Origin of the sequence: Pseudomonas sp. NLJ1 (genome assembly GCF_049486705.1) — a bacterium.
Classification (GTDB): domain Bacteria; phylum Pseudomonadota; class Gammaproteobacteria; order Pseudomonadales; family Pseudomonadaceae; genus Aquipseudomonas; species Aquipseudomonas inefficax.
In genome coordinates, this window is the sequence record NZ_CP137735.1 from 4,334,077 (window position 1) to 4,449,419 (window position 115,343).

Consider the following 115,343-nt stretch of genomic DNA (forward strand, 5'->3'; position numbering starts at 1 on the left):
AGGTTTCCTTTGTGGACCTGGTGATTGAACCGTACATCGGGGGTGTCTGGGTTGGTCTCCCAGGTGGCGGTGAAGTCGTAAAGGTAACGTTCCTCGTCATTGACCTTGCTCAATGGGCGATAGGCACTGTGCAGGCAAGTCTTGTCAGGATATGTGGTCTTGGTCAGCTCGCCCCAGGGACCATAACTGAACAGGGTGGTCATGGACAATTGCTGGCCTTCAAACCCATCACCATGGTCGAAGGAGGTTTCCTCGACCAGTTGGCCCAGGCCGTTGTACCTGGCCAGGTAGGTTTGCATCTCGGGTAGGCGCAGGGTCGGGTCCTGCGGGTCGCTGATTTCGCGCCATTGTTCCACGACCTGGTTGGCGCCATTGAACACCGTGCGAATGACCACCCCCTTGGCATCCTCGGTGGTCTGAGTCAAACGTTCGCCGGCAGATCTTGCCAACTGGTAGCTAAAACTGCGCACTGCCTTGTTACCCGTAGGTGACACGATTGCCTGCGTCTGGCGGTTCAGGTCGTCATATTCATAGATTGTCTGTGTACCGTGCAGGTCTTCACTTGAAACGACAGCGCCGGACACAGCAGACAGGTAACGTGTAACTTTACGTTCGTTAAGCTCGAAACCTTTGATTGTCTCAGTGACGCCGTAATCGGCGTACGGCTTCCTTGCATCGCGTGGCAGGTAGGTCCAATCCGTGCGCGTGGTCATCTGCTTTAGCAGGTTGCGCAAGGTGCCCGCAGGTGCGTCGATTGGGTAAAACGTTTGTTCTTCGTAGGCCTGGCGACCATACAGGTAGGGCGAATTCTCGTCCTTGTAGATGTCCTTGTTGAGGGTGTACAGCAGGCGTTCACCCTCGCTGATCTGTTCATGCAACGTCTGTTGTGTCAGCACAAGCCATTGATCGGTAACGCCATGAGGGCGTGTCGCGTCGGGCAGCGCATTGTACAACGTATAGGTGTATCGCTCGATCAGTACCGGGGCAGTGCTTTCCAGTCCCGGCTTTTTGCTAGGCGTGGTGGTGGTCGACTTGAGGCTGCGCTGGAACCCTTGCGGGTCCCGTGGGCAACCGTCCTCACCGTCCTTGTCGTAGTAGGCGTAGGTGGTGACGATGCCGTTGGGCTGTTCTTCAAGGATCAGGTTGCCATGTTCGGGATCGTACTCGGTGGTGGTGACTTCTTCACGCAGGGCGGTGCTGTCGCTTTCCAGCCGCCAGCGCTGGGTCACGGTGTAGGGCTGCTGGAAGTTGTTCAGCTGATACTCGAAACCGACGTTCGGGATTTCGTGGTAAACCGTCTCGGTTTCCTGGATATGCCAGTCCTGCTTGCGCGCATCTTCCGTCACATCTTCGATGACATCGCCGTACTGCGCGGTGGTTTGCAGGGTCAGCAGGTGATGGCGGTTATAGCGGTAGCTGGCCTTGCGCAACTCTTTGCCTTCGCTGGCCTCGCTGACGTGGACTTCATAGAAGTAATCGCTGCTTGCCCGGTACAGGTTGTCCTTGTCCTTTTCCCAGTTCAGCCCGCTGCCAAAGCCCAGGAAGTTGCGGTCGTTGGGGTAGCTGTAGGTGGTAGTCAAGGCCGGCTGATTGGCAAGAGGATCGACCGTGTGGGTTTTGACCCGTGGGATGCGGGCCACTGGGGCGCCGGCGAGGAGCTGGTGACCGGCATCGTCGTAGGTGATCGTCTCGATGCTGCCCAGCGGCGTCTCGACCCGGGTCAGGCAGGTCATGTTCTGCGTCGTGGCGCTGTTCTCATATTTGAACCGCCAGCTACCACGATCATGGCTCGGCAGGGTCACGCGCTCTACCCGACGGTCCTTGAGCGCTACCTCGTAACGGGTTTCGCCGAAATCTGGGTGCAGATGGTAGGTGATCAGGTTGTTCTCATAGGTGACGGACAGCAGCTTCAGGCCGCTACGGTCGACGATGCTGGACAGGCAGCGATGTTCGCCGAACCGGCCTTCATGGCTCAGCTCGATCCAGCGGCCCGATGGCGCATAGACCCGATGAGGCACGGCAATATCGAGCCCGCCCGAGCGGATGACTTTCAGCTGTTCCACCATGCCCGTGCGGTGCACGATCCTGTACTCGCCGTTGCCATCGTCCAGGAAGCGGAAGCTCTTGAGCTTCTGCTCGCTGATTTTCGGTTCGGCGCCACCGCCATCGACATGGAATTGTTCGCCGGTGTGTACCTGCAGCGAGCTGGTGGTGGGGGTGTAGCGGCTGAGGTTGAGGGTCCAGCCCTTGCCAAAGCCGGTGTCTTCTGGCGTCAGGGCGTTGAAGGCCAGACGCAAGGGCAAGTTGGGGCCGATCAGGTAGTTGCCGACCACTGCCATCAGGTCAATGCCAAGAGTGTACTGGCCGGTGCGTGGGTCGACGCTGTGATTCACAAAACTGAGGTTGTTGTACGCGTTGGAGTGGGCCGCTGAAAGCGTCATGATAGGCTCCTGTGTATACCGATTGGCTTAATTGGCTTAATTGGCTTAATTGGCAGACTTAGGAGCTTTCAGGCTCGCGCATTGCCACTGGGTATAGCCATTTTCGTCTGACCGGTGAGCTCTACCAATCAGTACCTGGTTGTCAGGGCAGGTGTAATCGCTTTCGCTTTCCGCCACGGGGCCCTGCCATCTGGAGGGTATTACCTGTAACCGGTTTTCTGGTTTATTGCTGTCTTGGTAAAGTTTGCTGCATTGAATTTGCGATAATTGATTTTCATCGCCTTCATGGAAGCGCCCGACCATGACTTCATCTGGGTTGCAGGAGGCATAAATATATTCTTGTTTATTCTTGTCGTAATTCAAGGCGTCGGTGCAGGTTGTGAAATCGTCGTCGTCGTCCTCTTTTAGTCGGTAGCCACATTCCGGGAACTTGACGGTCCATGTGGATTTTTCTTGTACTATATCGCTGCCAAGTTTGGCGCACTTGTAATAAGTTTTTGCATTCTCATTACCCAGATGCTGGCGCCCCACCATTACGGTGCCTTCAGGGCAATCGAAGTCTTCGCTTTCGCTTTCTTTGCCGGCGTCGATCCAGTCTGAGGGTGTAGTAAATTTGACATCGACCGTTTCAGGGGTGCTAGGGCCTTCTGAAACGGTGACCTGCACGCAGGAAAGGTTGTAGCTGATTCGATCATTGGCCGTGGCGGAAGCGTTCTCGACTCTGAAACCCTTGCTGCGATTGTTCATGTTGTCCATGTTGGTGACGAACTTACCTTTATAGGCCATGAGTCCGCTGAGACTTTCCGAGACGAGCGTTGAACCAGCAAGCGTTGTTTTAAGTTCGATGGAGAAATTTTTATTGCTCTCCGGGTCGCGACGAGCATGATGTTCGCTGCCCAATTCGGTCGAGCAGTGATAATCATCGGTTAACAAGATGCTTACTGCAGAAGGCGCCTTCTCGATTTCTATTGTGTCAACTCGAAGCGTGTAGCAAGGGGAGGCGGGGCTATTGATCTGGTATCGGATCGTGCGCCCCGCGGCGACACTGGGAATAGAAAGTTGACACGAACCGCGGCTGTCATTTTCTGGGTCTAGCACATCACCTGTTTTACCTCTGAGCGTAATTGTTCCCTCCCCCGCAGCCAGGGCGGAGCTGGTATGGGTCAATATGCCCATTGAAACGATGAAGACGGAGGAAAATAACAGCCCGCAGCGCAGGTGCCGTGAGGGATTTTTTATTCCGAATGCCATGGGGTTGTGCTCCTTTGATAGATAAGCGCGTGCCCTAGGGGCCGCAGCATATAAATAACGTACTTGCAGGTGATAAGGGCGCCTGATGCAAGGTTAACGAATGTAGAGGGTGTGGGCACCTGACAGTTTTGCTAGGTGGCTGACCTAGCATTTCTGACAGTAGGCAAACCAGTGGAAGCCTTGAATAATCAGGCGAAATCACTATCGCTCAGGGCGTTGCAATGAAAACGACGAACAGTAGGCCTGTGAGAGCAGAACGGCTCCCAATGCCTAATATTCCCGGCTTGACGGCCGACCATGAAGTGGATGTCGTGGGGCTGGGGGGGGAGGATCTTGATACTTATATAAAGTATGACGGCATGAAGGATGGCGATGAAATCCACGTGAGATGGGTGGGGGCCAGCCCTGCGGGGGAACCATTTGACGATATTGAGCAGATCATACCGGTCAGAGATCCTGACCCGCAGGGGCAGTTAATCAAGATCAGCAATCGCATTCTGAGCGAGGCGCTGGGTGGGACGGCCTACTATTCTTATTACATTAATGACGCTGAGCAGAATGAGTCCTTCCGGGTTTTTTGCAACATTGGTTTGCTTCCATCCGTTGAGCAGGCGCTCTCAGTGCCACTCATTCTTGAATCGCATAATCGAGTTATTGCGGTAAGCGAACTGGATGGTAGTGGTGCCAATATCTGGGTCGCACCCTATCAGACCATGGGCGAGGGCGATACCGTAACGTTGTGTGCAGAAATCCGCGACGAAGACGATGATCTCATACCGCCAGTACCGACGAAATATACGTATGTCTTGGAAAAGGAAGATGTAGGAAAAGTTCTGCGTTTCAGGGTGCCGAAGAATAAGTTTCGCGTTGGCGGTCGTGCGCAATTTTACTACCTGCTGAAGCTGGAGGGGCAAGCCGTTGAATTGAGATCTTCGGCTCAAGATTTCGAGATACGTGATAACTACTCTGCCCGGAAGGACGATGAGGCACTACTTGACCCACCAACGATCGACAGATACGCCGGTGGCCCACTCGATCCTGGGCGTTTTCCACAAGGTCTGACCGTTCGCATTCGGCAAGCACCGGGTGTGAAGGCTGGAGATGTCGCGCTGTTGTACTGGTGGAGTGGCGAAGCCGATAGCACTCAGGTGCAGAGCATTCACTTGGATGCCAGCAGTGTTGAAGGCAGTGAGATGCAATTTGTGATACCGCCCGATTCGCTGCGTGCCAGTGTTGACCTTGAGGTAAACCTCTTTTATCAGATCGCCCGCAAAGGCCGCGGCGTGACATCCCAGCGACTGCAGTTGATGGTGGAAAAACCCCGTAAATGGGTACTTCCTAATGTGGTGGGTGCGGCAGCAGAAACTGACGGTGCTGTTATCCCAGCCGCTAACGTGACGCTCGGGATGTTTGTCGACGTGCCGGAAGAGTTTGAGTTGCGTCCAGGCGAGAAACTCAGTGTGAATGCTGACGGTGATCCGGTACGTGGAAAGTGCATTGTCCTTGAGCATGAACCTGACAAGCCTCGCCGATTTCGGGTACCACCAACTGCCTTGGGTGCCAACATGGGGCGCGACGCCGCTGACACGAGCAAGCGCTTCCCGGTGAGATATCGCGTTGACGGTACTTCGGACTCTCCAGCCTTGGAGTTGCGTATACAACCGTTGCCGCGAACAAGTTATCCGCTGATTAGATGTGAAGAAGTGAAGCCGGGGGGGCTTTCGATCAAGTCTCTGGGCGAGAAGGATGCCACGTTGGTGCTACGGCGATGGACGTTCATAGCCGAAGGGCAACCGCTGACTATTGCACTGGTAGGGGTTAAAGAAGATGGATCGGCTTATGCACTTGACCTGCGTGCGGGGCGACCGGTAAGCAGTGAAGAGATTGAGAACATAGAGTTTACCCTACCGCTGCCGCTGGTTGAATTGAAAAAGCTGAAGGTGGGTCAACTGTTATACGTAAATGTGAGCGTACGATTTGATGATGTATCCGAAACATTGTTCCCATCGCTGGATTTCCAGATTCTCGAATGAGTGGCGACCGCTCAGTGCCAGGAGGTACCATGAAAAAGCAAACTGTAGAAGAATTTATAACAAAAATGAAGGAAAAGCCTCAGACCTTTCGCTGGGATGCGGTGCTGGCGTTCGCCAGGGGTAAGACTAATCAGATAATGCAGCAAGACTATATCGATCGTTTTCACGCTAACGAGTCTTACCTGCCGTTAATCGACGATAAGGTCGAAACGGTTGCTGGCAGGGTTTATCACTATCTCGAGAGTCTGCAGGTCACTACGCCAGTGTTGTCATTCATCAATGCCTCGATTGACGATTCGATGGCGCGTTTGCAGTTGCGTAGTGTATCGGGGAAGATGATCGAGGCTGAACAGCCGCCAGGCACCACTCGGCGAGAAATCATGCGTGTCGCAATGGTTGATGGATTGGTTGGGCCGACGCTGCAGATGGATATTAAGCTCAAAGCGGTTACTGGTGGCGTGGGCAAGGCGGGTGAAGTCGTACTCGATATGAGTGCGAAAAACGTGCTTCAGAGCTATTTTAATGGTGTTGATAATGACATTCAGGCTGCGATTCTCGCGAAGCACTTGCAAAACTATATTGACGAAAATTTCAAAGAATCAGAAAAGGTCTACCCTCTGAGCCAGTTGAGGCTCAACGACGAGGATGCATTGCAGCCTGGGGTTTTCATCATCCGCACCCAGGCAGGTGACGAGGCAAATGTCTGGGGTAGCGACGGCTTTGAAGACGGGCTGGTCTTGATATTCGTCGCGCTGAAAGGGAACAAGGCGGGGGACGGTCCCAATAAAGACATGATGTACCTGTTGCCCAAGGGGGGGGAGTATACGAGCAACTTGGTACTTTCCAATGATCTGATTCTCAGGCAATTGTTTGTCCATGAGCTTGGCAAACGTGAACAGTTGAAAGGGGTAGAGTTCAAGCCGAGCACTAAACCGGGAGAGTTGGTGCGCGCCTACTATGCGACTAATGGAAGCATGCAGTACGCGTGGGAGTCAGATGGCTATGAAGAGTCAAATGTTTGGAGAGGGTTCAAGGTAGATAAGTTTGAATGTAAGTTTTCGAAATACGTAGCGGGGGACGATCAGCGTTTGCGTGCTGAAATTATTGGCGAAGATTTTGCCGTGAATTGGAGGGGTTCCACAGAGGAGTGTGAAGGGACCGGGCGTTACAGTCACCATCAAGGTACAGGATGGAGCAGTGTTTATTATGAAGGCTATTACATCTCGAGTTGGACGTTCAGTCAGCGTTTTCAGTGGTCATTGACATCCGTTGACGGGCGTAAACACATAGCGCTCAAGGCAGGGTCGGGTAATTACACCTTCGATACCGTACATCAGCGTGTTCGTGGAAGCGATAATGTAGTAGCCAGAGATGAATACAACAAGGGTCTGGTTAGCGTCAGGCAGGACATGCGTGAAAAGTTCGAATGGCTGCAGGAAGACCTCAGGGCCCTGGGTTTGGAGCTCGATGCCTTCCGGCTCAACGGGCTGCTATTCAGTGATGAAAGTGTTGTGGAGCCCGACGTCTTGCGGGTGCCCGGTGACATGTGTGTGTTGGGCAAACTGTCGGCTGCACGCACTGAATACACACTGACGCCCGCGATGCCCGTTGTCGCAGCGGGGGTGCCTTTCACATTCACAATTGAACCCGCCTCCAGCGGATTCCACTGGGATGTCGAAAATGTGCCTGGTGATACGGGAAATGCGGGAGAAATCGTAAATGGTGTGTATACACCACCGCCTGCCGAAAGTTTTGGGCACACGTTCAAGCGGGTGATTGTAACTGCCAGTAAAGGGGAGTGGACGGGCAAGGCTTTGGTCAACGTGGTAGCTACTCCGCTCTCGGTGTTCCCTTTGGTGGCGAGTGTTGCCACAGGAGCCGAGTTCACCCTATGGGCAGCATCAGTTGATGGAAAGGCATTGACGGCAACAGTCGAAGGTAATGCGGAAGGCGACGTGGTTACGGACGATGATCCTCTTGTACAACAGATCTGGAAGTATAAAGCGGAGATTAAGGTGCCTGAGGAAGGCTGGTCATCTCCTCTGGAGGACCTGCTGGATTACGTGTTGCGTGTGGACAAAGTGATGATCAAGAGTGCGTCCCACGGTGTTTCGAACGAAATAGCCATGATTGTTCCCTTGATGTCGGTAGGACAATACTTCGTCAAGGTCCAGGAGGCTAAGTCGAGAGGGGAAACGGCTGCATTGCAAATGGGACTTTGGACTAAGACATTCACCGGAGGTGAACGCCAGATACAACCTGAGGAAGTATGGTGGCGTTTGCTGGTGGGTAAAGGGACGCTTGACGAGAACACGGGAGTCTATACGCCGAAGGCAGGTGTACATGAGCATTATATCGCCGTTGCAGGGTTACATATTACGTTGGCCTACGATGAAGACGGCAAGGAGATAATTGACCTGCAGGCCTTCGGCTACAAGATCATTCCGGTGCCATTTGTTTCGCTGGAAAAATTGAACAGTATTCTCGGTGACGCAGCTCAGGAGGTGTCTCATGGCTAATGATATCGTGCAGGGTTCAAGCGCCAATATTGAAGTTGATTCAACGCTGGGCTGGGGTGCGATCTTTGGCGTGAGCAAAGCTGCCCTGGATCTGCAACTGCAAGAGCGGTTTCTTGAGCGCTATCGCCTGCAAAGCTTTTCACCTGCGTTCAATGATACCTTTGCCATCCATAATGGTGGCCGGCAATGGGCTGAGTTTTCCGGGCTGGTCATGGGGCCACCTGAGCTGGACTTCAGCAGAACAAACCAGCTGGACGACTGGGTCAATGCGCGCCTGGAGTTGATTACAGGCGACTTCACAGTGGTTACCAGGCTGCCCGGTCATCCGCCGTTGATCGAGTCCAGTTCAAACATCGTCAAGGGCATGGGGCTCTATCTACAAGCGCGGGTTCAGGTGAGCACTGCTGTCGATAGTGATAACGGCTACCTGACCGTGAACATTGACTGGTCCAGTGCCGAGCAATTCAGCTGCAACCTGGGGCGCACGGATTACGCCCAGCAAGTCATAGCGAATGCCTTGGGTAAGTGGCTCAAGACGATGCCGGTCAGCGAGTTGCTTAGCTGGGATCTTCGCGGTTACGGCGCTTTCGATCCTAATTATGTGAAGGTGCTGACACAACCCGCCCCCTGGACAGCGGAGCCTGATGCCGAGGGTGATGGCGCGGTGCTGTTGTTCATGCAATTGAACAGTGATGTCAAAGAGGGAACCCTGCCGTTGCCCAACGCTCCGTTACCCTATTGGTTGACGCGTGATGCGGGCCCGCAAGTGGCCATATTGGGCGCGGACTACATTGACAAGTGTGGCTACCCTGCCACTGTCGCGGCTCAAGCACTGAGCCTGCGAAACCAGCGGCAACTTACCTGGAAGATGAAAGGCAGAAATGGTGTAACGCTGGGTAGTCTGGAAGACACCCCGGAAACACGTCGAGTCGAGCCTGCCTTGGCAACGCTTGCCGCAGGCAATACTCAGGCCTTTGCCTTGAAGGGTGTCGCCAATGCGGACTGGAGCGCGACCAATACCTACCTTACCAGTGCCAGCGGCAGCATGACCCAGGAAGGGGTTTACACCAGCAAGGCGTCGACGGAGTTTGTCAAGCAAACGCAACTGGTCCTGGTGGACGGGCAGAAAACTGGAGAGGAATCATCCGGTACAGCCTTGGTGGTGGAGGCCCGTGAGGCGATTCAGATCTACCCGCGGCTTGCAGTCTGGGAGCTCGGTCAGCCGGCGATCGAGATGCGAGCATCAGGAGGGAATGGCAAAACCTTGAAGTGGAGAGTGGTGGGTGAGGTATGGGGCGAGTTCGGTGCCTCGGAAGGTGCAGAGAATAGCTTTACGCCGCATATATCAGACACTTTTCTACCATTGGTTCGGCTACAGCAGTTTGAGGTTACCGATGGTGAGGTGACGGGCAGCGCCTGCGTGGTCATGATTGTCTGGCCGGCGGCCCGGGTGGTAACCCCGCATTACGTGCGCAGGGAACACACCACCGGCCCAATGGACTTCAAAGTTAGCTGGGGAGCAAAACCAGGCGTCAACCTTGACGGCTATAGATGGGAGGTTTTCGGAGACGGTCATATCGATGAAAACAGTGGGCGCTATACACCACCCGCAGCTTCGACAAGGTCCTGCAGTGTAGTCATGGCAAGCCAGGACGATCAGTTTACCGGTTACGCAATTATCGAGCACGGTACACGCACGGCCAAATCCATACAGCCGACCAGTTGGGTGGATTTGGACAAGTTCTATGTGAAGGCAACAGGGGCGGGCCGAGGGTATGCCAATGGCCTGCAGCAGATCGAGGTATTGGTAACCATTCAAACGAAGGTAAATGAAGGGGAACCGGACGTTAAGGTCAGCCCGGAAGACCTCAGTACGCTCAGGTTCTACTCGAGGGGTGGCAGCGAACTGCCAATTATTGAAGGCGATGTGGGCTTTACACCCCCCGAGGATAGTTCTGACCCAGGTTCCTGGAAAGTCAATTTGCTTCATAACCCTCGCTATGCAATGTTGACTGGCTCTGGCGCGGTGTCAGCTGCCGAGCTCCATAATGAACAGGCTACGGTGTATAAACGATACTATCTGCAAACGACGAGCGTGCTGGCGCAGGAGTTCTATGCTGTTTTTACCCGAGCGGCTGATGATATGCCTTTTAATTCGCAAGTCGTATCCTCAGATAATGGGGTGGTCAAGCTCCAGGGGGTGGAGCGTCCGGCTTATTCAGTTGACGCTTACACTGTCGGGGTCACTCGTGTTGATCAGGACCCGAATGGTCAAATTTATGACGGTGATACGTTCAGTTACATGGAGTGGACGAAAGATAGCTACCGACTCAACCTGCAACGGCAAGGCGTGCGTATTCCATTTGTAAGTGTGGTGCTGGGCCCCGATGACAATAAATCCGCCGTACGCTGGGAGTCAGAGCAATTCTCTGAAGGAGGCGTAAGTTATACGTGCTTTGCCTTGGGAGGCAGTGAGTCAAATGAGAAGTTTACGTTGTCTGGGTGGTTGCAGCGGTTGAATGCACAGCGCCGTGTTCAGTTGAGAGATGATTTTGCAGACCATCAAGGGCCTGCACGGGGTGAGTTTATGGTGGGCCTGGTTCGGCTGTCGAATTTTTCGTACCGTCATCCGGAAGATAGTCCTGAACTCTATGAGATACCCGAGGGGTTGGATCGGCCATTCAAGTTCATGCTTGTAGATAATGAAGGTAATCGCCACTACCTTCAATTCAATTACGAAGTGGGTGCTCATCGGCGCAACAAACTGTTACTTGAATTGCAGTCGGGTGTGAACTAGCTAAGTTCGCCCCGCGCTTCCTACACGAGCAGAGTTTATTTGTATGAATAGCCAACCGATCGTCCATTCGAATGCGTTCAATTTTTTAAGTTTCCTGAATCACAGCGTCGACCCACGCACCGGCCAGTACACCCTCGGCATCGAACTGCTGTCACTGGTCGGTAACTACCTGATCGGCCCCAATCTCCCCTTGCGCCTGGCCTTCAATGCCCTGACGCCAGAAGACACTGGCTTTGGCAAGGGCTGGACCCTCAACCTCAGCCGCTACACCCCCACCACCAGCTCGCTGCAGGTACACACCGGCGAACAATTCCATGTCGATGGCGGTGGCGCCGAACCGAAAATCAGCGAGCAGAAGCTCAAGAGCTTCCGCTTCCTGGACGATGGCAACGGCGAGTACAGGATCGTGCACCGCACGGGCATGGTGGAACAGCTGAAAGTCATCCGCTCGGGCGGGCTCGATATTGCCGTGCCTCATCGGGTCTATGCGCCATCGGGCCGCTGGATCGAGCTGAGCCATGAAGGCCGGTTCGGCGAACATCGCTGCCTGTCCAGCATCGTCGACCGTAGCGGCCTGAAGCTGCTGTCCGTCACCTATGAGAACAACCTGATCACCTACCATCTGCACCCAGATTTCGGCGAAACCCGTTACGAGGTAGCGCTCAAGGACCGTCGGGTAGAGCGCGTGACCCTGCCGAGCCATGATCGTGGTAGCTGGCGGTTCAAATATGAGAACAGCGCCACGACGCAGAACATGACCTGCCTGACCCGGGTCGAGACGCCGCTGGGCAGCATCGAGACGATCACCTACGACGATGCCGGTCACCAGCTCCTCGCCGGCGCCCCAGTGGCCCGCATCCCACGGGTCAAAACCCACACGGTCGATCCTCTTGCCAATCAGCCGGCCTTGACTACCACCTACAGCTACCCCAACGACCGCAACTTCCTGGGCTTTGGCAGCGGGCTGAACTGGGAAAAGGACAAGGACAACCTGTACCGGGCAAGCAGCGATTACTTCTATGAAGTCCACGTCAGCGAGGCCAGCGAAGGCAAAGAGTTGCGCAAGGCCAGCTACCGCTATAACCGCCATCACCTGCTGACCCTGCAAACCACCGCGCAGTACGGCGATGTCATCGAAGATGTGACGGAAGATGCGCGCAAGCAGGACTGGCATATCCAGGAAACCGAGACGGTTTACCACGAAATCCCGAACGTCGGTTTCGAGTATCAGCTGAACAACTTCCAGCAGCCCTACACCGTGACCCAGCGCTGGCGGCTGGAAAGCGACAGCACCGCCCTGCGTGAAGAAGTCACCACCACCGAGTACGATCCCGAACATGGCAACCTGATCCTTGAAGAACAGCCCAACGGCATCGTCACCACCTACGCCTACTACGACAAGGACGGTGAGGACGGTTGCCCACCGGACCCGCAAGGGTTCCAGCGCAGTGTCAAGTCGACCACCACCACGCCTAGCAAAAAGCCGGGCTTGGAAGGGCAGGCCAGGGTGCTGCTCAAGCATTATCGTTATACGCCTATCGACTGTATCGTTTCCAAACTCGATCGGACGCTCCGACGCAAGCTGGGCGAGTACTGGCTGGAAGTGGAGCGCGAGAGCCTGTACGAGGGCAGCATGGAACCCGGTGGGCTGTTGAGTGAAACAAACTACGTGCATATCAGGTCGACATCGGACAGCTTGCGTCATGGCCGTATTGAATCCCAGACGGTTGTGCGAAATGAACAAGAGACACTGACCACGTATGGCTATGAGATTTTGACACCACAGTCACATCCGATACTTGAAGAAACTCAGACGGTTATCGGCTTTGATCATGACGAAGTGATGGAGGACGGGCAGCTACGTGATTCCAGCAAGGAGATAACGGTTCAGCATTCGGTATTGTTCGGTGAACCGATGCTGAGCCAGGATGATAACGATGTAAAAATTGCCTGTGAGTACGATTGGCTGCGCCGCGTCGTCAAGGAGACCGTGTCACCCGATGATCCCGACTATGAGGCCTCTCGCCGTTATCAATACTTCCTTACCTCCACCCTGGGCCAACAAGCCAGCCAGATTGAGTATAACGTCAGCGGCGTGGCCACCCAGACATACGTCAATGGAAACAACAAAGTCGTCAAAACCCAGCGGTATGACGCCGATGCGGCGCAAGCCTCGCGGCGGGATACGTTCCGGACGAACTATGAGGCTTACTTCGATCCGCTGGGCAATTTGATTGCCGAGGATGAGTATGACTGGTTGGGGGATAAAGACCTGGTGCTTTCCAGTACGATGCTGTTCGATTCCTGGGGCCAGCAATATTGTGAAATTGGCCCTGACCATATCTGGCGTTACGATGTGACGGACCCGATTGGCACAGTGGCATCGGGGGGAAGGCCAATCCAGACCAGCTGGACGCAGACAAAAGATGGCAAATTCAAGACTGGCAAAAGCATCACTTGGCTGAATGTGTTCGACAAGCCCGTGCAGGTTGAACGCGTGCGGCTGAATGGCGGTAGGGAAAGCCTGCATCGCTATTATTACGATGGCTTGGGGCGGACGGTGCGAGAGGTTGATGCGCGTCAAGCGATCACACGCTTTGAATACGATGCGTTTGATCGGCTTGTCAAGCACACCTTGGCAGACAACAGCGTGGTATTGCGCGACTATGCGCGTTATACCGATGAGGATAAACCGGTCAAGATATCGGTGAATGGAAAACTGTTGGGCGAGCAAGTATTCGATGGGCTCGGTCGCATGATCCGGTCTATCACCGGTGGCCGACCCAAGAACTATTTCTATAAAAAGGGCCAACTTAAGCCTAGCCAGGTGAAGACGCCCAAGGGGGGGCTGATCGACTACGATTATGTTCCGAAACTTTCCGAAAAGCCCATCTTGCGGCGTTCAGTAGGGGTGGATGACAGCTTTGTTTACGACCGGAAGAATGCACGACTGATGAAGTGCGTTGAAAACGGTGTGGTTATTGAGCGCGACTACTTCAGTACTGGCGAGCTTCGCTATGAAAGCCGCTCCGACGGAGGCAGCGAGCTATACGAAATGCATTATGAAAAAAGCCTTCGTGCGCGTGATCTGGGCTATACCGATGTCTTCGGTGCCAGGCAAAAATATGAATACGATGAGGCAGGTCGCCTGGAATCGACGTCGCTTGGCACCACCCATGCCGTGTTCACCTACGACGAGTTGGGACGTATGCGTAGTTTCAAAACCACTGATGGTGAGCAATGGCTAGAGACGATTTTGAGTTACGACGATTTTGATCGGGAGTGTGAGCGTATCTTCCGGATGCCGGGCGAAGTTCAGGTCCTGATGCAGCGTTATGATGGGTGTGACGCGCTGGTGGAGCGAAAACTGCTGGGTAACAAGGTCACCTTGCGTGAAGAACACTGTGGCTACGATCCTCGCGCTCGGCTGATCAGTTATACCTGTAGTGGGCCATTGTCGCCAGAGGACCCTTACGGCAAGATCATCAATAGCCAGGACTTTGAATTTGATGAAGTGGACAATATCACCTTTGTCACCACACGCTTCTTCGATGCGACAGGGACGGTCGAACTCAAGAATCTGGCGAGTTACAACTTTGAAAATGAGCTTGACCCTGCACAGCTTACATCCATGACCAATTCTCATGAGGATTATCCGTCATTCATTGAATTTACATATGATAAAGATGGTAATCTCACACGGGATGAGCAGCAGCGGGTTTTGGAATACGATGTGTTTGGGCGGTTGAGTCAGGTGTCACTCCCTGATGGCCGTATCGGCGATTATGGTTATGATGCGACAGATCGTTTGATCAGCCAGTCAGGCACTGATGCGGCCGTTTGAAATGCGCCCATCCTGACGCGGTGTGAAAGCGTAGTTAAAAAAGTTCTAAATATACCGCTATTTCGCGACTGCACGGTGTCATCGTTGGATGTATCGGCTGGCGTGAAGTAGCGGTTTTTTATGTGTGATCGTGCCTGACTCCGAAAATCCGGGTCTTTTGCTGTTGTCCGATTTTGTCAAGCTGATAAAACTGCTAGTTGTGGTGCGCCTGCAATGGGGTCAGAGTCGGTGGCACGTTTCTTCAACTCTCACCATCGGAGCAATACCATGAGTCGATTGGGTAGAATATACAGTGATGCGGAACTGAATCGCCGTGATTGTCGGAAGCAGAAGCGAGATGGAGTGCAGCGCAACGCCTGCACGCTGGCTGATCCGGCACCGCGAGTGGACCCGAGTGTATTAGCGGACGCGACTGATGGAACGGTCTGGGCAGAGATCTTGAAGGACCCCGCGAAAGATTTGGTCATCGAAATCGACAAGTGGAACCTGGCGCCGCCTCCAGGTGAGTTCGATACGTTGCATGTTTATCATCAAGTCGGCGCTTCGGGGCCAAAACAAGAAATTTTCAGTGGGCGATTTGAGGCAGCTGACGCGGGTAAATTCCCGCTTCCTGTCAAGTTGGAAAAGGAAGAACCAAGTTATGGGGGCGATGGCGATCATCTGTTTTTCTATGAAATCGAACTCTATAACGGCATTCCTCCGCAACCGTCGAATACCCTGACGCTACGTTTTGATCGCCTGGGCCCGAATAAAGGGCAGCCAGCTGAAGAAGTGCCGCCTCTCCCGGTCATCACTGACACCAACGTGGCTAACATTGAGCTGACGCTGCCAGAGTATTCCGATAGGGCAGTGGGTGATCATGTGTATTGGTGGGTCACCAAGGAAGTTCCGGTAGGCAAACCTATCTTGGTGCCGGAAGGCGATGCGTCAGTGATCCAGGCGGACCAAAAGCTCGCAATCCGTGAGGCTACCCTCGAGGCGCTCGGCGATGGACAGGCCTATGTGGTCTACCTGTTGAGGGACAAGGCGGGGAACGACACTCTTTCCCTGGTGAGAGACGTATCGATCACACTTGGTGCCTTGCCTACCGTCTTGCTGCCTCCGCAGGTGCCATTGGCCAACGATGGTCTGATCGACCGTGAAGATGCGATGCTAGGTATCATCATCGAGATTCCCGAAATCAAGAACTCCAAACCTACCGATGAGTTCAACCCTCGTTGGGGGAACAAAGACCTGGGGTGGAGGGCAATTGGTCTTGGAGGTTCATCGATACTCGTTTCGGTTGATAAAGCCGTTGTCCGCGATGAATACGGTAAGCCGGAAGAGGGCACAAAAACGATAAACGTCAGTTACCAGGTGCGTCGCGGTATCGAGATTCAAGGTAATGCCACAAACAGCGTGGATGTGAACTTTGAAATGATCGGGCCGGTTGATCCGGGGCCTGACCCGGATCCGGAATGGCCTGACCCTGTGAATCCGCATTTGCCATTACCCCATGTATATGGTGACGGCTCAACAACACCTGACGTCTTGGGGCCGGAGCACGATAGGTTAAACGCAGAGCTGCGCTTTGAGCTCTATGAAGGGCTTCTGAAAGATGATGTGGTGCAATTCTTCTGGGGGGGCGAGCATATTGTGGGCGTCGATTACAAGGTCCTCGATACAGACAAAGCCGGTGATGAAAAGAAAGTCGTGATTCTCTGGGAATATATAAATCGAACCGGTAATACTACTGTGCCGGTTCATTATGAGATCAGCCGCGCCTCAGTACCCAACAAAGGGATCTCAAAAAGTCAGGACGTTGTGGTCAATGCGGTTGTCATCCATCCCGATGCACCTGAATTCGTCGGCGTCAATGCAAGCGGATGGATGACCTGTAATGCCCTCGACATACCTACTGACCCTTCGATTCCGCCAGCTATCCTCGTCAGCGTGAAGAACCTCAGCCAGTATGGGTTGAAGCCCGGTAGTAAGGTGCACCTTTACTGGTGGGCATTGCACAGTACTTCGGGTGACGAGGAGGTTGTCGCCTGGGATGAGGAAATCACCTTGGGTACGGATCACCCTGTCACTGGTTTCGATTGGCGAATCCCCTACGAAGACTACGTCCTGCCAATCTACGACTTCGATAGCAATAACCATAGTGGGCGCGGCTTCGTGCGTTATGAATTCGAGTCAGTCTTGACCGCTTCGGGGAAGCGGGTGCCGGTCATTTCGGACGTGGGCATGGCGAAGTTTGCAATGCATGGCACCACTGATCCTTGCGACTTGCCCTAGGTACTTCTGCTTGGGAGTAGCTAGTCGCAATCAGACTATTCCTACATAAAACTCGGAAAATGAGGCGTAGTTTCGCGCACTTCATTCGCCATGAGCGGCCACGGCGACACGGTGGCCGCCAGATTGAGGTAATTGCCCATGCCCTTTTGCATCCTTGATATCACTGTCCGGCCCCAGCGTGCCATGGCCTGGGCTTTGCTGGCGCCGTTGACGCTGGCAATCGCTACCCATGCCCAGGCGCTTACCCAGGTGGAAGGGCAGCGCACCATTGGTTCGGGTACCCCGCCCGATGACTATGAACTGAAGCCCGGCGCCACCTTGAATGCCATTGGAGCGGACATGGGCTTTGTCCTCCTGCGCTCCGGTACCACCTTCAACATGAATGGCGGCACCGTGAACTCAGGCAGAGTGCGCAACGGGGTTGACCTGGCGGCCAGCAGCAGCGCCGCCATCAGTAACGGCGCCACCATCATCGCCGACTCCTACGGTGTTCGGCTCAACCACGATGGCAAAGGCAACGGTGCGAATGCAACCGTTGCTGATAGCCATGTACAGGGCAAACTTGGCGCCGCCTATATCAGCCAGGACTCTACGTTGAATGTCACCCGCAGCACGCTGGTCGCTACCGGCGAAAACCGCCCTGCGGTGGATATGTTCAAAGGCGGTACGCTCAATGCGCAGGACAGCACGATCACCGGTACCGGTGCAGGGCTGCGGGTGAATGGCTCGACGTCTACGGGCGCCGCCAGCATCAACCTGCAAGGTACGCGCGTCGAGGGCCAGCAAGGCCCGGCGATTCTTGTCGGTCGTGCAGAGCTGCCAGGTGCCTCGGCCGACATTGTCGTGGGACCTGGGTCCAGCTTGGTGGGAGGCAACGGTAACTTGCTGGAAGTGGTTGGCAGCTCACGGGCAGACATGCGCGTCGAGGGTAGCCACTTGCAAGGTGATGTGCGCGCCGAAGCAGGCTCTACCGCCAATCTGACTTTGGATAACCAGGCAAGCCTGACCGGTCGGCTGGAGAACGTTGCCGGGCTTACCCTCAACAACCAAGGGCGCTGGAACATGGTCGAAGACAGTCAGGTGGGCAGCCTGGCCATGAATGGCGGCTTGGTCAGCCTGGGCGAGCCGCGGCAGTTCCTGACCCTGGAACTGGGCACGCTGAGTGGCAATGGCACGTTCATCATGGATGCTGATTTTGCCACGGGAGAAACCGACTTCCTGAAGATCGGTACCGCCACCGGCAGTCACGGTTTGTTGGTAGGAAGTAGCGGTAACGAGCCGGCAAGTGAAAACTCGTTGCATATCGTGCATGCCGATGCGGGTGATGCGCAGTTTTCGCTGGTCAATGGCCCGGTTGACCTCGGTGCATTTTCCTACGAGCTGCAACAGCGCGGTAATGACTGGTACCTGGATGGGTCGCGCAAGATCATCAGCCCAAGCACCGGCGCTGCGCTGGCTCTGTTCGGCACCGCCCCGACCGTTTGGTACGGCGAGCTGAGTTCGCTGCGTAGCCGCATGGGCGAATTGCGGCTGGATGAGCGTAAGTCTGGCGCCTGGATGCGCAGCTACGGCAACAAATACAACGTATCCGAATCTTCGGGTGTGGCCTATACGCAAAACCAGCAGGGTGTTTCGCTGGGGGCGGATGCGCCCTTGCCGTGGGGGGATGGGCAGTGGTTGGCAGGGGCTTTGGCAGGCTATAGCACGTCGGACCTCAACGTTGCGAGGGGCGCCTCTGGCGAGGTGAAAAGCTACTACCTCGGCCTTTATGCGACCTGGTTGGATGCAGCTAGCGGTTATTACTTCGACGGTGTGGTGAAACTCAACCGTTTCGACAACGATGCCAAGGTCAATCTGAGTGATGGTACGCGGACCAAGGGCAGCTACGACAACGTGGGTGTAGGTGCTTCGTTGGAGTTCGGCCGTCACATTCCCCTGGAATCTGGTTATTTCGTCGAGCCTTTCACCCAATGGTCTGCGGTCAATATCCAGGGCGACAGTTATCGAATGAAGAACGGCCTGAAGGCCAGCAACGATGATACCCAATCCCTCTTGGGCAAGGCGGGTGCCACCGTGGGGCGCAATTTCGATCTGGGCGAGGGGCGTGTGGCCCAGCCCTATGTACGTATGGCGTATGTGCATGAGTTCGTCACCAACAACCAGGTCAAGGTCAACCAGCATCGTTTCGACAACGACCTTTCCGGCTCTCGTGGGGAGCTAGGTGTGGGGGTTGCCGTTTCGCTGATGGAGCGTTGGCAGGTGCATGCTGATTTCGATTACAGCAATGGCGACAAGCTCGAGCAGCCCTGGGGGGTTAACCTGGGCGTGCACTACAGCTGGTAAGTGCTCGCCTTGGCTACTGATCTACCGTTGGAGAAGGCGTCATGAAGAGTGTTCGTCGGTTTTGGGTCCGGTTCCAAGCGTGGGTAGATCGCCTCTTCGGGCGCCGTCTGGTTGAGCGGCGCAGTGAAGACCTTGCACCACCAATAGTGGAGGCGATGCTGGAAGACATTGCCGACGGGCAGCCTAACCTGCTTCCCGTTGACGCTCTGGTAGGTCCGTTACGTGTAGAGATACCCATGTGGCCAATTTCGCTTCCCAGTGAGGACGATCCTGAAACCCTCACCTTTTACTGGAATGGCGTTGTACACACAGCGAGAACCTTCACATCGAAAGTGTTGCCTGCGGATTTGATCATTGAAGTGGGAACCGAGTACTTGTTGCACGGCAGACCAACGCTTCATTACGAGGTTCAGATCTACAATGGGGAAACCGGCCGATCGAAGGTTTTACAGCTGACAATCGACCGCGAGCCGCCTGCACTCGGCGGGGATGAAGGCATGTTGGTGTTTCCGGACGAGGTCTTGAACAACGGCGTGACAGCCCAATACCTGGCACTCAACGGCGATAAGTTGGAGGCCCTGGTGCCTGATTACAAGGTACTTGCGGTGGGTGACACGATCACTTACTTCTGGAACCGTAAGCTGAACGATGAGGAGTACGCGGGCGAGCGCACCCTGAACCTGGCAGATATCGGCCAACCAGTGAAACTGGTGTTCGACGGCCAGATGATTCGTGACCGCGAGGATGGTGTGCGCTATGCGTATTACCGTATCAAGGACCGTGCGGGCAACCAGAGCCCCCGTGCGCGTATCGTCGATCTTGATGTCGCTGCAGAAATTGTTCCTCGGCAGTTACCGTGGCCGGAGCTACCGAAAGCAAGCGGCACGGGAGCTACGCTCACGCTTGATCTGAAAGCCTTGACTGGCGACCTGTTTGGAGTACTGCCTGAGGAGGCGGAGGTCTATCCGCAAGACACGCTGGTGCTGCAATGGGGCGAACCCGGTGAGTTGGGCTCGTTGACCCTGGAAGAGTCAGAGGTCAAGGGGCAGTTCCTGATCCCCCGGGACAAGCTCGCCATGCAATCTGGCAAAACGTTGCCCTTTTATTATCAGGTCACCACCTTCGATGGTCAGGTAGTTGAGTCGGTCACTCCGCATCGACAGGTGAGGGTGTTGGCCTTTGCTCCCTACTACCCGATTCCGCAGATCAACGAAGCGGAGGTGGGCTACTTGAAATTAAGCGATGTTATTACCGATGAGGCGCACCTTCGCATCGGTACATGGGCCTATGTAAGCACGGATCATGTGCTCAGGATTGACCTCAAAGGCATTGACCCAACCAAGCCGGTGACATTTGAGGTGGGACCCCACCAGGTGAATGAGAATGAAATCAGGGATCGACTGATTGGCGGTGATGATACGTTGGTCGTGCCCAAGAGCTGGCTGCAGACGCTCAAGCTGGGATCCAGGCTGCAGCTGTTTGCAACGGTCAGCTTCGATGGGGGCCACACGTGGCCCTCTGCACCGAACCTGGGCTCGCAAGATCTGGAAGTGTTGCCTTGATTTCATTCGTCGAGTTGTAGCACTGCAGTGGTGGCAGCGCTTGCGACACCATAATCGTTGATCGTGGAAAACGTGAGTTGCAACTTTGCTCGCAAGGCGGTGTTGCTCAGACGGTAGGTTTGCTCGCCGAATGGCACAGCCATGGCCATGCTGCGCACTTTCTCGGTCTGCTTGCCATCGCTCAACTCCAGGCGGCTGAAAGTGTAGTGGTAGGGGGAAGGATTGTTCACCACCAGGTGGCGCACGCCTTCAATCTTGCGTATCGACCACTGCAGGTGCTTGACATGGTCTTCAGGGCGCCCCTTTAGCTGGCTTGGGCGATGGAACACCTTGATGCGTGTGCGCATCGCGATGTTCAGCACGTTTTCGCTGCGGTCTTGTACTTGTGGAATCTCTTGCAGGTTGAAATAGAACAGGGATTCCCTGTCGGTTGGCAGGTCGTTCGGCAAGTTCTGAATCTGCACAAGTTGCTCCATACCAGGGTCCAGACGGAACAGGCTGGGGGTAGCAATCAGGGGGACGGCGGTGTCGGTATTGTCCTCGTGGGTATTGACCCAGGTCTGGGCGGCGAAAACCTTGGTGCTCGGGTTGGCGACCACGACCGAAGAACTGCGCGCGTCGCTGGCATGGACCACGCGTGTATTACTGATGGTCAGGGCTGCCTCGGCGGCAGGTAGGCAAACGGCCAGACAAAGGCCGAGCATGGCTTGTCGCAAGCCGAGGGAGGGTTGGATGGATTTCATGTGAAGGCCCATGTGTAGCGGGTGGATCCAGGCGCACATCGTGCGGCCTGGAACGGTGTTACTTGAGATCGAAGACGAAGCCGATGTCCGTGTTCGCGTCGCCTGCCGTGACAGGGATGCCGAAGGCGCGGTAGGCCGCGTAGAACAGCATGTCGGTCGGGGCGCTGTCGTCCAGGTCGTAGGCTTTGGACTCGCTACCATTGGCAATCAGGGTTCCGGTATTGTCCTTGATGGCCAGGCCCAGGTTGGTTGCCCCGCCAGCGACCAGTGCGTGCAGCTCGCCGGCAGCGCCTACAGCGCCGTATTTGTCTTTGAACGTTACATAGCCCTGGTTGGTGGTGGTATCACATCCAGTGCCGGGAGTGACACGCATGGCAAAAGGGTGAGAGTTGCCTTCGTCGCCAATTGTGTTGAAGCGTCCGCTGGCGACATTGCCCATTCGGACGTTATCCATTTTGCCCCCGGTTACCGGGTCGATGATTTCGATCGAGCAGGTGCCACTGGTGATCGCCCCTTTGAATTGAATGTTGCCCGTGTTGGCGAATGCCGTGCTGCTCAGGCCCAAGGCCAGGGCCGCGGTTACCAATAACTTTTGCATGACTGTTATCCCCGTTCTCTATAGGAAGGCCTGACATCAGACAGGCGTCAGGCCGGATCTGTCGATACCGGCTGGTCTTGTGAAACCAGCCGGGACGGGGAGCTTAGGAGGGCGGAGGCGGCGGGTATGTAAGTTAAATCAGCATGTGTGGTGGATCATTCGTTTGCCTGAGAGTCGCCACAGGTTTCAGTCATCGGTGGGCTGACCTGCCTGGCTGAGGAGTTGCTTTTGCTGGTGCCAGTCAAAGGGCTCACCGCGTTGCTCGGCTTCATGGCGACGCTCTTCCAGGCTCTGATAAAGCGCCAGCTCCTCGTCCGGCATGAAATGCAGGCAGTCGCCGCCGAAGAACCACAGCAGGTCACGGGGTACCAGATGGGCAATTTGTGGGTAGCGCTGAATGACCTGGCAGATCAGGTCCTGGCCAAGGTATTGGCTTTCCAGCGGGTCCTGAGGCAGCAAGGTGAGCAGTTCGTCGAAGCGTTCGAGGAACAGGGCGTGGCTTTCCTCTGGTACCTGGTCGGCTTCACCCAGCGCTACCAGAATGGTGCGCAGGTGCTGGAGGAGTTGCAGGTGATAGTCCAGGTTAGGGGTGGCCATGGTGAGGTCCTCGAAATGTTGAAACGGGCGCGAAGTATACGTGGCTTGTGGCCAGGTGAAAGCCTGGCAGGGCCGCTTGGCGGCCCTGTTTGAAACCTGGTCAGCGTACCTGGCCCGGTATGGGCTGCAAGTATTGCTTGTCGAAGGCATCCACTGCGATCACCGCCCGGCGCGCTTGCTCGGCGGCCTGCAGCTGCTGGCCTTCTTGCTGTTGAAGGACACCCGCTTGCACAGCGGCATCGATCGGGCACTGCCCCGGCGCTGGCTGCACCACGCCCTCCTTGAGCGCCTGGGCCAAACGTTTGTGCAAGGGGGCGGTGTCGTCCAGCGCATCGCATGCACGCTGCAACGCAGCCACCGCATCACCGTCGGCCTCGGGCCGGAAGCAGCCGGCCAACAGCTGCTCCAGGGCAGGGTCGCCCTTGCGGCGCCCCAGCAACTCGGCCACTTCGGCATCCAGTTCGTCGCTCGGCCCGGTGTGGCGGCGCCCAAACGGGAATACCAGCACGCGCAAGGCGCAGCCGACGAAGCGGTTGGGGAAGTTGTCGAGCAAACGGTCCAAGGCACTTTCCGCCTGGCCCAGGCTCTCCTCCAGCGCCCAGCGCAGCAACGGCTGCATGTACTCTGGCGAGCCCAGGTCGTGGTAGCGCTTGAGTGCAGCAGATGACAGGTAGAGGTAGCTCAATACGTCGCCCAAGCGGGCACTCAATCGCTCGCGGCGCTTCAACGCCCCGCCCAGCAACATCATCGACAGGTCGGCCAGCAGGGCGAAGGCGGCAGCCTGGCGATTCAGTGCGCGGAAGTAGCCTTGGCTCAACCTGTCGCCAGGGGCCTTTTCCAGCGCGCCCAGCCCCAGGCCAAGCACCAGTGTGCTGGCGGCATTGCCGACCGCGAACAGCATGTGCTTCAGCAACAGGTCATCGAATTCGCCGAGTGCCTGGTCGTGGTCCTCACGCCCGGCAAGCGCCATTTCCTGGAGTACGAACGGGTGGCAACGAATGGCGCCCTGGCCGAAGATCATCAAGTTGCGCGAGAGAATGTTGGCGCCCTCGACCGTGATGAAAATCGGCGCGCCCTGCCAGTTTCGCCCCAGGTAGTTGTTGGGCCCCATGATGATGCCCTTGCCACCATGCACGTCCATGGCGTGGCGGATGCATTCGCGGCCGCGTTCGGTGAGGTGGTACTTGAGGATGGCCGACAGCACCGAGGGTTTTTCACCCAGATCCACGGCTTTGGTTGTCAGCAAGCGTGCGCTGTCCATCAGCCAGGCGTTGCCGCCGATGCGCGCCAGGGACTCCTGGATGCCCTCGAACGCGGCCAGCGGTACGTTGAACTGTTCGCGGATGCGGGCATATTGCCCCGTCACCAGGCTGGTGTACTTGGCCGCGCCGGTGCCAACGGCCGGCAGCGAGATCGAACGGCCGACCGACAAGCAGTTCATCAGCATCATCCAGCCCTTGCCGAGCATGTCCTTGCCGCCGATGAGAAAGTCCAGCGGTACGAAGACATCCTTGCCGCTATTGGGGCCATTCATGAATGCGGCACCGAGGGGCAGGTGGCGTTTGCCGATTTCCACGCCCGGTGTATCGGTAGGGATCAATGCCAGGCTGATACCCAGCGCCACGCGGTCACCCAGCAGGTGGTCCGGGTCGTAGGCCTTGAATGCGAGCCCCAGCAGGGTGGCGACGGGCCCCAGGGTGATGTAGCGCTTCTCCCAGTTCAGGCGCAGGCCGATCACGGTTTCACCTTGCCACTGCCCTTGGCAGATTACGCCGGTATCTGGCATGGCGCCCGCGTCGGAACCGGCCATTGGGCCGGTGAGGGCAAAGCAGGGAATTTCTTCGCCCCGGGCCAAGCGCGGCAGATAGTGGTTTCGCTGTTCTTCGGTGCCGTAGTGCAGCAGCAGTTCGGCAGGCCCCAGGGAGTTGGGCACCATCACGGTAGAGGCCAGGTCGCCGCTACGGGTGGCGAGCTTCATCGCGACCTGGGAATGGGCATAGGCCGAGAAGCCTTTGCCGCCATATTCCTTGGGAATGATCAGGGCGAAGAAGCCTTGGGACTTGATATGGGCCCAAGCCGCGGGCGGCAGGTCCAGATCCTGGCCGATCTGCCAGTCGCTGACCATGGCGCAGAGCTGTTCGGTGGGGCCGTCGATGAACGCCTGCTCCTCTTCTGTCAGCGTGGGTGACGGGTAGTCGAGCAAGTTTTGCCAGTTGGGGCGGCCACTGAACAGTTCACCATCCCACCACACGGTTCCGGCGTCGATGGCCTCGCGTTCGGTCTGCGACATGGGCGGTAGCGTGCGCCGGAACCAGTTGAAAACAGGGCGTGTGAGCACCTGGCGGCGCCACTGCGGCAGCATGAGCAAAGCGGCTTTGAGTGCCAGCGCCAGCCACAATACCGCCAACAGCCAGCCGGGTGCATTGCCGAACAGGCCCATCAGCAGCACATAGATTGCCACCGCGCCGAGTATCTGCAAGGGCGGCAAGCGCCGGTGGGTGAGATAGGCTGCGCCTAGTACCATGACCGCCAACCACAACAGCAACATAGTCTTTTCTCCGTGACCGTGGGCTTCAAGCCGATGCAACAAGCGTAGACAGCCTGGCTGCAAAGGCCTGCTCAGAACAGTGACAGAGTATGGTTGGCGGAGTTCGTGTGCCGTGATGCTTGGGAGAGGCAGTTGCTAGTCGCTGAAAAGCTCGAGCATGGCGTCTACCTCGAGGAACGGGTGTGGAATGATGGTCATGGCCCAGTACCAGCTTTGATCCGCCTCGGTCTCGTCAACATCCACGGCCAATATCACCGTGCAGGGTGACGGCGCCTCGCTGTCAGGCGTGAATACCCCTTGGCTGTTGACCTTGCCGTTGCCTGCCAGAACATGCCAGGTGATGTTTTTTAATGGCACGGTCACTTCGTTGCCTGTCATCGAGGTGTAATACATCGACAGTTGCAGTTTGCCTAGTTGTTTCGCGGCCTTGAAATAGTGCGTTTGAGCGAAGTATTCCGATACCCAGGTGGCGTGGGCTTCACCGATACTGGCGGTTGCCTTGAGAATATCGGCCACCGCCGGCAGGAGTATTTGCCGCGTACTGCTTTTGAGCATGGCGGGGATGAGGGTCTTGCAATCGGGGTTGACAATGGCGTTAGGGCTGAGGGGCGCGGGGGGCTGATAGTGCTGAACGCCGTCAATGGTCTTGATCGATCCTGCGCCCGGTTGCTCGACGCTCCAATTAGGTTTGGCAGATTGCGGGGTGGCTATCAGCTTCTGTGGCCCTGCGGTCGAGGAGATGGTCGTGGCCAGCGGAACCGCTCGCAATGGCTCAGGCGTATCGCCAAGGTGGTTGTTGCTCATGTTGTTGGGGTCGATGTTGGAGAATGTTGCCACGAATACATCCGGATACATCAAGCCCCCCTCGGTATACAGCCAACCGAGGGGAGGCAAGATGATGCCGGGAAAAAAACCTATATCGCTCGGCGGGGTGCCGCCCGCAACGATGGGATAATATTTGGCAACAAGGGACATGATCAAGTTGACATTATCTATTTGTTGCTCAGGGAGCGCCAGGGGGGCAGGGGGCTCCTCATAGGGCAATGTGTAGGCCATCCACTGCACGGTATCCTTTATACTGAAATCAAGGTAAATCCAAAGATTCAGTTTGTGCACCAACAGTGGCAAGCGGGTCAAGAGGATTTTCTTCTGTTCTGCATAGTACCTTTCAAAGATCAACATGTCCTCGGGGGCGCCGCTCCAGCTCAGTTTTGGCGTCTTTTTCCAATGCCAGCTTACCGCAGAAACATCGTCATATTCGAGGGTCAGGTAGCTGCTGTCCAGGTCGATAACGAAGGTGAGTGTGCTTTCATCTCTGGGCCCGTAATCACTGAGCTCTCTGATGGTGCTTCCTCGCATCCCTTTGTCCCTGCTGGTCACGATGCGGGTATCTTTTGCTACTCGACGGCGGATAGTAGCGCTTCGAAAGTAGGTGTCGTATTCATGTATTGTCGGCCCGAGGTAAATTGAACTTCTCTCCCAACGTTCACCGGTAACCAGATCTCGTTTGGTAGTGATGATTTCATTGTTTAGCGTATTTGTTGATTGGGCTTGGTAAAAATTTTTCCAGTGCTGGTGGACTTTGTCAATCGGGCAAAACCCATAAAGTACCCATTCTGGGTTTAGTTCTTGAGAGGGTGTGCTCATTGGCTGGATCTCAGGAGGGAGTATTTTTTAGTGTTGGGCTGTAATTACTATATGTCTACTGGCATTTTTATCAGTTGAAAGTTTAAAACGCGTCATTTGAAGGCTGCGGTCAATCTCGATAACGGAGGACGATTGCAGTACACTGCTGGCCTCTGCACTCATGCATAAGGACGTTGTCATGCTGAAGATCTGGGGCCGCAAGAATTCGAGCAATGTGCGCAAGGCACTGTGGATCGCCCATGAACTGGGCCTGGACTTCGAGTCGATCGACGCCGGCGGCGCCTTCGGCGTGGTCAACGAGCCGCACTACCGCGCGCGCAACCCCAATGGCCTGGTGCCGATGCTGGAAGACGGCGACCTGACCCTGTGGGAATCCAACACCATCGTCCGCTACCTGTGCGCCGAGTACGGCGCGGAGCAGGGCTGGTACCTGAGCGACCCGCGTCAGCGCGCCGTGGCGGACAAGTGGATGGACTGGACCACCTCGTCCTTTGCCACGCCGTTCCGCCCACTGTTCTGGGGCCTGTTGCGCACCCCGGAGGACCAGCGCGACTGGGTGGCGATCAACGCCGCGCACAAGCAATGCGCCCAACTGCTGGCCATTGCCGACGAAGCCCTGGCCAAACAACCGTACCTTTCCGGTGACCAGATCGGCATGGGTGACATCCCACTGGGTAGTTTCATCTATGCCTGGTTCGAAATGCCCATCGAGCGCCCGGCCATGCGGCACCTGGAGGCCTGGTACGAGCGCCTCAAGGCCCGCCCTGCGTACCAGGCAGCGGTAATGACCGCGCTGACCTGATCGAACACCACGGCTACTTCGATAGTCATTATCAATACACATGACTGTACTTGTGCGGCCAGGCCAAGCACCATTGGCCGCACTCACTGCGCCAGTGCCTTTACCTGGCGTGTCCTGCACCTTTTTCTCGGTAAGTGACCCGCTATGAGTTCCGCCCTGTCCATCCGACAGCTGACCAAGACCTACGGCAACGGCTTCCAGGCCCTCAAGGGCATCGATCTGGATGTTGCCGAAGGCGACTTCTTCGCCTTGCTCGGCCCCAACGGCGCGGGCAAGTCCACCACCATCGGCATCCTCTCTACACTGGTGAACAAGACCAGCGGCACGGTCAACGTGTTCGGCCACGATCTGGATCGCGAGCCGTCGGCACTCAAGCGCTGTCTGGGCGTGGTACCGCAGGAGTTCAACTTCAACCAGTTCGAGAAAACCTTCGACATCGTCGTGACCCAGGCCGGTTATTACGGCATCCCGCCCAAGGTGGCCAAGGAGCGTGCCGAGCAGTACCTGACCCAGCTCGGCCTGTGGGACAAGCGTGACGTGCAGTCGCGCTCGCTGTCCGGCGGCATGAAGCGCCGCCTGATGATTGCCCGTGCTTTGATCCACGAGCCACGCCTGCTGATTCTCGACGAGCCAACCGCTGGCGTGGATATCGAGCTGCGCCGGTCGATGTGGAGCTTCCTTACCGAGCTGAACCAGAAGGGCATCACCATCATCCTCACCACCCACTACCTGGAAGAGGCCGAGCAGCTGTGCCGTAACATCGGCATCATCGACCACGGCACCATCGTCGAGAACACCAGCATGCGCCAGTTGCTGGGCAAGCTGCATGTCGAAACCTTCGTCCTCGACATCAGGCAGGACCTGACCACTGCACCGGTGCTGCAGGGCTACCCGTGCCGGCTGCTGACCCCGCACACCCTGGAAGTGCAGGTGGACAAGGACATTGGCATCACCGCGCTGTTCGGCCAGCTGGCGCTGCAGAACATCGAAGTGCAGAGCCTGCGCAACAAGACCAACCGACTCGAGGAGCTGTTCGTGTCCCTGGTGGAAAAAAACCTGTCGAAGGTGGCCGTATGAGTGTGGAAATGCGCACCAACTGGGTCGCCCTGAACACCATCGTCTACCGCGAAGTGCGGCGCTTTCTGCGTATCTGGCCGCAGACCCTGCTGCCGCCGGCGATTACCATGGTCCTGTATTTCGTCATCTTCGGTAACCTGATTGGCCGGCAGATCGGCGACATGGGTGGCTTCACCTACATGGAGTACATCGTGCCGGGGCTGATCATGATGTCGGTGATCACCAACTCCTACGGCAACGTGGTATCGAGCTTCTTCGGCAGCAAGTTCCAGCGCTCTATCGAGGAGCTGATGGTATCGCCGGTCTCACCGCACACGATTCTCGTCGGTTATGTGCTGGGCGGCGTGCTGCGCGGGCTGGCGGTGGGCGTGATCGTGACCTTCCTGTCGCTGTTCTTCACCCACCTGCAGGTGCACCACCTGGGCGTGACCGTGGTCGTGGTGCTGCTGACTGCCACCATCTTCTCGCTGCTGGGCTTCGTCAACGCGGTGTTCGCGCGCAACTTCGACGACATCTCGATCATCCCGACTTTCGTTCTGACGCCGCTGACCTACCTGGGCGGGGTGTTCTACTCGATCAACCTGCTGCCACCGTTCTGGCAGACCGTGTCGCTGGCCAACCCGGTGCTGCACATGGTCAACTCGTTCCGCTACGGCATCCTAGGGGTGTCGGATATCAGCATTGGCACGGCGATTACCTTCATGCTGGTCGCTACCGCAGTGCTCTACCTGGTGTGCGTGCGCCTGCTGGTCAGCGGCCGCGGCATGCGTGCCTGAAGCCTTGCACCGGCATTGGCGGCGACGCCACTGCCGGCCCACCCACCAGCGCCAGTAGAACATGGTGGTGAAGTAGCCAAGGATCCCCAGCACCACGCCGCACACCACCGAGCCGAGCAGGAAGGGTTGCCACAGCGTCGACAGCTGGTCGGTAATCCACTGGAAAGTCAGTTCGTCGGGCAGGGTACGCGGCGGTACCTGCATAAGCCAGGCGCCGGTCATGTAGGTGACGAAGAATACCGGTGGCATGGTCAGCGGGTTGGTCAGCCATACCAGGCTGACCGCGATCGGCAGGTTGCCGCGCAACGGAATGGCCAGCGCGGCGGCCAGCAGCATCTGCGCCGGCATCGGGATCAGCGCCGCGAACAGGCCAACGCCCATGGCCCGCGCCACCGAGTGGCGGTTCAGGTGCCAGAGGTTCGGGTCGTGCAGCAACTTGCCGAAAAAGCGTAAGGACTTGTGTTCCCGAATACTGGTCGGGTCCGGCATGTAGCGTTTGAAAAGTCGGCGCGGCATGTAGGCTCCCGGAGCGTTTATCCGGGCAGTATGCCCTGATTCCCGCTCAGCCTCGTTTAGAGTTTGTGACAATTGTTGAGCAAGCGCTGCCGGCAATTGGGCTATCCCTCAGAAGATGATTTTGCTTCTGGAGCTCTACTTCTATGCGCACAGGGATGCTTGCGCTCGCGCTCGGGCTGTTGTGCCTGGGCTTTCTCCCCGCATTGCCATCGGTCGGATGGCTGGTGCTGCTGGCAGTAGCCGGTGGCGCCGGCCTGTTCACCCGGCTGTGGCCGCTGGGCTGTTTTCTGTTAGGCCTGTGTTGGGCCTGCTGGTCCGCACAGCAGGCGCTGGATGACCGCCTGGCCGCCGGGCTGGACGGACGCACCCTGTGGCTTGAGGGCCAGGTGGTCGGCCTGCCGACCCGGACTGCGCAAGGTGTGCGCTTCGAGCTGGACGCGCCCCGTTCGCGGCGGGCAGAACTGCCACAGCGCCTGCAACTGAGCTGGTTCGATGGCCCGCCGCTGCGCACGGGCGAGCAGTGGCGGCTGGCGGTGACCTTGCAGCGCCCGGCCGGGTTGCTTAACCCGCATGGGCCGGATCGTGAGGCGCAACTGCTGGCGCGGCGGGTCGGTGCGACCGGTACCGTCAAGGCCGGGCAGTTGCTGGCGCCGGTTGCCGGCGGCTGGCGCGACACGCTGCGCCAGCACCTGTTGGCAGTCGAGGCCCATGGCCAGCAGGCAGCGTTGGTGGCGCTGGTACTTGGCGACGGGGCGGGCCTGGCCCGGGAGGACTGGCAAACGTTGCAGGCCACCGGCACGGTGCACCTGCTGGTGATCTCTGGCCAGCACATCGGCCTTGTTGCCGGTTTGCTGTATGGTCTGGTTGCCTGGCTGGCGCGTTGGGGGCTGTGGCCGGCACGGCTGCCATGGCTGCCTTGTGCCTGCGGTCTGGCCATGACCGCAGCGTTGGCGTACGGCTGGCTGGCCGGTGCAGGCGTGCCGGTACAACGGGCCTGCCTGATGCTGGCCGTGGTGTTGTTCTGGCGCCTGCGCTATCGCCATCTTGGCGCGACCTTGCCGTTGTTGCTGGCGCTAGACGCGGTGCTGCTGGTCGAGCCGTTGGCCGCGCTGTTGCCGGGGTTCTGGCTATCGTTCGCGGCCGTGGCCACGCTTGTCTATTGCTTCAGTGCCCGCCTGGGCGGCTGGCGCCCTTGGCAGGCCTGGACCCGGGCTCAATGGGTGATTGCCATCGGTTTGCTGCCGGTACTGTTGGCTACGGGTTTGCCAGTGAGCCTGAGTGCGCCGCTGGCCAACCTCGTTGCGGTGCCGTGGATCAGTCTGGTGGTACTGCCATTGGCGCTGCTGGGCACTTTGTTGCTGCCGTTGGGCGAGGTAGGGGAGGCATTGCTCTGGCTGGCGGGGGGGCTGCTCGATGTGCTGTTCCGGCTGCTGGCGCAGGCCGCGCAGCAGCAGTCGGCGTGGCTGCCACCAGCCCTGCCGTTGTGGGCCTGGTTGCTGGTGTGCCTGGGCGCTCTGCTGGTACTGCTGCCCCGTGGCGTGCCGCTGCGTGGTTTGGGCGGCATCATGCTGCTGGCCCTGTGGGTGCCCAAGGCGCCGGTGCCTTTCGGGCAAGTCGAGGTCTGGCAGATGGACGTCGGCCAGGGGCTGGCGGTGCTGTTGCGCACCCGCCATCACAACATGCTCTACGACGCCGGGCCGGCCAGGGGAGAGAGCGACCTGGGCGAGCGGGTGGTGTTGCCAACCTTGCGCAAGCTGGGGGTGGGCAGCCTGGACCTGATGCTCATCAGCCATGCCCATGCCGACCATGCTGGTGGTGCTGGGGCAATCCAGCGTGGCCTGCCGGTCAAACGGGTGATCGGCGGCGAAGTGCTGGATGACATGCAATTGCAACCTTGTGCCAGTGGCGAGCGATGGATGTGGGATGGCGTGCGCTTTTCGCTGTGGCGCTGGGCTGATGGGCGCAGCAGCAATGACCGTTCTTGTGTGTTGCTGGTGGAGGCGCAGGGTGAGCGGTTGTTGCTGGCGGGGGACATGGAAGCCGGTGCCGAGCGAGCCTGGCTGTCGGCCACCGAGGCGCCGCGTATCGACTGGTTGCAGGCGCCGCACCATGGCAGCCGCAGCTCGTCCAGCGAGGCCTTCATCCGCGCCACGGCGCCGCGCGGGGTACTGATCTCGCGCGGGCGCAACAATAGCTTCGGCCACCCGCATGCGCAGGTGGTCGAACGTTATCGGCGGCATGGGGTGGTGATGCATGACACGGCGGAGCAGGGGGCGTTGCGTTTGGTGTTGGGGAGGCTGGGGGAGGTCGAGAGTATGCGCCGACAGCGGCGCTTCTGGCGTGATGTTGGCGGTAGCTGAACTGGCCCTTTCGCGGGTTAACCCGCTCCCACAGGTACGGCGCAAGGCTTGAGAGCAGCGCAATACCTGTGGGAGCGGGTTCACCCGCGAAGAGGCGAGTTCAGACGCCCCAAAGCCCAAGGTGGAAACTGGCCCGGTCAATTCCCTGACCTCCGGCAGATGAGCCCCCGGCGCGCCTATGGTAGAGTGGCGGCCTTTTTCCAAAGGGGCGTTTACTGTGTGGGAATTGGTCAAGTCCGGTGGCTGGATGATGCTGCCGATCATTCTGAGCTCCATCGCAGCCATGGCTATCGTCGTCGAGCGCCTGTGGACCCTGCGCGCCAGTCGCGTGACCCCGCCGCACTTGCTGGGCCAGGTGTGGATGTGGATCAAGGACAAGCAACTGACCAGTGACAAGCTCAAGGCCCTGCGCGCCGATTCGCCACTAGGCGAAATCCTTGCCGCCGGCCTGGCCAATTCGCGCCATGGCCGCGAAATCATGAAGGAATGCATCGAGGAGGCCGCCTCGCGTGTCATCCACGAACTGGAGCGCTACATCAGCACCCTCGGCACCATCGCTGCCATGGCCCCGCTGCTGGGCCTGCTGGGCACCGTGCTGGGCATGATCGACATCTTCAGCGCTTTCATGGGCTCACAGATGACCGCCAACGCCGCAGTGCTGGCCGGTGGTATCTCCAAGGCCCTGGTCACCACAGCGGCCGGCCTGATGGTCGGTATCCCGGCGGTGTTCTTCCACCGCTTCCTGTTGCGCCGCATCGACGAGCTGGTGGTAGGCATGGAGCAGGAGGCGATCAAGCTGGTGGAAGTGATCCAGGGCGACCGTGAAGTGGAAGTGGCCGGAGGCAAGGCGTGAAGTTCCGGCGCAACCGCCAGCGGGAGAACGTCGACATCAACCTGGCGTCGCTGATCGATGTGGTGTTCGTCCTGCTGCTGTTCTTCGTGGTCACCACCACCTTCACCCGCGAGACCCAACTGCGCGTCGAACTGCCCGAAGCCGCCAGCGCCGAACAGGCGCCGCCCGACCAGGGCAAGCTGGTGGAAATCACCATCAGCGCCGAAGGCGTGTACTCGGTGAACAACCACCTGTTGCCCAAGAGCGACCTGGCCACCCTGAGCGAGGCGATCGAGCGTGAGTCGGGTGGCGACAACAAGCTGCCGCTGGCGATCAGCGCCGACGGCAAGACCCCGCACCAGGCTGTGGTCACCGCAATGGATGCTGCCGGCAAGCTCGGTTTCAGCCAGTTGCGCATGACCACCGTCGAGGCGGCCCAGGGCACGCCTTGATGGCCTTCGCCGATCGTCTGCTCGCCGCCTGGTACGCCGGGCACCCGGCCCTGGCGCTGCTGCGCCCGCTGGAGGCGCTGTATCGCCGCGTGGTCACGCGCAAGCGGGCGCGTTTTCTCAGTGGCGAAAGCGCCAGCTACCGGGCCCCGGTGCCGGTCATCGTGGTGGGTAACATTACCGTGGGTGGTACCGGCAAGACGCCGATGATCCTGTGGCTGATCGAGCACTGCCGGCAGCAGGGGCTGAAGGTGGGCGTGGTCAGCCGTGGCTATGGCGCCAAGCCGCCGCAGCTACCTTGGCGCGTGCAGGCCGACCAGGTAGCCGGGCAGGCCGGAGACGAGCCTCTGCTGATCGTGCAGCGTACCGGCGTGCCGCTGATGATCGACCCCGACCGCTCCCGCGCCGTGCAGGCCCTGCTGGCCAGCGAACCCCTCGACCTGATCCTGTGCGACGACGGCATGCAGCACTACCGCCTGGCGCGCGACCTGGAGCTGGTGCTGATCGATGCCGCCCGGGGCCTGGGCAATGGCCGCTGCCTGCCGGCGGGGCCGCTGCGTGAGCCGGCCGAGCGCCTGCACGAGGCTGACGCAGTGTTGTTCAATGGTGCCAGCGCAGACCGCGCCGATGGTTTCGGCTTCCGCCTGCAGCCGTCCACCCTGGTCAACCTGCGGACTGGTGAGCGCCGCGCGCTTGACCATTTCCCCGCAGGCCAACGCCTGCATGCGGTGGCCGGTATCGGCAACCCGCAACGTTTCTTCAATACCCTGCTGGGGCTAAACTGGCAGCCGGTGCCGCATGCCTTTGCCGACCATGCACAGTTCAGCGCACAGAGCCTGGCCTTCAGCCCGCCGCTGCCGCTGGTCATGACCGAAAAGGATGCGGTGAAATGCCGGGCCTTCGCTGCTGACGACTGGTGGTACCTGGCCGTCGAGGCGCAGCCCACCCCGGCCTTCAGCGCCTGGTTCGACAACCAGTTGCAACGCTTGCTGCGCAAGCCCTGAGCCCTTTTTCAATTCCCGGCCACCTGGCCTAAAGGAAGCCTCCAATGGACACCAAACTGCTCGATATCCTGGCCTGCCCGATCACCAAGGGCCCGCTCAAGCTCAGTGCCGACAAGACCGAGCTGATCAGCAAGGGCGCTGGCTTGGCCTACCCGATTCGCGACGGCATCCCGGTCATGCTGGAAAGCGAGGCACGCACCCTGACCGACGACGAGCGTCTGGACAAATGAGCCTGGACTTCACCGTGGTAATCCCCGCCCGGCTGCGCTCCACGCGTCTGCCGGGCAAGCCATTGCTGCCGATCGCCGGCAAGCCGATGGTGCAGCATGTATGGGAACAGGCCCGCAAGAGCGGCGCCAGCCGCGTGGTCATCGCCACCGACGACGCCAGCATCGTAGAGGCCTGCAAGGCCTTCGGCGCCGAAGTGCTGATGACTCGTGCCGACCATGAGTCGGGCACTGACCGCTTGGCCGAAGTGGCCGTGCACCTCGGCCTGCCGGCCGATGCCATCGTGGTCAACGTGCAGGGCGACGAACCGCTGATCCCACCGGTGATCATCGACCAGGTGGCAGCCAACCTGGCGGCACACCCGGAAGCCGGCATCGCCACCCTGGCCGAGCCGATCCATGAGCCGGAAACCGTGTTCAACCCCAACGCGGTCAAGGTAATCAGCGACAAGAACGGCCTGGCCCTGACCTTCAGCCGTGCACCGCTGCCCTGGGCCCGCGATGCGTTTGCCAAGGACCGCAACCTGTTGCCGGAAGGCGTGCCGTATCGCCGCCACATCGGCATGTACGCCTACCGCGTCGGTTTCCTGCAGGACTTCGTCAGTTGGGGCCCGTGCTGGCTCGAACAGACCGAAGCGCTGGAGCAGCTGCGTGCCCTGTGGCATGGCGTACGCATCCACGTCGAAGACGCCATCGAGGCGCCTGCCGTGGGCGTGGATACCCCTGAAGACCTGGAGCGCGTACGGCGCTTGCTGGAGGCCTGATGCGCGTCCTGTTTGTCTGCCTCGGCAATATCTGTCGCTCGCCCACCGCCGAAGGCGTGCTGCGCCATCAATTGCAGGCTGCCGGGCTTGCCGACCGGGTGCATGTGGCCTCGGCCGGCACCGGCGACTGGCACGTCGGCAAGGCGCCTGACAGCCGCACCTGCAAGGCAGCGCTGGCGCGTGGCTATGACCTGTCGCAGCAGCGCGCCCAGCAGGTCAAGGCGTCGCACTTTGCCGAATATGACCTGATCCTGGCGATGGACGAGAGCAACCTTGGTCACTTGCGTGCGATGCGCCCGCACACCGCAGTGGGGGAGCTCGACCTGTTCCTGCGGCGCTATGGCGCAGCACTGGATGAAGTGCCAGACCCGTACTACGGCGGTGCCGACGGCTTCGAGCAGGTGCTCGACCTGGTGGAAGCGGCGTGCCAGGCACTGGTCCTGGAAATCAAGGGGCGGCTATGACAGAGCAGTGGCAGGAGCAGGTATCGCTCAAGCCTTACAACACCTTTGGCATCGATGTGAAGGCGCGCTACTTCAGCCAGGCACATGATGACCAGGAGGTACGTCAGTCGCTGGCCCAGGCGCAGCAAGGCGGCGTGCCGGTGCTGGTTATTGGCGGTGGCAGCAACCTGCTGCTGACCCGTGATATCGATGCGCTGGTGCTGCATATGGCCAGCCGTGGCCGGCGCGTGCTCAGCGACGATGGCGAACGGATCGTGGTCGAGGCCGAGGCCGGTGAGCCATGGCACCCGTTCGTGCAGTGGACACTGGCGCAGGGGTATTGCGGGCTGGAGAACCTCAGCCTGATCCCTGGCACCGTGGGCGCCGCGCCGATGCAGAACGTGGGCGCCTATGGCGTGGAAATCAAGGACGTGTTCGCCGGCCTGACCGCCCTGGATCGCGAGACCGGCGAGTTGCGTGACTTCGGCTTGGTGGAGTGCGCTTTTGGCTACCGTGACAGCCTTTTCAAGCGCAACCCTGGCCGTTGGTTGATTCTGCGTGTGCGTTTTGCCTTGAATCGCACTTTGCAGGCGCACCTGGATTACGGCCCGGTGCGTCAGCGCCTGGCCGAGCAGGGCGTAACCGCGCCGACCGCGCAGGCGATCAGTGATGCAATCTGCAGTATTCGCCGCGAAAAGCTGCCAGACCCGGCAGAGCTGGGTAATGCCGGGAGTTTCTTCAAGAACCCGGTGGTCTCGGCGGAACTGGTCGAGCGTATCCGTGCGCAGTACCCGGGGGTGGTGGCTTATCCGCAGGCCGATGGCCAAGTGAAGCTGGCGGCAGGCTGGTTGATCGAGCAGGCAGGCTGGAAGGGCCATCGCGAGGGGGACGCCGGGGTGCATCGTTTGCAGTCGTTGGTGCTGGTCAACTACGGCCAGGCGAGCGGGGCGCAGATGCATGCACTGGCACGGCGGATCCAGGCCGATATCCTCGAGCGGTTCGGGGTGGAGTTGGAGATGGAGCCTAACCTCTACTGATTCATTGACTGGGCTGGCCCTTTCGCGGCTAAAGCCGCTCCCACAGGGACCTCACAGGGCTTGAGGGTGGTGGGGGCTGTGGGAGCGGGTTTACCCGCGAAGAGGCCGGTACAGGCAAAACGCCCAGCCAAGAAAAAGCCCCGCCAGTTCGCACTGGCGGGGCTTTTTCATTCAGCCTTGGCTATCAACCGTGATGAGGCTTTTGCTCATCGGTGGCTTCCAGGGCTGGCTCCTCGGCGGCTGCAGCAGCTTCCTGCGCGGCTTTGGCGGCAGCCTCGGCCTCACGCTTGCGGCGGCGTACTTCGCGCGGGTCGTTCGGCGCACGGCCGTTGGCCAGCATGACAGTGGCAGGTTCCACCGCCGCAGGGGCTTCGACCGGTGCAGGCTCGACGGCCACTGGAGCAGGCTCGGCCACCACTTCTGGCTGGGCTTCGACAATTGGAGCGGCTTGCTCGGCAACCGGAGCAGCTTCGACCACGGCCGGGGCCTGCTCGATTTCACCGGCCTCGACGGCAGGCGCTTCTACCGGTGCCTCGGCAACCACTACCGGTTCGGCAGCAGGTGCTTGCTCGACCACTGGCTGCGGAGCGACTTCGACCACGGGCTCGGCAGTTGCCTCGACCACGGCCACAGGCTCGCTGACCGGCTGCTCGACCACTGGGGCCACGGCCACTTCTTCAGCCTTGGCGGCAGCTTCGACCTGCTCGACCTTCTCAGCCTGCTCGACCGGCTGGGCGACTTCGCTGTCGTCGGTTTGCGCAACGGTGGCGACTTCGGCGGTGGCCAGCTCGGCCTGCTGGTTGGCCTGGGCTTCGGCGTCGGCACTGATGTTGCTGCTGGCGACAGCGGCGGTTACGGCCAGGCCGGCAGCCAGTTCGGCACCCAGCTCGGTGGCCTGGTGCGGTTGTGGCTGCTCTTCGCTGCCTTCTTCCTCGCTGCCATCGATCAGCTCGCCGTTGGCGTTGCGCTGACGCTCACGACGGTTGCTGCGGCGACGCTGGCCACGGGAACGGCGGCGCGGGCGCTCGCCATCGGTGCCTTCCTGTTCGTCCTGCAGCAGCTCTTCGTTCGGCAGTTGCTCTTCGGCCAGCTCGGCAGCCTGCTCAGCGGCTTCTTCGGCTACGCGTGGCTGACGCTCTTCACGTGGTGGGCGTGGGGCGCGTTCTTCGCGAGGAGCACGCTCTTCACGAGGTGCGCGCTCTTCACGCGGAGCTCGTTCTTCGCGAGGTGTGCGTTCTTCGCGAGGTGTGCGTTCTTCACGCGGTGCACGTTCTTCGCGTGGGGCGCGTTCCTCGCGAGGTGCGCGCTCTTCACGCGGGGCACGTTCTTCGCGGGCGACACGTTCCTCACGCGGCTGGCGTTCCTCGCGCTCGGCAGGGGTGGCGTCCAGTGGCTCACGCAGTTCGCGCACGCGCTCTTCGCCACGGTTGCCGCGGCGGTCTTCGCGTGGCTGGCGCGGTGCGCGCTCTTCACGCGGTGCACGTTCTTCGCGTGGGGCCCGTTCTTCACGTGGTGCACGCTCTTCGCGCGGTGCGCGTTCCTCTCGTGGAGCACGTTCCTCACGAGGTGCGCGCTCGGCACGCTCTTCACGCGGTTTGCGTTCTTCGTCGCGGCGGCCGTTGCGGTTGCGGCTCTGCTGGCGGCCGTTGCGGCGTTCTTCGTTGCGTGGGCTGCGCTCGGCGGCCGGTTTCTCGGCGGCAGCTACAACTGGCGCAGCGGCAGGCTCTTCCTTGCCGGCGAACAGGCTTACCAGCGACTTCACCAGGCCCTTGAACAGGCTTGGCTCCGGAGCGACCGGGGCAGGGGCGGCCGGTGCGGCAGGCTGCGGCTCTTCGACAGTGGCCGGTACCGGTGCGTTGGCGCGGGCCGGGGCAGTCTTGACCGCGGCCTCCTGGCGAACCAGGGTGCGGGTGGCGGTCGGCTGCGGCGCTTCTTCGGCTTCGGCGGCGGCGATCTCGTAGCTGGACTGGTTGTTCATCACTTCCGGGTTGTCGTCGCGCAGGCGCTGGACTTCGAAGTGTGGGGTTTCCAGGTGATCGTTCGGCAGGATGATGATGCGCGCACGGGTGCGCAGTTCGATCTTGGTGATCGAGTTGCGCTTCTCGTTGAGCAGGAAGGCTGCCACCGGGATCGGCACCTGTGCACGAACTTCGGCGGTGCGGTCCTTCAGGGCTTCTTCTTCGATCAGGCGCAGAATGGCCAGCGACAGCGATTCGACGTCACGGATGATGCCGGTGCCGGAGCAGCGAGGGCAGACGATGCCGCTGCTTTCGCCCAGCGACGGACGCAGGCGCTGACGGGACATTTCCAGCAGGCCGAAGCGCGAGATGCGACCGACCTGGACGCGAGCGCGGTCGGCCTCGAGGCATTCACGCACGCGCTCTTCGACCGCGCGCTGGTTTTTCGCCGGGGTCATGTCGATGAAGTCGATGACGATCAGGCCACCGATGTCACGCAGACGCAGCTGACGGGCGATTTCCTCGGCCGCTTCCAGGTTGGTCTGCAAGGCGGTTTCTTCGATGTCGCTGCCTTTGGTGGCGCGTGCCGAGTTGATGTCGATGGACACCAGGGCTTCGGTCGGGTCGATCACGATCGAACCGCCGGACGGCAGGTCGACCACGCGCTGGAAGGCGGTCTCGATCTGGCTTTCGATCTGGAAACGGTTGAACAGCGGCACGCTGTCTTCGTACAGCTTCACCTTGCTGGCGTACTGCGGCATTACCTGGCGGATGAAGGTCAGGGCTTCTTCCTGGGCGTCGATGCTGTCGATCAGCACTTCGCCGATGTCCTGGCGCAGGTAGTCGCGGATGGCGCGGATGATGACGTTGCTTTCCTGGTAGATCAGGAATGGCGCGGCGCGGTCCTGGGACGCTTCCTTGATGGCGGTCCACAGTTGCAGCAGGTAGTCGAGGTCCCACTGCATTTCTTCGCTGCTGCGGCCAAGGCCGGCAGTGCGCACGATCAGGCCCATGTCGCCCGGCACGGTCAGGCCGTTCAGGGCTTCACGCAGTTCGTTGCGCTCTTCGCCTTCGATGCGGCGGGAGATGCCACCGGCGCGCGGGTTGTTCGGCATCAGCACCAGGTAGCGGCCAGCCAGGCTGATGAAGGTGGTGAGGGCGGCGCCCTTGTTGCCACGCTCTTCCTTCTCGACCTGGACGATGACTTCCTGGCCTTCGCTCAGCACTTCCTTGATGTTGACCCGCCCTTCGGGGGCCTTCTTGAAGTATTCGCGGGAGATTTCTTTCAGCGGCAGGAAGCCGTGACGTTCGGAGCCGAAGTCGACGAAGGCGGCTTCGAGGCTGGGTTCGATGCGGGTGATCTTGCCTTTGTAGATGTTGGCCTTTTTCTGCTCGCGCGCGCCGGACTCGATGTCCAGGTCGTAGAGACGTTGGCCGTCCACCAGGGCTACACGCAACTCTTCGGGTTGAGTCGCGTTAATCAGCATTCTTTTCATGTTGTACCGTCGGTTTCCGGGCTGCCGGAAACGGCGTTCGGCACACACGACGTCTCATGGTCGGTGCCAAGGTGCGCAAAGGGTGGTCGGGCCACCCCCGTGTCGAGCGACGTTCGGCACCAGCCGGTTGCCCAGCCTGCCGTTGTCGCGACGACGCGTCCTGTTTGCTGCGGTGCCAACAAGGCCCCGGTGGCTTCGAATTGGAATCCGAATCAACCAAGCGGGCCTTGTGCACTCAGTCAGGAGGAGGAATCAACCGTCAGCCGTGGACGCCCGGGGGCATCTGTTCAGGACCTTATCCGCTCGCCAGCCGTCAGTGGACTGGTGGGCCGGACGCGGTGCTACACGGTCCGAGGGCTGTGCATCTCCACCCTGCACGTATCCCTGATAATTCGGGTGCTGCCGCGCGCTGAATCCGCAACGGGTTGCATTTTTCGCCAACGCAGGTTCTGCGCTGGCGCCATTCATGTCCAAGGCAGGTATTTCCGAAGCATTCGCCGGGCGTTGCGTGGAAGCGACGGGCGGGCAGAGGTGCAGCGAAAAGAATCGGGTAAGCAGGTGAAACACCGCACTTGTCGTTTTTTTTCGGTCTTCTCTACACAGCGCTGGTGGCGATTCCAGGCAATTCGGTAAACTGGCGAACACCCCGTAGGACGGCCTCGCGTCCTGGAGAATTGCGTTGGTCAGGGACCGGCAACGAGCCTGGTGCCACTGGCCTGCCGCTTTTGGCGGCGTTCGCGACTATAGCAGCAATGATTAAGTGCTTCAATTCCATAAAAAATTGTTATGATCCCGCAATGACGACCAATACCCCTCCGACTTCCGGCGTTCAGCTGATCGAAGTCGCGCCGGAGCTTGCCGGCCAACGCATCGACAATTTCCTCATCACGGCCCTCAAGGGCGTGCCCAAGACTTTGGTGTACCGCATCCTGCGCAAGGGTGAGGTGCGGGTCAACAAGGGGCGCGTCAAGCCGGAATACAAGATCCAGGCGGGCGACATCGTGCGGGTACCGCCCGTCCGCCTGCCGGAACGTGACGAGCCGGCGCCGGTAGCGCAGGGCTTGTTGCAGCGCCTGGAAGCGGCCATCGTCTACGAAGACAAGGCGCTGATCGTGATGAACAAGCCGGCCGGCATCGCCGTGCATGGCGGCAGCGGCCTGAGCTTCGGCGTGATCGAGGCGCTGCGCCAGTTGCGCCCGGACGCCAAGGAACTGGAGTTGGTGCACCGCCTGGACCGCGATACCTCCGGCCTGCTGATGATTGCCAAGAAGCGCAGCATGCTGCGCCATCTGCATGCCGCGCTACGCGGCGACGGTGTCGACAAGCGCTACATGGCGCTGGTGCGCGGCCACTGGCCGACCTCGAAGAAGCAGGTCAACGCGCCGTTGCTCAAGAGCAACCTGCGCTCCGGTGAGCGTATGGTCGAAGTCAACGACGAGGGCAAGGAGGCGCTGACCCTGTTCCGTGTGCTGCGTCGCTTCGGCGAGTTCGCCACCATTGTCGAGGCGCGCCCGATCACTGGCCGTACCCACCAGATCCGCGTGCATACCCTGCATGCCGGGCACATGATCGCCGGTGACAGCAAGTACGGCGACGAAGACTTCAGCCGCGAAATCCGCGAGCTGGGCGGCAAGCGCCTGTTCCTGCATGCCTACGCACTGACCGTACCGCTGCCGGATGGTGGCGAGCTGAAGCTCGAGGCGCCAGTGGATGAAGTCTGGGCGAAAACCGTTGAACGTCTGAGTGCGTCCTGATCCATGAAAAAAGGCTATGAGCTACTGATCTTCGACTGGGACGGCACGCTGGCCGACTCGATCGGGCGTATCGTCGAGGCGATGAATGCCGCCGCCGAGCGTGCTGGTGAGGCGCAAAGCAGCGAGGATGCGGTCAAGGGCATCATCGGTCTGGCCCTGGGCGAGGCGATCCACACCCTGTACCCGCACCTGGCGCCTGCGCAGGTCGAAAGCTTTCGTCAGCACTATGCCGATATCTACATGGCCCTGGACCAGCAGCCCTCGCCGCTGTTCGAGGGTGTGGTCGAGTCGCTGGATGCCTTCCGTGCCGAGGGTTACCGCCTGGCGGTGGCCACCGGCAAGGCCCGTCGCGGGCTGGATCGGGTGCTCAAGGCCAACGGCTGGGAGCAGTTTTTCGACATCACCCGCGCCGCTGACGAGACCCGAGGCAAACCGCACCCGCTGATGCTCGAGGAAATACTCGGCCATTGCGGCGTCGAACCCGCGCGTGCGCTGATGGTCGGAGATTCGGCGTTCGATCTGCAGATGGCCAGCAATGCCGGCATGCATTCGGTGGCCGTGGGCTATGGTGCCATGTCACTGTCGGCGCTGGCCGAATTCGGCCCGCAGGTATGCATTGATCATTTTTCCCAGTTGCGTGAGTGGCTGGGTGGTTCCGCAATTCCATTTCCAAGGTAGGTAAGCATGGCAGACGAATGGAAAGCCCCCGAGGCCGAACCCGAGGAGCGCGAAGAGCGCAAGAGCTGGAAGCTGCTGGAAAAGACCCTGCTGGCGAGCGTTCAGGAGCAGCGTCGGGCGCGACGTTGGGGGATCTTCTTCAAGTTGCTGGCCTTCGTCTACCTGTTCGGCATCCTGATCCTGTTCACACCGTTGATGGACATGGACAAGGCGGCGTCGCGCAGTACCAGCCATACCGCGCTGGTCGAGGTGCGCGGGGTGATTGCCGACCAGGAGCCGGCCAGCGCCGACAATATCGTCAAGAGCCTGCGCGAGGCGTTCAAGGACAGCAAGACCAAGGCTGTGGTGATGCGCATCAACAGCCCTGGCGGCAGCCCTGTGCAGTCGGGCTACGTGTATGACGAAATCCGCCGCCTGCGGGCTGAATACCCGGCCATCAAGCTGTATGCAGTCATTGCTGACCTTGGTGCTTCCGGCGCCTACTACATCGCCAGTGCCGCGGACGAGATCTATGCCGACAAGGCCAGCCTGGTGGGCTCGATTGGTGTGACGGCGGCCGGTTACGGCTTTGTCGGCACCATGGAGAAGCTGGGAGTGGAGCGGCGTACCTACACGGCGGGCGAGCACAAGGCCTTCCTTGACCCGTTCTCGCCGCAGAAGCCGGAAGAGACCGAGTTCTGGCAGGGCGTGCTGAATACCACGCATCAGCAGTTCATTGCCATGGTCAAGCAGGGGCGGGGCGAGCGCCTGAAGGACAAGGAGCATCCGGAGCTGTTCAGTGGCCTGGTCTGGTCGGGTGAGCAGGCCAAGGAGCTGGGTCTGGTCGATGGGCTGGGCAGTGCCAGCTATGTGGCGCGCGAGATCGTGGGCGAGAAGGACCTGGTGGACTTCACCGTGCAGGAGTCGGCGCTTGATCGCTTCTCCAAGCGTGTGGGGGCCAGTGTGGCCGAGCGTTTGGCGATGTGGATGGGGTTCCAGGGGCCGCAATTGCGCTGATTTTGTGCAGCATGGCTGTCTTGGGTTTTGCGTCGTCTGTGAGATCGAGCGCCGCCCGCGCGGCGCTTCGCGGGGCAAGCCCGCTCCCACATTTGTTGCAACGTGCCGAACCTGTCAGGCCATGGTTGCAAACCTTGGTGCATGTCTTGAGACGGGGGTGGCGCCAATGCCCACCTCGAATTCCAGTCATGCCGTCAAGACTGACAACCATGGCCTCACAGGCATGGCCACGTTGCAACAAATGTGGGAGCGGGCTTGTCCCGCGAAGCGCCGCGCGGGCGGCGCTCGATCTCCCAGGCGCCAAAAATCTTGAGGCGAACTACGGGATAACCACCCCTTCCCTGGTCAACATATCCACCAACCTAATCAGTGGCAGCCCGATCAGGCTGGTCGCATCGCACCCGTGCGTGCTCTGGAACAGACTCACTCCCAGTCCCTCGGCCTTGAAGCTGCCGGCGCAGTCCAGCGGCTGTTCCGCCGCCACATAGCGCTCCACCCGCTCCCGGTCCAGTTCGCGCAGGGTCACGGTAAACGGCACGCAGTCCACCTGGCAGTGCCCGGTGGCGCTGTTCAGCAATGCCAGCCCGGTCAGGAAGCTCACCTGCTGCCCGCTGCACTCCAGCAGCTGCTCGCAGGCCCGCTCGAAGGTGTGCGGCTTGCCCAGTACCTGCTCGCCCAGTACCGCAACCTGGTCCGAACCGATGATCAGGTGCCCGGGGTGGCTGCCCGCCAGGGCCTCGGCTTTTTGCCTGGCCAGCCGGCGCACCAGTTCCATCGCCGGCTCATCATCCAGGCGCTGCTCGTCTATATCGGGGCTTGCCCAGGTGAAAGGCAGGCGCAGGCGCGCAAGCAGTTCGCGGCGGTAGGCAGAGCTGGAAGCCAGTAACAGAGGAAGCATGGTAGACTCCTGAATCAGTTGAACAAATTCTATCACGCACGATGCCGCCGAATTTCCTTTGACAGGGGCGGGGGGCATCCCTAGAATGCTGCGCCTATGTTGAATGACCCGATTCCACCTCACGTTGACCCGCGCAAATTAGCCGATCGTGGCGTAACCCTTAACGGTTCGCTGCAACTCGCTGATTTGGAAAGACTCTGCGACCCGCTTTCCGACAATGTCGGTACGGTGCAGGCGAAGTTCGATTTTGAACGAGATGAACAGCACGTAGTGGTTATCCACAGCGAGCTGGACGTCGAGGTCAAGATGGTTTGCCAGCGTTGTCTTGAGCTGGTCACCCTGCCGATCCACAGCGAATGTACTTACGCCGTGGTGAAGGAGGGTGCGAATACCCAGTCGTTGCCGAAAGGCTATGACGTGCTGGAACTGGGCGAAGATCCTTTGGATCTGCAGGCATTGATCGAGGAGGAGCTTCTGCTCGCCTTGCCAATTGTGCCTGCTCACCATCCGGAAGAATGCCAGCAGCCGGCGGGCGCAGACGAGCCCGAATCGAGCAAGGACGAGGTATCGCGGTCCAACCCGTTCAGTGTTTTGGCGCAGTTAAAGCGTGACCCAAACGTTTAGGAGTTAATCAATTATGGCTGTTCAGCAGAACAAAAAATCCCGCTCTGCCCGTGACATGCGCCGTTCGCACGACGCCCTGTCGGAAAACGCGCTGTCGGTAGAGAAAACCACTGGTGAAGTACACCTGCGTCACCACGTTTCGCCAGAAGGCGTATACCGTGGTCGCAAAGTGGTCGACAAGGGCGCTGACGAGTAATCCTTGTCCGCTCAGATCATCGCGATCGACGCAATGGGCGGGGACTTCGGTCCCCGCAGCATTGTCCAGGCTAGCATTGCCTGCCTTTCGGCTACCCCCTCGCTGCATCTGACCCTCGTCGGTCAACCCTCCCTCCTTGAAGATCTTGTCAGCGGCCTTGCGGCTGCGGATCGCGCGCGCCTGCAAATCGTGGCCGCCAGCGAGGTGGTCGGCATGGACGAGCGGCCATCCCAGGCGCTGCGCGGCAAGCCGGACTCGTCGATGCGCATCGCCCTCGAACTGGTACGCGACGGCAAGGCCCAGGCCTGCGTCAGTGCCGGCAACACCGGGGCGCTGATGGCGCTGTCGCGTTTCGTGCTCAAGACACTGCCGGGTATCGACCGGCCGGCCATGGTGGCTGCGATTCCGACCCAGGCCGGTTACTGCCAGTTGCTCGACCTTGGTGCCAACGTCGACTGCAGCGCCGAGAACCTCTACCAGTTCGCCGTGATGGGCTCGGTGGCCGCCCAGGCCCTGGGTGTGCAACGGCCGCGCGTGGCGCTGCTGAACATCGGTACCGAGGACATCAAGGGCAACCAGCAGGTCAAGCTGGCGGCCAGCCTGTTGCAGAACGCCCGCGGGCTCAACTATATAGGCTTCGTCGAAGGTGACGGGTTGTATCGCGGCGAAGCCGATGTGGTGGTGTGCGACGGCTTCGTTGGCAACATCCTGCTCAAGTCGAGCGAGGGGCTGGCGACGATGATCGGCGCGCGCATCGAGCAGTTGTTCAAGGGGGGCGTTTTGTCGCGGGCTGCCGGGGCCGTGGCCATGCCGCTGCTCAAGCGCCTGCAGGCCGACCTGGCGCCGGCGCGGCACAATGGCGCGAGTTTTCTGGGGTTGCAGGGCATCGTCATCAAGAGCCATGGCTCGGCCGGGGTGCAGGGCTTCCAGAGTGCCATCCACCGGGCCTTGATCGAGATCCAGGAAAACCTGCCGCAGCGCTTGCATGGGCGGCTGGAAGATCTGTTGCTGTAGCCTGTGCCGGCCCTTCGCGGGTAAACCCGCTCCCACAGGTGCCCCACATCCTTCAGGCCTGTGGTAACCCTGTGGGAGCGGGCAAGCCCGCGAAAGGGCCGGTACAGGTAAACAAAGACCTTAGGCATATCGCCGATGAAGTGCTTAAATGTGACCGCTTAGGTTCCGTCTCCATCCAATCTTTCAGATTCCGCGCCTGGCCCAGGGCCTGGCGCACCCTATCCGACGACAAGATCATAAGGGCTTGTTCAATGTCTGCATCTCTCGCATTCGTCTTTCCCGGTCAAGGTTCCCAGTCGCTGGGCATGCTCGCCGAGCTCGGCGCCGAGAAGCCAGTGATCATCGAAACCTTCAAGGAAGCGTCCGAGGCACTCGGTTACGACCTGTGGAAGCTGGTCCAGGAAGGCCCGGAAGAGCAACTCAACCAGACCGACAAGACCCAGCCGGCCATCCTCACCGCGTCCATCGCGCTGTGGCGCCTGTGGCTGGAAGAGGGTGGCGCCAAGCCAGCCTTTGTTTCCGGTCACAGCCTGGGTGAATACAGCGCCCTGGTTGCCGCCGGCAGCCTGAGCCTGAAAGATGCCGTGCGCCTGGTCGAGCGCCGTGGCCAGCTGATGCAGGAAGCCGTGCCGGCCGGTCATGGTGCCATGGCCGCCATTCTCGGCCTTGATGACGCCGTGGTCGTGGAAATCTGCGCCGAAGCGGCCGAAGACCAAGTGGTCAGCGCGGTCAACTTCAACTCGCCAGGCCAGGTGGTCATCGCCGGCAACAAGGCCGCCGTCGATCGCGCCATCGAGCTGTGCAAGGCCAAGGGTGCCAAGCGCGCCCTGCCGCTGGCGGTCAGCGTGCCGTCGCACTGTGCACTGATGAAGCCGGCTGCCGAGCGCTTTGCCGAGTCGGTCAAAGCCATCGAATGGCACGCCCCGCAAATTCCTGTAGTGCAGAACGTCACCGCTGCCGTTGCCGCTGGCCTCGATGCCCTCAAGCACGACCTGCTGGCGCAACTGTACCAGCCCGTGCGCTGGGTCGAATGCGTGCAGACCCTGGCCGCCAACGGTGCCGTCAACCTGGTCGAGTGCGGCCCGGGCAAGGTGCTGGCCGGCCTGAACAAGCGTTGCGCCGATGGCGTGACCACCTACAACCTCAACACCCCTGACGCCGTCGCCGCCACCCGCGCGGCGCTGGCCTGATTTGGAGAAGCTTGCATGAGCCTGCAAGGTAAAGTTGCACTGGTCACCGGCGCCAGCCGTGGCATTGGCCAGGCCATCGCCCTCGAGCTGGGCCGCCAGGGCGCGACCGTGATCGGCACCGCCACTTCGGCCTCCGGCGCCGAACGCATTGCGGCAACCCTGAAAGAGCACGGCATCACCGGTACCGGCATGGAACTGAACGTGACCAGCGCCGAATCGGTTGAAGCTGTACTGGCCGCCATCGGCGAGCAGTTCGGCGCACCGGCCATCCTGGTCAACAACGCCGGTATCACTCGTGACAACCTCATGCTGCGCATGAAGGACGACGAGTGGTTCGATGTGATCGATACCAACCTGAACAGCCTCTACCGTCTGTCCAAGGGTGTGCTGCGTGGCATGACCAAGGCACGCTGGGGTCGTATCATCAGCATCGGCTCGGTCGTCGGTGCCATGGGTAATGCCGGCCAGGCCAACTACGCGGCCGCCAAGGCCGGCCTGGAAGGCTTCAGCCGCGCCCTGGCGCGTGAAGTGGGCTCGCGTGGCATCACCGTCAACTCGGTGACCCCGGGCTTCATTGACACCGACATGACCCGCGAGCTGCCAGAAGCGCAGCGCGAAGCCCTGCAGACCCAGATCCCGCTGGGCCGCCTGGGCCAGGCCGACGAAATCGCCAAGGTGGTTTCGTTCCTGGCCTCCGACGGCGCAGCCTACGTAACCGGCGCCACCGTGCCGGTCAACGGCGGGATGTACATGTAAAACTGCAACTCAATGTGACGGATTTCGTAAAAAAAGAGTCATACTGCGAGCCTAAAATCCGTTATAAAGCTGCAACCAGATTCCAGGCAGCGGGTGTGGTGACTGGTGTGAAGGTGCGTTTAGCTTGAAAAGCGAACGTCTTTCTATAAAATTAGCCACCGGCCAGCTGCCTGACATATATCCATTAGGAGTAAACCTAGGTATGAGCAACATCGAAGAACGCGTCAAGAAAATCGTCGCCGAGCAACTGGGCGTCAAGGAAGAAGAAGTGACTCTCGAGAAGTCCTTCGTCGATGACCTGGGTGCCGATTCGCTTGACACCGTTGAGCTGGTGATGGCTCTGGAAGAGGAATTCGAGACCGAAATCCCTGACGAAGAAGCCGAGAAGATCACTACCGTTCAAGCTGCCGTAGACTACGTCAAAGCCCACCAGGCCTAAGACGCTCCAGTCGACGCTACTTGTCGGGGAAAACCGCACTGCCTTCGCCGGCGTGCGGTTTTTTCTTTGCGAGCGCCCCGCATTTCAGGCCGCTTTGTTCACCGCGCACCAAGAGCTTGTTGCCATTTCATTCCATTGCTTGAATGCAATGGCAAGAAACTCTGTGATTAGAAAAGGAGAGTACTGTGTCGCGTAGACGCGTCGTGGTCACCGGTATGGGTATGCTGTCGCCTCTGGGTACCGATGTACCGAGCACCTGGCAGGGCATTCTGGCTGGCCGCAGTGGCATTGGTCCGATCGAACACACGGACCTGTCTGCCTACTCCACCCGTTTTGGCGGCTCGGTGAAGGGCTTCGAGGTCGAGCAGTACCTCTCGGCCAAAGAGGCCCGCAAGCTCGACCTGTTCATTCAATACGGCCTGGCGGCCGGTTTCCAGGCGGTGCGTAATGCCGGCCTGGAAGTCACCGACGCCAACCGCGAGCGGATTGGCGTGGCCATGGGTTCGGGCATCGGCGGCCTGACCAACATCGAGGAAACCAGCCGCACCCTGCACGATTCGGGGCCGCGTCGTATTTCGCCATTCTTCGTGCCGGGCTCGATCATCAACATGATCTCCGGTTTCCTGTCGATCCACCTGGGTTTGCAAGGGCCGAACTACGCCATCGCCACGGCCTGCACCACAGGTACTCACTGCATCGGCATGGCCGCGCGCAACATCGCCTACGGTGAAGCCGATGTGATGATCGCCGGTGGCGCCGAAATGGCCGCGTGCGGCCTGGGCATGGGCGGCTTCGGTGCCTCCCGCGCACTGTCCACTCGCAACGATGAGCCAAGCCGGGCCAGCCGCCCGTGGGACAAGGGCCGTGACGGCTTCGTGTTGTCCGACGGCGCCGGTGCCCTGGTGCTCGAAGAACTGGAGCATGCGAAGGCACGTGGTGCGACCATCTATGCCGAGCTGGTCGGCTTCGGCATGAGCGGTGACGCCTACCACATGACTTCGCCGCCCGACACCGGCGAAGGCGCTGCCCGTTGCATGACCAACGCCTTGCGCGATGCCGGCATCCAGCCGCAAGAAGTCAGCTACATCAATGCCCATGGCACCTCGACCCCAGCGGGCGACATCGCCGAAGTCGCGGCGATCAAGCGCGTGTTCGGTGAGCATGCCTACAAGCTGGCGGTCAGCTCGACCAAGTCGATGACTGGCCACCTGCTGGGCGCTGCAGGTGCCGTGGAAGCGATCTTCAGCGTGCTGGCGATCAACAGCCAGATGGCCCCGCCCACCATCAACCTGGACGAGCCGGACGAAGGTTGCGACCTCGACTTCGTGCCGCACCAGGCACGCAGCATGCCGATCGATGTGGTGCTGTCCAACTCGTTCGGCTTTGGTGGCACCAACGGTTCGCTGGTGTTCCGCCGGTTCGCCGGTTGATGCAAAGCTGGCTCGATGGCCAGCCGGCGGCTGCGGTGAACCTGCAGAACCGCGGCCTGGCCTACGGCGATGGGCTGTTCGAGACCATCGCCGTACGTGGTGGCCGGCCCAGCCTGCTGGACGGCCACCTCGCACGCCTGGCGCTGGGTTGCCAGCGGCTGGCAATCAGTGCCGACCTGGCGCTGGTGCGCGACGAACTCCTGCGCTATGCCAGCCAGCTCGGAGATGGCGTAGCCAAACTCATTCTTACTCGTGGCGACAGCCAGCGCGGTTACGCGCCGGTTGCCGGTGCCGCGCCGCGGCGTATCCTGCAGGGCAGCCCATTGCCCAGCTATCCTGTCGAACATGCCGAGCATGGCGTGCGCCTGTTCCCGTGCCAGACCCGGCTCGGGGAACAACCGCTGCTGGCCGGTCTCAAACACCTCAACCGCCTGGAGCAGGTACTGGCCCGTGCCGAATGGCAGGACAGCGAACATGCCGAAGGCCTGATGCGTGACGGGCAGGGCAGGGTGATCGAAGGGGTGTACAGCAATCTGTTCCTGGTGCGCGATGGTGTGCTGCTCACGGCTGATCTCAGCCGCTGTGGCGTCGCTGGCGTGATGCGCGCTGCGTTGCTGGAGCAGGCAGCGCTGCTGGGCATCCCGGGGCAGGTGTGCGACCTGCCGTTCGAGGCGCTGGAGCAGGCCGATGAAGTATTTGTCTGCAACAGCGTCTACGGTGTCTGGCCCGTGCGCGGCGTTGCCGCGCTAAACTGGTCGCCGGGCCCGCTCACCCGTAAACTGCAGGCCGTTGCCCGTACGTTACTGGAAACCTGAATTCGTGAGACGTAAATTCCTGCTGCTGCTGGAAATGGGCTTGATCCTCGCCGGCCTTGCCGTGGGCTGGTCGGCCTGGAAGGTCAACTCGGTCCTGCAGCAGCCCCTGCACGTGACAGAAGAGCGTCTGCTCGACGTGCCCAATGGCACCAACCCCAATCGCATGTTCTATCGCATGCAGAGCGAAGGGTTGCTCAACGATGCCGTCTGGTTGCGCCTGTACTGGCGCTTCAACATGGCCGGCACTCCCCTGCACACTGGTGAGTACCGCCTGACCCCTGGCATGACCGTGGAGCAACTGTTCGATGCCTGGCGCCGGGGCGATGTGGTGCAGTACAACCTGACCCTGGTCGAAGGTTGGACCTTCCGCCAGGTGCGCTCGGCCGTGGCCAGGCATGAAAAGATCAAGCATACCCTGGACGGGCTTTCCGATTCGGAAGTGATGGACAAGCTTGGCCATACCGGCGTGTTCCCCGAGGGGCGCTTCTTCCCGGACACTTACCGCTTCGTGCGTGGCATGACCGACGTCGAGCTGCTGCAACAGGCTTACATGCGCCTGGACGAAGTGCTGGCCAAGGAGTGGGCCGAGCGCAGCACCGACCTGCCTTATCGTGACCCGTACCAGGCGCTGATCATGGCCTCGCTGGTGGAAAAGGAAACCGGCATACCCCAGGAGCGCGGGCAGATCGCCGGCGTTTTCGTACGGCGCCTGCGTCTGGGCATGATGCTGCAGACTGACCCGACGGTAATCTATGGCATGGGTGAGCGCTACAACGGCAAGATCACCCGCGCCGACCTGCGCGAGCCGACGCCCTACAACACTTACACCATCACCGGCCTGCCGCCGACCCCGATCGCGATGGTCGGCCGCGAGGCGATTCACGCGGCGCTCAACCCGTCCGATGGCACCAGCCTGTATTTCGTCGCCCGTGGCGATGGTAGCCACGTGTTTTCCGACGACCTCGACGACCACAACTCTGCTGTGCGCGAGTTCCAGCTCAAGCGCCGTGCGGACTACCGCTCCAGCCCCGCGCCGCAATCGCAGCCAGAGACACAGCCACAACCAGGTGCGGACGAGGCCCAGCAGCCCGAGGCGCCTGCCGATGAGTCACCTGCGCAGCCAGCGCCCGACCAGCCGCCTGTGCAGGACGCCCCTGCCGGCGGCGCGCAAGCGGCCGAGCGGCCGATGCCTGACGAACAACATTAAGGACTGCCTGTGAGCGGCTTGTTTATTACTTTGGAAGGCCCCGAAGGCGCGTTATATTCCTTTCACCTTCAATGTAAACCAGCCGCATTACAATCCCTTACGCTGTAATGTAAACCAGAGTTCCACTCAACTCTCTTCCCTCGCCCTGGCCTCCGGAAGGATCTGCTGGGTAGGGGGTAGCTAGGAGCAGGGCACGCTGCTGCCTTGACGATTACAATCTCTTCTATCACGCTGTAAACCAACACCCCCCATCAACCCACAGCTACCAGGAAAGCAAATGGCGCAAGGCTGTCTGATCGTATGCGACGGAAACAACGGGGCGGGTAAGTCTTCGGTTATCCGTGCCATCGAAGAATTTCTCCTCGACCGTAACCACCAAGTGATCGTTACACGTGAGCCTGGCGGTACCAGAATCGGCGAGAAGATCCGCAATGTTGTTCTCGATCCCGAAACCCCAGAGCTTTGCGATACGACGGAATTGCTTCTGTTCGCTGCGGCGCGCGCTCAACACCTGAAGGAAAAAATCATCCCAGCCATTGAGGCCGGGAAAATCGTGATCTGTGATCGATTCACTCCGGCAACGATAGCTTTCCAGCATTACGGGCGGGGCATTCCGCTTAGCCTGGTGCAGAGCATCAACAGCTTTGCGCTTGAGGGGTTCTCGCCTGATCTCAACATCATCCTGGATGTGGATCCGGAGATTGGGATGAAGAGGGTAGCTTCTCGCGGTGAAGGCTTGGATCGAATGGAAATGCAGAAGCTTGAGTTCCTGACCAGAGCCCGTGAAGGGTTCTTACGCCAGGCAGAGGAGGCGCCAGACACGTTCGTAGTGATTGATGCCTCTCAATCGTTTGGGGAGGTAAGCCGCGATGTGCTTGCTGTTGTCGATGCCCTGCTGGCTAAGCTCGCGTAGGTGCCGCCATGCGATACCTACACAAGTATCGCAGTGAAACAAGTGCTATAGCGACTGATCAAACAGTCATTTCGTCGAATTACCTTGAAAGACCTGAGTTCGATTTCTCAATCCCTTTGCATGCCGGCCTGCATTACGTTTTCGTGGCAGGTGTGGGCTTGGTCACTAATGCAAAGGGATATGAGTTGCGAATGGCCATCAATAAGTTCCTAGACTTTACTGCCGAATATAATTCAAAGGTCGTGCCGGCCCTACAGATTACGGTTCTCAATGATGTTGGGGCAGAAGAATATAAGCGCTTTGAAGAGTTTTTGCGCCTAAATAATTCAAGGTTGTATTTAGCGATTCGTTTGAAGTCAGCAATAAAACATGTTGCTCGTCGATTTGATGACGGTATGCCAGTACTCAAGCTGCCCGTAATCGAAGAGCCGCCGTCCGCCCCGACGGAGCCGCTAAGTGATCAGGCGGATGATGACTTCTATGAGGTCATGTATAAAGAAGTCGACCTTATACGTGAAAAGCTCTCTTTCCAAGCTGCCTTGGAGCATGCTCAGCCCTACGACAAATGGGAGGTGCGGGAGCTCAGTCGTGATTTGATGTCGTTACGCAAGACTGGACGCTCAGATTGGGTGATAGATCCATTAAGAGCGGCTGCCACATTGGAGTATCATGGTTTTCCTTTTCATTTTCCCCCTGCATGGATTGAGTGTATGCAGGTCGACTCACGAGTTGACACCTTGAGCTTTATGGGTAGAAAACCATTAGAGTTTGTGTTGTCTTGTTGTATGCATAAGGGTTTTCTACGTTTCCGAGCCCCCGGATGCATTAGTTTCAAAGATTTGTTCCAGTTAATGTATCCGACCGCCCAGGATCAAGTTACCCTGGCTCTCTTTATTCAGCGTCAATTGGGTTGGAATAAGGAGTCAGTGTTGGCCCTTGATAAGGATCGCTACCTGCACCCCTTGTCTGAATTTGCTAAACAGGACTCCGTCCTAATCGTTTCTAGTAAGATCAGGTCGCAAGGGCAGGGGCTTGCATACATTAAGCCCAAGCTGGCGGTTGCGACGAGTAAGCGGTCTGACCCTTATTCTGCTTATAACTTGATCCGCCTAGCATGTGATCTTTCGGCCAGGTGCCGAAAGTTCTTTCAGCTTGATCCCAGAATCAAAGTCGACGATAAGCGTCATCAAACACCTTTTCTTCTCTTCCAAGACCCACGGATGCCTTGGGGCGTTCATGAGCGAATCAGTAGTTTAGATGCCCAAGGCTTCTGGAACGAAGGTATGAAGGGGTTCTTGGCTAAGGCGCAGCTAATGGACAATGGCGTCCCCCTCTTGGGCGGAGAGAGCCTTCAAGGGCGGCTACGCGTCACCTCGCTTCAAAAGTCAAAGGCCAAGCACCGCCACCCCTTAGCCCTGACAGCGCTGCTGTACGGTCACGCAGATCGTGTCACAACGGATACCCATTACGATAGCTCTGTGTCAGCGATGTTGTCGCGTAGAAAGCGTTTCCACGCATTCCAAGAAGGCTTCATTAAGAAGACACAGCAAGGTCAATTCAGAGGGTTCATGGGCAAGCCTGCCAGCCAGCAGTCCAAGCATCCCAAATTCCGGATACTCACCCTGATCGGGCATGAAAGGCCGCTGTGGGCATGTCTCAACTGCACTCAGCCTTCCTTCCCTGGTAGCCAGCCATTGGCCTCTGGAGCTCGCTGCACACGTCTGGATAAATGCAATGGCTGTGCACAGTGGTGCGTACTGGAAGATTCGTTGCCATTTCTCATGGATCGACATGCGACCTTAGGAATGCAGATTGAGCGAGATCCTGGTTCGTACAATAACTACGCTAGCGAACTTCAGATTTTACAATATCTTATAGATAAGTTAAAAAACAAAAGTGCGCTTGATTCCGCAACCGCCTATAGAAATAAATACGAAGTTTTGCTGCCGCTGGATCTGAAGTCATTGATTGCCTACATTGAGGATTGATTATGAAATCCGAAGATGAAGAGGATGATGATTTTGAAAAGCTTATGCAAGAAATTGAGAGTGAATCTCGTGAAGCTGCACAGGCGTACTTTGACGAGTTGTATGAGACTGCCCATGGTGGTCAAGTACTTACAGGCGATCAAAGTGATTACTCTGAATTGCTAGATGGGTTTTCCGAAGATTCGGAGTCGTTTGAAGGTGAAGCCGGTTCAGGCCAGCGCATTGGTAATTTAAAATTGAAGCTGAGCGCAAGCCCAGATGGTTTTTTTCCAGTGTCACCATTCTCACAATATATCGATAATAAGTGGGTTTTGCTTGAGGGTGGAGAATTTACCGAGGTTTCCATTATCATCAACAATGCCCGTGCGGACTTGGAGTCACTGAAGCGTGCGGTGTCTTATTATTTCCTGCCCGCGACCAATCCCTTTGGCACAATTAGGAGTTTTGTTTCTTCTAATAATTATGCTGATGCCTTTAAGTATGTTGAGCGCTATGTGTTTGAAGCCAACCAGCTAGATGGTTCAAGAGAGTCGCTGTCAGTAATCAGCGCAGGGGTGTTGAATGAGGCGCTCGATAATGTGAAGATGCAGGGGTCGGCTCACGCTTATAACATGTTATTCTTCTATATTAATTTTTGGTTGGCACTTTCAAACCAAAAGTTGATACCGGAGTATCACTGCCTCAATATCGAGATCGGTCTGATTGATACCCCGGACAGAAGACAAGACATTATTGATGCGATCAGCGCAGCGTTCGTCGGATGGAAGGCTTATTTTGAGAAGGAGTTGGCATCGCTATTAGGGTATGCCTATTTTTGGATTGATGAAGGCTTGCCAGTTTTAAGCACTATCCGAGAATATCTTGAGTCGACCCCCAAGGCTTTGAAGAAAGGCTACAGCGTGACGGCCCGAGATCTGAATTTTGAAAATATTATCCGTCAGAAAGCCTCAGGTGTTGAGATTGTAGGCTGTAATCACGGGGTTAGGTATCAGTCTAGGGTGCTGAAAACAGGCGAGGTTCGCACGTATGAACAACATGTCTATACTTGGCGCTTGAGGTATAAATATGCTATTGATCGCGTGCGCAATGCTCTTTTTATTTTGTTCTGTCTCATGACTGGTATGCGCAGAAAAGAACTTGCTCCCCTAAAGTTTGAAGATGTGAGGAAGTGGGAGGATGGGATCTGGCGGGTTGATTTTTCCAGGTATAAAACCAGCAAGGATCCTAACTATATGGGCGATCCTGATTTTATTACCATACCGGATTACCTCGGGGAAGCATTCGACTCGTATAAGAAGCTGAGGATGTTAGGTGATAATTATCTCAAAGGGTATGTTTTTCAACCTGCTGTGGGTTCCCTTGAATTAAATCGTACCAATAGAATGATTGCGAAGGTGGCTAGGGCAGTTGCGCGGGACACTGGTATTCCTCAGTTGCATATTCATCGCTTTCGTAAGACTATTGCTGAGTTGCTAATCAATGAGTCTGAAGCCAATATTGATGTCATTCGAATGATTTTTGGTCACAGTTCATATGTGATGACTCTCCGATATATTGCTCGTAATCCTTTCATTGTTGCATCGGTTGTTGAGACTCTTAAAGAGCATTTTGCAGAAGACTTTGTAAATGTTGTGCAAGCTATTCACACTGGAGTTTTTGCTGGGGAGGCTGCACATCGAATTGCTGAACAGGTAGAAAATCGCCCAGAGCTATTTAATGGCAAGGTTTTGAAGGCGACGATTATGCAGTATGTGAGCCATTTGTTAGAAGGTGGATCACTCCTCAAAATCCAACGCACTTCAGGTTGCTGCGAAAAAGAAGAAATTTCGCTATTTCGAGCTGGTTTCGATACAACCCGTTCAAGTATGAGTCCTGAGCCTTTGAGTGGCCGGGGCTGAAGCAGGGAAATTTAAAGAAGGAGAGTGGGTATGGTTCAACGGCGTGAAAAACGGCCAGATACAGCGGCCTGTGGTAATCCCAAGTGTTCGCGAAGCAACCTTGATCTCTCAGCGTATCGTAGCTCGCACCCTCGTGAGGAGGTGGAGCGGGAGCGTATCCATTGGAGCGCGTACCCAATACTGGATGGTGATGTCCTGTTCTGCACATGCGGCCACTACACGGTCTTCTATAACCCAAGCTTCCGGTCACCACCTGTTCGCTAGCCAGTTCCTCGACAGGAATGCCTCTGTTGAACGCAACTGGTCGCCATACGCGAGCCTTTGATGGAAACGACTCCCATCATGGCGCGTGATTCGAAGTGTGATGCGCGCTTGGCGTTGTGGATCGCCATAGGAGGGTCACCCCTATGGCGTGCCGCTGTCGGCTACGAAGCTAACTGGCGAGATTCCTCGATGAGGGTATCAAGGAAGCCAAGCACATGCTCGGAGGATAGGAGGTGTAGATGCGGCGGCGTTCCTCCTCCCCGTATACACATCCCAACAAAGTGAAATCGTTCACCGAACCTAGCAAATACAGGCCCTCCGCTCATCCCATTCAGGGGAACAGAGGGGAGGTGTTGGTCGAGCTTCATCGAGTAAACATCATCGGTGAGTGGACGCTCGGTTAGCAGGCCAGATGCTACGAAGGGATGCTCCTCAAAGTCGAAGTTTGTGGTGTCAAAATTCTCCTCAAACCCTGGGTAGCCGACCCCATAGACCCGTTGATTGGGGCCTACATCCGAGATCTTGCGACATAGGTCGTCAAGATTCCATGACCACCACTCGATCTCAGGGGCAGTACTGGCCACGTCGATTTGCCATACGAAGACGTCTTCATAATCGTCCTGATAGACTTCTGATCCTTCGAGTGGATGCCGTCCAGCATCCACTGGCAAAATCTCTTTGGACTCAGCCAGCACTAACCTGAATATCGCAGGGTCGACTCCGTCAACGACGTGTTTGGCAGTGATCGCGAATTGTTTTCCTTTGTAGTTCACTACAAAGAATGACCCCAAGCCGTATCGGGGGTTATGCATACACGGTTTACCCGGTAGCGTTTGCCAGATGACCGGGCGCGTGCCAGTCAGCAATCCTCTCTCTATTTCAATCCACGCTGCTTTTTCTGCCCGCTCTCGCCAGTACAGTGCCTCACGCTCAAACTCTTCGTCACTCAAACACAGTTCTTCTGCACTGCTATCTGTGAGTAGGCGATCAAGTTCAAAGATAGCAGGGCTGTACAGCCAATCCGCTGCATTTTTAAGGTCGTTGTACGCCAGCCTAGCGGCCCGTCCTACCCAGCGCATGGCTTTGCTGTAAGCGTCGAGGCCCAAGCCTGCTTCTCTGCCGAGCAGAACGGTTCGGAAGGCCTCCTCGCCTGATTGTTCAACCAGATCGATCAATAAGGGCAGACATGCGTCGTCGATGATCCTGTACCGCTCCACATAGACTTCAGGTTCTTCCAAGATGTAAGTGCGCTGCGGAAGAAAATGCCTGGTACTCAAATCTCAGCTCCTGATCTTCCCTCATGACTTGCTGATAGAGGGGTTTGGTTCTGGCTCGTGGTTGTGTCCAGGGCAGATTGTACAGCCTGCAGGAGTGAGCGACCCTGGACTGAAGCCAGTGTTACTGAGCAACCTCGACCTCGGTGAGCGTTAACATGCTTTTGCGAGCCTAAGATGACCACGGTAGGGTCGCAGGACACGTCTGGCCCGATGACGCGTGACGAGCTGAAGGATCTGGCGTGCCTGGGCTTTTCTGCAGATCTGGTAATGCAATCCTTCTGTCACACCGCAGCGTACCCAAAGCCTGTGGATGTGGTAACCCACCACACGCTTCCTGACTTCATGACGAATCGAGGAGGCGTTTCGCTGCAGCCCGGTGACGGAATCATTCACAGCTGGTTGAACCGGATACTGCTGCCCGACACTGTCGGTACGGGTGGTGACTCCCATACCCGTTTCCCGCTGGGTATTTCGTTCCCGGCTGGCTCTGGTCTGGTTGCATTTGCGGCGGCTACCGGTGTGATGCCACTGGATATGCCAGAGTCCGTCCTGGTGAGATTCAGCGGCAAGCTGCAGCCCGGAGTCACTTTGCGTGATCTTGTCCATGCCATTCCGTACTACGCGATCAAGGAAGGGTTGTTGACCGTCGAGAAGAAGGGCAAGAAGAACGTGTTCTCTGGGCGCATTCTGGAGATCGAAGGGTTAGATCACCTGACCGTTGAACAGGCATTCGAGCTCTCCGACGCCTCAGCTGAACGCTCTGCTGCCGGCTGCACGATCAAGCTCCCTGAGAAAGCGATTGCTGACTACCTGAACTCGAACATTACGCTGCTCCGTTGGATGATCACGGAAGGTTATGGTGATGCTCGTTCACTGGAGCGCCGTGCCCAGGCGATGGAGGAGTGGCTGCGCGCGCCTTCTCTGATGTCGGCTGACCCTGATGCCGAATATGCAGCTGTCCTCGAAATTGACCTGAACGACATCCGTGAGCCCATCCTCTGCGCCCCGAACGACCCAGACGATGCGAGGCTTTTGTCCGACGTCTTTGGTGACAAGATCGACGAAGTATTCATCGGTTCATGGATGACCAATATTGGCCATTTCCGGGCTGCTGGTAGGTTGCTGGACAAGGTTGTGGGATCAATTCCGACTCGACTTTGGCTTTCACCTTCCACCAAATGGATCAGCATCAGCTGATGCAAGAAGGCTTTTATGGCGTCTTCAGGCGAGTAGGCGCGCGCACGGAAATTCCGGGTTGCTCACTTTGCATGGGTAACCAAGCCCGAGTCGCATCCAACTCCACTGTAGTATCGACCTCTACTCGAAACTTCCCAAACCGCCTGGGCGATGGGGCAAACGTCTACCTGGCCTCCGCTGAGCTGGCGTCTGTCGCCGCGATTCTCGGCAAGCTGCCGAGCTTGGAAGAGTACATGCGTTACGCCAAGGTCATCGAGGAGATGTCCGGCGACATCTATCAGTATCTCAGCTTCGACCAAATCGCGAGCTTCAAGACGGCTGCTGATCGAGCGCGAATCGCTGCCGTGCCAGTGTAGCCATACGGCGCTTTGAAAACTGCCCTGCAGGGACGCAGGGCGGCTTTTTCTCGTGACCGCTCTCATGCTGAATGCGCCGGTACGGGAGCTATTTTCTGATGGCTTCATGGTATGATGTCATTTTGATTACTGCCATCAGGGAAGCTGTCTTGAAAGGGAAATTGTTCAAAACCATCTTCGGTGTATGGTTTGTGGTTTGCGCGCTGAGCTTTCAGACTTCTTCCGCAGCGACAGCCCTTTCTGAGTTTTCCAAGTCTCATCAGATTGACTCGTTTGATCTTGACCATGGAGCCCAGGTTCGAACTCACCGCTTTGGTGAGTATCAGTTGGTCGAGCTCTATATTCCTGCTGCAAAGGCTGCATTAACCGTACACGATTTAAGAACAAAAGAAGTTGCGGTTCAGGCTTATCGTGAACTGCAAAACAAAAATACGTTAGCGATAGTCGGTGGAGGCTTTTTTGGCTACAACAGGCATGGCCAAGAGCAACCGATAGGACTTGTAAGGGTTGATGGGAAACGTAAGATTTCAGTAATGCCGTGGTCTCATGGAGGTGTCATTGCCTCTGACGGTAAAGGAACATTACGTATTTTTCCCGCCAGCAGTAAAGGGCAGGGAGGTCGCTGGAAATATGCTTTGCAATCGAAGCCAATCATAATCCTCAATGGGAATGTGGATGTGGCAAAAAACTTACGCGACGCTGAGTATAATCGTGTCGCAGTGGGTGTCACCGTCCAAGGGGATGTACTGGTTGTTGGGTTGTTTCAGAGCTTCGGCCAAGCTGCGACTTTAGTTCAGTTTTCACACATATATAAGTCCCTCGCCGACGAGCGTGAGTTAAAAATTCTCAGGGCGCTTGCTATGGATGGCGGTGCGGGTGCTCAAATTCATATTCCAAAGCTAGGGTTGGTTTATGGAGATACGGGGTTGTCTTACTTCCCTAATGCGCTTCGCTTTGATGCTGTAGTGGAGCGTTAGACGTTAAATGAAAAAGATATCCAAAATCCTTCTCAGGTATTGGCGGCAGTGGAAAGGTGGGGTTGTCCTCTTGTTGAGCTGCTTGGGAGGAGTTATTGCCTGGGTTGGTGCCACTTTTAGTGATGAAATCAAGTCGGCCCTCAACCTACAAAATGCAGAAGTCACAATTTCAACAGGTAACTCGAAGGTCGAGGTAAACAAGAAGATTGATATTGAGGCGAAAGTTAATTCCATCGGCTATCAAAGCCTATCGCCTGGTGTCTTTTCTTTGGTGATTAATCATGAATATGTGACTGTGAAGCCTAAGTCAAGTGTCAAGCTGGAGGCTATTTCTGGAACTTCTCCGGTTGATGTTCCTGAGGTCAAGGTTATCAAGATGCCGCCTGGACGATTGACCGTTAGTGCAACATATGTCTCTGGCGGGCTGCAGGTGAGGTCTAACGAGCTTGTTATTGAGGTGGTGCCTCCTGCAAAGATTATGTATCCTCATTTCGATAAGAGTGACACTGGGCGGGTTAACTTATCAGGGGAGTGGAATATTGTTGTAGGTGGTGTAACAGGTACGATGGTGCTCAGGCAGGGCACTGACAACAAAGTCTATGGGACGTATGAGCTACCAGGTGGGAAGTGGCGCGCCGGCGAAATCACTGGCTTTAAGGACGGTAAGACATTTCGGGTGCACTTCAGCGTTCCAGGGAAAGATAAAACCGAAACCATCCGAGTTGCTGGATATTTTGAAATTCAGGGGGTTCACGGGGATTACATTGAAGTGACCGGTTGCGCGTACCACTTGCGCAAGGCAAATATTATATACGGCAAAGTAGGGGTGGAAGGGGACTGCAAGACGCCTCCTAATTACGATTACTGGAAAGTTTTGCAAGTCGCCACATTTTACGCTGCGTCACCTTTCGAACAGCAAGATTGAAATGAACGAGTAGGCTGTTAGATTGGACTTTTCAAGGTTGTCGTCGTAGGGCCTAGATCAGCGAGGCTGGGCTCAGTTTACGACAACCGTCCCCACCAAGGGCACGCCCAGGTGTCCTCGGTGCGACCACCTCTACAACCGGATCTCGGGGAGCTATTTCTCGACCTTCTCGATCCTGCCGCCGCAAGCTACCTATTTTCGTGGTAATCAGAGCGGCAATCGTTCGGCACGTAGATGGCGCCGGTGGGTAAGCATTGGGCATGCTGAGAGCATCAAATGCTCGCAACCGTTGTGTGGGGCACGCCAGGGCCAGGATTCTAGTACCAAGTGATGTAGTGAGTTCAGCATCTGAAGCTACAGTTCTCCGGATGGAATTCTCCATTGCCAAGGAACGATTGATGCGCATAGCCAAACTGGTTGTACAAAATTTCCGAGGTATCCGGTCTCTTACCTGGCAACCAGGCTCGCAAGCAATGAGCTGCATCATAGGCCCCGGAGACAGCGCCAAGACCACCGTACTGGATGCGATCGAAGCGACGCTATCACCCAGGTGGATCACCTTCAGCGAATCCGATTTCCATCTCGGGAACAGCTTGAGCTCCGTCAAAATCGAAGTGACGATTGCCGAGCTCTCAAGAGCGCTGCTCTCCGATCAGCGCTTTGGTCTTTACATTAGGGGGCTGGCCGATGACGGAACTGTCTACGATGAGCCGGAGGCGCATCACGATCCAGCTTTGACCATACGGCTCACGGTCGATGCCACCATGGAGCCTGTATGGGAACTTATTTGCGACCGGTATCCCACACCTCGCGTACTTTCAAACCGTGATAGGTCTTTGTTCGGCGTAGTGAGGTTGGCCGGTGAAGAAGCCCGCCATTTGACCTGGGGGCAAGGGTCTGTACTCGCGAAAATGACTGGCGATGCCGAGGGTGCAGCGAACCAGTTGGCGGATGCCTATCGTGTGGCAAAGCAGACTGCGAACCTTTCCTCGATTCCTTCACTGGTTGAGACGGCAGCGCGGGCGGAGGTGCTCGCCAAGCAGTTGGGCGCGTATGTGCATGATTCGTTCGGGCCCGATTTGGAATTGGGACGAGGAGGATTTAGTTCGGGTTCGATCGCGCTGCACGATGGCAATACCCCGCTGCGGATGTCCGGACTTGGCACGCGCCGGTTGGCCACGTTGGCCATCCAACGCGCTTCGATCAAAGAGGGTGCGATTGTTTTGGTGGACGAGATCGAGCAAGGGCTTGAGCCTCACCGCGTACTCGGTGCGGTCTCAGCGCTGCGCAGTGCCCAAGAGCATGCGAAGTCCAGCAGCTCACCCACCGGCCAGCTCCTGATCACAACGCACTCGGAGGTCGTGCTTTCAGAGCTGAAAAGCCACTCCCTTTTCATCATGCGTCGTGGTCGTGACGGTGATGCGTTCATCAGCGCAGTACCCTCTGAAGCCTTCTCTAGAATTCTCAAACATGCGCCCAGGGCGCTCTTTGCCCGCAGAATACTTGTTTGTGAAGGCGCAACGGAATTGGGGCTTATGCTGGGGCTGCGTGAGTTGTTTCGTGCCCGGCATGCTGATGTGCCGATCGAGCACCTCGGGGTTGCTATCGTAGACGGGAATGGAGCAGCGGCGCCGTTGCTGGCCACTGCTCTAGCAGGTCTGGGGTATTCGACTGCGCTTTTTAGAGACTCAGATCAACCACTGAAAGGCAATACGGTGAGCCTCCTTCAAGCGAACAACGTTCAGGTGTTCGAGTATGGGGAGGCGATGTGTACTGAGCTCGCGCTGTTCAGTGCCGCTTGGCCAGATGTCGCGGACAAACTGATCGGCGCTGCTATCGCCTCGCTGGGGCAGGCCACAATCCTTGCTCAGCTACGTCCTGCATTTCCAACCAGTGATGTGACGACATCTACGGCGAATTGGGTGCCGCCCATACCTGGCGCAGATCCTGTCTGGCTGGCCTTGGCGAAACTTGCAATCCAATTCAGGTGGTTTAAATCCGAGGAGCGTGGGCGGGGCATATCAGCGGTCGTTGACCAAATCGTGCAACAGGGTCAGCCAAGTCCGTTTTCGCTATGCATCCGGGGACTGGAGCGTTGGGTTTATGGAGAGTGATTTCAACTGGTTAATGGGCCTTAATGCCCGGTCAGTGGTGGCTCCCGCCGGCCATGGAAAAACCGAACTGCTTGCTAGGGCCGCCGCCCAAGGGCAACGCACATTGATCCTCACCCACACCCATGCCGGGGTGCATGCGATTGGCGCAAGAATCAAACGTATGGGGATTGCCAAAGACTCCATTACGATTGACACCATTGCCAGTTGGGCCAGCCGCTACGCCTATGCGTTTCCCAAGCTTGCAGGCCATCCGCCTCGTAACCCCAAGGGGGCCGAGTGGAACCAGGTCTACCAGGGGGCGCTGAATGTATTGTCGAGCCCTGTAACTCAGCGAATCGTCCAGGCTTCGTACGATCGTGCATTCATCGATGAGTATCAGGACTGTGAAAGTTACCAACATGCCATTGCTGTAATGTTGGCTCGGATCATCCCAGTCCTCGTTTTTGGCGACCCCATGCAGGGAATTTTCGAGTTCGTCGAGACCAAGATCAATTGGGGGGAGCGGGTGATTCCGGACTTTCCAGTTGCTTCCGAGCTAGTGGTGCCGCACAGGTGGAGTACGTCGAATCCCTCACTCGGAAAGTGGATCGCGGATACGCGTAATCGCCTACTTGCGGGGCAGCCTATTGACCTGAGAGAGGGGCCGATTACCTACCTACCTGCAGACAATGCCTTTGACATGGGGCTGTTCTTCGACGGCTTCGACAATCGAGAGGGTTCAACGGCTGCAATCCATTGCCGTCGGAAAATCTGTGACAATCTAGCAAGTGCAACACGTGGTGCGTTCCAAGCGATTGAGGAAATCGCCGCCGCGCGCCTGATGACTTTCGCGGGCCAATGGGACGACTCCCAGACCAACCGGCAGAAAGCTGAAGCGTTATGGTCGTTGCTGGGCGATTCCATGCATAGGAACCTGGCCCAGCTTACGCCACCTGACAATCTCTACGAGATCGACGCGCGTCGGCAAGCTTCATGGGATGTGCTGATGAGCACCGGAAGCGCCCACAGCGGCGGCGATGTGATTTCTCATGAGCGAGGTCACCCCCTGTCCCGCGTCTTTAGAGGGGAACTGCTCAATGATGCAAAGCGTGCACTCATTGAGCTGGCCTTCGGACGGAGTGAGTCGCTCACCCAAGCATGTCAGCACGCCCGGCAACGCCTGAGCCACACTGGCCGACCTCCGGTCAAACGAGTGGTATCAACGCCGCTGCTTTTGAAGGGCTTGGAGTTCGATCATGTTCTGATACCGGATGCCACTCACTTTCTGAACGAACGTTTTGCCGCAGCCAAGCTCTTCTACGTCGCGATCTCGCGAGCTAGGCATACACTTTCAATCGCATCATCAAATCCGATCCTGCTTTTTCCGAAAGCGACTCTCTAGTCAATCACCGTTAAGTATCCCGCCAGGAATATGCCTGAGGGCCGATTACCACCATGGCGGGCATCAATGTCGACCGGATCGTCAGGTGGTTTCGAGGCAGATTCGTTACGAAACGTTTTTGTACCTTCGCTTGTAGCCCGGCTCAAAGCGGCGGAGGATCGCAAAGGCTTTCCCCCTCAGCGAGGCTGAGGTGTTTAAGATCTGAGATAATGCAGCCACGACAGCGGTGCCCTTTAGAGTCGCCCTTTCGTTAGAAGATGAGCGGGGTTATCAATACAGCGCCCAGACGACTGCTGGAGGGATTAGCAGCGCACTGTCGGAAGATTTAAGGTCTGTATATAAAAATTGAAAAATTCTAAAGAGGTTAGCAGGGATGAAGCTAGTAGTTAATGATTCACGCATTCTCGATTTTCCGAGTCGAGATGCAGCAGAGCTCTTTCTTAATGAAGAGCGATCAAGCTGGGAGTGGCTCACGCAGCTGCCAGATCAGTTGAAGAAAGGGGCGAAAGAGTTATCGGCTCTCATACTTGAGTTGCCCATTATTGAAGCTATGCACATACCCCTGGGGGAGGGTGATGAGGACGAGGCTAGGTTAGGCACTTCGGAAAAACCATTTGTTACTCAAGATAGTGAGGAGGGTAGATTTATTATTGATGTGCTTAAATACTATGATTATGTTGTAGCTTATTACTGCGTCCTCTTTTTAAATGATCAATTTCGATATGAGGCGTATAATAATTCTGCGCTTTCCGAAACCCTGAGAATGCCCAAGTATGAGTACGAAAAAAACACTGCAATGACCTTGTGTCTCAGTTTGGGTAATTATGATAATTTTCTAGGCGTGCGACGCCAGTCTGAGTTTCAAAATATTCTTGACGAACAACGCAGCGATCAAGCGCAGTTCAAGAGTCAAGCAGAGTTGTTGGTCAAAAATCATAAGTCTTCTGTTACTAAACACCTGCAAGATCTTACTAAGGCTAATGATCGTGCCAAGTTTTTCTTGACTCGACGGTTGAGTGCTGTAGATGTTCTAACCAGGCGTGGGGTTCGACACGCAAAGGCCGCGGTCGATGAGTCAAAAGCGCTATATGAGTCAGCTGTTGGTGATTCCAAGGCTAGTTATGAAAACGCTATCGCCAGTCTCAAGGCTGCGCAGGCGGCGTACACAGAGCAATTGGATCTTAAATACTCTGTGAACTATTGGAAGGCTCGAAAATGGTCACATATTCGTGCCAAGTATGGATGGCTTACAGCGGTGATATTAGGCCTTGGGCTAATGTTGGGATCTGTGGGTATGTATTTCGCCGTGGGTGGGCTAACAAATATTTCGCACTATTTGAATGGTATTTATCATATTGGTTTTGAGTCTCCGCAGGTGAGTTCAGGGCCGCAAGTATTGACCTCTGGTGTAAATGCTATTCTTGCCAGTTCCGAAATTGCCAGCGTTGCTACCAATCTTACGGGCGCTGTTTTGTTGATTGCTTTGCTATCAATATTGATTAGGATTGCGCTTCGGCAGTTTAGTACGCATGCGCAGTATGAGCTCGATGCCAGTGAACGCATAACGTTCATCAAAACTTATCTTGCGCTAATGCAGGAGAAACAAATTAAAGCGGATGAAGACCGAAAGCTTATATTGGAATGTATATTCAAAGCTAGTTCAAGCTCGGCAACTCCAGAAATTGCTTTCTCTTTGCCCTTTGACGCAATAACTAAAGTTTTGGGCGATAGGAAACCCTGAAATGTTTCGGATCGAGAATCTGTCTCCAACCAGCCGAGCAGCGAGTAGATGAGTGATCTAGAGCTCGCTGGACGGTTGGCATCGTCATTGTGTGCCCGCTCATAAAGGCTGGGCCAGAGGCGTGAGTATGGTGGCCCGCTAGGGCCGTAACGTGGCAACGCCAGGGTTCGGTTCTCGACAGCGGCGCCCAGAAAGGGCCGCGTTCGACGTGCCGGCCATCTAAACTGCTCACCGGTGGATTGACCAAGTGAATGCAAAACGCTTTACTGTATAAATATACAGTTTAGGCGTTTTCGTCATGGTCACCATCCTCGGCCCTCTTGAATCAAGCGGTGCGAAGTTCCCGCTCTTTTCCTTCCATGTCCCGGCAGGTTTTCCTTCGCCTGCGGCGGATCACCTGGAAAAGCGCATTTCCCTCGATGAGCTTCTCGACGTCCGGGCGCCGCACATTTACCTGGTGCGTGTTGAGGGCGACTCGATGATCGGTGCCGGCATCTACCCTGGCGACCTCGTGATCGTGGATCGCTCCATCGAGGCTGAACCAGGCCACATTGTTATCGCCGCAGTGAACTGCGAACCGCTCTGCAAGCGGCTGGCTCGTGATGGTAGTCAGGTAGTTCTCAAGTCGGAGAATCCGCGCTACCCATCCAGGTACCTGCTGGAGGGGGAGGAGCTTCAGGTATGGGGTGTGGTGACCTACAGCGTACGCAGTCATGACAAAGCCTGAGCGCGTCTTCGCCCTCATCGACTGCAATTCCTTCTACGCCAGCTGTGAGCGTGTTTTTCGCCTGGATATCCGCAACAAGCCTGTCGTCGTTTTGAGCAACAACGATGGCTGCGTGATCGCTCGCTCGACGGATGCCAAGCCATTCGTGAAGATGGGTGAGCCGTACTTCCAGATCAAGGACAAACTCCGTAAGCATGGCATCGTCGCTTGCTCTTCGAACTACGAGCTCTACGGCGACATGAGCGAAAGGGTGATGACCGTCATCGAGTCCATGGTGCCTGCGGCGGAGGTGTATAGCATCGACGAAGCCTTCGCCGAGCTTACCGGAATGCCTGGTGATCTTGAGCGCTTAGGTCGCCAGATCCGCACCGAGGTGTACCGGCGCACGGGCATTCCGGTCGGTGTCGGTATCGCGTCGACGAAGACCTTGGCGAAGTTGGCAAACCACGCGGCAAAAAAGTGGCAGAGCCATACCGGTGGCGTGGTTGATCTGCGAGACCAGGCCAAGCGCGATTGGGTGCTCAAAAAGTGCGAAGCCGGTGATGTGTGGGGCATAGGCCGTCGCCTTTCTGCCCACCTGGCGGCAATGAATATTCGCACCGCGTGGGAGCTGGCCCATGCAGATGCCTGGTCGCTCCGGAAGCAGTTCAGCGTGGTGCTGGAAAAAACTGTACGGGAGCTTGGTGGTACCAGTTGCTTGCAGCTAGACGAACCGGATCCACCCAAAAAGGAAATTTGCTGCAGCCGTATGTTTGGTTCCAGGCTCACCGAACTGGCTCCGATCAAAGAAGCAGTGGCCACCTACACGTCGAGGGCTGCGGAAAAGCTGCGTGCCCAGTATTCCCTCTGTAAACGCCTACGGGTGAGCATCCGCACAGGGATGTTTAATCCGGATGAGGCTAAGTACGCCAGCGGCGTCCTTGTCGAGTTGCCATATCCAACGGACGACACGCGTTTGCTGACAAAAGCGGCGCATGAGGGGGTGGAGCGAGTGTTCCGGGAGGGCTTTCGTTACAGTAAAGCCGAGGTGCTGCTGCTCGACCTCTGCCAGCCGAACGAAACAACAGGTGACCTGTTCGCAACTGCACAACCTGTCGCGAGCCATAAGCTAATGGGTGTGCTTGATGCGGTAAATGGACGATGGGGTAGGGGAACATTGCGTCTGGCGAGCGTGCCGGTCGACCCGTCATGGGGTATGCACCGGGATATGATGAGCCAAAGCTTCACGACACGGGTTGATGAACTTTGGACGGTGTACTGCAAATAGAGGAAGCGTTACGAAGACTGAGACAAGACCTAGTCTAGCGCTTGACTTACAACTGTCTGCGCGTAACTCATCACCCGACCGGAAACGTTGAATAGGTCGGAAGCTGTCACTTGGTACTTTTCACCTACGTCAAAAATTTCCTCAAGCTTTTGCTCCTTGCCCGTACCTGGATCTGGATACCGGCCTGCCCAGCTCACGAAGTGGCTGAGCCCACGGAGAATGGCCTTATCTTTTTTTGAAAGGTCTGGTACGAACGACGCCAAGTCTTCAAGCCGGTGGTGAAGAGTCTTCTTGCCCATCTGGGTGTAACCCTCGATGCCCTCCTGAACGATGATCATTGCCTTGAGACTGACTTCAAGGCTGTAGCCAATGAGCATCATGGCAATGGCGCAGTATTGGCTCTCGCAGACCGCCCGGACGGAAAGCGGCATTTCTGCAAAACTCTGCTCCTTGAGAAGCACTGCTGTTGCAGCCTGAGACATAGCATGCGCTTGAGTCATCCACAGAACTGGGTTCTTCAGCTGCTCGCTCAGAGGTGTGGCGGACGGATCGATAGGGTAGCCAGCATACAAGCTAGCGCTCTCCCATTTCATCGCACCTAAGGCACTGTGTGAAAAAGGGTCTTGAGCAAAGGTTTCCCGCCCTGGGGGGAGTGAGTTACGTTGATTGGCCATGCCGCACGGTGCTTCCATTCTAGTTTTCGATTGGCCTGTCGTGACCCTAACTGGCTAGCTGTCAATCCGTTGTTTTGGATCGACAGCATGACCCTCAGTCAACAAAAAAAGCTCTCACCGACCCTTAGGCGGAGTAGGGGGGTTAGCAGGGCTATCGCCTTGGCTGGTCGGCTGATACCCGGCGCCTGGCTCGGGACGATTGAGCGGCACATGCTCAATAGGCTGATACCCTTTTTTCAAGAGTTCAGGCTGATACCCATTACCAATGATCTGTCCCTTATCGCTCATGCAATTACCCTCGAAATTGACGAAACTCGATGTGAGCTATTTCTGAACCACTGATCAGTACACCTGCGCTGGATTCTACAGCACGAGTGAGGCCGCCATCCTCAACTATCCATTCTTGCTCAAGGTATATTTGCTCGGGGGCGGGGGCGCTGGATGCGAACGACTGTCCACCGTAAAGCCCGCCAATCGTTCCGCCCCCCTTGAGATGTACAATTACCCAATAAGGCTTGCGCTGTTGAAATATGAAATCCCAGGGTTTCGCCGTGGGATGAGGTGCATTCCTCTGAAACACCTCCCAGGATCTCATCCACCGCCACATTACTGCCCATATGACAGGCCCCACCAGCAGAACTACGACGTAGAAGATGCCATAGAGCAGCGGATGTGCATCGCGTAGCGCGCTTCGTTCTACCGCGAAAATCAACCAAAGGAACAGCGCATAGTTGATACAGCTGTAGGCGATTGCATCGACCACCTGGTCTGCAGCGTTGCGCACCACCCCTGGTTGAAGCAGCTGGTAGCACTTGATGCTGATGAAGCCCGGAATGACGAAAGCGATAAACAAGATCAGCTTGTCGGCTGCCCAAATGTCCATATTTCCCTCGTTAGCCACTCTTGATAACAAGCCAGTGTGCCATCAAATTGCCCGCCAAAGGTCAGAGGTTATCTAGTCTCCAACTCTGCTTTGGCTTGGAAATGTGGTGTGCCTTCATGAGAAGGGGGCCTGTGGTGTCGTGGCTGTGGCCAGTTGTACCAACTGGCCAAGCATGCTTACCCTAAGTCCTGATGTTTGTGAATCCAGTGGGCAGGGATGAGGCCATCGTCCTTTGTCTCCCAAGCCGCCACGGGAACAGTGTCAGCGACCTGACCCCAGATGTCCGGGCCCGCGTGTTCAAGCACAATGATCTGAATGAAATGACCTGCACGTTTGAGGCCTTCAGCCAGCACTTCGAAAATTCGGCGAGTGGCAATGACGTCTGCTGGCCTGGCCTGATTCACAGCCTCGAAGCCTGCGTCCAAGGCGTTCACGCCACCCGTGTTGCTCGGAAAATAGACTTGGCTCGGTTGGTCGATCACGATGAAGCTGAAGGGTGGGAGCTTGCGATTTTCTTCCCTCGACAGGTACTCATGGATGCCGAGGAACGTCGCGATGTGGTAACCCATCCAGTTAGCACCACTGCCGATTTCCCACAAAAAATCACGCTGCTTGTGAGATTCAAAGCGAAGCGTGAGTTCTTTCCTGTCTAGGTAAATCTGGGCGCCAGGCGTTCCGTTCAGACCGAACTGATCCGCGTAATCCCCGAACATGGGAGAAAGCTGGGCATCCACCTTCCGCTCTTGCTCAGCCATGTCGGTCAGCGACATCTGGAAGTTGTAATGCCGAATCAGGCTATCCAACTCCGTCACACGCTTCAGTAGGCCTTCGTCTGCCTCAGAGCCTTCCATATGCTTGATCAGCCGGCTGATCTCGCCCGCAACATAGTAGATCTGGCCGATGGCATTGCGGGTGCGCTTATCTTCTTGGATCAAGCGGTTCTGTTCGCGCAGCAAACGAGACAGCTCACGCTCCTCCTTTGCGCGTTGCCGTTTTAGCGTAGCCAGCTGTTTGTCGACAACAGGGTTGTCCTTGAGCGCGTCTGAAATTCGGGTCACCTTGTTGACCCTCTCTTCAAGGTGCTCGATAACCATAGGCAAGGCGTTCGTGAACGAGCCACAGGCGACGCAATGCCCACCGTCCGAAACGCTTTGCTTGAGCCAGTCCAGACCGATGACGTGGGACTTTTCAGTATCAATAGCCGCAACAAATTTTTTGCTGTTGCGAGCCAGGTGGTCAAAGCCATCGATCTGGGCATCAAGTTCGTCGACGATGAGTTGCTGCTTCCCGACCTCCTCAATGACTGTCTTCAGCTTTTCTGAGATATGCAGTCGTTGAGGTTCCAGAAGCGTCTGTTCGAGTCGCCCTTCGTGGGTGGCGATGACAACCTTCTTGAGCAGCTCGATTTTTTCTGCAGCCTGCGCGCTGGTGCGCTCAAGCAGGCCTAGCTGAATACAGCGATCAAACAACTGGTCGACGTCGGCGTAATGGCTCGCCTTGGCCGCATCGTGCACTGCTAGCTGTTTTCGTAACCGCTCCTGCTCACGCTGAGCCTCGTCTCGACGACGCTCATTCATGATGTAGTTCGCATCCACCATGCCGAGCGCATACGGCATGGCACGCTTCAGGCGCTCTTTATGGGCGAACGAGTCAGTTTTGAAGAAAAGGGTGTTCGGGTTTGCCACGATATGCTGCGGCAAGAAGTTAAAAGCAGCCATGTCACGGTAGGAGCTTCGACGGTCGAAGCTGGACGGTTCTTCCTCGTCAGAGTGAGGGAGATCACTGACCCGCACCATGCCATCAAAGGCCGCTTTGTACTGATCCAGGGAGTGGGTGCGGTGAACGGAAGCTGGGATGGCATCCTCGTCGACCTCGATCATGCAGAGATCATTCGAGCCATGGGCGCTACTGGGTGCCCGCCGCGCCACCACATAGGTCGTGTTGAGCAGTCGAATTTTCATTCCAAACCACTCGACTGTATCACGGATGATACCAATAGGGATTTGGCACTTCGTGGATCCCAATACGTAGTCAATGATATGGATAATCGACGATTTGCCCGTGCCGCTCAGTCCGTAAATGATGTTGATTTTCCCATCTTTGAAGGGAATGACTCGTGGCTCCAAGCCTGGGCAGCGAGGCCAGAGGATGACAGCATCAATTGTGAATTTCATTGGGAATTCCAAACAAGAGCTTGTACAAGTTCTCTGTGGTGTCGGTGGCAAACCACTTCGCCAGTTTCTCAGTGGTCTGAAGCATGGATGCGGGAATGGTACTTTTGAGCCCACGTGGCCAGCGGTCGACCAGGACTTGGAACCTCGTCTCATTTCCCCTGGAACCAGTTTTTCCAACGAGGCGAGAGGAGACGGCGAGATTGAGCCCTTGCAGGGTGGTGGCCGCATGGGCCGAGACCCTCTGCTGCAGATCAATTTTCAACACCGGGGTCTCCCTAAGCACGGCCCCAACGCTTGAGCGGCTGGTGCGTTTGCTCAAGGCATCGCGAGAGCTCTGGCTCCATACCAGCGGCAGCACCAACATGAGCTTGGGCAGATCCGGGGTCTGCCCAAGCCCTGCCTCTTGGTATTCGCCTATGAAGTGTGTCAGAAGGAAGCAGGCCAATGACGAGTTGTGGATCAATTGACGATCCAGATACGGCTCACTCATGACTCTTCCTCCGGGGTCGGCGTGTCACGGTGCCAATGAATGGGTGAATCTGTTTCCTCGCCATTGGCCATCCAGTGATAGGTGCCGCTGAACAGGTACTGAGCTGAGGAGTTCACCCGCCCGACCCTCATAGAGAAGGCATCTGGAAACAATGTCTTGGTCATTACATTTCTGTAATCAGCAATGTCGTATTGATCCGATGACTTCATGGTGTCCAGCTGATGGCAATCATTGATTGCTTCCCAGCGGTCACTGAGCACACGCTCGGCTGAGTCGAAGTCTTTGGGGAGAACTGAATCGCCCCTGGTTTTCTAGACACTCTCCAAGCTCAGGAAATAGCGTTTCTCATACTCTACTGGAGACAGCTGCATAGCACTGCTGTGTCGGCGTTTAGGGTTATAGAACATCTCGATGTAATCGAAAATATCACTTCGGGCTTCTTCACGGGTTGTGTAGATCTTTCGTCGGATTCGCTCTCGCTTCAAAAGCTGGAAAAAGCTCTCGGCTACGGCATTGTCGTGGCAGTTTCCCCGCCGGCTCATGCTGCTGATTACATTGTTGGCCTTCAAAAAGCTTTTCCAATCCGAGCTACTGAACTGACTGCCTTGATCTGAGTGAATCATAACTTGCTGCTGAGGCTTGCGTCGCCAAACAGCCATCAACATCGCGTCGATAGCCAGGTCGCTGCACATCCTTGGCTTCATTGACCAACCAATTACTTGGCGTGAGAACAGATCCAGCACTACCGCGAGGTAGAGCCACCCTTCATAGGTGCGGATGTAAGTGATATCTGTCACCCAGACCTTGTTCGGCTCACTTACCTTGAACTGCCGCGCGAGGTGGTTGGGCGAGGCCACTGTTGGTTTTCCACCATAGAACCCTGGACGCCGCCGATAGCCCGTTTGAGAACGCAGCCCCTCCGCCTGCATCAAGCGCCTGACTCGATTTCGGCCGCATTCCTCTCCCAGCTCACGCAGGTCATCGTGAATTTTGCGGTAGCCGTATACACCTCCGCTTTCCAGCCAAGCGTCTTTGATCAAGCCAAGCAGACGTTGATCTTCTTTTGCTCGGGCAGATTGAGGCTCGGCCAGCCAGGCGTAATAGCCGCTGGGGTGCACCTTGAGGGTTTGGCAAAGGCGCCGCACCGGGTAATCAGTCGAGTGCTTCTTGATGAAGGCGTACTTCAGCCGCACTCCTTGGCAAAGTACGCGGCGGCCTTTTTTAAGATGTCTCGCTCTTCCGTCACGCGCTTGAGTTCAGCGCGTAGCTTGCGCAGTTCGGCCTGCTGATCGTCGTCTTGCTGACGCTGCTCTTGGGGCTTGCTGTAGACCTTGATCCAGGCGTAAAGACTGTGCACGGACATGCCCAGGCGCTGGGCGACATCGGCGACAGGTTTGCCTTTCTCGGTCACTTGCTTGACCGCTTCGATCTTGAATTCTTCGGGGTAACGCTGACGACTCATGGCACCTCCTATTTGGGCCTCATTATGAGGCTTGGAGGTGTCTACGAAACCAGGGGCGATTCACAGGCTCATTTCTCGATTGATTATCGAATACGTAATTGTGTCCGAACCACACGCATTTTTTTGAGTGCATTGGTGTCCTCTGAATGGATTTAAGTTAAGCTGCCCACGCTAAGTAGGGTAGTCGTAGGGCGAATGTGTGCATCTTACCCCAATTCAATATTCCTGCAATTGTGGCGTATTGAGTGCGAAATTTTGTGTGTGTTCGGCGTCGGCTATCACCTGGATACGCCTTAGGGTACGTGTAGCTTGCGCGCTGGTCGCCATAACGTACGAGTTGAGGGGAGGGGTGGAGAGGTTGGTCAGGGGGGGATGGAGAGCCCTGTCAATTAATATTAATAGTGATGCCTCAGGTGGTTTTCTTTGTTCGGTTTTTGAAGGTTGTTTCCTGAATTGACGAAATATCAATTTATGGGCTAACTAGGCTTTTGGGTGAAGGAGGCGAAAAGTTTCTCCAAGCTCTTGCGGTTTTCACGGTCTGTGCCTATGTTTTCTTACATCTCAATATGGTCGCTCTTCAAGCTTAAAAGTTGTAGGGGGTGAATGTTTTGGTATTTTGTTCTAGAGGGATTCAAAATGACCAAAGGATTTGATATTTTCACAGTTCCCCGAGTGGCTCATTATTTTCGAGATGTTGATCTCCATGGCAACGCCTGTCCAGAGTTTGTACCTGAGTCATTCCCCACTTACTGCCAGCCTGATGACGATGAATGGTCGGCAGGACTTCTCCAAAGGATTGCACTGCGTTTGCATCATCTTTGGCCTACTTACGGCATCCGCAATGGCGAGAGAACCATCCGAGGCAAACATCCAGCTGTCTGTTTCACTAACTTCAGCCTGTCTGACCTGAGCGCTGTGCGCGATGGGTTCGAGTCACAGAACGGAGTAGTTACACAATATGCCATCACCATTCCAGTAAAGGGCGCGGAGGAGGGTGGGATTCAGCCAGTCATCCAATGGGTGGATGGACGCCCGTACCTGCAGGATGGAACACCGTTTGACGGGAGCCTTGAGGAAACGGACACGGAATATCGGTTCCTCACTGAAGCCGCTCAGTCGATGAGCCAGCTTGATGGGAGCAGGGAATGGCGCTGGCGGTATTCTGGAAACTATCATCGCAGTGCCCTAAAGATCCAGGCCAGAGGTTTGGAAGGCAGCGTAATCCCTGGCCTCAATCTGACCGATGAAAAGTGGTCGGGCATTGGCATTGTTGTTCCTAATATGCCGACAGCTCGTCTGCTCCAGTATGACATCCTGTCGTTGATTGATAAGGGGCTGGTCTCCGAAACTCACTTTGATCACATCTTGGTCTGCGATCGACTGCCGGTGAGTCTGGAGGGGATGAGCGAGGAACAGTTGCAGGTGGCTTTGTCAGAAGCATGCTTTGATTTCAAATCCTGCCTGGAGGTCTCTAGCGAAGAAGCCGCAGCTGCTGAACTCGACTTTCACAATCGCTTAGAATTGCTCGAATCCACGACACCCAGGGAGCCGGAGCGGGAATATGGGGGCTGCTGGCTATGGTTCCAGGACAATGACCAGCCCTATGTCAGAGCCCTGATCAAGGCTGGGCGAGTCAAACCAAACCTCAAAGGGCGCTACCTTGCTGATTTAAGCGAACTGCGGGTCGTTCGTGAACTTCGCGATCCTCAGAAGCTCCGTGATCTTCGTGATTGCCAGAACATTGCATCGGTGTTATCGAAGCAGTTGAAAGAGAAGTACGGTGTGCGGAGCACTTATTTCAGTGTCTTGAAGTCGTATTCACCCGATGATGACCCTGCCTACGCTGGCAGGATTTGGGGAGGTGGGTATTTCATCCTGCCCGAGCCGGACGAGGATGATGAGGATGATGAGGACAGCTGAGCACTGTCTTCTGTTCGTGTTGTCGCTGGGAGCCACCGGGGCTGTTCTCTGGTGGCCTACAGCTCAGCGTGAAACGTGTGGCACAAGTACTTGAAACCTCCACTTTACCTGGCGTTGCAAGCGCTTCAGCCTCGGCCATATCCTACCCCGACGTTCGGCATCAATCGTGGAGCGCGGCCATGGAAGACAGAGAGCACTGGTTTACGTTGTTGGCGCAGAAGGACTGGGAGGCGATTGGTAAAATCATCTACCGGATGAAGAAGGCGAAGGTACAGGATCCGCATCTGACACAGTTGACCGGCTTCTTCGAGTCCGAGTTCTTTGCCTTCGCAGAGCCACTCCCAGCCGCTGAGCGCTCCAAGCAATTCGAATACACCAACTTAATCATCGAGCTGATCCAGCATGGCTTCAGCCAGGGCTTTGTCGATCGCTTCGTTGATGAGCGACTAAAGCTGATGCAAGAGACCAACCACTCTGCACTGCTCAACTACGCCCAAACTCATCAGCATCGTCCGCTGGCCAAGGGCATCATCCAGTCATTCCTACAGGCCAAGCCAGAAGCGGTAGCAGCAAGCCTTTGGGGCAACATGACTGTCCGGGCTACCGAAGTGACGCCAGGTAAGCCCAAGACCATCCGCTTGTTCAAGTCCAAGCAGGAAGAAAATTTCTACGAGGCGGTGCGGCGGGTATTCCCTACCCACCACCCTTATCCCAATGTAGCCTTGAGCTGCGTTCTGGATTACCAGGCCATCAAGGATCAGCTTTCGGAGCAAGCCAAGTCCTACTTCTTCCGAGGCATCGTCGACAGCGTCCTATTCGATGTGGGTGCCGGCTACGTGCCGGTGTACTTCATCGAGCTGGACAGCAGCTTCCACGACGATCCGCAGGCCCAGGTCAATGACCAGCTCAAGGACGCCATTTTTCGTGCAGCCAATACCAAGCTCATTCGCATCCGACCTCTGGACGCCAAGGCCTCGTCTGTAGAGGAGTTTAAGCGGTTGGTGCGGGAGCTGATGCGCCAACTCTAATTGATTGGCGTAACGTTTCTCTGGCCAGGGTAGGGGCAATCTTGGTCGGCCTGCTGATGCCTAGCAAGCTCTAATACTTACGTCTCATACCTCTCACTGTGGTGGGGTACATCCTGATTTAGTTACACCGTTAACCTGTCAATGTCGTTTGTTCATTCTGAATGTGAGCACCACCCCCAGCAGTCCTTAAATCGCAGTTTTTGCTATTTAAATCAGTCTTTTAACGGGCTGCAACGGCCTCTCGTCACCTCTGCTAGCTCTGAGAAATCCAATCTGTAGACCGGACATAATGACCGCGAACTTTCCAAAAGCGCCAAGTTGATATGAGGCTCGAAGTAGTCATTGCAATGTGCCATTATCGCGGCTTGGCGTCCCGTGCGAAGGCCCGGACAACCTAGCAACCAAGCGACTAATCAAGGACGGTTATGCCTCAAGTCATCATCCCGCGTTCCTTTCGGAAAATGCTTCGAGACCTCAGCAAATCTGACAAAGTGGGCAAGAGTGCAGCCCAACGTGCAGAAGCCGCTTGCACCCAAGCAAGCCTAAGTGACCAAATTCGCCTGGAGCGCACGAGGAACGGTGAATCGCGCCTAGATTGCGAGAAGTACGAACTCGGTGACGGTTACCGTTTGGTGCTGCAGCGGAACAAGGTCGGTACGGAAGACTTCCTGATCATGCTGTTTGTCGGATCCCATGCAGAATCTGATATCTGGCTGGAACTGCACCGCAAATACAAATGGGTGCGGAAGGATTCTGACGGCAAGATCGAATTCATCCAGGTGTCCAGTGTGGAAGAGCCGATCCGTCCACCGATCATCGACGTTGCCATGGACACACCTGAGCACGTCCTGGATGAGCCGTTGCTGTCGACTTTTACCAGCGAGGATTTCAAAGGCTCGACGCTTCAGAGTGAGACCATTCAGATTCTGTTGAGTGTGACCAAAGGTGACTGGGGTGAGGCTGCAAACAGCATTCTCGAAAAAGTGGAAAAGCAGCAGGATTTCGAGTCTGCTGTGCTGGCTGCGGATGTGCTGGGGATGGCCGATCACGGCGATCACGAAGGGGCTCGACAGCGGTTGCGCCTGGACGCCAATCAAGCCCATGAGGTCAGCGCTGCCGACCTGCTCGAAGGTGTCAGCTCGCCGATTAATGCTGAAACCTTCTATACGTGGAAAGAAGAAGAGGGCATGCCTGATCCCTCCAACCGGGAAGAGTGGATGCTGTACCTGCATCCTGAACAGCGAAAGATCGCAATCGCAGACCTTGCTGGCCCTTCGCGCCTTAGGGGGGTATCCGGTAGTGGCAAAACCTGCGTCTTGGTGCACCGTGCTCAGTACTTGGCCAAGAAATATGGCGAATACGTGCTGGTGGTGACGCTGACTGACAGCATGCGCAAGCTTCTGAACTCGCTTGTCACGTCCCTGTGCGGCCCAGAGCGTTCGCTGATCCATGTCACGACTATCCAGGCGTTGGCGCGTGATCTTGTCCATGATTTGAAGCCAGATCCAACCCGCAGGCCAGTTGAGTCTTACACCGACGCTGCGTTGGCTGCCGTTATCAAGGCCGTACCTGAGTTCAATGCTGGTGTTTCTGCACTTGGTCGACTTTCGGCACATGACCTCAGGCATTTCCTGCGGGAGGAGCTGAGCTACATCCGCACTCGATTGCTGCCATCGGAATACTCAAACTACCTAAAATCTTCGTTCCGACGCATTGGTCGGGGTAAAGCATTGGCGGAACCTGCTCGGAAATTAGTCATGCAGGGCCTCCAAGTTTATGAAGAAATCATTGCGCAGGGCGGTGCTCCAGATTTTGAGGGTATCGTGCAGGACGCCATCACCCTTCAGAATACTCTTGGGGAGAAGAGTAAAAAACGCTGGCGTGCCGTGCTGGCCGATGAGGTTCAGGATTTGAGCCAGAACGAGATTCACATGCTGTCGTTGATCAGGACGGATAGCGGTGATCTGCTGAAAACGGCTCCAGACGGTCTATTTTTGGTGGGCGATGGCGCGCAGACCATCTATAAGCGAGGCTTCTCGCTGAAAACGCTCGGGATCACGCTCAATCGGGCTAGCGTGTTCAAGAAGAACTACCGAAATACCAAAGAAATCCTGCAAGCCGCGTATGCCCTGATCATCAATTACGAATTTTCGGACATTGATGAAGATTCTCAGCAGAAGCCGTTGGCGCCTGATTTCGCCGTTCGGCGGGGTGAGCGCCCAGGACTCGTGAGGTGTAAGACCAAAGAGGACGAACTGGCGTACGTCATCTCTGCAATCACGAAAATCAAGGAAATCCACGGCGTTGAAGCTCTTGATGACGTGTGCGTGATCTCGCGGTCGCGAGCCTTCAGAAGTGATGTGATTCAGGCCATGACGGGCTTGGGCATACCTCATGTTGACATCAAGGCTTCGATCGATGCGCCAGGTGTTCGAGTGTCGACAGTGGAAAGCGCCAAAGGGTTTGAGTTTGGCTGCGTGTTCCTTGCCAGCGTGGCCGAGCCAGTTTCCATTGCTCGTCCGCAAGAAGTGACTGACGCTGGTGATGTTGCCAAGCTGTATGTCGCGATGACACGTGCCCGTGATCAGCTTCACATCAGCTACATCTCTAACGCTGAGTTGTCTCCCGTCGAAGCACTGAACACTATCCAGCCCTGGTGTGAGCTATTGAAGTTTGAAGGCGGAAAAGTCCGGTCGCTTACTGAATACGCATGAGCGCGCACGAAGGAGTTGGCCCCGCTGGCTGGCTCCCTCAGCGTAACCGTCCTCCAACAAACGTTCCTGTCTCAACCGCCGAAGGCATGGTGTCCAGCTAGTTAAGTGGAAACCATTCCATCCCCCCAATAGTCACGTTACAGCCGCCTCAGCGATCTTTGGTGAGCGCGCTCTGGATCTTGAAGTCAACAAGATGATGGAGGCGGCCTTATTAAGCGGGTCGGTCAACGGCTGCGGGCGGTCAAGTCCCGTTGATGCCTCATGGCATAGCTGGGGCTTCAGTTTACTAACCGTTCGTCAGCGAGTGTGACGGCGCGGGGGGAGGCCTCCACTCCGTTGCCCGTTTTCCATCTCATCCAGACAGGGTGGAAAAGACGCTATACAATCATAGGCCTAGCTCGATTGGTTTACATTTTCGGGGTTCGCTGGGGGCTCAGGTTGGCAGGTTTCGCGTCCGAGCAGTCAGTTTGGTTTACCTTTTACCCCTTCGAGCCACCTCCATGGGCCAGGTTTACGTATCGCCAGTTTTGAGCATTTTTCACGTTTGTTAGGATTATTTAAGTCATTGAAAATGATCAATTCAGTGAAGTTTTTGGTGCTTTTGCTAGGGGTTGACGTTTGGTTGACGTCTCTCCAAAAGAGAATATTAGGCACGGGCAAGAGCACCAACCGCGACTACCTGGCCGCGCGCCTGCGCGAGCAGGGCCTGGATGTGGTGTTGAGCCGTGAGCCCGGCGGCACACCGCTGGCCGAAAAGGTCCGTGAGCTGCTGTTGGCGCCCAGCGATGAAAGCATGGCGGCCGACACCGAACTGCTGCTGGTGTTCGCGGCGCGTGCCCAGCACCTGGCGCAGGTGATTCGTCCGGCGCTGGCGCGCGGGGCCGTCGTCTTGTGTGACCGGTTTACCGATGCCACCTACGCCTATCAGGGTGGCGGCCGCGGGTTGCCGGTCGAGCGTATCGCCACCCTGGAGCAGTTCGTCCAGGGCGACCTGCGCCCCGACCTGACCCTGGTCTTCGACCTGCCGGTAGAAGTGGGCCTGGCCCGCGCCGCCGCCCGCGGTCGTCTCGATCGTTTCGAACAGGAAGGCCAGGCGTTCTTCGAAGCCGTGCGCCAGGCTTACCTGCAGCGCGCCGAGCACGCGCCACAGCGCTACCGTCTGCTCGACGCCGGCCAGTCGCTGGAGGCCGTGCAGCGCGCCATCGATGCGTTGCTACCAGGCATCGTGGAGCGTTGCCGTGGCTGAGGCCTACCCCTGGCAGCAGGCCCTCTGGCAACAACTGGCCGGTCGCAGCCAGCACGCCCACGCCTACCTGCTGCACGGGCCGCAGGGTATCGGCAAGCGCGCCCTGGCCGAGCGCCTGATGGCGCGTCTGCTGTGCCAGCAGCCCTTAGGCCTGGATGCCTGTGGCGGGTGCAAGTCCTGTCTGTTGCTCAAGGCCGGCAGCCATCCGGACAACTTTGTCCTCGAACCCGAGGAAGCTGACAAACCGATCAAGGTCGATCAGGTGCGCGAGCTGGTGGCCTTCGTAGTGCAGACCGCACAGCTGGGTGGGCGCAAGGTGGTGCTGATCGAGCCGGTGGAGGCAATGAACATCAACGCCTCCAATGCCCTGCTCAAGAGCCTCGAAGAACCCTCTGGCGATACCGTGTTGCTGCTGGTCACCCACCAGCCCAGCCGCCTGTTGCCGACCATCAAGAGCCGTTGCCAGCAGGTTGCCTGCCCGCAGCCCAGCCTGGCCCAGAGCCAGGCCTGGCTGGCCGGCGCGCTGCCCGACAGTGACGAGGCCGAGCGCGACGAGTTGCTGACCCTGGCTGCCGGTTCGCCGCTGATGGCGGTCAGCCTGCAGGCGCAAGGCGTGCGCGAGCAGCGCGCGCTGGTCACCGACGGGGTAAAGAAGCTGCTCAAGCAGCAGCAATCCCCCAGTCAGCTGGCTGATGCCTGGAACGGTGTGCCGCTGTTGCTGCTGTTCGACTGGTTCTGCGATTGGGCGCACCTGATCCTGCGCTACCAGTTGACCCAGGACGAGGAGGGGCTAGGCTTGGCCGATATGCGCAAGGTGGTGCAGTACCTGGCCCAGAAGAGCCGTCAGGCCAAGGTGCTGGAGGTACAGGCATGGATCCTGGAGCAACGCCAGAAGGTGCTGGGCAAGGCCAACCTCAACCGCGCCCTGCTGCTTGAATCGCTGCTGGCCCACTGGCTGCAGTTGCCGGGCGCCCGCTGATTTTCATTTTTCATGTGTGCCGTTATCCCATGCTCGTAGATTCCCATTGCCACCTCGACCGTCTTGACCTGAGCGCCCACCAGGGCTCCCTCGATGCTGCCCTGCAGGCGGCGCGTGAGCGAGGGGTCGGGCACTTCCTCTGTATTGGCGTCAGTGCCGAAAATGCTGCTGCGGTGAAGGCGCTGAGCGAGCGCTACGCCGATGTCGATTGCTCGGTGGGCGTGCACCCGCTGGACCTGGCACCGGGTGAAACGCCGGCGCTGGAATGGCTGCTGCGCGAACTGGCTCACCCACATGTGGTGGCGATTGGTGAAACGGGGCTGGATTACCACTACGAGCCGGAAGCAGCCGAGTTGCAGCAGGCCTCGTTCCGCCTGCACCTGGAGGCCTCGCGGCAGACCGGCAAGCCGGTAATCGTGCACACCCGTGCGGCGCGTGCCGATACCCTGGCGCTGCTGCGCGAGGCCAGCCTGCCGCAGGCCGGCGTGCTGCACTGCTTCACCGAAGACTGGGACATGGCCAAGGCGGCGCTGGACATGGGGTATTACATTTCGTTGTCTGGCATCGTTACCTTCCGCAATGCCGATGCCCTGCGCGATGTGGCGCGGCAGGTGCCGGTCGATCGGCTGCTGGTGGAGACCGATTCGCCGTACCTGGCGCCGATCCCGCATCGGGGCAAGCCGAATTTGCCGCAGTACGTGCGTGAGGTGGCGGAGTATGTGGCTTCGTTGCGTGGGGCCAGTTATGAACAGTTGGCCGAACAGACCACTGCCAACTTCAAGCGCTTGTTCCCGTTGGCGCGGGTGAGCTGAGCCGTAGGGCTTTGAGGTGGTGCCCGGGCACCAGGAGCCTGCCACAACAATTTCAGCGCCTATGAGATCGAGCGCCGCCCGCGCGGCGCTTCGCGGGACAAGCCCGCTCCCACATTTGTTGCAACGTGCCAAATCTGTCAGGCCATGGTTGCCAGCCTTGTTGCCTTGACTCAATTTCTCGGCTGGCGCTGCTGCCGCCCCACCTACCTCAAGCCATGCACCAGGGCGGGCAACGCCTCTCCCACAGACATGGCCACGTTGCAACAAATGTGGGAGCGGGCTTGTCCCGCGAAGCGCCGCGCGGGCGGCGCTCGATCTCACAGGCGCCGCATGGGTTGTGGCATGCACCTGCAAGCTCCCATGCAATCCCCCGAAATCCCTTACCGCGCCCTCGCCCCCGAAACCCATAAAAAAAACCCGGGTTCTGGGGGGGGAATCCGGGTTAAGACCATTAGGAGTAAAACAAAGGTACGCGGTCCCTGAGCACCTTTATCGGCGCGCCACTTGGGGGGGATGCGCCGCGCCAACACTTCAAGTATTGGTCAGGTTTGGCGCAGTGCCAGCGCATATTGATCGTTTTTTAAACAGATTTGGAATACGCCAAGGTTTCATTCCTCCCGCAGCGCATGGCAGTAAGCATCGTGAAACACAGACATGCTTGGATGATCCGTGCAATTTCCCGCAAGATAGGCATAATAAACCGCTTCGATTGTCATCCAGTCCTTCCTATGCAGAAAGAACCTCGTAAGGTCCGTGAGTTTCGCCGTCGCGAACAGGAAATCCTCGACACCGCGCTCAAGCTGTTCCTGGAACAGGGAGAAGACAGCGTCACCGTCGAGATGATCGCCGACGCCGTGGGCATCGGCAAAGGCACGATCTACAAGCACTTCAAGTCCAAGGCGGAGATCTACCTGCGCCTGATGCTCGACTACGAGCGCGACCTGAACGCGCTGTTGCATTCGGCCGACGTCGATCGCGACAAGGAAGCCCTGTCGCGAGCCTACTTCGAGTTCCGCATGCGCGACCCGCAGCGCTACCGGCTGTTCGACCGCCTGGAAGAAAAGGTGGTCAAGGGCAACCAGGTGCCGGAAATGGTCGAACAGCTGCACAGCATCCGTGCGTCCAACTTCGACCGCCTGACCCAGCTGATCAAGGGCCGAATCAGCGAAGGCAAGCTCGAAGACGTTCCGCCGTATTTCCACTACTGCGCCGCCTGGGCGCTGGTACATGGCGCCGTGGCGCTGTACCACTCGCCGTTCTGGAGCAATGTCCTGGAGGACCAGGAAGGCTTCTTCCAGTTCCTGATGGACATCGGCGTGCGCATGGGCAACAAGCGCAAGCGCGATCCCGAACCTTCCAACTGAGATCAGCTCATTAAGTTTGCACGGCCCTGTGGGAGCGGGTGTGCCCGCGAACACCGGCACAGCCGGTGCCAGCCACCGCGTTGAATTCTTCGCGGGCACGCCCGCTCCCACAGGGGCCGCGTTGCGCTTACAGGTTGAGTTCTTCGGGCGACAGCGGTCTCATACAAAATTCGGCAAATCTCTTGGGGGCTTGCAAAAACCTGATTTATGAGTCAGGTTTTGCCAGCCCCATCATCCATGCCGGAGTCATTCATGATCGTCGATCGTCAAGGCAGGCGTTTTCGCAACCTGCGCGTCAGCCTGACGGCTGCCTGTAATTATGCCTGCACCTACTGCGTGCCAGACGGCAAGCGCCTGGTGGCAGCACAGGACGAACTGCCGGCGGATGCCCTGGCGCGCGGCGTGGCCTACCTGATCGAAGCCGCCGGCATCGAGCGCTTGCGCATCACTGGCGGTGAGCCATTGGTCAGTCCGCGCCTGGATGCCTTCCTGGCTGCCGTGGCCAAGCTCGACCTTGACGATATTTCGCTGACTACCAATGGCCAGCTGCTGGCGCGCAAGTTGCCCCAGTTGCAGGCGGCAGGCATCCGCCGCTTGAACGTTTCCCTCGATACCCTCGATCCACACGCCTTCCGCCGTATTGCCCGGGGCGGCGACCTTGCCAGCGTGCTGGCGGGTATGGAACAGGCCAGCGCCATGGGCATGCAGATCAAGGTAAACATGGTGCCGATGCGCGGGGAGAACCTCGATCAGGTGTTGCCGCTGCTGGATTACTGCCTTGAACGCGGCTTCGAACTGCGTTTCATCGAACTCATGCGCATGGGTCACCTGGCCCGTGACCACAACGCCTTCCTGCAGCAGTTCGTCGGCCTCGACCAATTGCTCGCACTGATCGCTGACAAGCATGGCTACGTTCAGGTCGATGCGCCGTTGGGCGCCACCGCCTTGCGTTATCAGGTGCCCGGCAAAGGCCACTTCGGCGTGATCGCCAACGAAAGCGTACCGTTCTGCCGTACCTGTTCGCGGCTGCGCCTGTCCTCCACGGGCTGGTTGCATGGCTGCCTGTCCTCGGGCAATCGCCATTTCGTCGGCGACTTGCTGGAAAAGCCGCGCCATCAGGCGCTGCCGGCCCTGCAACGCTTGCTGGTCAAAGCCTTGGCAGACAAGCAGGACCTGGCGTTTTCTGGCGATGTGATGGTGATGAAGGTGATCGGTGGCTGAAGCTGGCGCAAAAGCTGCATCCGCCGGCTATTCGCCGGTTTTTCGTCGCCGGCCACTGGAGGAAAGATGCGTAGCCTGGTTTTGCTGCTGGCGCTGATAGCGCTGGGCGGTTGCATGAATGTCAGCGATATGGGCGAGGGCGTCCGTTACCACCTGAGCGATGCCGGTCTGCTGGACCACAGCGATACCCGTCGTACCCTGTCAATCCGCCTGCAGCCTGATTCGTTCATCTTCATCGGCCAGGGCGCGTTCGTGCCGCCGGGCAAGGGGCCGGTGCCGCGGCAGAATGCGGTGGCCGAGCAGGCCTTCAAGAGCTTCGTCGAGTATTTCCCGCTGGTACGCCGCGCTCAAGGGCCACTGGGCCTGGAAGATGCCATAGCCCAGGCGCGTTCGGTGGGTGCCGACTACGTGCTGTATACCCGCTTCGCCCGCACCGACGACCGTATCGGAAATGGCGACGAGTGGTATGACGAGCAGGCAGTCGACCGCCTGGGCTGGGACACCGGTGTGGTGCAGATGATGCTCATCGAAACCAGCACCCGCTACCTGATCGATACTGCGCGGATCAAGAGCCGTGGCGGTTTGTTGACGTTCCACGATAATACCCCGGAGGATTTGCTTGGCGCGCCGATGCGCGAGTACGCTCGTAGCCTTCTGGGTATGAGTGAATGAGGCAAGCGTGATGAGCGATTCCGGCAAAGCCAATGATCTTCTGGCGCAGATCCCCAAAGCCAAGGGCTTGCCGCCGGTGCATCTGTGGAACCCGGACTTTTGCGGTGACATCGACATGCGCATCGCCCGCGATGGCACCTGGTACTACCTGGGCACGCCGATCGGTCGCAAGCCGATGGTGCGGCTGTTTTCCACCATCATCCGCCGCGATGGCGATGATTACTTCCTGATTACCCCGGTAGAGAAGGTGGGCATCCGCGTCGACGATGCGCCGTTCGTGGCCGTGGCGCTGGAAGTGGAAGGTGAGGGTGAACAACAGGTGCTGCGCTTCACCAGCAATGTCGAGGACCAGGTCGAAGCCGGGCCGGCCAACCCGCTGCGCGTGGTGATCGACCCGGTCACTCAGGAGCCATCGCCGTATGTGCTGATGCGCAGCAACCTCGAGGCGCTGATTCATCGCAATGTGTTCTACCAGTTGGTGGAGCTGGCGGTGCCGCGTGAGATCGAAGGGGAAGAGTGGCTTGGGGTGTGGAGCCAGGGCGAGTTTTACCCGATCGGGCGTAGCAGCTGAAATTGTGTTGCCAGTGCTGGCCTCTTCGCGGGTGAACCCGCTCCCACAGGGTTCTCCACAGGTTTCAACGGCTGCGCTGTTCCTTGTGGGAGCGGGTTTACCCGCGAAAGGGCCGGCACAGGCAAAATCGGCCCCCTGCTTTTCCCCCGAATTGGCCATTTGCCATCGGCCAGTCAGGGCCTAACCTGCCGGCAACCGCCCTCAGGAGAAGCCCCCATGAAACCCCTAGCCATCATCCTCTTCGCCCTGCTCGCCACCCAAACCCCCGCCTGGGCACATGGCGACACCCCCGACCAGGTCAAGGTGCTGCAGCAGCAACAACCCTCGAACGCCCCCGGCAAGAACGCCGTGATGCTCACCGTCAGCTATGCCCCCGGCCAGGCATCACCCGCACATCGGCACCCAGGCGCGGTAATGGCCTACGTACTGGAAGGGGCAGTGGTATCGAAGCTCAACGATGAGCAGGAAAAGACCTACAAGGCAGGCGAATACTGGTACGAGGCGCCGGGTACCGTACACAGCGTGTCACGCAACGCCAGCAAGACCCGGCCGGCCAAGCTGCTGGTCTGGAGCCTGGTGGACGAGGGCAAGCCGGTGACCGAGCCGCTGGCTCAATAAGCCCGACGCAACGAAAAGCCCCCGGTCGCTTGCGCACCCGGGGGCTTTTTCAGTGTCTGGCTCCGCGACCTGGACTCGAACCAGGGACCCAATGATTAACAGTCATTTGCTCTACCGACTGAGCTATCGCGGAATCTGTGCGTATCTTACTGATTGCCTAGGGGAAGTCAAGCCACCCCTAGGCAAAACAAGGAGTTACAGCACCTGGACGATAGCTTTGGTCACCACGTGGATGTTGCTCTGGTTCAGCGCGGCCACGGCGATGCGGCCGGTGTCCAGCGCATAGATGCCGAACTCGTTCTTCAGGCGGGCGACCTGTTCGACGGTCAGGCCCGAGTACGAGAACATGCCGACCTGGCGACCGACGAAGCTGAAGTCGCGGTTGGCGCCATACTCGGCCAGCAGCGAAACCATCTGCTTGCGCATGCCGTGGATGCGCTCGCGCATTTCGGCCAGCTCGGTTTCCCACATCTGGCGCAGTTCGGCGCTGTTCAGTACGGTGGCAACGATGGTTGCACCGTGGGTCGGCGGGTTGGAGTAGGTGGTGCGGATCACGCGCTTGACCTGCGACAGCACACGGGTGCTCTCGTCCTTGGAGGCGGTAACGATCGACAGCGCACCGACGCGCTCGCCGTACAGCGAGAACGACTTGGAGAACGAGCTGGATACGAAGAACTCCAGGCCCGACTCGGCAAACAGGCGCACGGCGAAGGCGTCTTCGGCGATGCCGTCACCGAAGCCCTGGTAGGCCATGTCGAGGAACGGCACGTGGCCCTTGGCCTTGACCACTTCCAGGACGTTTTTCCAGTCGTCCAGGCTCAGGTCGACGCCGGTCGGGTTGTGGCAGCAGGCGTGCAGCACCACGATCGAACCGGACGGCAGGTTGTTCAGGTCTTCGAGCATGCCAGCGCGGTTGACGTCGTTGGTCGGCGCGTCGTAGTAGCGGTAGTTCTGTACCGGGAAGCCGGCCGATTCGAACAGCGCGCGGTGGTTTTCCCAGCTCGGGTCGCTGATGGCAACCACGGCGTTCGGCGACACACGCTTGAGGAAGTCGGCACCAATCTTCAGCGCGCCGGTACCGCCGACGGCCTGCACGGTAACCACGCGGCCAGCGGCCAGCAGTGGCGACTCGGCGCCGAACAGCAGCTTTTGTACAGCCTGGTCGTAGGTGGCGATGCCGTCGATCGGCAGGTAGCCGCGCGAGGCGTGCTGGGCGGCACGCTGGGTCTCGGCTTCGATCACGGCGCGCAGCAGCGGAATGCGGCCTTCCTCATTGCAGTACACACCCACGCCCAGGTTGACCTTGTCGGTACGTGGGTCGGCGTTGAATGCTTCGTTGAGGCCCAGAATAGGGTCGCGGGGTGCCAGCTCGACAGCGGAAAACAGGCTCATTGTTACCTTGGCTCTGATTGGAGTGTGATAGGACGTACACGCTCCAGCCCGAATGCACTGAAGCGGTGCACAAACGGGGAGTCAGTATAGTGATACCGACCGGTCACCGCGACAGTCCCGCATCGCTTTTCCGGTCATTTGCGCAAATATTTTTCGACCATTGGTCTAATTGCCGGGTCCACCGTAACAAGCGCTCACAGCTGTGCCTTGAAAGCGTCCCCCGGCGGGCGTATTTGGGTATAGACTACTGGCTAAATTTACAGTTGCTGCAACACCGCGAGGTCCGTCATGTCCGAGTTCCAGCTCGTCACCCGTTTCCAGCCGGCCGGCGACCAGCCCGAGGCCATCCGCCAGATGGTCGAAGGCATCGAGGCGGGGCTGTCGCACCAGACGCTGCTCGGGGTGACCGGTTCTGGCAAGACCTTCAGCATCGCCAACGTCATCCAGCAAGTGCAGCGGCCAACCCTGGTGCTGGCGCCGAACAAGACCCTGGCCGCGCAGCTGTATGGCGAATTCAAGGCGTTCTTCCCTAACAATGCGGTGGAGTATTTCGTCTCCTACTACGACTACTACCAGCCTGAAGCCTATGTGCCGTCGTCCGACACCTTCATCGAGAAGGACGCTTCGATCAACGACCACATCGAGCAGATGCGCCTGTCGGCGACCAAGGCGCTGCTCGAGCGGCGTGACGCCATCATCGTCACCACGGTGTCTTGCATCTACGGCCTGGGTAGCCCCGAGACCTACCTGAAGATGGTCCTGCACGTGGACCGCGGCGACAAGCTCGACCAGCGCGCGCTGCTGCGCCGCCTGGCCGACCTGCAATACACCCGCAACGAGATGGACTTCGCCCGCGCCACCTTCCGCGTACGCGGCGATGTGATCGACATTTTCCCGGCCGAATCGGACCTCGAGGCCATCCGCATCGAACTGTTCGATGACGAGGTCGAGAACATTGCCGCCTTCGACCCGCTGACCGGCGAAGTCTTCCGCAAGCTGCCGCGTTTCACCTTCTACCCCAAGAGCCACTACGTCACCCCGCGGGAAACCCTGCTGGAAGCAGTGGAGGGCATCAAGGAAGAGCTCAAGGACCGCCTGGAATACCTGCAGAAGGCCAACAAGCTGGTCGAGGCCCAGCGCCTGGAGCAGCGCACCCGTTTCGATCTGGAGATGATCCTGGAGCTGGGATACTGCAACGGCATCGAGAACTACTCGCGCTACCTGTCCGGCCGCCCGGCCGGGGCGCCGCCACCCACCCTGTACGATTATCTGCCAGCCGATGCGCTGCTGGTGATCGACGAATCCCACGTCAGCGTTCCGCAGGTCGGTGCCATGTACAAGGGCGACCGCTCACGCAAGGAAACCCTGGTCGAGTACGGCTTCCGCCTGCCTTCGGCGCTGGACAACCGGCCGATGCGTTTTGACGAGTGGGAGGATGTCAGCCCGCAGACCATCTTCGTATCCGCCACCCCAGGCCCCTATGAGGCCGAGCATGCCGGGCGCGTGGTGGAGCAGGTGGTGCGCCCGACCGGGCTGGTCGACCCACAGGTGGAAGTGCGCCCGGCGCTTACCCAGGTGGATGACCTGCTGTCGGAAATTCGCAAGCGCGTTGCGCAGGGCGAACGGGTGCTGGCCACCACGCTGACCAAGCGCATGGCCGAAGACCTTACCGACTATCTGGCCGACCACGATGTGCGGGTGCGTTACCTGCACTCGGACATCGACACCGTCGAGCGGGTGGAGATCATCCGCGACCTGCGCCTGGGTACTTTCGATGTGCTGGTGGGCATCAACCTGTTGCGTGAGGGCCTGGACATGCCCGAGGTGTCGCTGGTGGCGATCCTCGATGCAGACAAGGAAGGCTTCCTGCGCTCCGAGCGTTCGCTGATCCAGACCATCGGCCGTGCTGCGCGTAACCTCAATGGCCGGGCCATCCTGTATGCCGACAACATCACCGGTTCCATGCAGCGCGCCATCGACGAGACCGAGCGTCGTCGCGAGAAGCAGATCGCCTTCAACCTGGCCAATGGCATCGTGCCCAAAGGCGTGGTCAAGGACATCACCGATATCATGGAAGGCGCCACCGTGCCGGGTTCGCGCAGCAAGAAGCGCAAGGGCATGGCCAAGGCGGCGGAGGAGAGCGCCCGTTACGAAGCCGAGCTACGCACGCCGGGCGAGATCACCAAGCGCATCAAGCAGCTGGAAGAGAAGATGATGCAGTTCGCCCGTGACCTGGAGTTCGAGGCCGCGGCGCAATTGCGCGACGAAATTGCCCAGCTGCGTGAGCGGTTGATTGCCAGCTGATTGCTTTGTCACCTGTATTGGCCTTTTCGCGGGTAAACCCGCTCCCACAGGAATCACGCAGTTTTCGATAGCTGTGTAGTATTTGTGGGAGCGGGTTTACCCGCGAAGAGGCCAGTACAGGCAGCCATCCACTCAATTGGATTTTCCAGCCTTCAATCCTTCATGCAACCTGCGGGTCGACACCACCGCCACCCTGCTAACCGCCAACCCGATCTCCACAAAACGGAAGGCATCGCACCATTGCTGGAGCCCGATGCCTGCCTCCTGCTAACATCCCGCCTTTGTTTCATCTTTCGTTCGAGACCCTCCATGACCACCGTACGCACGCGTATCGCGCCATCGCCTACCGGCGACCCCCATGTTGGCACTGCCTACATCGCCCTGTTCAACTACTGCTTTGCCAAGCAGCACGGCGGTGAGTTCATCCTGCGCATCGAAGACACCGACCAGTTGCGCTCCACGCGCGAGTCGGAACAGCAGATCTTCGATGCGCTGCGCTGGCTCGGCATCGAATGGAACGAAGGCCCGGATGTCGGCGGCCCGCACGGCCCGTACCGGCAGAGCGAACGTGGCGAGATCTACGCCAGGTACGCCAAGGAACTGGTTGACGCCGGCCATGCCTTCTACTGCTTCTGCACCGCCGAAGAGCTGGAGCAGATGCGCGCCGAGCAGCAAGCTCGTGGCGAAACCCCGCGCTACGACGGCCGCGCGCTGTTGCTGAGCGCCGAGGAAGTGCAGCGCCGCCTGGACGCTGGCGAGCCGCACGTGATCCGCATGAAAGTGCCGAGCGAAGGCGTGTGCGTGGTACCGGACATGCTGCGTGGCGATGTCGAAATCCCGTGGGACCGCATGGACATGCAGGTGCTGATGAAGAACGACGGCCTGCCGACGTACTTCCTGGCCAACGTGGTCGACGACCATCTGATGGGCATCACTCACGTGCTGCGCGGCGAAGAGTGGCTGCCTTCGGCACCCAAGCTGATCAAGCTGTACGAATACTTCGGTTGGGAACAGCCCAAGTTGTGCTACATGCCGCTGCTGCGTAACCCGGACAAGTCCAAGCTGTCCAAGCGCAAGAACCCGACCTCGGTGACGTTCTACGAGCGCATGGGCTTCATGCCCGAGGCAATGCTCAACTACCTGGGCCGCATGGGCTGGTCGATGCCGGACGAGCGCGAGAAGTTCTCGCTGGCCGAGATGGTCGAGCACTTCGACCTGTCGCGTATCTCGCTGGGTGGCCCGATCTTCGACATCGAGAAGCTGTCCTGGCTGAACGGCCAGTGGCTGCGCGAACTGCCGGTCGAGGAGTTCGCCGCGCGCCTGCAGAAGTGGGCGTTCAACAGCGACTACATGATGAAGATCGCCCCGCACGTGCAGGGCCGGGTGGAAACCTTCAGCCAGGTTGCGCCGCTGGGCGGGTTCTTCTTCGAAGGCGCGCTGAAGCTGGACGCCAAGCTGTTCGAAAGCAAGAAGCTGTCGGCCGACCAGGTGCGCCAGGTAATCCAGCTGATCTTGTGGAAGCTCGAAAGCCTGCGTCAGTGGGAAAAAGAGCGCATTACCGGTTGCATCCAGGCGGTGGTCGAGGCGCTGGAGCTGAAGCTGCGTGACGCCATGCCGCTGATGTTTGCCGCCATTACCGGCCAGGCCAGTTCGGTTTCGGTACTGGATGCGATGGAAATCCTTGGCCCGGACCTGACCCGCTACCGCCTGCGCCAGGCACTGGACCTGCTGGGTGGTGTGTCGAAGAAAGAAAACAAAGAGTGGGAAAAGCTGCTGGCTTCTATTGCCTGATAACGCTCCTGAGGCCATCGCCGAACCTGTGGGAGCGGGTTTACCCGCGAATACGAGGGTGCATGCACCGCCGCCTTCGCGGGTAAACCCGCTCCCACAGGGCTCACTGTTCAGCTTTTGGTAGGGGCAGGGCGGTAAGTGATTGTTATCTGTGAAAATTTTTTTGAATATTTTGAAAAATTAGTTTGACAGCCCTGCAATCCGATCTTAATATGCGCCCCGTCCACAGCGATGAACGAAAACGGAACGCCAGGCACCCAGCCAGCGCTTCGGTTCAAAGCGACATTGTGGGGCTATAGCTCAGCTGGGAGAGCGCCTGCATGGCATGCAGGAGGTCAGCGGTTCGATCCCGCTTAGCTCCACCAAATTCCGCTTGGCAGTCAAGGCTGTCGGGCAAGACCGGGTCCAGCAACCGGGTCTTGAAGGTAAGAAGGTTCGTCCCCTTCGTCTAGTGGCCTAGGACACCGCCCTTTCACGGCGGTAACAGGGGTTCGAGTCCCCTAGGGGACGCCAGTTTTGTACAAGCGATGTTTCAGGATGTCGCTGGGCCGAGAGGCTAGAAATCCGGGGCTATAGCTCAGCTGGGAGAGCGCCTGCATGGCATGCAGGAGGTCAGCGGTTCGATCCCGCTTAGCTCCACCAATTTTGCCGCGGTTCGCGTAAGCGGATCGGCACGAAGGTTACGTCCCCTTCGTCTAGTGGCCTAGGACACCGCCCTTTCACGGCGGTAACAGGGGTTCGAGTCCCCTAGGGGACGCCACTTTTCCTGCGTTTTGCAGGGCTTTAAAGGCTCGTCGATTACTGATGAGCCTTTTGTTTCGGGGCTATAGCTCAGCTGGGAGAGCGCCTGCATGGCATGCAGGAGGTCAGCGGTTCGATCCCGCTTAGCTCCACCATTTCTGCCAGGGTTCACACGCGTGAATCTTCGCGAAGGTTACGTCCCCTTCGTCTAGTGGCCTAGGACACCGCCCTTTCACGGCGGTAACAGGGGTTCGAGTCCCCTAGGGGACGCCACGTTTACCCGCGTTTTGCGGGACTTTGAAGGCTCATTCGATTATTGAATGGGCCTTTTGTTTTTTTCCCCTGCTCATAAATTCGCGACCGACAGTCGGCTGCAGATTCTGCTTGCCAAAAAATATTATGAGAATAATATTTCGATCATCATATTTTGATCGGCGAGTGGCCTGATGAGCGACAAGAAGAGCAGAACCCGCGAGCGCATTCTCGAGGCGGCACGAAGTGCGCTGATCCAGCACGGGCCGGCCGAGCCCAGCGTCAGTCAGGTCATGGGCGCAGCAGGCCTGACCGTTGGTGGCTTCTATGCCCACTTCGACAGCAAGGACGAGCTGATGCTCGAAGCGTTCCGCCAGTTGCTGGGCGAGCGCCGCGCCTTGCTCGCGCAGATCGACCCCAGCCTTGATGGCGCCGGGCGACGAGCGCTGGCCAGCGCCTTCTACCTGTCGCGCAAGCACCGTGATGCCGAGGTGCACGCCTGCCCGCTGCCCAACTCGCTGGGCGAGATGCAGCGCCTGCCCGAGGCCTTCCGTGAGGTGCTGGCCGAGCATATCGAGTTGATGACTGCCGCCATGGTCGACCGCCCCGAGGACGCCGACAAGGCCTTGGCCGACCTGGCCCTGATGGTTGGCGGCCTGGCGCTGGCCCGTGCCCTGGGCACCAGCGAGCTGTCTGATCGTATTCTGCGCGCCGCCAAATCGGCGGTGCTTTGACCCTGGAGCATGGCGATGACTACCCTGAGCTGGATTCGTGGTGTCAATGGCACCCTGGGCCGCCTGGCCCCTGAGCATGTCGCGGGCAAGATGCGCCGTGCCTTCATGACCCCGCGCAATCTGCCGCCGCGGGATTGGGAATTGCCCGTGCTGGCCAGCGCCGAGCGCATCACCCTGCGCTTCGGCTTGTCGGCCTTGCGCTGGGGCAAGGGGCCGACCGTGCTGCTGATGCACGGCTGGGAAGGGCGCCCGACCCAATTTGCCGCGTTGATCGAAAGCTTGGTCCAGGCCGGGCACACGGTGGTGTCGCTGGAGGGACCGGGGCATGGGCGTTCGCCCGGCGAGCAGGCCAATGTGGTGCTGTTTGCCCGAGCGCTGCTGGAGGCGGCCGCCGAGCTGCCGCCGCTGCGCGCGGTGATTGGCCATTCCATGGGCGGCGCCAGCGTGCTGCTGGCCTTGCAGATGGGCCTGCGCGCTGAGGCGGCGGTGAGCATTGCTGCCCCGGCGCGATTGTTGGGCGTGTTGCGTGGCTTTGCCCATCGTCTGGGGCTGCCGGCACGAGCGCGGGCGGCGTTCATTCGCCAGGTGGAGCGGGATGTGGGCATGCAGATTGCGCGGCTGGATGTGACTGGTTACCAGCTGGAGTTGCCTGGGCTGGTGGTGCATGCCGCCGATGATGCGTTGGTGGCAGCCGATGAGGCCCAGGTTATCCACAAGGCATGGTTCGATAGCCGCCTGGTGCTGCTGGAGGCGGGTGGCCACCAGCGGGTGCTATCCGACCCGCGCTTGAGTGAAGCGGTGCTGGAGCTGCTGGCCCGGGCTGGTGCGCCGACGCGGCAAAGCGCCTGAGCATCCGTTACACTCGGTACGACTCCGGGGCTGCTGCGCAGCCCTTTCGCGACACAAGGCCGCTCCCACAGGGACCGCGAAACACCACAGGATTGCGCGGTCCCTGTGGGAGCGGCCTTGTGTCGCGAAAGGGGCGCAACGCGCCCCCGGCTATCAAATTTATGCACCGTTTTCACAGGAGTGTGCATGAGCTGGGACCTGGCAACACCCTTCATCATCGATCTGCGCGTCGGCAGCGAGGATATCGATGGCCTCGGCCACGCCAACAACGCGGTCTACGTTACCTGGCTGGAGCGCTGCGCCTGGCGCCACTCCCAGCGCCTGGGCCTGGACCTGGCCGAATATCGCCGGCTGGACCGGGCGATGGCCGTGGTGCGCCACGAAATCGACTACCTGGCCGCTGCCTACGAGGATGACGAGTTGCAGCTGGCTACCTGGATCATCGATTGGGACCAGCGCCTGCGCATGACCCGGCGCTTCCAGCTCAAGCGCCCGCGCGACGGCGTGACCTTGCTGCGCGCCCAGACCACCTTTGCCTGCATCGAGCTGTCCAGCGGCAAGCCCAGGCGCATGCCCGCGGAGTTCCTCGACGGTTACGGCCCGGCGCTGATCGGCGCCTGAAACAGCGGCAAATTTTGTTAGACTGCCGGCTTTTTCCGCCGAGACCCCGACATGCAAATTGCCCTGGCCCCCATGGAGGGGCTGGTCGACAACATCCTGCGCGACGTGCTGACACGCGTGGGCGGTATCGACTGGTGCGTCACCGAGTTCATTCGCGTGTGCGACCGCCTGCTGCCGCCTTCCTCGTTCGACAAGCTGGCACCCGAGTTGCGTAATGGCGCGCGAACCGCCGCCGGGGTGCCAATGCGCGTGCAGTTGTTGGGTTCGGACCCTGTGTGCCTGGCGGAAAACGCCGCCCTGGCCTGCGAACTGGGCGCACCGGTGATAGACCTGAACTTCGGTTGCCCGGCCAAGACCGTCAACAAGTCACGCGGTGGAGCGGTGCTGCTCAAGGAGCCGGAGCTGCTGCACGCCATTGTGCGTGAAGTGCGCCGTGCCGTGCCGGCGGATATCCCGGTCACCTCGAAGATGCGCCTGGGTTTCGACAGCCCCGATGGCGCGCTGGAGTGTGCCACGGCGCTGGCCGAAGGCGGCTCGGCGCACCTGGTGGTACATGCGCGGACCAAGGTCGAGGGCTACAAGCCGCCGGCTCACTGGGAGTGGGTGGCACGGGTGCAGGATGTGGTCAAGGTACCGGTGTTCGCCAATGGCGAGATCTGGACCGTGGACGACTGGCGGCGTTGTCGTGAGGTCAGTGGCGCCGAAGACATCATGCTGGGCCGCGGGCTGGTCTCGCGCCCCGACCTGGGGCTGCAGATTGCCGCGGCGCGTGACGGGCGGGAGTATCGGCCGATGAGCTGGGACGACCTGCTGCCGTTGCTGCGCGAGTTCTGGCGGCAGGCCCAGGCCAAGTTGTCGCCGCGCTATGCGCCGGGGCGGATGAAGCAGTGGTTGGCAATGCTGACCCGCAGTTATCCCGAAGCGGTTGTGCTGTTTGCCGAGTTGCGGCGGGAGGATGATTGTGCGCGGATCAGCCGGTTGCTGGGGGGTGAGGCGGTTTCCTTCGAAGCTTGTATTGCCTGATCCGGCCCTTTCGCGGGTGAACCCGCTCCCACAGGTACTGCGCAGGTCTCAAGGCCTGTGTTGATCCTGTGGGAGCGGGTTCACCCGCGAAGAGGCCATCAAATCAAAAGCAGAATTCAGTTTTTTCTACCTCCCCCTTGAAAGCTTTCCCTCTGGCCATATCTCTTGAGTACGCGATGCCGAAGACGGGTCGCGTAATGACTTACTTGCTGAATCTCAGGAGTTAATGACCATGACCACTGCTTTCTCTCTCGCTCCACTGTTCCGCCATTCCGTTGGTTTCGACCGTTTCAACGACCTGTTCGAATCCGCGGCACGTAACGAGGCCGGTAGCAGCTACCCGCCCTACAACGTGGAAAAACATGGCGATGACCACTACCGCATCGTGGTTGCCGCAGCCGGCTTCCAGGAAGAAGACCTCGACCTGCAGGTTGAAAAAGGCGTCCTGACTGTTACTGGTGGCAAGCGCGACAATGGCGCTACTGAAGTGACCTACCTGCATCAGGGTATCGCGCAGCGCGCCTTCAAGTTGTCGTTCCGCCTGGCCGACCATATCGAAGTCAAGGCCGCCGGTCTGGCCAATGGCCTGCTCAGCATCGACCTGCTGCGCATCGTGCCTGAAGAAGCCAAGGCCAAGCGCATTCCGATCAACGGCGACAAGCCAGCGCTGAACTGATCGTGTAGATGTGAAGAAGGGCACCCTTAGGGGTGCCCTTTTTATTGTGATCGCCTGAAGGCCGGCTCCCACAGGAATCGCATCCGCATCGGTTTCAGTAATCCGCCGGCGCCTCCAGCAACATCTGCCGAAACTCCGGCAACGGCAGCGGTCGGCTGTGCAAGTACCCTTGGTACAGGTGGCACCCCAGCCGTTCCAGGAACTCCAGCTGTTCGGTCAGCTCCACCCCTTCGGCAATCACCGCCAGGTCCAGGCTGCGAGCCATGGCGACGATGGCGCGGACGATTTCGGCATCGTTGGGGTCAACCGGTGCATCGCGCACGAAGGTCTGGTCGATCTTCAGCGCATCCACCGGCAGGCGTTTCAGGTAGGTCAGCGAGGAATAGCCAGTGCCGAAGTCATCCATCGCAAAGCTCACCCCATAGCGCTTCAGTTCGCGCATCTTGCTGATGGTGTCTTCCAGGTTCTGGATAACGATGCCTTCGGTAATTTCCAGCTTCAGCATCTGCCGTGGCAGGCGGTAATCGTCCAGGCTGCGTAGCACTCGCCCGACAAAGTCGTTCTGGCGGAACTGCCGTGGGCTGATGTTCACGCACAGGCTGAAATCATCGGCGTCGATCAGCCCGTCGGCGAGCATGCGCGCGCAGGCATCGCACGCCTCATCGAGGATCCAGCTGCCAACCTCCAGGATCAGGCCGCTTTCTTCCAGCACCTGTATGAATTGCGCGGGCGGCTGCTGACCCAGTTGCGGATGATGCCAGCGCAGCAGTACCTCGGCGCCGACGATGCGGTTGTCACGGGCATCCACCTGTGGCTGGAAGTGCAGCGCCAGCTCGCCGCGGGCCAGGGCCAGGCGCAGGTCGTTTTCCATGCGCAGGCGCTCGCTGGCAGCTTTCTGCATGGTGGTATGGAACAGCTGGGTGGTGTTGCGCCCGGAATCCTTGGCACGATACAGGGCGATATCGGCACGCTTGAGCAGGTCGGCCGGGGTAGCGCCGTGGTCAGGGATCAGCGCCACGCCGATGCTGGGTGTTACCTGCAGGCGCTGGCCATCCAGCGACATCGGCTCGGCCAGCAGTTCGCGCAGGGTGTCGGCCAGCCCGCGGACTTTCTCTTCGACCAGCTCGCGGCTGCCCTCAAGGCCGCTGAGCAATACCACGAACTCGTCGCCACCCAGGCGCGCCACGGTGTCTTCCAGGCGCACACTGGCTTCCAGCCGCGCCGTGATGATCTTCAGCACCGTGTCGCCCACCGGGTGGCCCAGCGAGTCGTTGATGTGCTTGAAGTGGTCGAGGTCGAGGAACAACAGGGCGCCGCGCAGGTTGTGGCGCCTGAGCAGGGCGATCTGCTGGCTCAGGCGGTCCATCAGCAGGGCGCGGTTGGGCAGATTGGTCAGCGGGTCGTGGTAGGCCAGGTGACGTATCTGTGCCTGGGCGTTCTTCAGCTGGCTGACATCACGGGCGGTCAGCAGCAGGCAGTCCACTTCGTTGAGGGTGATCGGCTCCACCGACACCTCTACGGTAAGGATATCGCCACGCTTGTTGCGCCCGAGCATCTCGCGGTGGTGCACCCGGCCACGCTCGCGCAATTCGGCCAGCAGGGCGCTGCGCTGCTTGTCGTCGGCCCAGATGCCGATCTCGTACACCGTGTGGCCGACCACTTCGGCGGCGCTGTAGCCGGTCAGGCGGCAGAAACCGTCGTTGATTTCCAGGTAGCGACCGCTATGGCGTTCGGTGATGGTGATGGCGTCGGGGCTGGAGTGGAAGGCCTTGGCAAACTTTTCCTCGCTGGATTTGAGCGCCGCTTCGGCGCGCTGCTGCTGGGTGATGTCGCGCAGGGTGGTCACGCTGCAGGGCTGGTCATCGACGGTGATGAGGCGGCTGGAAATCACGCAGGTCAGTGGTGCGCCATTACGGTGGTTGACCACCACGGCGACGTTGCTCAGTGCCTGCTCGCGGATGACCCGCTCGATGCGTTGCGCGCGTTCGATGGACTCCGCCCACAGGCCGATTTCCTCGGCGGTGCGGCCGATCACCTGGTCGGTACCCCAGCCGAAGGTCTGGGTGAACGCCGGGTTGATCTCGATGAACTGGCCAGTGTCCTGACGGGTGACGCAGATCGGGTCGGGGCTGACCTGGAACAGGCTGGCGAACTTCTCTTCCGAGGCGCTCAGGCGCTGTTCGCGTTCCACCTGGTCGGTGATGTCGAGCAAGGTGCCGGCCATGCGCAGTGGGTTGCCCTGCTCGTCGCGGTACAGTCTGGCGCGGCTTTCGATGTAGCGCGAGATGCCGTTTTCCAGTTGTACCCGGTAGGTGATCTGGTAGTTGCCGGCAGGCCCTTCGCGCAGGCTGCGATAGGCCTGGCGCATCGAGTTGCGTTCCTGCTCCGGTACCCCTTCGAAAAACGCGTCGAACGATTCGTGAAAGGGGATTGGCGGCAGGCCGTGCAACTGCGCGGCGCGGGCCGAGCCGTAGAGCATGCCGCTGGGGATGTGCCAGTCCCAGGTGCCCAGCTGTGCCGAGTCCAGGGCCAGGTCCAGGCGTTCCTGGCTGTCCTTCAGGGCTTGCTCGGCGCGCTTGCGTTCGGTGGTGTCGATGAAGGTGCTGATCAGGAAGGTCACGCCTTCCAGCTCGATGCCCTGGGTGCAGAGGATGCCGTCGTGCACCTTGCCGCTGATGGCGCGGAACTGCACCTCGAGAATCAGCGGGCCACTGTTGGCGCGGGTCGATTCCAGCATCTGCTGGCGCTGTTCGGGGTTGACCCACAAGCCCAGTTCCAGGCTGGTCTTGCCGATCACCTGGCTGCCGGGCCAGCCGAACATGTCTTCGAAGTGCTGGTTGACCTCGAAGATCATGCCGTCGTGGCGGCGGGTGAGCAAAATGGCATTGGGGCTGAGGTGGAACAGGGTGGCGAAGCGTTTTTCCGAATTGATCAGCGCCGTTTCCCGCTCGCGCTGACGGGTGATTTCGCGGATCACCCCGATCATCTGTGGCCGGCCGTGCAGGTCGTGGGTCAGGCTGCCGTTGATCTCCAGCCAGTGCAGGCTGCCGTCCGGCCAACGGATACGGTGGCGCATGGCCTGTTCCACCGGTTCGCCGTTGAACACTGCCTGGAACACCTGGCGCGTGCGCGCACGGTCTTCCTCGGGCAGCAGGTCGAGGTAGTCGATATCGGCGGGGAGCGGGCGCTGCGGGTCGAAGCCGAACAGGGCCTGGGTGCCCCGTGACCAGCTGACCCGGCCGCTTTCGATATCCCATAGCCAGGCACCCAGCCGGGCGCCGTTGAGCGCAGCCAGCAGTTGCGGGGCGTTCTGCCAGGCCTGTTCCGACTCCTGAGGGTCGGCCGCGGGTATGCGCGGCAGGCGCAAAAAGCGATTCGCTGATTTGGGCATCGGTACCAGACCTTTGGCGTATGACGCGTCCTTGGAGGTGGCAATACCGGGCTTACGACCGGTCAGGCGGGCCCCGCGTGGCTGTCGAGCAAGGCCATGAATGCCCTGGCCGCGTTCGACAGCGTGCGCTCCGTGTGCAAGATGTAGCCTAGCTGGCGCGACAGCTGTATGCCCGGCAAGGCGATGGGTGCAACCTGTTCGTCGAGCATGGTGCGCGGCAGCACGCTCCAGGCCAGGCCGATCGACACCATCATCTTGATGGTTTCCAGATAGTTGGTACTCATGGCGATGTTCGGCGTCAGGCCCTGGCTTTCGAACAGGCGCTGGACAATATGGTGGGTAAAGGTGTTGCCGCCGGGGAATACGGCCGGGTGGCGGGCGACGTCGGCCAGGCTGACCTCATGGTTGTTGGCCAGCGGGTGCTCGGGTGCGGCGACGAAGTCCAGGGCGTCGTCCCACACCGGCACGGCCTTGACCAGGTGGTGCGGCTCGGGCGCCAGGGTGATAACGGCAATCTCGGCGCGGCCATGCAGAATCTCGTCGTAGGCCTGCTCCGAATCCATGAACTGAATATCCAATGCCACTGCAGGGTATTCACGCGTGAAGGCCCGCAGCAGCGGGGGCAAGCGGTGCAGGCCAATGTGGTGGCTGGTGGCCAGGGTCAGGCGACCGCTCACTTCTCCGGTCAGATTGGTCAACGCGCGGCGGGTATCATCGAGCACATTGAGAATCTGGTAGGCCCGCGGCAACAAGGCGCGCCCGGCTTCGGTCAGGGTCACCTCACGGCCCAGGCGGTCGAACAGGCGCACATCCAGCTGCTGCTCGAGCCCGGCGATGCGCTTGCTGATGGCTGGCTGGGTCAGGTGCAGGCGCTCGCCGGCGCCAGAGAAACTGCCGGTTTCGGCGATGGCGATGAAAGCACTGAGGTTGGCCAGGTCCATTGCTTGAATTCCTGATGGTTATGCAAAGCATGAAAATTATGAATTTGAGTTATTCAATCTATCGCCATAGCATCGTCCGTACAAGCCAAGGGGTCTTTGGCATAGAAAGACGCTGATGAGGAACAGTCTGATGGCTGGCAAAACGCTTTACGACAAACTCTGGGAAGCCCATGAGGTCAAGCGCCGTGATGACGGCTCGTCCTTGATCTACATCGACCGTCACATCATCCATGAAGTGACGTCGCCCCAGGCCTTTGAAGGCCTGCGCCTGGCCAACCGCAAACCCTGGCGCATCGACGCCAACATCGCTACGCCGGACCACAACGTGCCGACCACGCCAGAGCGCAAGGGCGGTATCGAAGCCATCGTCGACCAAGTGTCGCGCCTGCAGGTGCAGACCCTCGACGAGAACTGTGACGAATACGGCATCGTCGAATTCAAGATGAATGACGAGCGTCAAGGTATCGTCCACGTTATCAGCCCTGAGCAGGGTGCCACCTTGCCTGGCATGACCGTGGTCTGCGGTGACTCGCACACTTCTACCCACGGCGCCTTCGGTGCCTTGGCCCACGGCATCGGCACCTCCGAGGTGGAGCATGTGCTCGCTACCCAGTGCCTGGTCGCCAAGAAGATGAAGAACATGCTGGTGCGGGTGGAAGGCCAGTTGCCTGCCGGCGTTACTGCCAAAGACATCGTCCTGGCCGTGATCGGCAAGATCGGTACCGCCGGTGGTAACGGCCACGCCATGGAATTTGCCGGCAGCGCCATCCGCGAATTGTCGATGGAAGGCCGCATGACCATTTGCAACATGTCCATCGAAGCCGGTGCCCGCGTAGGCCTGGTGGCGGTGGACGACACCACCGTTGCCTATGTCGAAGGCCGCCCGTACGCGCCGAAGGGCGAGCAGTGGAAGCAGGCGGTGGAGGCCTGGAAAGGCCTGGTTTCCGACGCTGACGCGGTGTTCGACACCGTGGTCGAGCTCGATGCTGCGCAAATCAAGCCGCAGGTCAGCTGGGGCACCTCGCCGGAGATGGTCCTTGCCGTCGACCAGCGCGTACCGGACCCGGCTGCCGAGCCAGACCTGATCAAGCGTGGTTCGATCGAGCGTGCCCTCAAGTACATGGGCCTTGCCGCCAACCAGGCGATTACCGATATCAAGCTCGACCGCGTATTCATCGGTTCGTGCACCAACTCGCGCATCGAAGACCTGCGCGCCGCCGCCGAAATCGCCAAGGGCCGCAAGGTCGCTGCCAACGTCAAGCAGGCGCTGGTGGTACCGGGCTCGGGCCTGGTCAAGGCCCAGGCCGAGCGTGAAGGCCTGGACAAGATCTTCCTCGAAGCCGGTTTCGAATGGCGTGAACCAGGCTGCTCGATGTGCCTGGCGATGAACCCGGACCGCCTGGAGAGCGGCGAGCATTGCGCGTCCACCTCCAACCGCAACTTCGAAGGCCGTCAGGGTGCCGGTGGCCGTACCCACCTGGTCAGCCCGGCCATGGCCGCCGCCGCCGCGGTGACCGGCCACTTCATCGATGTTCGCGAGTTGATCCAAGGGAGCGCAGCATGAAAGCCTTTACCCAGCACACTGGCCTCGTCGCGCCGTTGGACCGTGCCAACGTCGACACCGACCAGATCATCCCCAAGCAGTTCTTGAAGTCGATCAAGCGCACCGGCTTCGGCCCCAACCTGTTCGACGAGTGGCGTTACCTGGACGTGGGCCAGCCCTACCAGGACAACAGCAAGCGCCCGCTGAACAAGGAGTTCGTGCTCAACCACGACCGCTATCAAGGTGCCAGCGTGTTGCTGGCGCGCGAGAACTTCGGTTGCGGCTCCAGCCGCGAACATGCCCCGTGGGCGCTGGACGAGTACGGTTTCCGCAGCGTGATCGCGCCGAGCTTTGCCGACATCTTCTTCAACAACAGCTTCAAGAACGGCTTGCTGCCGATCATCCTCAGCGATGAGGAAGTCGACGAGCTGTTCAAGCAGGTAGAAGCCAACCCGGGCTACCAGCTGGTCATCGACCTGCAGGCCCAGGCGGTGACCCGCCCGGATGGCAAGGTATTGCACTTCGAGATCGATGCGTTCCGCAAGCACTGCCTGCTCAACGGCCTGGACGACATCGGCCTGACCTTGCAGGACAGCGACGCGATCAAGGCCTTCGAAGGCAAGCACCGTGCAGCGCAGCCTTGGCTGTTCCGGGATGCCTGAAATATGTAGGTGACAGTACCGGCCTCTTCGCGGGTGAACCCGCTCCCACAGGTACGGCGCAAGATTCGAAACCTGTAGAGGACCTGTGGGAGCGGGCATGCCCGCGAAAGGGCCGGTACAGGCAGCAAGAAACCAAAAGGATCGAGACATGACCAGCACCCAGCACACCGATGTGGTCCAACGCCAGTTCGGCGAACAGGCCAGCGCCTACCTCAGCAGCGCCGTGCACGCCCAGGGCAGTGAATTCGCCCTGCTGCAGGCCGAACTGGCAGGGCAGGGCGCTGCCCGCGTGCTGGACCTGGGCTGCGGCGCCGGTCATGTCAGCTTCCACATCGCCCCGCTGGTCGCCGAAGTGGTCGCCTACGACCTCTCGCAGGCCATGCTCGATGTGGTCGCCAGTGCCGCCGCCGAGCGCGGCCTGGCCAATATCACCACCGAGCGCGGTGCCGCCGAACGCCTGCCGTTCGCCGATGCCTCGTTCGACTTCGTCTTCAGCCGCTACTCGGCCCACCACTGGAGCGACCTGGGCCTGGCCCTGCGCGAAGTGCGCCGCGTGCTCAAGCCGGGTGGCGTGGCGGCGTTCATTGATGTGATGTCGCCGGGCAGCCCGCTGCTCGACACCTACCTGCAAACAGTCGAAGTACTGCGCGACACCAGCCACGTGCGCGATTATTCCGCCGCCGAATGGCAGCGGCAGGTCAGCGAGGCTGGTTTGCATGTGCGCAGCCACACCCGCCAGCCGCTGCGCCTGGAGTTTTCCAGCTGGGTCGAGCGCATGCGCACCCCCGAGCCGATGCGCGTGGCAATTCGCCAATTGCAGCAAGCCATGGGTGAAGAAGTGCGGCAGTATTACCAGATCGAGGCCGACGGTTCGTTCAGCACCGATGTGCTGGTGTTGTGGGCCGAGCGTTAAGAACTTTTCGGTGGGGCCCGCTTGGCCGCACCGCGTGAATGGATAGAGGAAAGCATGAGCAAGCAGATTCTGATTCTCCCAGGTGACGGTATCGGCCCGGAAATCATGGCCGAGGCGGTCAAGGTGCTGGAGCTGGCCAACGACAAGTTCCAGCTCGGCTTCAGCCTGGAGCACGATGTGATCGGTGGCGCCGCCATCGACAAGCACGGCGTGCCGCTGGCCGACGAGACCCTGGAGCGTGCGCGCAAGGCCGATGCCGTGCTGCTGGGCGCAGTGGGCGGGCCGAAGTGGGACAAGATCGAGCGTGACATCCGCCCCGAGCGCGGCCTGCTGAAAATCCGTTCGCAACTGGGCCTGTTCGCCAACCTGCGCCCGGCCATCCTCTACCCGCAACTGGCCGATGCCTCGTCGCTCAAGCCCGAGATCGTTTCCGGCCTGGACATCCTCATCGTCCGTGAGCTGACCGGCGGTATCTACTTCGGTGCCCCGCGTGGCCAGCGCGAGCTGGAAAACGGCGAGCGCCAGGCCTACGACACCCTGCCGTACAGCGAAAGCGAAGTGCGCCGCATCGCCCGTGTCGGCTTCGACATGGCCCGCGTGCGTGGCAAGAAGCTGTGCTCGGTGGACAAGGCCAACGTCCTGGCTTCCAGCCAGCTGTGGCGTGAAGTGGTCGAGGACGTGGCCAAGGACTACCCGGATGTGGAACTGAGCCACATGTACGTCGACAACGCCGCCATGCAACTGGTGCGCGCGCCCAAGCAATTCGATGTGATGGTGACCGACAACATGTTCGGTGACATTCTGTCGGATGAAGCTTCCATGCTCACCGGTTCCATCGGCATGCTGCCTTCGGCGTCGCTGGATGCCGACAACAAGGGCATGTACGAGCCGTGCCACGGCTCGGCGCCGGACATCGCAGGCCTTGGCATCGCCAACCCGCTGGCGACCATCCTGTCGGTATCGATGATGCTGCGTTACAGCTTCAATCAGTCGGCTGCCGCCGAGGCGATCGAGAAGGCCGTGAGCCTGGTCCTGGACCAGGGCCTGCGCACCGGCGACATCTACTCGGAAGGCTGCCGCAAAGTTGGTACGCAGGAAATGGGCGACGCAGTAGTCGCAGCGCTGCGGAATCTGTAATCTCTCTGGCCCGCCACCCAAAATTCCCGGTGGCGGCCCACTTTTAGCAAAGGTGTAGTTGCGATGAAACGTGTAGGTCTGATCGGTTGGCGCGGTATGGTCGGTTCCGTGCTCATGCAGCGGATGCTGGAGGAGCAGGATTTCGACCTCATCGAGCCGGTGTTCTTCACCACCTCCAATGTTGGCGGCCAGGGCCCGAACGTGGGCAAGGATACAGCTCCGCTCAAGGACGCTTATTCGATTGAAGAGCTCAAGACCCTCGACGTGATCCTGACCTGCCAGGGCGGCGACTACACCAACGAGGTCTTCCCCAAGCTGCGTGAAGCCGGCTGGCAGGGTTACTGGATCGATGCCGCCTCGTCCCTGCGCATGCAGGATGACGCGGTGATCATCCTCGACCCGGTCAACCGCAAGGTCATCGACCAGCAGCTGGACGCGGGTACCAAGAACTACATCGGTGGCAACTGCACCGTCAGCCTGATGCTGATGGGCCTGGGCGGCCTGTTCGAAGCCGGCCTGGTCGAGTGGATGAGCGCCATGACCTACCAGGCGGCCTCGGGTGCCGGCGCGCAGAACATGCGCGAGCTGATCAAGCAGATGGGTGCTACCCATGCAGCCGTTGCCGATGACCTGGCCAACCCGGCCAGCGCCATCCTCGACATCGACCGCAAGGTTGCCGAGACCATGCGCAGCGAAGCGTTCCCGACCGAAAACTTCGGCGTGCCGCTGGCTGGCAGCCTGATCCCGTGGATCGACAAGGAACTGCCGAACGGCCAGAGCCGTGAAGAGTGGAAGGCCCAGGCCGAGACCAACAAGATCCTCGGCCGCTTCAAGAGCCCGATCCCGGTCGACGGCATTTGCGTGCGCATCGGCGCCATGCGTTGCCACAGCCAGGCGCTGACCATCAAGCTGAACAAGGACGTGCCGCTGGCCGACATCGAAGGCATGATCAGCCAGCACAACCCTTGGGTGAAGCTGGTGCCCAACCAGCGTGAAATCAGCATGCAGGAGCTGAGCCCGACCAAGGTTACCGGTACCTTGAACGTTCCGGTTGGCCGCCTGCGCAAGCTGAACATGGGTTCGCAGTACCTGGGCGCGTTCACCGTCGGTGACCAGCTGCTGTGGGGCGCGGCCGAGCCGCTGCGCCGCATGCTGCGGATTCTGCTGGAGCGTTGATCGTTCCGGTCTGACCGAAAACCCGCGCTGGCGACAGTGCGGGTTTTTTTATATCCGAGCCACCCCAGTCCGCCAGGCTCTTGCTGGCTTTGGCTTTGGCTTTGGCTTTGGCTTTGGCTTTGGCTTTGGCTTTGGCTTTGGCTTTGGCTTTGGCTTTGGCTTTGGCTTTGGCTTTGGCTTTGGCTTCTAAGCGCGCGGTAGTTCAGGCGCCGCCGATTGCGACTTCAGGAGGCCGAGCGAAGGGACTGCGGAGGGAGGTGACGGGCATGGATGCCCGTCAAGCGCTGAGGCCCCATGGATGGGGCCTGCAGCGCGTATTCCCGGGAGCAGGCCCGTAGCGAGGGGACCCCGGAGCGAAGCGTAGGGGCCGGATGATGGGAGCCGACGGTTTTTGGTTCCTTTTTGCCACGACAAAAAGGGACCCGCCGTAAGGGCGGAAAGGTGACTTGGCGCCACCATCGCGAATGAATGCCTACTCGATGTGAATGCCCGCATCCAAAAAGCAAAAAGCCAAAAAGCTTAAGCGACGGTTTTGATATGGCGAACAGTCCGTTTGCGATGGCGACGCTGACTCACCTTTTCGCCCTTACGGCGAGTCACTTTTTGCCAAACGCGGCAAAAAGTAACCAAAAAACGCTGCGCTCCCATCATCCGGCCCCTGCGCTGCGCTCCGGGGTTCCCTCACTCCGGTCTTGCTCCCGGGAGTACGCGCTGCAGGCCCCATCCATGGGGCCTCAGCGCTTGACGGGCATCCATGCCCGTCACCTCCCTCCGCAAGACCTGCGTTCGGCCTCCTGAAGTCGCGAAGATCAAGATCAAGATCAAGATCAAGATCAAGATCAAGATCAAGATCAAGAGCAGCGCAGCTCTAGGTTTGGGCCAGCACAGACAAAACTCTACAATCCGAGTAAAGTGCCGCCCCCGCCGTTTTCAGCAAAAGGATCCCTTCCATGACACACCCTTTGGACATCGCCGTCGTCGGCGCCACCGGCAGCGTCGGTGAAGCCCTGGTGCAGATTCTCGAAGAGCTGGATTTCCCGGTCGCCACCCTGCACCTGCTGGCCAGCATGGAATCGGCGGGTAGCAGCGTGATGTTCGCTGGCAAGAAGCTGAAGGTGCGTGAAGTGGACAGCTTTGACTTCGCCCAGGTCAAGCTGGCCTTCTTCGCCACAGGCGCGGCAGTCAGCCGAAGCTTTGCCAGCAAGGCGCTGCAGGCAGGCTGCACGGTCATCGACCTGTCCGCTGGCTTGGACGACGCCCTGGCCCTGGTGCCCGAAGCCAACGCCGAACGCCTGGCCGGCCTGGCATTGCCCGCCCGCATCGTCAGCCCGTGCTCGGCCGCGGTTGCCCTGGCTGTTGCCCTGGCACCGCTCAAAGGCCTGCTGGATATCGAGCGGGTGCAGGTGATGGCCGCTCTGGCGGTGTCTGCACAAGGCCGTGAAGCGGTCACCGAACTCGCCCGGCAAACCGCCGAGCTGCTCAATGCCCGGCCGCTGGAGCCGCGCTTCTTCGACCGGCAGATGGCGTTCAATATGTTGGCCCAGGTCGGCACCGCCGATGAGCATGGCCACACGGCTCTGGAGCGCCGCCTGGTCAGCGAGCTGCGCGTGCTGCTGGGCCTGCCGGAACTGAAGATTTCCGTGAGCTGCGTTCAAGTCCCGGTGTTTTTCGGCGATAGCTTCAGTGTGGCGGTGCAGAGCCGTCGCCCGGTAGACCTGGATGCGGTCAACCAGGCCCTCGAGGCGGCCGACAGCGTCGAACTGGTGGGGCTCGACGATTATCCGACCCCGGTAGGCGACGCAGTGGGCCAGGACGTGGTCTATGTTGGTCGTGTACGGCACGGTGTTGATGAAGACCAGCAACTCAACCTCTGGCTGACCACCGACAACGTGCGCAAAGGCGCCGCGCTCAATGCCGTGCAAGTGGCGCAATTGTTGATTAAACACATGCCGTAAAAGATACTGGCGAGCACTATTGTCCTGCTCCGCATGCAGGTTTCAGGACGCTTCATACAAGGGAAGAGGTCATGCTTCGAATTCGCAAACTGGTTCTGGCCATGGCTGCAGCATCGGCGCTGTCGTCGGGCATGGCGAATGCCCTGGGCCTGGGGGAGCTGACCCTCAAGTCGGCACAGAACCAGCCCCTGGACGCCGAGATCGAGCTGCTCGACGTGCGCGACCTCACCGCCGCCGAAGTGGCACCGAGCCTGGCGCCACCGGAAGAGTTCAGCAAGGCCGGGGTGGCACTGCCGACATACCTCGAAGACCTCACCTTCACGCCGGTGATCAACCCCAACGGCAAGAGCGTGCTGCGGGTTACCTCCAGCCAGCCGCTGCCTGAGCCGGTGGTAAAGTTCCTGGTCCAGGTAATGTGGCCGCAGGGCCGCCTGCTGCGTGACTACAGCGTGCTGCTCGATCAGGCCAAGGCCCAGGGCGACAAGCCTGCGGCAGCCAATGTGGCGCCAGCGGTGACCGCTGCCGGCAGTTACACCACCCAGCGCCGCGACACCTTGTGGCAGATTGCCGCGCGCAATGCACAGGGCGGCTCGATCCAGCAGACCATGATCGCGATCCAGGCGCTGAACCCGGACGCCTTCATCGGCAACAACATCAACCAGCTGAAGGTTGGCCAGGTGCTGCGCCTGCCCGACCAGCAGCAGATCCAGAACATCCCGCAGGGCGAGGCGACCGCCGAGGTGGCCGAGCAGTATGCCGCCTGGCGGGAAGGCCGCCGCCTGGGCCCGCGTGCCCGCCAGCTGGACGCCACCCGTCGCGGTGCCGCCGAGGCAGCGCCGGCACGTATAGCCCAGGGCGACAACCTGCGCCTGGTCAGCCCGGGCAACCAGGCTGGTGCCGACCAGGCCAAGGCCCTCAACGACAAACTGGCGGTGGCCCAGGAAAGCCTGGACACCAGCCGTCGCGACAACGAAGAGCTCAAGAGCCGCATGGCCGACCTGCAGAGCCAGTTGGACAAGCTGCAGCGTCTGATCGAGCTGAAGAACAACCAGTTGGCCCGGCTTGAAACCCAAGGGGCGGCTGCGCCGGCCCAACCGGTCGTCAAGCCGGCTCCTGCCGCTGTCGATACCGCACCCAAGCCGGTGCCTGCCGCCGAGGCCGCACCTGCTGGCGAGCCTGGCAGCGCGGTCGATGAAATCATGGGCAACCCGCTGCTGCTCGGGCTGATTGCCGGTAGTGCCTTCCTCGTACTGCTGCTTCTGTTGCTGTTGCTGGCGCGCAAGCGCAAGGCTCAGCAGGAGGCGGAAAAGCACCTGCGCATGGCGCGGGCGCTGGAAGAAGAGCAGGGCGCAGGCTTCGACAGCGACAGCGCAAGCCTCGATGGTGTCGAGGTCTCGGCTCCGAGTGTGACCTTGTCGCCGGCTGTGGTCGCCGCTTCGGCAGCCGCCGCTACCGCCGCGGAAAAAACATCGGTACCCGCCGTCGAAGTGCAGCCTGAGCCGCAAGCCGACCCCTACGCCGCGCTGCTGGCTGAGGTCGAGCAATGCGTGGCCGAAGGCCGCCTGAACCGCGCTACCGACCTGCTGGAGCCTGCCGTGGCGGCCGCGCCGCAGCGTGACGACCTGCGCCTGAAACTGATGGATGTGTATGCCCGCCAGGGTGACCAGAGCGCGTTCGCCGAGCAGGAGCGCAAGCTGCCGGCCAGCGAGCAGAACAGTGCAGCGGTTGCCGGGCTGAAAGAGCGCTACCCGGCCATGCTCGGCCTGGCCGCTGCCGGCCTGGGCGCGGCAGCCCTGGCTGCCGAGATGGATGAGCAGTACGTGCAGGAACTGCTGCAGGATCAGCCTGAAACGCCAGTGATTGCCGACATGGCGCCCGAGCCAGAGGTGGCGGTTGAACCAGAGGCCGTTGCCGAAGCCGAACCTGAGGCAGTGCTCGAGCCGGAAGTTGATCTGGATGCTGAGCTGGATGCCTTCGATGAAGTGCCGACCCTCGATGCGCCGGACGAGCAGGACCTGGACAGTGCCTTCGACCTGAGCCTGGGTGACGAGCTGCCCGAGCAAGACCCGCTGGCAGCGCCGCTGCTGGACGAATCGCTGGCCCAACAACCTGTCGTCGACGAGCCGGTACTGGATGAACCGGTGCTGGAAGCGGCTCAGCCGGAAGACGAGCCGTTTGCCGTGGATGCCGAGCTGCAGGCTGACGCCGACGCCGAGTTCGAGGCCATGCTGGCTCAGGCCGATACACAGCCCGCTGTGGACCTGTCCGACTTCGACCTCGACGTCAGCGAACCGGTTGCCCCGGCCGCCCCGGCTGCAGTCGACGAAACCCCGGTGGATGTCGCTGCCGAGCTGGCTGCCTTCGACAGCGAGCCAGCATTCGACCCGCTTTCCGAGTTCGACCTGCCGTCCGACTTCGATCTTTCGCTGTCGCTGGAAGACGATTCGCCGGCAGCCAAGAGCTTTGCCTCGGAGCTGAACGACGTCAACGCAGAGCTGGACAAGCTGTCGCAGAGCCTCGAATCGCCGTCGCTGGAGCCGCACTTCACCAGCGAGGACGCGGCTGCCCAGCCGGAGCCTGAACCACTGGACGACCTGGACTTCGACTTCTTCTCCGGCAGCGACGAAGTGGCCACCAAGCTTGACCTGGCCCGCGCCTATATCGACATGGGCGACAACCAGGGTGCACGCGACATCCTCGATGAAGTGGTCAAGGATGGCGATGACAGTCAGCGTCAGGAAGCCGAGGACATGCTCTCCCGACTGGTCTGAGGTTGTCTGTACCGGCCTCTTCGCGGGTAAACCCGCTCCCACAGGTGACTCACAGGATCTGAAATCTGTGGGGCCCCTGTGGGAGCGGGTTTACCCGCGAAGAGGCCCTCAAGCGCGACACACATTCAGCGGCAGCCCTACACGGCTGCCGTTGTCGTTATAATCCCCGCCATTCCGTACACCCCCACAGGTTTCATGCTCTTGGACATCATCGACACCGCCGCCGAGTCCGCGGCCGAAGGCTACTCCCGCATCGCCCTGGGCGTGGAATACAAAGGCGCGCGCTACCGTGGCTGGCAGCGCCAGGCCAGTGGCGTGCCCAGTGTCCAGCAGGCCCTGGAGCAGGCGTTGTCCAAGGTGGCCAACGAGCCGATCTCGGTAATCTGCGCCGGGCGCACCGACGCCGGCGTGCATGGCTGCGGGCAGATCGTGCACTTCGACACCCGCGCCGTGCGCGACGAACGCGCCTGGACCATGGGCACCAACTTCAACCTGCCCCATGACATCAGCGTGGTCTGGTCGCGACCGATGCCGGCCGACTTCCATGCCCGCTTCAAGGCCTGCGCCCGGCGTTACCGCTACGTCATCTACAACGACCCGATCCGCCCGGCGCACCTGGCCGAGGAGGTGACCTGGAACCACCGCCCGCTGGATGTCGAGCGCATGGCCGAAGCCGCGCAGTACCTGCTGGGTACCCATGACTTCAGTGCCTTCCGCGCCAGCCAGTGCCAGGCCAAGTCGCCGATCAAGCACATCTACCACCTGCGCGTCACCCGCCATGGCCAGATGATCGTGCTGGATGTGCGCGCCACGGCTTTCCTGCACCACATGGTGCGTAACATTGCCGGTGTACTGATGGCCATCGGTGCCGGCGAGCGCCCGGTCACCTGGGCGCGCGAGGTGCTGGAGGGGCGCAACCGCCGCGAAGGCGGGGTCACGGCGCACCCGTACGGGCTCTACCTGGTGCAGGTGGAGTACCCCGAGGAATACGCACTGCCCAAGCGTTACATCGGCCCGCACTTTTTGACCGGCTACGAGGCATTGGCAGACTGACGGGCGAAAAGTCATTTGCTAACATCCGGCCTTTCACCGTAACAAGCAGGGTTCGCTGTCCATGAGCAATGTTCGCAGCAAGATCTGCGGGATTACCCGCATCGAAGACGCACTGGCCGCTGCCGAGGCGGGGGCCGATGCCATCGGCTTGGTCTTCTATGCCAAGAGCCCGCGCGCCGTGGATGTGCGCCAGGCGCGGGCGATCATCGCCGAGCTGCCGCCGTTCGTGACCACGGTCGGGTTGTTCGTCAATGCTTCGCGCTGCGAGCTGAACGAGATCCTCGAAGTGGTTCCGCTGGACCTGCTACAGTTCCACGGCGACGAAACCCCGCAGGACTGCGAAGGCTACCACCGCCCCTGGATCAAGGCCCTGCGCGTGCGCCCGGGCGACGACCTGGAGGCGGCCTGCCAGCTTTACGCTGGTGCCCGCGGCATTCTGCTGGATACCTATGTGCCGGGCGTACCCGGAGGCACCGGTGAAGCGTTCGACTGGTCGCTGGTGCCGGCGCGCCTGAGCAAGCCGATCATCCTGGCAGGCGGGCTGTCTGCCGACAATGTCGGCCAGGCCATCGCCCAGGTGCGGCCGTACGCGGTGGATGTCAGTGGCGGCGTGGAGCAAGCCAAGGG

Annotated in this window: 86 protein-coding genes, 7 tRNA genes and 2 pseudogenes (2 of these 95 only partly in view); 74 read left to right on the forward strand and 21 right to left on the reverse strand. The window is 59.0% G+C overall.

What is annotated here, in order from left to right:
- Both R9B85_RS19700 and R9B85_RS19705 read right to left on the reverse strand, forming a co-directional pair.
- Positions 1-2,441, reverse strand: the beginning of a protein-coding gene (locus R9B85_RS19700; RefSeq protein WP_423770483.1) for an RHS repeat-associated core domain-containing protein. 2,671 nt of this gene lie to the left of the window's left edge; the window shows 2,441 of its 5,112 coding nt (coding positions 1-2,441); the start codon lies at positions 2,439-2,441; the stop codon falls past the left edge of the window.
- A 45-nt stretch (positions 2,442-2,486) separates the two neighbouring features.
- A complete protein-coding gene (locus R9B85_RS19705) occupies positions 2,487-3,692 on the reverse strand; it encodes a hypothetical protein (protein ID WP_423770484.1) in 1,206 nt (401 codons plus the stop codon).
- Between the two features lie 266 nt (positions 3,693-3,958).
- On the opposite strand from R9B85_RS19705, the gene R9B85_RS19710 reads away from it, so the two are divergent.
- From R9B85_RS19710 to R9B85_RS19740, 7 genes are all read left to right on the forward strand, one after another.
- Positions 3,959-5,725: a hypothetical protein gene (locus R9B85_RS19710; protein WP_207880053.1), complete on the forward strand. Its 1,767-nt coding sequence runs from the start codon at positions 3,959-3,961 to the stop codon at positions 5,723-5,725.
- 29 nt (positions 5,726-5,754) lie between these two features.
- The gene (locus R9B85_RS19715; protein WP_423770485.1) at positions 5,755-8,244 is read left to right on the forward strand and encodes a hypothetical protein; all 2,490 of its coding nucleotides are present in this window, start codon (positions 5,755-5,757) and stop codon (positions 8,242-8,244) included.
- Positions 8,237-11,041: a hypothetical protein gene (locus tag R9B85_RS19720; protein WP_423770486.1), complete on the forward strand. Its 2,805-nt coding sequence runs from the start codon at positions 8,237-8,239 to the stop codon at positions 11,039-11,041. Before R9B85_RS19715 ends, R9B85_RS19720 begins: the two co-directional genes overlap by 8 nt.
- 43 nt (positions 11,042-11,084) lie before the next feature.
- Positions 11,085-14,885 carry a sugar-binding protein gene (locus tag R9B85_RS19725; protein ID WP_423770487.1) on the forward strand — a complete coding sequence of 1,267 codons (3,801 nt, stop codon included), beginning with the start codon at positions 11,085-11,087 and terminating at the stop codon, positions 14,883-14,885.
- Between the two features lie 267 nt (positions 14,886-15,152).
- Positions 15,153-17,162, forward strand: a complete 2,010-nt coding sequence (locus R9B85_RS19730; protein WP_423770488.1) for a hypothetical protein — start codon at positions 15,153-15,155, stop codon at positions 17,160-17,162.
- Between the two features lie 138 nt (positions 17,163-17,300).
- On the forward strand, positions 17,301-19,505 hold the full coding sequence (locus tag R9B85_RS19735) for an autotransporter outer membrane beta-barrel domain-containing protein (RefSeq protein WP_423770489.1): 2,205 nt from the start codon (positions 17,301-17,303) through the stop codon (positions 19,503-19,505).
- Positions 19,506-19,546: 41 nt separating this feature from the next.
- Positions 19,547-21,067 carry a hypothetical protein gene (locus R9B85_RS19740; protein ID WP_207879755.1) on the forward strand — a complete coding sequence of 507 codons (1,521 nt, stop codon included), beginning with the start codon at positions 19,547-19,549 and terminating at the stop codon, positions 21,065-21,067.
- A gap of 2 nt (positions 21,068-21,069) precedes the next feature.
- Here the strand turns inward: R9B85_RS19740 and R9B85_RS19745 are convergent, their stop codons facing one another.
- The 5 genes from R9B85_RS19745 to R9B85_RS19765 form a co-directional block, all read right to left on the reverse strand.
- Entirely contained in the window at positions 21,070-21,810 is a 741-nt protein-coding gene (locus R9B85_RS19745) for a fimbrial biogenesis chaperone (protein ID WP_215521116.1), read from the reverse strand.
- 58 nt (positions 21,811-21,868) lie between these two features.
- Positions 21,869-22,408 (reverse strand): fimbrial protein, encoded by a 540-nt coding sequence (locus R9B85_RS19750; protein ID WP_207879759.1) that lies wholly within the window; start codon positions 22,406-22,408, stop codon positions 21,869-21,871.
- Positions 22,409-22,594: 186 nt separating this feature from the next.
- A complete protein-coding gene (locus tag R9B85_RS19755; RefSeq protein WP_112251868.1) occupies positions 22,595-23,005 on the reverse strand; it encodes a PA2817 family protein in 411 nt (136 codons plus the stop codon).
- A 100-nt stretch (positions 23,006-23,105) separates the two neighbouring features.
- Complete coding sequence (locus R9B85_RS19760; protein ID WP_423770490.1) at positions 23,106-25,553, reverse strand: acyl-CoA dehydrogenase; 2,448 nt, start codon at positions 25,551-25,553, stop codon at positions 23,106-23,108.
- Positions 25,554-25,688: 135 nt separating this feature from the next.
- Positions 25,689-27,200: a hypothetical protein gene (locus R9B85_RS19765; protein ID WP_313853398.1), complete on the reverse strand. Its 1,512-nt coding sequence runs from the start codon at positions 27,198-27,200 to the stop codon at positions 25,689-25,691.
- Positions 27,201-27,378: 178 nt separating this feature from the next.
- On the opposite strand from R9B85_RS19765, the gene R9B85_RS19770 reads away from it, so the two are divergent.
- The 3 genes from R9B85_RS19770 (at position 27,379) to R9B85_RS19780 (ending at position 29,855) form a co-directional block, all read left to right on the forward strand.
- Complete coding sequence (locus R9B85_RS19770) at positions 27,379-28,002, forward strand: glutathione S-transferase (RefSeq protein ID WP_112253347.1); 624 nt, start codon at positions 27,379-27,381, stop codon at positions 28,000-28,002.
- 144 nt (positions 28,003-28,146) lie between these two features.
- Positions 28,147-29,079 carry an ABC transporter ATP-binding protein gene (locus R9B85_RS19775; RefSeq protein WP_112253346.1) on the forward strand — a complete coding sequence of 311 codons (933 nt, stop codon included), beginning with the start codon at positions 28,147-28,149 and terminating at the stop codon, positions 29,077-29,079.
- A complete protein-coding gene (locus tag R9B85_RS19780; protein WP_112253345.1) occupies positions 29,076-29,855 on the forward strand; it encodes an ABC transporter permease in 780 nt (259 codons plus the stop codon). Before R9B85_RS19775 ends, R9B85_RS19780 begins: the two co-directional genes overlap by 4 nt.
- Before the next feature lie 9 nt (positions 29,856-29,864).
- Here the strand turns inward: R9B85_RS19780 and R9B85_RS19785 are convergent.
- A pseudogene (locus tag R9B85_RS19785) lies at positions 29,865-30,371 on the reverse strand (DUF2062 domain-containing protein); the annotation flags it as partial.
- 143 nt (positions 30,372-30,514) lie between these two features.
- Here R9B85_RS19785 and R9B85_RS19790 point away from each other — a divergent pair.
- The 8 genes from R9B85_RS19790 (at position 30,515) to murB (ending at position 37,487) form a co-directional block, all read left to right on the forward strand.
- Positions 30,515-32,731: a DNA internalization-related competence protein ComEC/Rec2 gene (locus R9B85_RS19790; RefSeq protein WP_423770491.1), complete on the forward strand. Its 2,217-nt coding sequence runs from the start codon at positions 30,515-30,517 to the stop codon at positions 32,729-32,731.
- Between the two features lie 217 nt (positions 32,732-32,948).
- Positions 32,949-33,584 (forward strand): MotA/TolQ/ExbB proton channel family protein, encoded by a 636-nt coding sequence (locus R9B85_RS19795; RefSeq protein ID WP_016391244.1) that lies wholly within the window; start codon positions 32,949-32,951, stop codon positions 33,582-33,584.
- A complete protein-coding gene (locus R9B85_RS19800; protein ID WP_046617071.1) occupies positions 33,581-34,015 on the forward strand; it encodes an ExbD/TolR family protein in 435 nt (144 codons plus the stop codon). The genes R9B85_RS19795 and R9B85_RS19800 overlap by 4 nt, the downstream gene beginning before the upstream one ends.
- Positions 34,015-35,016: a tetraacyldisaccharide 4'-kinase gene (gene lpxK / locus R9B85_RS19805; RefSeq protein WP_112253343.1), complete on the forward strand. Its 1,002-nt coding sequence runs from the start codon at positions 34,015-34,017 to the stop codon at positions 35,014-35,016. Before R9B85_RS19800 ends, lpxK begins: the two co-directional genes overlap by 1 nt.
- Positions 35,017-35,060: 44 nt before the next feature.
- Positions 35,061-35,246: a Trm112 family protein gene (locus R9B85_RS19810; protein ID WP_003247142.1), complete on the forward strand. Its 186-nt coding sequence runs from the start codon at positions 35,061-35,063 to the stop codon at positions 35,244-35,246.
- Positions 35,243-36,007 carry a 3-deoxy-manno-octulosonate cytidylyltransferase gene (gene kdsB / locus R9B85_RS19815; protein WP_375149606.1) on the forward strand — a complete coding sequence of 255 codons (765 nt, stop codon included), beginning with the start codon at positions 35,243-35,245 and terminating at the stop codon, positions 36,005-36,007. The genes R9B85_RS19810 and kdsB overlap by 4 nt, the downstream gene beginning before the upstream one ends.
- Positions 36,007-36,471: a low molecular weight protein-tyrosine-phosphatase gene (locus R9B85_RS19820; RefSeq protein WP_112253341.1), complete on the forward strand. Its 465-nt coding sequence runs from the start codon at positions 36,007-36,009 to the stop codon at positions 36,469-36,471. The genes kdsB and R9B85_RS19820 overlap by 1 nt, the downstream gene beginning before the upstream one ends.
- Complete coding sequence (murB, locus tag R9B85_RS19825) at positions 36,468-37,487, forward strand: UDP-N-acetylmuramate dehydrogenase (RefSeq protein ID WP_423770492.1); 1,020 nt, start codon at positions 36,468-36,470, stop codon at positions 37,485-37,487. Before R9B85_RS19820 ends, murB begins: the two co-directional genes overlap by 4 nt.
- Positions 37,488-37,671: 184 nt before the next feature.
- Here the strand turns inward: murB and rne are convergent, their stop codons facing one another.
- Positions 37,672-40,941, reverse strand: coding sequence for a ribonuclease E (gene rne, locus R9B85_RS19830; RefSeq protein WP_181457378.1), 3,270 nt, complete (start codon positions 40,939-40,941; stop codon positions 37,672-37,674).
- A gap of 797 nt (positions 40,942-41,738) precedes the next feature.
- Here rne and rluC point away from each other — a divergent pair.
- From rluC to sppA, 3 genes are read left to right on the forward strand one after another with little or no spacing between them, the layout of a single operon-like run.
- A complete protein-coding gene (rluC, locus tag R9B85_RS19835; protein WP_103449704.1) occupies positions 41,739-42,695 on the forward strand; it encodes a 23S rRNA pseudouridine(955/2504/2580) synthase RluC in 957 nt (318 codons plus the stop codon).
- Positions 42,696-42,698: 3 nt separating this feature from the next.
- Positions 42,699-43,373 carry an HAD family hydrolase gene (locus R9B85_RS19840; RefSeq protein WP_252379360.1) on the forward strand — a complete coding sequence of 225 codons (675 nt, stop codon included), beginning with the start codon at positions 42,699-42,701 and terminating at the stop codon, positions 43,371-43,373.
- A gap of 6 nt (positions 43,374-43,379) precedes the next feature.
- The gene (gene sppA / locus R9B85_RS19845) at positions 43,380-44,369 is read left to right on the forward strand and encodes a signal peptide peptidase SppA (protein ID WP_207879769.1); all 990 of its coding nucleotides are present in this window, start codon (positions 43,380-43,382) and stop codon (positions 44,367-44,369) included.
- 319 nt (positions 44,370-44,688) lie between these two features.
- Here sppA and R9B85_RS19850 read toward each other — a convergent pair whose 3' ends face one another.
- On the reverse strand, positions 44,689-45,267 hold the full coding sequence (locus tag R9B85_RS19850) for a Maf family protein (protein ID WP_133970746.1): 579 nt from the start codon (positions 45,265-45,267) through the stop codon (positions 44,689-44,691).
- A 96-nt stretch (positions 45,268-45,363) separates the two neighbouring features.
- Between R9B85_RS19850 and R9B85_RS19855 the strand changes: the two genes are divergently transcribed.
- From R9B85_RS19855 to R9B85_RS19910, 12 genes are all read left to right on the forward strand, one after another.
- Positions 45,364-45,891: a YceD family protein gene (locus R9B85_RS19855; protein ID WP_012313431.1), complete on the forward strand. Its 528-nt coding sequence runs from the start codon at positions 45,364-45,366 to the stop codon at positions 45,889-45,891.
- A gap of 13 nt (positions 45,892-45,904) precedes the next feature.
- Positions 45,905-46,087 (forward strand): 50S ribosomal protein L32, encoded by a 183-nt coding sequence (rpmF, locus tag R9B85_RS19860; RefSeq protein ID WP_003247154.1) that lies wholly within the window; start codon positions 45,905-45,907, stop codon positions 46,085-46,087.
- A gap of 3 nt (positions 46,088-46,090) precedes the next feature.
- Positions 46,091-47,101, forward strand: coding sequence for a phosphate acyltransferase PlsX (gene plsX / locus R9B85_RS19865; RefSeq protein ID WP_207879745.1), 1,011 nt, complete (start codon positions 46,091-46,093; stop codon positions 47,099-47,101).
- A 251-nt stretch (positions 47,102-47,352) separates the two neighbouring features.
- Positions 47,353-48,291, forward strand: coding sequence for an ACP S-malonyltransferase (gene fabD / locus R9B85_RS19870; RefSeq protein WP_423770493.1), 939 nt, complete (start codon positions 47,353-47,355; stop codon positions 48,289-48,291).
- A 15-nt stretch (positions 48,292-48,306) separates the two neighbouring features.
- Positions 48,307-49,047 (forward strand): 3-oxoacyl-ACP reductase FabG, encoded by a 741-nt coding sequence (gene fabG / locus R9B85_RS19875; RefSeq protein WP_003247160.1) that lies wholly within the window; start codon positions 48,307-48,309, stop codon positions 49,045-49,047.
- Between the two features lie 202 nt (positions 49,048-49,249).
- On the forward strand, positions 49,250-49,486 hold the full coding sequence (gene acpP, locus R9B85_RS19880) for an acyl carrier protein (RefSeq protein ID WP_016715141.1): 237 nt from the start codon (positions 49,250-49,252) through the stop codon (positions 49,484-49,486).
- Between the two features lie 185 nt (positions 49,487-49,671).
- Positions 49,672-50,916, forward strand: a complete 1,245-nt coding sequence (gene fabF, locus R9B85_RS19885) for a beta-ketoacyl-ACP synthase II (protein ID WP_112253333.1) — start codon at positions 49,672-49,674, stop codon at positions 50,914-50,916.
- Positions 50,916-51,731: an aminodeoxychorismate lyase gene (pabC, locus tag R9B85_RS19890; protein WP_207879740.1), complete on the forward strand. Its 816-nt coding sequence runs from the start codon at positions 50,916-50,918 to the stop codon at positions 51,729-51,731. Before fabF ends, pabC begins: the two co-directional genes overlap by 1 nt.
- Positions 51,732-51,735: 4 nt before the next feature.
- Positions 51,736-52,938, forward strand: coding sequence for an endolytic transglycosylase MltG (gene mltG, locus R9B85_RS19895; protein WP_215521122.1), 1,203 nt, complete (start codon positions 51,736-51,738; stop codon positions 52,936-52,938).
- Between the two features lie 277 nt (positions 52,939-53,215).
- Positions 53,216-53,851, forward strand: a complete 636-nt coding sequence (gene tmk, locus R9B85_RS19900; RefSeq protein ID WP_367599094.1) for a dTMP kinase — start codon at positions 53,216-53,218, stop codon at positions 53,849-53,851.
- 191 nt (positions 53,852-54,042) lie between these two features.
- Positions 54,043-55,839 carry a hypothetical protein gene (locus tag R9B85_RS19905; RefSeq protein ID WP_423770494.1) on the forward strand — a complete coding sequence of 599 codons (1,797 nt, stop codon included), beginning with the start codon at positions 54,043-54,045 and terminating at the stop codon, positions 55,837-55,839.
- Between the two features lie 2 nt (positions 55,840-55,841).
- On the forward strand, positions 55,842-57,737 hold the full coding sequence (locus tag R9B85_RS19910; RefSeq protein WP_423770495.1) for a site-specific integrase: 1,896 nt from the start codon (positions 55,842-55,844) through the stop codon (positions 57,735-57,737).
- A 425-nt stretch (positions 57,738-58,162) separates the two neighbouring features.
- On the opposite strand, the gene R9B85_RS19915 is transcribed toward R9B85_RS19910, so the two are convergent.
- On the reverse strand, positions 58,163-59,278 hold the full coding sequence (locus tag R9B85_RS19915; protein WP_423770496.1) for a trypsin-like peptidase domain-containing protein: 1,116 nt from the start codon (positions 59,276-59,278) through the stop codon (positions 58,163-58,165).
- Positions 59,279-59,437: 159 nt separating this feature from the next.
- Here R9B85_RS19915 and R9B85_RS19920 point away from each other — a divergent pair.
- The 8 genes and pseudogenes from R9B85_RS19920 to umuC all read left to right on the forward strand — a co-directional run.
- Positions 59,438-60,831: pseudogene (locus R9B85_RS19920) on the forward strand (bifunctional aconitate hydratase 2/2-methylisocitrate dehydratase); the annotation flags it as partial.
- 98 nt (positions 60,832-60,929) lie between these two features.
- Positions 60,930-61,808: a phosphodiester glycosidase family protein gene (locus tag R9B85_RS19925; protein WP_423770497.1), complete on the forward strand. Its 879-nt coding sequence runs from the start codon at positions 60,930-60,932 to the stop codon at positions 61,806-61,808.
- A gap of 7 nt (positions 61,809-61,815) precedes the next feature.
- Positions 61,816-62,733 carry a hypothetical protein gene (locus R9B85_RS19930; RefSeq protein WP_423770498.1) on the forward strand — a complete coding sequence of 306 codons (918 nt, stop codon included), beginning with the start codon at positions 61,816-61,818 and terminating at the stop codon, positions 62,731-62,733.
- Positions 62,734-63,131: 398 nt separating this feature from the next.
- Positions 63,132-64,847, forward strand: coding sequence for an ATP-dependent nuclease (locus R9B85_RS19935; RefSeq protein WP_423770499.1), 1,716 nt, complete (start codon positions 63,132-63,134; stop codon positions 64,845-64,847).
- The gene (locus R9B85_RS19940) at positions 64,837-66,228 is read left to right on the forward strand and encodes a UvrD-helicase domain-containing protein (RefSeq protein WP_423770500.1); all 1,392 of its coding nucleotides are present in this window, start codon (positions 64,837-64,839) and stop codon (positions 66,226-66,228) included. Before R9B85_RS19935 ends, R9B85_RS19940 begins: the two co-directional genes overlap by 11 nt.
- Positions 66,229-66,601: 373 nt before the next feature.
- Positions 66,602-67,969 (forward strand): hypothetical protein, encoded by a 1,368-nt coding sequence (locus tag R9B85_RS19945; protein ID WP_423770501.1) that lies wholly within the window; start codon positions 66,602-66,604, stop codon positions 67,967-67,969.
- Positions 67,970-68,267: 298 nt separating this feature from the next.
- Positions 68,268-68,696 (forward strand): LexA family protein, encoded by a 429-nt coding sequence (locus R9B85_RS19950; RefSeq protein ID WP_423770502.1) that lies wholly within the window; start codon positions 68,268-68,270, stop codon positions 68,694-68,696.
- On the forward strand, positions 68,683-69,963 hold the full coding sequence (umuC, locus tag R9B85_RS19955; protein ID WP_423770503.1) for a translesion error-prone DNA polymerase V subunit UmuC: 1,281 nt from the start codon (positions 68,683-68,685) through the stop codon (positions 69,961-69,963). The genes R9B85_RS19950 and umuC overlap by 14 nt, the downstream gene beginning before the upstream one ends.
- Before the next feature lie 29 nt (positions 69,964-69,992).
- Here umuC and R9B85_RS19960 read toward each other — a convergent pair whose 3' ends face one another.
- The 6 genes from R9B85_RS19960 to R9B85_RS19985 form a co-directional block, all read right to left on the reverse strand.
- Positions 69,993-70,637: a hypothetical protein gene (locus tag R9B85_RS19960; protein WP_423770504.1), complete on the reverse strand. Its 645-nt coding sequence runs from the start codon at positions 70,635-70,637 to the stop codon at positions 69,993-69,995.
- Between the two features lie 292 nt (positions 70,638-70,929).
- A complete protein-coding gene (locus R9B85_RS19965; protein WP_367599115.1) occupies positions 70,930-71,520 on the reverse strand; it encodes a DUF6338 family protein in 591 nt (196 codons plus the stop codon).
- A gap of 176 nt (positions 71,521-71,696) precedes the next feature.
- A complete protein-coding gene (locus R9B85_RS19970) occupies positions 71,697-73,694 on the reverse strand; it encodes a DUF3732 domain-containing protein (RefSeq protein ID WP_423770505.1) in 1,998 nt (665 codons plus the stop codon).
- Positions 73,678-74,184 carry a three component ABC system middle component gene (locus tag R9B85_RS19975; protein WP_367599117.1) on the reverse strand — a complete coding sequence of 169 codons (507 nt, stop codon included), beginning with the start codon at positions 74,182-74,184 and terminating at the stop codon, positions 73,678-73,680. The genes R9B85_RS19970 and R9B85_RS19975 overlap by 17 nt, the downstream gene beginning before the upstream one ends.
- Entirely contained in the window at positions 74,181-74,348 is a 168-nt protein-coding gene (locus R9B85_RS19980) for a hypothetical protein (protein ID WP_423770506.1), read from the reverse strand. Before R9B85_RS19980 ends, R9B85_RS19975 begins: the two co-directional genes overlap by 4 nt.
- Before the next feature lie 147 nt (positions 74,349-74,495).
- Positions 74,496-75,646, reverse strand: a protein-coding gene (locus tag R9B85_RS19985; protein ID WP_423770507.1) for an IS3 family transposase whose coding sequence is annotated in 2 segments (ribosomal slippage) — positions 74,496-75,412 and positions 75,412-75,646 — 1,152 coding nt in all. Because the reading frame shifts where the segments join, the coding sequence is not laid out codon by codon here.
- A 636-nt stretch (positions 75,647-76,282) separates the two neighbouring features.
- Here R9B85_RS19985 and R9B85_RS19990 point away from each other — a divergent pair.
- The 11 genes from R9B85_RS19990 (at position 76,283) to R9B85_RS20040 (ending at position 88,791) form a co-directional block, all read left to right on the forward strand.
- Positions 76,283-77,566 (forward strand): DUF4427 domain-containing protein, encoded by a 1,284-nt coding sequence (locus R9B85_RS19990; protein ID WP_423770508.1) that lies wholly within the window; start codon positions 76,283-76,285, stop codon positions 77,564-77,566.
- A 179-nt stretch (positions 77,567-77,745) separates the two neighbouring features.
- Positions 77,746-78,594: a DUF2726 domain-containing protein gene (locus R9B85_RS19995; RefSeq protein WP_423770509.1), complete on the forward strand. Its 849-nt coding sequence runs from the start codon at positions 77,746-77,748 to the stop codon at positions 78,592-78,594.
- A gap of 425 nt (positions 78,595-79,019) precedes the next feature.
- Positions 79,020-81,308 carry a 3'-5' exonuclease gene (locus R9B85_RS20000; RefSeq protein WP_423770510.1) on the forward strand — a complete coding sequence of 763 codons (2,289 nt, stop codon included), beginning with the start codon at positions 79,020-79,022 and terminating at the stop codon, positions 81,306-81,308.
- Positions 81,309-81,930: 622 nt separating this feature from the next.
- Positions 81,931-82,554 (forward strand): dTMP kinase, encoded by a 624-nt coding sequence (gene tmk, locus R9B85_RS20005; protein WP_423770511.1) that lies wholly within the window; start codon positions 81,931-81,933, stop codon positions 82,552-82,554.
- Positions 82,547-83,533 carry a DNA polymerase III subunit delta' gene (locus tag R9B85_RS20010; RefSeq protein WP_112253329.1) on the forward strand — a complete coding sequence of 329 codons (987 nt, stop codon included), beginning with the start codon at positions 82,547-82,549 and terminating at the stop codon, positions 83,531-83,533. Before tmk (R9B85_RS20005) ends, R9B85_RS20010 begins: the two co-directional genes overlap by 8 nt.
- 29 nt (positions 83,534-83,562) lie before the next feature.
- Positions 83,563-84,345: a TatD family hydrolase gene (locus R9B85_RS20015; protein WP_423770512.1), complete on the forward strand. Its 783-nt coding sequence runs from the start codon at positions 83,563-83,565 to the stop codon at positions 84,343-84,345.
- 728 nt (positions 84,346-85,073) lie between these two features.
- The gene (locus R9B85_RS20020) at positions 85,074-85,709 is read left to right on the forward strand and encodes a TetR/AcrR family transcriptional regulator (RefSeq protein WP_003260720.1); all 636 of its coding nucleotides are present in this window, start codon (positions 85,074-85,076) and stop codon (positions 85,707-85,709) included.
- Positions 85,710-85,961: 252 nt separating this feature from the next.
- Entirely contained in the window at positions 85,962-86,930 is a 969-nt protein-coding gene (locus R9B85_RS20025; RefSeq protein WP_423770513.1) for a GTP 3',8-cyclase MoaA, read from the forward strand.
- A gap of 66 nt (positions 86,931-86,996) precedes the next feature.
- Complete coding sequence (locus R9B85_RS20030; protein ID WP_112253326.1) at positions 86,997-87,602, forward strand: DUF4823 domain-containing protein; 606 nt, start codon at positions 86,997-86,999, stop codon at positions 87,600-87,602.
- Positions 87,603-87,612: 10 nt separating this feature from the next.
- Positions 87,613-88,173, forward strand: a complete 561-nt coding sequence (locus R9B85_RS20035; protein ID WP_423770514.1) for a DUF1285 domain-containing protein — start codon at positions 87,613-87,615, stop codon at positions 88,171-88,173.
- Between the two features lie 216 nt (positions 88,174-88,389).
- Positions 88,390-88,791, forward strand: a complete 402-nt coding sequence (locus R9B85_RS20040; protein WP_112253323.1) for a cupin domain-containing protein — start codon at positions 88,390-88,392, stop codon at positions 88,789-88,791.
- 57 nt (positions 88,792-88,848) lie between these two features.
- On the opposite strand, the gene R9B85_RS20045 is transcribed toward R9B85_RS20040, so the two are convergent.
- Together R9B85_RS20045 and R9B85_RS20050 are read right to left on the reverse strand one after the other, a co-directional pair.
- Positions 88,849-88,924: transfer RNA gene (locus R9B85_RS20045), tRNA-Asn, on the reverse strand.
- A gap of 62 nt (positions 88,925-88,986) precedes the next feature.
- A complete protein-coding gene (locus R9B85_RS20050; RefSeq protein ID WP_075044142.1) occupies positions 88,987-90,183 on the reverse strand; it encodes an amino acid aminotransferase in 1,197 nt (398 codons plus the stop codon).
- Between the two features lie 288 nt (positions 90,184-90,471).
- On the opposite strand from R9B85_RS20050, the gene uvrB reads away from it, so the two are divergent.
- From uvrB to R9B85_RS20115, 13 genes are all read left to right on the forward strand, one after another.
- Positions 90,472-92,487, forward strand: a complete 2,016-nt coding sequence (gene uvrB / locus R9B85_RS20055; protein WP_112253321.1) for an excinuclease ABC subunit UvrB — start codon at positions 90,472-90,474, stop codon at positions 92,485-92,487.
- A gap of 309 nt (positions 92,488-92,796) precedes the next feature.
- Positions 92,797-94,278, forward strand: a complete 1,482-nt coding sequence (gltX, locus tag R9B85_RS20060; protein ID WP_025338230.1) for a glutamate--tRNA ligase — start codon at positions 92,797-92,799, stop codon at positions 94,276-94,278.
- A 289-nt stretch (positions 94,279-94,567) separates the two neighbouring features.
- Positions 94,568-94,643: transfer RNA gene (locus tag R9B85_RS20065), tRNA-Ala, on the forward strand.
- A 72-nt stretch (positions 94,644-94,715) separates the two neighbouring features.
- Positions 94,716-94,791, forward strand: a tRNA-Glu gene (locus R9B85_RS20070).
- 53 nt (positions 94,792-94,844) lie between these two features.
- Positions 94,845-94,920: transfer RNA gene (locus R9B85_RS20075), tRNA-Ala, on the forward strand.
- Positions 94,921-94,962: 42 nt separating this feature from the next.
- Positions 94,963-95,038 (forward strand) — tRNA-Glu (locus R9B85_RS20080).
- A 60-nt stretch (positions 95,039-95,098) separates the two neighbouring features.
- Positions 95,099-95,174, forward strand: a tRNA-Ala gene (locus R9B85_RS20085).
- A 42-nt stretch (positions 95,175-95,216) separates the two neighbouring features.
- Positions 95,217-95,292, forward strand: a tRNA-Glu gene (locus R9B85_RS20090).
- Between the two features lie 173 nt (positions 95,293-95,465).
- Positions 95,466-96,005, forward strand: a complete 540-nt coding sequence (locus tag R9B85_RS20095) for a TetR/AcrR family transcriptional regulator (RefSeq protein ID WP_039615373.1) — start codon at positions 95,466-95,468, stop codon at positions 96,003-96,005.
- Positions 96,006-96,020: 15 nt separating this feature from the next.
- Complete coding sequence (locus tag R9B85_RS20100; protein ID WP_207879734.1) at positions 96,021-96,854, forward strand: alpha/beta fold hydrolase; 834 nt, start codon at positions 96,021-96,023, stop codon at positions 96,852-96,854.
- A 186-nt stretch (positions 96,855-97,040) separates the two neighbouring features.
- Positions 97,041-97,475, forward strand: a complete 435-nt coding sequence (locus R9B85_RS20105; protein WP_112253317.1) for an acyl-CoA thioesterase — start codon at positions 97,041-97,043, stop codon at positions 97,473-97,475.
- Between the two features lie 51 nt (positions 97,476-97,526).
- Positions 97,527-98,498: a tRNA dihydrouridine synthase gene (locus tag R9B85_RS20110; RefSeq protein ID WP_207879733.1), complete on the forward strand. Its 972-nt coding sequence runs from the start codon at positions 97,527-97,529 to the stop codon at positions 98,496-98,498.
- A gap of 232 nt (positions 98,499-98,730) precedes the next feature.
- Complete coding sequence (locus R9B85_RS20115; RefSeq protein ID WP_112253348.1) at positions 98,731-99,174, forward strand: Hsp20 family protein; 444 nt, start codon at positions 98,731-98,733, stop codon at positions 99,172-99,174.
- Between the two features lie 94 nt (positions 99,175-99,268).
- On the opposite strand, the gene R9B85_RS20120 is transcribed toward R9B85_RS20115, so the two are convergent.
- Both R9B85_RS20120 and R9B85_RS20125 read right to left on the reverse strand, forming a co-directional pair.
- Entirely contained in the window at positions 99,269-102,565 is a 3,297-nt protein-coding gene (locus tag R9B85_RS20120; RefSeq protein ID WP_207879731.1) for a PAS domain S-box protein, read from the reverse strand.
- A gap of 62 nt (positions 102,566-102,627) precedes the next feature.
- Positions 102,628-103,506, reverse strand: coding sequence for a LysR family transcriptional regulator (locus tag R9B85_RS20125; protein WP_112253314.1), 879 nt, complete (start codon positions 103,504-103,506; stop codon positions 102,628-102,630).
- 130 nt (positions 103,507-103,636) lie between these two features.
- Here R9B85_RS20125 and leuC point away from each other — a divergent pair, with 130 nt between their 5' ends.
- The 9 genes from leuC to R9B85_RS20170 all read left to right on the forward strand — a co-directional run.
- Positions 103,637-105,070: a 3-isopropylmalate dehydratase large subunit gene (gene leuC, locus R9B85_RS20130; RefSeq protein ID WP_013971600.1), complete on the forward strand. Its 1,434-nt coding sequence runs from the start codon at positions 103,637-103,639 to the stop codon at positions 105,068-105,070.
- Positions 105,067-105,711 (forward strand): 3-isopropylmalate dehydratase small subunit, encoded by a 645-nt coding sequence (gene leuD / locus R9B85_RS20135; RefSeq protein ID WP_112253313.1) that lies wholly within the window; start codon positions 105,067-105,069, stop codon positions 105,709-105,711. Before leuC ends, leuD begins: the two co-directional genes overlap by 4 nt.
- A gap of 148 nt (positions 105,712-105,859) precedes the next feature.
- Entirely contained in the window at positions 105,860-106,624 is a 765-nt protein-coding gene (locus tag R9B85_RS20140; RefSeq protein WP_112253311.1) for a class I SAM-dependent methyltransferase, read from the forward strand.
- Between the two features lie 54 nt (positions 106,625-106,678).
- A complete protein-coding gene (gene leuB / locus R9B85_RS20145) occupies positions 106,679-107,761 on the forward strand; it encodes a 3-isopropylmalate dehydrogenase (RefSeq protein ID WP_112253310.1) in 1,083 nt (360 codons plus the stop codon).
- A gap of 63 nt (positions 107,762-107,824) precedes the next feature.
- On the forward strand, positions 107,825-108,937 hold the full coding sequence (gene asd, locus R9B85_RS20150; RefSeq protein WP_112253309.1) for an aspartate-semialdehyde dehydrogenase: 1,113 nt from the start codon (positions 107,825-107,827) through the stop codon (positions 108,935-108,937).
- A 950-nt stretch (positions 108,938-109,887) separates the two neighbouring features.
- Entirely contained in the window at positions 109,888-110,892 is a 1,005-nt protein-coding gene (locus R9B85_RS20155; protein WP_423770515.1) for an aspartate-semialdehyde dehydrogenase, read from the forward strand.
- A gap of 71 nt (positions 110,893-110,963) precedes the next feature.
- Complete coding sequence (locus R9B85_RS20160) at positions 110,964-113,663, forward strand: FimV/HubP family polar landmark protein (RefSeq protein ID WP_112251852.1); 2,700 nt, start codon at positions 110,964-110,966, stop codon at positions 113,661-113,663.
- 195 nt (positions 113,664-113,858) lie between these two features.
- Positions 113,859-114,716 (forward strand): tRNA pseudouridine(38-40) synthase TruA, encoded by an 858-nt coding sequence (truA, locus tag R9B85_RS20165; RefSeq protein WP_085589219.1) that lies wholly within the window; start codon positions 113,859-113,861, stop codon positions 114,714-114,716.
- Between the two features lie 61 nt (positions 114,717-114,777).
- Positions 114,778-115,343, forward strand: partial view of a phosphoribosylanthranilate isomerase gene (locus R9B85_RS20170; RefSeq protein ID WP_025338242.1) — the 5' portion only. Its footprint extends 55 nt past the window's final position; the window shows 566 of its 621 coding nt (coding positions 1-566); its start codon is at positions 114,778-114,780; its stop codon lies off the right edge, out of view.

Bases quoted from the DNA above. Each gene is read 5' to 3' on its own strand.
- umuC (WP_423770503.1), top strand. From the start codon at position 68,683: ATGACAAAGCCTGAGCGCGTCTTCGCCCTCATCGACTGCAATTCCTTC.
- R9B85_RS19730 (WP_423770488.1), top strand. From the start codon at position 15,153: ATGAGTCGATTGGGTAGAATATACAGTGATGCGGAACTGAATCGCCGT.
- R9B85_RS19765 (WP_313853398.1), bottom strand. From the start codon at position 27,200: ATGAGCACACCCTCTCAAGAACTAAACCCAGAATGGGTACTTTATGGG.
- R9B85_RS19720 (WP_423770486.1), top strand. From the start codon at position 8,237: ATGGCTAATGATATCGTGCAGGGTTCAAGCGCCAATATTGAAGTTGAT.
- R9B85_RS19820 (WP_112253341.1), top strand. From the start codon at position 36,007: ATGCGCGTCCTGTTTGTCTGCCTCGGCAATATCTGTCGCTCGCCCACC.
- R9B85_RS20035 (WP_423770514.1), top strand. From the start codon at position 87,613: ATGAGCGATTCCGGCAAAGCCAATGATCTTCTGGCGCAGATCCCCAAA.
- R9B85_RS19760 (WP_423770490.1), bottom strand. From the start codon at position 25,553: ATGTTGCTGTTGTGGTTGGCGGTCATGGTACTAGGCGCAGCCTATCTC.
- R9B85_RS20125 (WP_112253314.1), bottom strand. From the start codon at position 103,506: ATGGACCTGGCCAACCTCAGTGCTTTCATCGCCATCGCCGAAACCGGC.
- R9B85_RS20155 (WP_423770515.1), top strand. From the start codon at position 109,888: ATGACACACCCTTTGGACATCGCCGTCGTCGGCGCCACCGGCAGCGTC.
- R9B85_RS19755 (WP_112251868.1), bottom strand. From the start codon at position 23,005: ATGGCCACCCCTAACCTGGACTATCACCTGCAACTCCTCCAGCACCTG.
- R9B85_RS19905 (WP_423770494.1), top strand. From the start codon at position 54,043: ATGGCCATCAATAAGTTCCTAGACTTTACTGCCGAATATAATTCAAAG.
- murB (WP_423770492.1), top strand. From the start codon at position 36,468: ATGACAGAGCAGTGGCAGGAGCAGGTATCGCTCAAGCCTTACAACACC.
- leuD (WP_112253313.1), top strand. From the start codon at position 105,067: ATGAAAGCCTTTACCCAGCACACTGGCCTCGTCGCGCCGTTGGACCGT.
- R9B85_RS19705 (WP_423770484.1), bottom strand. From the start codon at position 3,692: ATGGCATTCGGAATAAAAAATCCCTCACGGCACCTGCGCTGCGGGCTG.
- R9B85_RS19925 (WP_423770497.1), top strand. From the start codon at position 60,930: ATGGCTTCATGGTATGATGTCATTTTGATTACTGCCATCAGGGAAGCT.
- R9B85_RS19735 (WP_423770489.1), top strand. From the start codon at position 17,301: ATGCCCTTTTGCATCCTTGATATCACTGTCCGGCCCCAGCGTGCCATG.
- R9B85_RS20000 (WP_423770510.1), top strand. From the start codon at position 79,020: ATGCCTCAAGTCATCATCCCGCGTTCCTTTCGGAAAATGCTTCGAGAC.
- R9B85_RS20120 (WP_207879731.1), bottom strand. From the start codon at position 102,565: ATGCCCAAATCAGCGAATCGCTTTTTGCGCCTGCCGCGCATACCCGCG.
- uvrB (WP_112253321.1), top strand. From the start codon at position 90,472: ATGTCCGAGTTCCAGCTCGTCACCCGTTTCCAGCCGGCCGGCGACCAG.
- truA (WP_085589219.1), top strand. From the start codon at position 113,859: ATGCTCTTGGACATCATCGACACCGCCGCCGAGTCCGCGGCCGAAGGC.
- R9B85_RS19710 (WP_207880053.1), top strand. From the start codon at position 3,959: ATGCCTAATATTCCCGGCTTGACGGCCGACCATGAAGTGGATGTCGTG.
- pabC (WP_207879740.1), top strand. From the start codon at position 50,916: ATGCAAAGCTGGCTCGATGGCCAGCCGGCGGCTGCGGTGAACCTGCAG.
- leuB (WP_112253310.1), top strand. From the start codon at position 106,679: ATGAGCAAGCAGATTCTGATTCTCCCAGGTGACGGTATCGGCCCGGAA.
- R9B85_RS19725 (WP_423770487.1), top strand. From the start codon at position 11,085: ATGAATAGCCAACCGATCGTCCATTCGAATGCGTTCAATTTTTTAAGT.
- R9B85_RS20095 (WP_039615373.1), top strand. From the start codon at position 95,466: ATGAGCGACAAGAAGAGCAGAACCCGCGAGCGCATTCTCGAGGCGGCA.
- R9B85_RS19935 (WP_423770499.1), top strand. From the start codon at position 63,132: ATGCGCATAGCCAAACTGGTTGTACAAAATTTCCGAGGTATCCGGTCT.
- R9B85_RS19715 (WP_423770485.1), top strand. From the start codon at position 5,755: ATGAAAAAGCAAACTGTAGAAGAATTTATAACAAAAATGAAGGAAAAG.
- R9B85_RS20115 (WP_112253348.1), top strand. From the start codon at position 98,731: ATGACCACTGCTTTCTCTCTCGCTCCACTGTTCCGCCATTCCGTTGGT.
- R9B85_RS19810 (WP_003247142.1), top strand. From the start codon at position 35,061: ATGGACACCAAACTGCTCGATATCCTGGCCTGCCCGATCACCAAGGGC.
- R9B85_RS19780 (WP_112253345.1), top strand. From the start codon at position 29,076: ATGAGTGTGGAAATGCGCACCAACTGGGTCGCCCTGAACACCATCGTC.
- R9B85_RS19940 (WP_423770500.1), top strand. From the start codon at position 64,837: ATGGAGAGTGATTTCAACTGGTTAATGGGCCTTAATGCCCGGTCAGTG.
- acpP (WP_016715141.1), top strand. From the start codon at position 49,250: ATGAGCAACATCGAAGAACGCGTCAAGAAAATCGTCGCCGAGCAACTG.
- R9B85_RS19850 (WP_133970746.1), bottom strand. From the start codon at position 45,267: ATGCTTCCTCTGTTACTGGCTTCCAGCTCTGCCTACCGCCGCGAACTG.
- fabD (WP_423770493.1), top strand. From the start codon at position 47,353: ATGTCTGCATCTCTCGCATTCGTCTTTCCCGGTCAAGGTTCCCAGTCG.
- R9B85_RS20110 (WP_207879733.1), top strand. From the start codon at position 97,527: ATGCAAATTGCCCTGGCCCCCATGGAGGGGCTGGTCGACAACATCCTG.
- R9B85_RS19855 (WP_012313431.1), top strand. From the start codon at position 45,364: ATGTTGAATGACCCGATTCCACCTCACGTTGACCCGCGCAAATTAGCC.
- R9B85_RS20015 (WP_423770512.1), top strand. From the start codon at position 83,563: ATGCTCGTAGATTCCCATTGCCACCTCGACCGTCTTGACCTGAGCGCC.
- R9B85_RS19970 (WP_423770505.1), bottom strand. From the start codon at position 73,694: ATGAAATTCACAATTGATGCTGTCATCCTCTGGCCTCGCTGCCCAGGC.
- R9B85_RS19790 (WP_423770491.1), top strand. From the start codon at position 30,515: ATGCGCACAGGGATGCTTGCGCTCGCGCTCGGGCTGTTGTGCCTGGGC.
- fabG (WP_003247160.1), top strand. From the start codon at position 48,307: ATGAGCCTGCAAGGTAAAGTTGCACTGGTCACCGGCGCCAGCCGTGGC.
- R9B85_RS20050 (WP_075044142.1), bottom strand. From the start codon at position 90,183: ATGAGCCTGTTTTCCGCTGTCGAGCTGGCACCCCGCGACCCTATTCTG.
- R9B85_RS19910 (WP_423770495.1), top strand. From the start codon at position 55,842: ATGAAATCCGAAGATGAAGAGGATGATGATTTTGAAAAGCTTATGCAA.
- rne (WP_181457378.1), bottom strand. From the start codon at position 40,941: ATGAAAAGAATGCTGATTAACGCGACTCAACCCGAAGAGTTGCGTGTA.
- R9B85_RS19740 (WP_207879755.1), top strand. From the start codon at position 19,547: ATGAAGAGTGTTCGTCGGTTTTGGGTCCGGTTCCAAGCGTGGGTAGAT.
- kdsB (WP_375149606.1), top strand. From the start codon at position 35,243: ATGAGCCTGGACTTCACCGTGGTAATCCCCGCCCGGCTGCGCTCCACG.
- R9B85_RS19750 (WP_207879759.1), bottom strand. From the start codon at position 22,408: ATGCAAAAGTTATTGGTAACCGCGGCCCTGGCCTTGGGCCTGAGCAGC.
- gltX (WP_025338230.1), top strand. From the start codon at position 92,797: ATGACCACCGTACGCACGCGTATCGCGCCATCGCCTACCGGCGACCCC.
- R9B85_RS20140 (WP_112253311.1), top strand. From the start codon at position 105,860: ATGACCAGCACCCAGCACACCGATGTGGTCCAACGCCAGTTCGGCGAA.
- sppA (WP_207879769.1), top strand. From the start codon at position 43,380: ATGGCAGACGAATGGAAAGCCCCCGAGGCCGAACCCGAGGAGCGCGAA.
- R9B85_RS20030 (WP_112253326.1), top strand. From the start codon at position 86,997: ATGCGTAGCCTGGTTTTGCTGCTGGCGCTGATAGCGCTGGGCGGTTGC.
- R9B85_RS19995 (WP_423770509.1), top strand. From the start codon at position 77,746: ATGGAAGACAGAGAGCACTGGTTTACGTTGTTGGCGCAGAAGGACTGG.
- R9B85_RS19945 (WP_423770501.1), top strand. From the start codon at position 66,602: ATGAAGCTAGTAGTTAATGATTCACGCATTCTCGATTTTCCGAGTCGA.
- R9B85_RS19975 (WP_367599117.1), bottom strand. From the start codon at position 74,184: ATGAGTGAGCCGTATCTGGATCGTCAATTGATCCACAACTCGTCATTG.
- R9B85_RS19960 (WP_423770504.1), bottom strand. From the start codon at position 70,637: ATGGCCAATCAACGTAACTCACTCCCCCCAGGGCGGGAAACCTTTGCT.
- R9B85_RS20020 (WP_003260720.1), top strand. From the start codon at position 85,074: ATGCAGAAAGAACCTCGTAAGGTCCGTGAGTTTCGCCGTCGCGAACAG.
- R9B85_RS19980 (WP_423770506.1), bottom strand. From the start codon at position 74,348: ATGACCAAGACATTGTTTCCAGATGCCTTCTCTATGAGGGTCGGGCGG.
- R9B85_RS20160 (WP_112251852.1), top strand. From the start codon at position 110,964: ATGCTTCGAATTCGCAAACTGGTTCTGGCCATGGCTGCAGCATCGGCG.
- lpxK (WP_112253343.1), top strand. From the start codon at position 34,015: ATGGCCTTCGCCGATCGTCTGCTCGCCGCCTGGTACGCCGGGCACCCG.
- R9B85_RS19775 (WP_112253346.1), top strand. From the start codon at position 28,147: ATGAGTTCCGCCCTGTCCATCCGACAGCTGACCAAGACCTACGGCAAC.
- R9B85_RS19965 (WP_367599115.1), bottom strand. From the start codon at position 71,520: ATGGACATTTGGGCAGCCGACAAGCTGATCTTGTTTATCGCTTTCGTC.
- R9B85_RS19930 (WP_423770498.1), top strand. From the start codon at position 61,816: ATGAAAAAGATATCCAAAATCCTTCTCAGGTATTGGCGGCAGTGGAAA.
- rluC (WP_103449704.1), top strand. From the start codon at position 41,739: ATGACGACCAATACCCCTCCGACTTCCGGCGTTCAGCTGATCGAAGTC.
- R9B85_RS20040 (WP_112253323.1), top strand. From the start codon at position 88,390: ATGAAACCCCTAGCCATCATCCTCTTCGCCCTGCTCGCCACCCAAACC.
- asd (WP_112253309.1), top strand. From the start codon at position 107,825: ATGAAACGTGTAGGTCTGATCGGTTGGCGCGGTATGGTCGGTTCCGTG.
- R9B85_RS19840 (WP_252379360.1), top strand. From the start codon at position 42,699: ATGAAAAAAGGCTATGAGCTACTGATCTTCGACTGGGACGGCACGCTG.
- R9B85_RS19770 (WP_112253347.1), top strand. From the start codon at position 27,379: ATGCTGAAGATCTGGGGCCGCAAGAATTCGAGCAATGTGCGCAAGGCA.
- R9B85_RS20105 (WP_112253317.1), top strand. From the start codon at position 97,041: ATGAGCTGGGACCTGGCAACACCCTTCATCATCGATCTGCGCGTCGGC.
- R9B85_RS19990 (WP_423770508.1), top strand. From the start codon at position 76,283: ATGACCAAAGGATTTGATATTTTCACAGTTCCCCGAGTGGCTCATTAT.
- R9B85_RS20100 (WP_207879734.1), top strand. From the start codon at position 96,021: ATGACTACCCTGAGCTGGATTCGTGGTGTCAATGGCACCCTGGGCCGC.
- leuC (WP_013971600.1), top strand. From the start codon at position 103,637: ATGGCTGGCAAAACGCTTTACGACAAACTCTGGGAAGCCCATGAGGTC.
- R9B85_RS19950 (WP_423770502.1), top strand. From the start codon at position 68,268: ATGGTCACCATCCTCGGCCCTCTTGAATCAAGCGGTGCGAAGTTCCCG.
- R9B85_RS19745 (WP_215521116.1), bottom strand. From the start codon at position 21,810: ATGAAATCCATCCAACCCTCCCTCGGCTTGCGACAAGCCATGCTCGGC.
- rpmF (WP_003247154.1), top strand. From the start codon at position 45,905: ATGGCTGTTCAGCAGAACAAAAAATCCCGCTCTGCCCGTGACATGCGC.
- R9B85_RS20025 (WP_423770513.1), top strand. From the start codon at position 85,962: ATGATCGTCGATCGTCAAGGCAGGCGTTTTCGCAACCTGCGCGTCAGC.
- tmk (WP_367599094.1), top strand. From the start codon at position 53,216: ATGGCGCAAGGCTGTCTGATCGTATGCGACGGAAACAACGGGGCGGGT.